97 protein-coding genes, 3 tRNA genes and 4 pseudogenes (1 of these 104 running past the window's edge) are annotated in these 115,343 nt (G+C 71.0%); 62 read left to right on the plus strand and 42 right to left on the minus strand.

All coding sequences use genetic code 11. The annotated features are described in order from the left end of the window. Nucleotides 1-243 precede the first annotated feature (243 nt). From ACFYQA_RS18240 to ACFYQA_RS18260, 5 genes and pseudogenes are all read right to left on the minus strand, one after another. Nucleotides 244-681 (minus strand): cytidine deaminase, encoded by a 438-nt coding sequence (locus ACFYQA_RS18240; RefSeq protein WP_376545219.1) that lies wholly within the window; start codon nt 679-681, stop codon nt 244-246. A gap of 21 nt (nt 682-702) precedes the next feature. Continuing rightward, nucleotides 703-1,837 (minus strand): annotated as a pseudogene (locus ACFYQA_RS18245) (IS630 family transposase). 17 nt (nt 1,838-1,854) lie between these two features. Beyond that, nucleotides 1,855-2,226, minus strand: a complete 372-nt coding sequence (locus ACFYQA_RS18250) for a VOC family protein (RefSeq protein WP_388918443.1) — start codon at nt 2,224-2,226, stop codon at nt 1,855-1,857. A gap of 203 nt (nt 2,227-2,429) precedes the next feature. Further along, on the minus strand, nt 2,430-2,624 hold the full coding sequence (locus ACFYQA_RS18255; protein WP_079034551.1) for a DUF397 domain-containing protein: 195 nt from the start codon (nt 2,622-2,624) through the stop codon (nt 2,430-2,432). Then, complete coding sequence (locus ACFYQA_RS18260; protein WP_388918446.1) at nt 2,621-3,499, minus strand: Scr1 family TA system antitoxin-like transcriptional regulator; 879 nt, start codon at nt 3,497-3,499, stop codon at nt 2,621-2,623. Before ACFYQA_RS18260 ends, ACFYQA_RS18255 begins: the two co-directional genes overlap by 4 nt. 155 nt (nt 3,500-3,654) lie before the next feature. Between ACFYQA_RS18260 and ACFYQA_RS18265 the strand changes: the two genes are divergently transcribed. Further along, a complete protein-coding gene (locus tag ACFYQA_RS18265; RefSeq protein ID WP_388918448.1) occupies nt 3,655-4,128 on the plus strand; it encodes an ATP-binding protein in 474 nt (157 codons plus the stop codon). Nucleotides 4,129-4,211: 83 nt separating this feature from the next. On the opposite strand, the gene ACFYQA_RS18270 is transcribed toward ACFYQA_RS18265, so the two are convergent. Continuing rightward, nucleotides 4,212-4,841: a DUF4291 domain-containing protein gene (locus ACFYQA_RS18270; RefSeq protein ID WP_388918451.1), complete on the minus strand. Its 630-nt coding sequence runs from the start codon at nt 4,839-4,841 to the stop codon at nt 4,212-4,214. 433 nt (nt 4,842-5,274) lie between these two features. Here ACFYQA_RS18270 and ACFYQA_RS18275 point away from each other — a divergent pair, with 433 nt between their 5' ends. From ACFYQA_RS18275 to ACFYQA_RS18290, 4 genes are all read left to right on the plus strand, one after another. Continuing rightward, nucleotides 5,275-5,652 (plus strand): nuclear transport factor 2 family protein, encoded by a 378-nt coding sequence (locus ACFYQA_RS18275; protein ID WP_388918454.1) that lies wholly within the window; start codon nt 5,275-5,277, stop codon nt 5,650-5,652. Nucleotides 5,653-5,831: 179 nt separating this feature from the next. Then, on the plus strand, nt 5,832-8,033 hold the full coding sequence (locus ACFYQA_RS18280; RefSeq protein ID WP_388918457.1) for a SpoIIE family protein phosphatase: 2,202 nt from the start codon (nt 5,832-5,834) through the stop codon (nt 8,031-8,033). Between the two features lie 75 nt (nt 8,034-8,108). Then, complete coding sequence (hemW, locus tag ACFYQA_RS18285) at nt 8,109-9,341, plus strand: radical SAM family heme chaperone HemW (protein ID WP_388918460.1); 1,233 nt, start codon at nt 8,109-8,111, stop codon at nt 9,339-9,341. A 100-nt stretch (nt 9,342-9,441) separates the two neighbouring features. After that, on the plus strand, nt 9,442-10,020 hold the full coding sequence (locus ACFYQA_RS18290; protein ID WP_388918463.1) for a Uma2 family endonuclease: 579 nt from the start codon (nt 9,442-9,444) through the stop codon (nt 10,018-10,020). On the opposite strand, the gene ACFYQA_RS18295 is transcribed toward ACFYQA_RS18290, so the two are convergent. Both ACFYQA_RS18295 and ACFYQA_RS18300 read right to left on the minus strand, forming a co-directional pair. After that, the gene (locus tag ACFYQA_RS18295; RefSeq protein ID WP_388918466.1) at nt 9,998-10,807 is read right to left on the minus strand and encodes a DUF3097 domain-containing protein; all 810 of its coding nucleotides are present in this window, start codon (nt 10,805-10,807) and stop codon (nt 9,998-10,000) included. The two genes, ACFYQA_RS18290 and ACFYQA_RS18295, sit on opposite strands and share 23 nt — an antisense overlap. Nucleotides 10,808-10,850: 43 nt before the next feature. Continuing rightward, entirely contained in the window at nt 10,851-11,576 is a 726-nt protein-coding gene (locus tag ACFYQA_RS18300) for an MBL fold metallo-hydrolase (protein WP_388918468.1), read from the minus strand. 160 nt (nt 11,577-11,736) lie between these two features. Here ACFYQA_RS18300 and hrcA point away from each other — a divergent pair, with 160 nt between their 5' ends. The 4 genes from hrcA to ACFYQA_RS18320 all read left to right on the plus strand — a co-directional run bounded on the left by hrcA (nt 11,737) and on the right by ACFYQA_RS18320 (nt 15,959). Then, nucleotides 11,737-12,753 carry a heat-inducible transcriptional repressor HrcA gene (gene hrcA, locus ACFYQA_RS18305; RefSeq protein WP_388918721.1) on the plus strand — a complete coding sequence of 339 codons (1,017 nt, stop codon included), beginning with the start codon at nt 11,737-11,739 and terminating at the stop codon, nt 12,751-12,753. Beyond that, on the plus strand, nt 12,754-13,890 hold the full coding sequence (gene dnaJ, locus ACFYQA_RS18310; protein ID WP_332427526.1) for a molecular chaperone DnaJ: 1,137 nt from the start codon (nt 12,754-12,756) through the stop codon (nt 13,888-13,890). 258 nt (nt 13,891-14,148) lie between these two features. After that, nucleotides 14,149-15,222 (plus strand): nitronate monooxygenase, encoded by a 1,074-nt coding sequence (locus ACFYQA_RS18315; RefSeq protein WP_388918472.1) that lies wholly within the window; start codon nt 14,149-14,151, stop codon nt 15,220-15,222. Further along, nucleotides 15,219-15,959, plus strand: a complete 741-nt coding sequence (locus tag ACFYQA_RS18320) for a 16S rRNA (uracil(1498)-N(3))-methyltransferase (RefSeq protein WP_388918475.1) — start codon at nt 15,219-15,221, stop codon at nt 15,957-15,959. The genes ACFYQA_RS18315 and ACFYQA_RS18320 overlap by 4 nt, the downstream gene beginning before the upstream one ends. Before the next feature lie 43 nt (nt 15,960-16,002). On the opposite strand, the gene ACFYQA_RS18325 is transcribed toward ACFYQA_RS18320, so the two are convergent. Further along, entirely contained in the window at nt 16,003-16,395 is a 393-nt protein-coding gene (locus tag ACFYQA_RS18325) for a hypothetical protein (protein ID WP_388918478.1), read from the minus strand. A 164-nt stretch (nt 16,396-16,559) separates the two neighbouring features. Between ACFYQA_RS18325 and ACFYQA_RS18330 the strand changes: the two genes are divergently transcribed. From ACFYQA_RS18330 to era, 16 genes are all read left to right on the plus strand, one after another. After that, nucleotides 16,560-17,063: a hypothetical protein gene (locus ACFYQA_RS18330; protein WP_388918481.1), complete on the plus strand. Its 504-nt coding sequence runs from the start codon at nt 16,560-16,562 to the stop codon at nt 17,061-17,063. Nucleotides 17,064-17,108: 45 nt separating this feature from the next. Further along, nucleotides 17,109-20,441 (plus strand): S41 family peptidase, encoded by a 3,333-nt coding sequence (locus tag ACFYQA_RS18335; RefSeq protein ID WP_388918484.1) that lies wholly within the window; start codon nt 17,109-17,111, stop codon nt 20,439-20,441. Nucleotides 20,442-20,613: 172 nt separating this feature from the next. Further along, nucleotides 20,614-20,967, plus strand: coding sequence for an HIT domain-containing protein (locus tag ACFYQA_RS18340; RefSeq protein ID WP_388918487.1), 354 nt, complete (start codon nt 20,614-20,616; stop codon nt 20,965-20,967). Nucleotides 20,968-20,977: 10 nt separating this feature from the next. Beyond that, nucleotides 20,978-21,883, plus strand: a complete 906-nt coding sequence (locus ACFYQA_RS18345) for a ribonuclease Z (RefSeq protein WP_386401555.1) — start codon at nt 20,978-20,980, stop codon at nt 21,881-21,883. A 20-nt stretch (nt 21,884-21,903) separates the two neighbouring features. After that, nucleotides 21,904-22,896, plus strand: a complete 993-nt coding sequence (locus tag ACFYQA_RS18350) for an adenosine deaminase (RefSeq protein ID WP_388918491.1) — start codon at nt 21,904-21,906, stop codon at nt 22,894-22,896. 374 nt (nt 22,897-23,270) lie between these two features. Beyond that, complete coding sequence (locus ACFYQA_RS18355) at nt 23,271-24,191, plus strand: alpha/beta fold hydrolase (RefSeq protein ID WP_388918494.1); 921 nt, start codon at nt 23,271-23,273, stop codon at nt 24,189-24,191. A gap of 290 nt (nt 24,192-24,481) precedes the next feature. Further along, a complete protein-coding gene (locus ACFYQA_RS18360; protein WP_388918724.1) occupies nt 24,482-25,378 on the plus strand; it encodes a 5-dehydro-4-deoxyglucarate dehydratase in 897 nt (298 codons plus the stop codon). A 20-nt stretch (nt 25,379-25,398) separates the two neighbouring features. After that, complete coding sequence (locus ACFYQA_RS18365) at nt 25,399-26,700, plus strand: glucarate dehydratase family protein (RefSeq protein WP_388918727.1); 1,302 nt, start codon at nt 25,399-25,401, stop codon at nt 26,698-26,700. Between the two features lie 176 nt (nt 26,701-26,876). Next, complete coding sequence (locus tag ACFYQA_RS18370) at nt 26,877-28,043, plus strand: carbohydrate kinase family protein (RefSeq protein WP_388918730.1); 1,167 nt, start codon at nt 26,877-26,879, stop codon at nt 28,041-28,043. A 517-nt stretch (nt 28,044-28,560) separates the two neighbouring features. Then, the gene (locus ACFYQA_RS18375) at nt 28,561-30,711 is read left to right on the plus strand and encodes a PhoH family protein (RefSeq protein ID WP_388918497.1); all 2,151 of its coding nucleotides are present in this window, start codon (nt 28,561-28,563) and stop codon (nt 30,709-30,711) included. Between the two features lie 12 nt (nt 30,712-30,723). Next, on the plus strand, nt 30,724-31,221 hold the full coding sequence (gene ybeY, locus ACFYQA_RS18380; RefSeq protein ID WP_388918501.1) for an rRNA maturation RNase YbeY: 498 nt from the start codon (nt 30,724-30,726) through the stop codon (nt 31,219-31,221). Next, nucleotides 31,218-32,579: a hemolysin family protein gene (locus tag ACFYQA_RS18385; RefSeq protein ID WP_388918504.1), complete on the plus strand. Its 1,362-nt coding sequence runs from the start codon at nt 31,218-31,220 to the stop codon at nt 32,577-32,579. The genes ybeY and ACFYQA_RS18385 overlap by 4 nt, the downstream gene beginning before the upstream one ends. Continuing rightward, complete coding sequence (locus ACFYQA_RS18390) at nt 32,576-32,935, plus strand: MmcQ/YjbR family DNA-binding protein (RefSeq protein ID WP_388918507.1); 360 nt, start codon at nt 32,576-32,578, stop codon at nt 32,933-32,935. Before ACFYQA_RS18385 ends, ACFYQA_RS18390 begins: the two co-directional genes overlap by 4 nt. 96 nt (nt 32,936-33,031) lie before the next feature. Beyond that, complete coding sequence (locus ACFYQA_RS18395; RefSeq protein ID WP_388918510.1) at nt 33,032-33,385, plus strand: cytidine deaminase; 354 nt, start codon at nt 33,032-33,034, stop codon at nt 33,383-33,385. A gap of 225 nt (nt 33,386-33,610) precedes the next feature. Then, nucleotides 33,611-34,087, plus strand: a complete 477-nt coding sequence (locus tag ACFYQA_RS18400; protein WP_388918512.1) for a hypothetical protein — start codon at nt 33,611-33,613, stop codon at nt 34,085-34,087. Between the two features lie 161 nt (nt 34,088-34,248). Next, on the plus strand, nt 34,249-35,202 hold the full coding sequence (era, locus tag ACFYQA_RS18405) for a GTPase Era (RefSeq protein ID WP_388918515.1): 954 nt from the start codon (nt 34,249-34,251) through the stop codon (nt 35,200-35,202). A gap of 166 nt (nt 35,203-35,368) precedes the next feature. Here the strand turns inward: era and ACFYQA_RS18410 are convergent, their stop codons facing one another. The 3 genes from ACFYQA_RS18410 to ACFYQA_RS18420 form a co-directional block, all read right to left on the minus strand. Next, a complete protein-coding gene (locus ACFYQA_RS18410; protein ID WP_388918518.1) occupies nt 35,369-36,700 on the minus strand; it encodes a GH1 family beta-glucosidase in 1,332 nt (443 codons plus the stop codon). 58 nt (nt 36,701-36,758) lie between these two features. Next, nucleotides 36,759-37,025: a protealysin inhibitor emfourin gene (locus ACFYQA_RS18415; protein WP_388918521.1), complete on the minus strand. Its 267-nt coding sequence runs from the start codon at nt 37,023-37,025 to the stop codon at nt 36,759-36,761. An 86-nt stretch (nt 37,026-37,111) separates the two neighbouring features. Continuing rightward, the gene (locus ACFYQA_RS18420) at nt 37,112-38,182 is read right to left on the minus strand and encodes a M4 family metallopeptidase (protein WP_388918524.1); all 1,071 of its coding nucleotides are present in this window, start codon (nt 38,180-38,182) and stop codon (nt 37,112-37,114) included. Between the two features lie 352 nt (nt 38,183-38,534). On the opposite strand from ACFYQA_RS18420, the gene leuA reads away from it, so the two are divergent. Both leuA and ACFYQA_RS18430 read left to right on the plus strand, forming a co-directional pair. Continuing rightward, nucleotides 38,535-40,256 carry a 2-isopropylmalate synthase gene (leuA, locus tag ACFYQA_RS18425; protein WP_388918527.1) on the plus strand — a complete coding sequence of 574 codons (1,722 nt, stop codon included), beginning with the start codon at nt 38,535-38,537 and terminating at the stop codon, nt 40,254-40,256. 183 nt (nt 40,257-40,439) lie between these two features. Next, a complete protein-coding gene (locus ACFYQA_RS18430; RefSeq protein WP_388918530.1) occupies nt 40,440-41,141 on the plus strand; it encodes a TerB family tellurite resistance protein in 702 nt (233 codons plus the stop codon). 40 nt (nt 41,142-41,181) lie between these two features. On the opposite strand, the gene ACFYQA_RS18435 is transcribed toward ACFYQA_RS18430, so the two are convergent. Continuing rightward, nucleotides 41,182-41,730, minus strand: a complete 549-nt coding sequence (locus ACFYQA_RS18435; protein WP_388918533.1) for a GNAT family N-acetyltransferase — start codon at nt 41,728-41,730, stop codon at nt 41,182-41,184. Nucleotides 41,731-42,078: 348 nt separating this feature from the next. Here ACFYQA_RS18435 and ACFYQA_RS18440 point away from each other — a divergent pair, with 348 nt between their 5' ends. The 9 genes from ACFYQA_RS18440 to ACFYQA_RS18480 all read left to right on the plus strand — a co-directional run bounded on the left by ACFYQA_RS18440 (nt 42,079) and on the right by ACFYQA_RS18480 (nt 53,418). Continuing rightward, nucleotides 42,079-42,840, plus strand: a complete 762-nt coding sequence (locus ACFYQA_RS18440; RefSeq protein WP_388918536.1) for an SCO2525 family SAM-dependent methyltransferase — start codon at nt 42,079-42,081, stop codon at nt 42,838-42,840. Nucleotides 42,841-42,895: 55 nt separating this feature from the next. Beyond that, nucleotides 42,896-44,737: an SCO2524 family protein gene (locus ACFYQA_RS18445; RefSeq protein ID WP_388918539.1), complete on the plus strand. Its 1,842-nt coding sequence runs from the start codon at nt 42,896-42,898 to the stop codon at nt 44,735-44,737. Nucleotides 44,738-44,740: 3 nt separating this feature from the next. Further along, nucleotides 44,741-45,658: an SCO2523 family variant P-loop protein gene (locus tag ACFYQA_RS18450; RefSeq protein ID WP_388918542.1), complete on the plus strand. Its 918-nt coding sequence runs from the start codon at nt 44,741-44,743 to the stop codon at nt 45,656-45,658. Next, nucleotides 45,655-46,620, plus strand: coding sequence for an SCO2522 family protein (locus ACFYQA_RS18455; protein WP_386401587.1), 966 nt, complete (start codon nt 45,655-45,657; stop codon nt 46,618-46,620). The genes ACFYQA_RS18450 and ACFYQA_RS18455 overlap by 4 nt, the downstream gene beginning before the upstream one ends. A 1-nt stretch (nt 46,621) precedes the next feature. Further along, nucleotides 46,622-47,656: an SCO2521 family protein gene (locus ACFYQA_RS18460; RefSeq protein WP_388918545.1), complete on the plus strand. Its 1,035-nt coding sequence runs from the start codon at nt 46,622-46,624 to the stop codon at nt 47,654-47,656. 86 nt (nt 47,657-47,742) lie between these two features. After that, on the plus strand, nt 47,743-49,041 hold the full coding sequence (locus tag ACFYQA_RS18465) for a hypothetical protein (protein ID WP_388918548.1): 1,299 nt from the start codon (nt 47,743-47,745) through the stop codon (nt 49,039-49,041). A 225-nt stretch (nt 49,042-49,266) separates the two neighbouring features. After that, nucleotides 49,267-51,369, plus strand: coding sequence for an MMPL family transporter (locus ACFYQA_RS18470; RefSeq protein WP_388918551.1), 2,103 nt, complete (start codon nt 49,267-49,269; stop codon nt 51,367-51,369). A gap of 88 nt (nt 51,370-51,457) precedes the next feature. Next, entirely contained in the window at nt 51,458-52,759 is a 1,302-nt protein-coding gene (locus ACFYQA_RS18475) for a sensor histidine kinase (RefSeq protein WP_388918554.1), read from the plus strand. Beyond that, nucleotides 52,756-53,418: a response regulator gene (locus ACFYQA_RS18480; protein WP_388918557.1), complete on the plus strand. Its 663-nt coding sequence runs from the start codon at nt 52,756-52,758 to the stop codon at nt 53,416-53,418. Before ACFYQA_RS18475 ends, ACFYQA_RS18480 begins: the two co-directional genes overlap by 4 nt. Before the next feature lie 44 nt (nt 53,419-53,462). Here ACFYQA_RS18480 and ACFYQA_RS18485 read toward each other — a convergent pair whose 3' ends face one another. Then, entirely contained in the window at nt 53,463-53,747 is a 285-nt protein-coding gene (locus tag ACFYQA_RS18485; protein WP_388918560.1) for a hypothetical protein, read from the minus strand. A 320-nt stretch (nt 53,748-54,067) separates the two neighbouring features. On the opposite strand from ACFYQA_RS18485, the gene ACFYQA_RS18490 reads away from it, so the two are divergent. Continuing rightward, complete coding sequence (locus tag ACFYQA_RS18490) at nt 54,068-54,643, plus strand: hypothetical protein (RefSeq protein ID WP_388918563.1); 576 nt, start codon at nt 54,068-54,070, stop codon at nt 54,641-54,643. A gap of 157 nt (nt 54,644-54,800) precedes the next feature. Further along, nucleotides 54,801-55,331, plus strand: a complete 531-nt coding sequence (gene cpt / locus ACFYQA_RS18495) for a chloramphenicol phosphotransferase CPT (RefSeq protein ID WP_388918733.1) — start codon at nt 54,801-54,803, stop codon at nt 55,329-55,331. 46 nt (nt 55,332-55,377) lie between these two features. On the opposite strand, the pseudogene ACFYQA_RS18500 reads toward cpt, so the two are convergent. The 3 genes and pseudogenes from ACFYQA_RS18500 to ACFYQA_RS18510 all read right to left on the minus strand — a co-directional run. Beyond that, a pseudogene (locus tag ACFYQA_RS18500) lies at nt 55,378-55,521 on the minus strand (IS630 family transposase); the annotation flags it as partial. Between the two features lie 17 nt (nt 55,522-55,538). Then, the gene (locus ACFYQA_RS18505) at nt 55,539-55,832 is read right to left on the minus strand and encodes a DUF397 domain-containing protein (protein ID WP_388918566.1); all 294 of its coding nucleotides are present in this window, start codon (nt 55,830-55,832) and stop codon (nt 55,539-55,541) included. Further along, nucleotides 55,814-56,648: pseudogene (locus ACFYQA_RS18510) on the minus strand (Scr1 family TA system antitoxin-like transcriptional regulator). Before ACFYQA_RS18510 ends, ACFYQA_RS18505 begins: the two are co-directional and overlap by 19 nt. A gap of 99 nt (nt 56,649-56,747) precedes the next feature. On the opposite strand from ACFYQA_RS18510, the gene ACFYQA_RS18515 reads away from it, so the two are divergent. The 4 genes from ACFYQA_RS18515 to ACFYQA_RS18530 all read left to right on the plus strand — a co-directional run bounded on the left by ACFYQA_RS18515 (nt 56,748) and on the right by ACFYQA_RS18530 (nt 58,894). Next, on the plus strand, nt 56,748-56,993 hold the full coding sequence (locus ACFYQA_RS18515) for a hypothetical protein (protein ID WP_388918569.1): 246 nt from the start codon (nt 56,748-56,750) through the stop codon (nt 56,991-56,993). After that, nucleotides 56,990-57,205, plus strand: a complete 216-nt coding sequence (locus ACFYQA_RS18520; protein ID WP_332427478.1) for a hypothetical protein — start codon at nt 56,990-56,992, stop codon at nt 57,203-57,205. Before ACFYQA_RS18515 ends, ACFYQA_RS18520 begins: the two co-directional genes overlap by 4 nt. A 69-nt stretch (nt 57,206-57,274) precedes the next feature. Further along, nucleotides 57,275-58,021 (plus strand): DNA repair protein RecO, encoded by a 747-nt coding sequence (recO, locus tag ACFYQA_RS18525; protein WP_388918571.1) that lies wholly within the window; start codon nt 57,275-57,277, stop codon nt 58,019-58,021. 36 nt (nt 58,022-58,057) lie between these two features. After that, nucleotides 58,058-58,894, plus strand: coding sequence for an isoprenyl transferase (locus tag ACFYQA_RS18530; RefSeq protein WP_388918573.1), 837 nt, complete (start codon nt 58,058-58,060; stop codon nt 58,892-58,894). Nucleotides 58,895-58,963: 69 nt separating this feature from the next. Here ACFYQA_RS18530 and ACFYQA_RS18535 read toward each other — a convergent pair whose 3' ends face one another. From ACFYQA_RS18535 to ACFYQA_RS18550, 4 genes are all read right to left on the minus strand, one after another. Then, nucleotides 58,964-59,386, minus strand: coding sequence for a Fur family transcriptional regulator (locus tag ACFYQA_RS18535; RefSeq protein ID WP_388918575.1), 423 nt, complete (start codon nt 59,384-59,386; stop codon nt 58,964-58,966). Nucleotides 59,387-59,450: 64 nt separating this feature from the next. Next, nucleotides 59,451-60,353 (minus strand): metal ABC transporter permease, encoded by a 903-nt coding sequence (locus ACFYQA_RS18540; RefSeq protein WP_388918578.1) that lies wholly within the window; start codon nt 60,351-60,353, stop codon nt 59,451-59,453. 6 nt (nt 60,354-60,359) lie between these two features. Then, the gene (locus tag ACFYQA_RS18545; protein ID WP_388918581.1) at nt 60,360-61,163 is read right to left on the minus strand and encodes a metal ABC transporter ATP-binding protein; all 804 of its coding nucleotides are present in this window, start codon (nt 61,161-61,163) and stop codon (nt 60,360-60,362) included. Between the two features lie 50 nt (nt 61,164-61,213). Then, nucleotides 61,214-62,197, minus strand: a complete 984-nt coding sequence (locus tag ACFYQA_RS18550) for a metal ABC transporter substrate-binding protein (RefSeq protein WP_388918584.1) — start codon at nt 62,195-62,197, stop codon at nt 61,214-61,216. Nucleotides 62,198-62,381: 184 nt separating this feature from the next. Here ACFYQA_RS18550 and ACFYQA_RS18555 point away from each other — a divergent pair, with 184 nt between their 5' ends. Then, nucleotides 62,382-63,764, plus strand: coding sequence for a glycine--tRNA ligase (locus tag ACFYQA_RS18555; protein ID WP_388918587.1), 1,383 nt, complete (start codon nt 62,382-62,384; stop codon nt 63,762-63,764). 67 nt (nt 63,765-63,831) lie between these two features. Here the strand turns inward: ACFYQA_RS18555 and ACFYQA_RS18560 are convergent, their stop codons facing one another. Beyond that, on the minus strand, nt 63,832-64,038 hold the full coding sequence (locus tag ACFYQA_RS18560; protein ID WP_381371361.1) for a hypothetical protein: 207 nt from the start codon (nt 64,036-64,038) through the stop codon (nt 63,832-63,834). Nucleotides 64,039-64,316: 278 nt separating this feature from the next. After that, nucleotides 64,317-65,762 carry an MFS transporter gene (locus ACFYQA_RS18565; protein WP_388918590.1) on the minus strand — a complete coding sequence of 482 codons (1,446 nt, stop codon included), beginning with the start codon at nt 65,760-65,762 and terminating at the stop codon, nt 64,317-64,319. Between the two features lie 110 nt (nt 65,763-65,872). Here ACFYQA_RS18565 and dusB point away from each other — a divergent pair, with 110 nt between their 5' ends. After that, complete coding sequence (dusB, locus tag ACFYQA_RS18570) at nt 65,873-67,087, plus strand: tRNA dihydrouridine synthase DusB (protein ID WP_388918593.1); 1,215 nt, start codon at nt 65,873-65,875, stop codon at nt 67,085-67,087. Between the two features lie 62 nt (nt 67,088-67,149). On the opposite strand, the gene ACFYQA_RS18575 is transcribed toward dusB, so the two are convergent. After that, nucleotides 67,150-69,021 (minus strand): CDP-alcohol phosphatidyltransferase, encoded by a 1,872-nt coding sequence (locus ACFYQA_RS18575; RefSeq protein WP_388918596.1) that lies wholly within the window; start codon nt 69,019-69,021, stop codon nt 67,150-67,152. A gap of 597 nt (nt 69,022-69,618) precedes the next feature. On the opposite strand from ACFYQA_RS18575, the gene ppdK reads away from it, so the two are divergent. Continuing rightward, a complete protein-coding gene (gene ppdK, locus ACFYQA_RS18580) occupies nt 69,619-72,381 on the plus strand; it encodes a pyruvate, phosphate dikinase (protein ID WP_388918599.1) in 2,763 nt (920 codons plus the stop codon). Nucleotides 72,382-72,809: 428 nt separating this feature from the next. On the opposite strand, the gene ACFYQA_RS18585 is transcribed toward ppdK, so the two are convergent. Next, nucleotides 72,810-73,838 (minus strand): LacI family DNA-binding transcriptional regulator, encoded by a 1,029-nt coding sequence (locus ACFYQA_RS18585; RefSeq protein WP_388918602.1) that lies wholly within the window; start codon nt 73,836-73,838, stop codon nt 72,810-72,812. 410 nt (nt 73,839-74,248) lie between these two features. Between ACFYQA_RS18585 and ACFYQA_RS18590 the strand changes: the two genes are divergently transcribed. The 5 genes from ACFYQA_RS18590 to ACFYQA_RS18610 all read left to right on the plus strand — a co-directional run bounded on the left by ACFYQA_RS18590 (nt 74,249) and on the right by ACFYQA_RS18610 (nt 79,513). Then, the gene (locus ACFYQA_RS18590) at nt 74,249-75,475 is read left to right on the plus strand and encodes an ABC transporter substrate-binding protein (RefSeq protein ID WP_388918605.1); all 1,227 of its coding nucleotides are present in this window, start codon (nt 74,249-74,251) and stop codon (nt 75,473-75,475) included. Beyond that, a complete protein-coding gene (locus tag ACFYQA_RS18595; RefSeq protein ID WP_388918608.1) occupies nt 75,472-76,458 on the plus strand; it encodes a carbohydrate ABC transporter permease in 987 nt (328 codons plus the stop codon). Before ACFYQA_RS18590 ends, ACFYQA_RS18595 begins: the two co-directional genes overlap by 4 nt. Continuing rightward, nucleotides 76,458-77,282 (plus strand): carbohydrate ABC transporter permease, encoded by an 825-nt coding sequence (locus ACFYQA_RS18600; protein ID WP_388918611.1) that lies wholly within the window; start codon nt 76,458-76,460, stop codon nt 77,280-77,282. The genes ACFYQA_RS18595 and ACFYQA_RS18600 overlap by 1 nt, the downstream gene beginning before the upstream one ends. 72 nt (nt 77,283-77,354) lie before the next feature. Beyond that, complete coding sequence (locus ACFYQA_RS18605) at nt 77,355-78,335, plus strand: glycosyl hydrolase family 32 (protein WP_388918614.1); 981 nt, start codon at nt 77,355-77,357, stop codon at nt 78,333-78,335. After that, on the plus strand, nt 78,332-79,513 hold the full coding sequence (locus ACFYQA_RS18610) for a serine hydrolase domain-containing protein (protein WP_388918617.1): 1,182 nt from the start codon (nt 78,332-78,334) through the stop codon (nt 79,511-79,513). The genes ACFYQA_RS18605 and ACFYQA_RS18610 overlap by 4 nt, the downstream gene beginning before the upstream one ends. Before the next feature lie 108 nt (nt 79,514-79,621). On the opposite strand, the gene ACFYQA_RS18615 is transcribed toward ACFYQA_RS18610, so the two are convergent. From ACFYQA_RS18615 to ACFYQA_RS18640, 6 genes are all read right to left on the minus strand, one after another. After that, complete coding sequence (locus ACFYQA_RS18615; RefSeq protein ID WP_388918620.1) at nt 79,622-80,098, minus strand: LAETG motif-containing sortase-dependent surface protein; 477 nt, start codon at nt 80,096-80,098, stop codon at nt 79,622-79,624. 209 nt (nt 80,099-80,307) lie between these two features. Further along, nucleotides 80,308-81,465: an alkaline phosphatase PhoX gene (locus tag ACFYQA_RS18620; protein ID WP_388918623.1), complete on the minus strand. Its 1,158-nt coding sequence runs from the start codon at nt 81,463-81,465 to the stop codon at nt 80,308-80,310. Nucleotides 81,466-81,619: 154 nt separating this feature from the next. Then, the gene (locus ACFYQA_RS18625) at nt 81,620-82,597 is read right to left on the minus strand and encodes an SMP-30/gluconolactonase/LRE family protein (RefSeq protein ID WP_388918626.1); all 978 of its coding nucleotides are present in this window, start codon (nt 82,595-82,597) and stop codon (nt 81,620-81,622) included. Nucleotides 82,598-82,760: 163 nt separating this feature from the next. Continuing rightward, on the minus strand, nt 82,761-83,111 hold the full coding sequence (nirD, locus tag ACFYQA_RS18630; protein WP_388918629.1) for a nitrite reductase small subunit NirD: 351 nt from the start codon (nt 83,109-83,111) through the stop codon (nt 82,761-82,763). After that, nucleotides 83,108-85,741 carry a nitrite reductase large subunit NirB gene (gene nirB / locus ACFYQA_RS18635; protein WP_388918633.1) on the minus strand — a complete coding sequence of 878 codons (2,634 nt, stop codon included), beginning with the start codon at nt 85,739-85,741 and terminating at the stop codon, nt 83,108-83,110. Before nirB ends, nirD begins: the two co-directional genes overlap by 4 nt. Then, entirely contained in the window at nt 85,741-86,967 is a 1,227-nt protein-coding gene (locus ACFYQA_RS18640; RefSeq protein ID WP_388918636.1) for an NAD(P)/FAD-dependent oxidoreductase, read from the minus strand. Before ACFYQA_RS18640 ends, nirB begins: the two co-directional genes overlap by 1 nt. Before the next feature lie 221 nt (nt 86,968-87,188). On the opposite strand from ACFYQA_RS18640, the gene ACFYQA_RS18645 reads away from it, so the two are divergent. Next, a complete protein-coding gene (locus tag ACFYQA_RS18645; RefSeq protein ID WP_386401647.1) occupies nt 87,189-87,971 on the plus strand; it encodes a sulfite exporter TauE/SafE family protein in 783 nt (260 codons plus the stop codon). 251 nt (nt 87,972-88,222) lie between these two features. On the opposite strand, the gene ACFYQA_RS18650 is transcribed toward ACFYQA_RS18645, so the two are convergent. From ACFYQA_RS18650 to ACFYQA_RS18675, 6 genes are all read right to left on the minus strand, one after another. Next, a complete protein-coding gene (locus ACFYQA_RS18650; RefSeq protein WP_388918639.1) occupies nt 88,223-88,912 on the minus strand; it encodes a class F sortase in 690 nt (229 codons plus the stop codon). 112 nt (nt 88,913-89,024) lie between these two features. After that, on the minus strand, nt 89,025-89,615 hold the full coding sequence (locus ACFYQA_RS18655; protein WP_388918642.1) for a hypothetical protein: 591 nt from the start codon (nt 89,613-89,615) through the stop codon (nt 89,025-89,027). A 290-nt stretch (nt 89,616-89,905) separates the two neighbouring features. Beyond that, the gene (locus ACFYQA_RS18660) at nt 89,906-92,080 is read right to left on the minus strand and encodes a molybdopterin oxidoreductase family protein (protein WP_388918645.1); all 2,175 of its coding nucleotides are present in this window, start codon (nt 92,078-92,080) and stop codon (nt 89,906-89,908) included. A 155-nt stretch (nt 92,081-92,235) separates the two neighbouring features. Next, nucleotides 92,236-92,793, minus strand: a complete 558-nt coding sequence (gene tpg / locus ACFYQA_RS18665) for a telomere-protecting terminal protein Tpg (RefSeq protein WP_386401655.1) — start codon at nt 92,791-92,793, stop codon at nt 92,236-92,238. A 3-nt stretch (nt 92,794-92,796) separates the two neighbouring features. After that, a complete protein-coding gene (gene tap / locus ACFYQA_RS18670; protein WP_388918648.1) occupies nt 92,797-94,938 on the minus strand; it encodes a telomere-associated protein Tap in 2,142 nt (713 codons plus the stop codon). 436 nt (nt 94,939-95,374) lie between these two features. After that, nucleotides 95,375-96,109, minus strand: a complete 735-nt coding sequence (locus tag ACFYQA_RS18675; protein ID WP_388918651.1) for a vancomycin high temperature exclusion protein — start codon at nt 96,107-96,109, stop codon at nt 95,375-95,377. Nucleotides 96,110-96,441: 332 nt separating this feature from the next. Between ACFYQA_RS18675 and ACFYQA_RS18680 the strand changes: the two genes are divergently transcribed. The 4 genes and pseudogenes from ACFYQA_RS18680 to ACFYQA_RS18695 all read left to right on the plus strand — a co-directional run bounded on the left by ACFYQA_RS18680 (nt 96,442) and on the right by ACFYQA_RS18695 (nt 102,697). Beyond that, a complete protein-coding gene (locus ACFYQA_RS18680; RefSeq protein WP_388918654.1) occupies nt 96,442-97,812 on the plus strand; it encodes a deoxyguanosinetriphosphate triphosphohydrolase in 1,371 nt (456 codons plus the stop codon). Between the two features lie 154 nt (nt 97,813-97,966). Beyond that, nucleotides 97,967-99,232 (plus strand): NAD(P)/FAD-dependent oxidoreductase, encoded by a 1,266-nt coding sequence (locus ACFYQA_RS18685; protein WP_388918657.1) that lies wholly within the window; start codon nt 97,967-97,969, stop codon nt 99,230-99,232. Between the two features lie 123 nt (nt 99,233-99,355). Beyond that, a complete protein-coding gene (gene dnaG / locus ACFYQA_RS18690; RefSeq protein WP_388918660.1) occupies nt 99,356-101,296 on the plus strand; it encodes a DNA primase in 1,941 nt (646 codons plus the stop codon). A gap of 91 nt (nt 101,297-101,387) precedes the next feature. Further along, nucleotides 101,388-102,697 (plus strand): annotated as a pseudogene (locus ACFYQA_RS18695) (sigma-70 family RNA polymerase sigma factor). A gap of 52 nt (nt 102,698-102,749) precedes the next feature. Here the strand turns inward: ACFYQA_RS18695 and ACFYQA_RS18700 are convergent. Both ACFYQA_RS18700 and ACFYQA_RS18705 read right to left on the minus strand, forming a co-directional pair. After that, nucleotides 102,750-104,678 carry an ABC transporter ATP-binding protein gene (locus ACFYQA_RS18700; RefSeq protein ID WP_388918663.1) on the minus strand — a complete coding sequence of 643 codons (1,929 nt, stop codon included), beginning with the start codon at nt 104,676-104,678 and terminating at the stop codon, nt 102,750-102,752. Then, nucleotides 104,678-106,411, minus strand: a complete 1,734-nt coding sequence (locus ACFYQA_RS18705; protein ID WP_388918666.1) for an ABC transporter ATP-binding protein — start codon at nt 106,409-106,411, stop codon at nt 104,678-104,680. The genes ACFYQA_RS18700 and ACFYQA_RS18705 overlap by 1 nt, the downstream gene beginning before the upstream one ends. Before the next feature lie 485 nt (nt 106,412-106,896). On the opposite strand from ACFYQA_RS18705, the gene ACFYQA_RS18710 reads away from it, so the two are divergent. Continuing rightward, entirely contained in the window at nt 106,897-108,039 is a 1,143-nt protein-coding gene (locus tag ACFYQA_RS18710; RefSeq protein WP_388918669.1) for an RNA-guided endonuclease InsQ/TnpB family protein, read from the plus strand. A gap of 36 nt (nt 108,040-108,075) precedes the next feature. Here ACFYQA_RS18710 and ACFYQA_RS18715 read toward each other — a convergent pair whose 3' ends face one another. Then, nucleotides 108,076-109,530: an FGGY-family carbohydrate kinase gene (locus ACFYQA_RS18715; RefSeq protein WP_388918672.1), complete on the minus strand. Its 1,455-nt coding sequence runs from the start codon at nt 109,528-109,530 to the stop codon at nt 108,076-108,078. A gap of 85 nt (nt 109,531-109,615) precedes the next feature. Continuing rightward, on the minus strand, nt 109,616-109,921 hold the full coding sequence (locus ACFYQA_RS18720; protein ID WP_332427428.1) for a YtxH domain-containing protein: 306 nt from the start codon (nt 109,919-109,921) through the stop codon (nt 109,616-109,618). 182 nt (nt 109,922-110,103) lie between these two features. Between ACFYQA_RS18720 and ACFYQA_RS18725 the strand changes: the two genes are divergently transcribed. The 4 genes from ACFYQA_RS18725 (at nt 110,104) to ACFYQA_RS18740 (ending at nt 111,390) form a co-directional block, all read left to right on the plus strand. After that, nucleotides 110,104-110,176: transfer RNA gene (locus ACFYQA_RS18725), tRNA-Asn, on the plus strand. Between the two features lie 5 nt (nt 110,177-110,181). Continuing rightward, nucleotides 110,182-110,254 (plus strand) — tRNA-Asn (locus ACFYQA_RS18730). Nucleotides 110,255-110,458: 204 nt separating this feature from the next. After that, nucleotides 110,459-110,532 (plus strand) — tRNA-Ile (locus tag ACFYQA_RS18735). Nucleotides 110,533-111,264: 732 nt separating this feature from the next. Beyond that, entirely contained in the window at nt 111,265-111,390 is a 126-nt protein-coding gene (locus ACFYQA_RS18740; protein ID WP_267893674.1) for a hypothetical protein, read from the plus strand. Nucleotides 111,391-111,529: 139 nt separating this feature from the next. On the opposite strand, the gene ACFYQA_RS18745 is transcribed toward ACFYQA_RS18740, so the two are convergent. Beyond that, nucleotides 111,530-112,522, minus strand: a complete 993-nt coding sequence (locus ACFYQA_RS18745; RefSeq protein ID WP_388918675.1) for a carbohydrate kinase — start codon at nt 112,520-112,522, stop codon at nt 111,530-111,532. 197 nt (nt 112,523-112,719) lie between these two features. On the opposite strand from ACFYQA_RS18745, the gene ACFYQA_RS18750 reads away from it, so the two are divergent. Beyond that, nucleotides 112,720-113,742 carry a LacI family DNA-binding transcriptional regulator gene (locus ACFYQA_RS18750; protein ID WP_360032247.1) on the plus strand — a complete coding sequence of 341 codons (1,023 nt, stop codon included), beginning with the start codon at nt 112,720-112,722 and terminating at the stop codon, nt 113,740-113,742. 131 nt (nt 113,743-113,873) lie between these two features. Further along, on the plus strand, nt 113,874-115,343 hold the 5' portion of the coding sequence (locus tag ACFYQA_RS18755; protein WP_388918679.1) for an ABC transporter substrate-binding protein. The gene runs 156 nt beyond the window's last position; 1,470 of the gene's 1,626 nt are visible here — the first part of the coding sequence; the start codon lies at nt 113,874-113,876; its stop codon lies off the right edge, out of view.

Raw genomic sequence — 115,343 nt, forward strand, 5'->3', positions numbered from 1 at the left:
CGCTCCCGCGGGGGGGGGCGGGGGGGGGGCGCCGGGGGGGGGGCCCCCCCGCCCCCCCCGGGGGGGGGCCCCCCGCGGGGGGGGGGGGGGCCCGCCGGCGGGGGCCCCCCCCCCCCCCCCTTCCGGTCCGGAACTCGCGCTCCCGGAACCGCGAAGCCGGAAGCGAAGGCCCTACGGAAAAGCGTGAGCTGCTAGCTGCTAGTGCCGTAGCAGGCAACGTTTGCCCTGCAACCGCCTGGGGCGTCAGCTCGTGCTGAGTGGTGCGCTCGCCTCAGCGTCGAGCTGGTGGTCCGCCCAGATATAGCTTTCGGGAAGCAGGTCGGTGACGGGCACCATCCGGAGGCCGTCGTTTGTCCCGACGATGACCTTGAGGGCTGGAAAGTAGTCAAGAAGGACCTGACGGCAGCGGCCACATGGGGGCACGACGCCTCGGTCGCGGTCACCCACGGCGACGATGGTGTCCAGGTCATAGGCGCCCTGGGCGGCAGCGGTGCCGATCAGGACCAGCTCCGCGCAGGGGCCTCCGGTGAAGTGATAGGCGTTCACCGCGGTGACGATCCGGCCGTCTCGGGCGCGGGCCGCAGCCGCCATGGTGTGGTTGTCGCCCCGGCAGCGTGTGGCCGCGACGTGCGCCGCTGCCCGGATCAGCTCGTGGTCGACACGGTCGGTCTGTGTGGTCATCTTCTCTGCCTTCCTGCACGGTCAGGCGACGTTGGCCCTGTCGACGACGGAGCGTAGGCGCCGGTCGTCGACGTGACGGTTTCGCCAGATGATGTAGCGGCGGATCATGCTGCCCTACTCCCTGTGGGTGGCGTGGTCGGTACCGTCGAGAGTGAAGTAGCGCAGGGCGGTGAACTGGGCTTCAATGCGATTGAGTCAGGAGCTGTTGGTCGGGGTGTAGGCGATCTCGACGTTGTTCGCCGCGGCCCAGGTGCCGACCCGCTGGCACTTCTTCGTGGTCAGGTGCGGGGAGAAGTTGTCACAGACGATCGCGATACGGACTTCGGGCGGATAGAGACTGCGCAGGTACCGGCAGAACTCCAGGAACTGGGTGCGCTTCTTGACCGGCTTGATGTGGCCGTAGAGCTTGTCCTTGGCCAGGTCCAGTGCGGCGAACAGGTGCCGTACTCCGCCGTAGCGGTTGTAGGTCGCCCGCCGCCTGCGGCGGGGTTCGCGGTCGGGGTCCTTGTGCTTGCCCCCGCGTTCGGCCCACTGCCGGCCCGGGTGAGGCATCAGGTTGAGCGGCCCGAACTCGTCCATGCAGAAGATGACTTCGGGCTCGTCCTCCTCAGCTATGACCTCGCCGTCGGCGATCGCGTAGAGATGTTCGACCCGGGCCTTCTTGGCCGCGTAGTCCGGATCGCGTGAGGTCTTCCAGGTCTTCAGGCGTTGAAAGGAGACGCCTTCCTCGCGGAGCAGGATGCGCAGGCCCTCGTGGCTGATGTCGTCGACCACCCCCTCGGCGACCAGGAAGTCCGCCAGCTTGGTCAGGCTCCAGGTCGAAAAGGGCAGGTCATGTTCGGCCGGCTTGGACTTCGCGATCTTCTTGATCTCGCGCCGCTCGGGCAGGGTGAAGGTCTTGGGTCGGCCGCCCCTGTACTTCGGATACAGGGAGTCGAAGCCGTCGGTGTTGAAGTTGTGGATCACATCCCGGACCCGGTCCGCGCTGGTGAACGTCACTTCGGCGATCTTCGCCACCGGCATGCCCTGGGCGGACAGCAGGACCATCTGGGCACGCCGCCAGGTCACCACCGACCCGGTTCCGCGGCGGATGATCCGCAGCTAGCCGCCGCCCTTCGTCGCCGTCGATCTCCCGCACCCGTACGCGTTCCGCCATCCGAGCCCCCGTGTCCGTCAGCTGTGACTCGTGTCGATGACGCAGAAGCGGTTGCCCTCGGGATCGGCGAGCACGACGAAGTCGGCGTCGTCCGGATAGAAGTCCCAGTCGACGCGTTCAGCACCCAGGGAAATCAGTCGCGCCACTTCGGCCTCCTGATCGGCGGCGTCGCCTGCATAGAGGTCGAGGTGGATTCTCGGGTGTTCCTGCAGGGGCGTCGTACTGAGGTCGAGGGCCAGCGCGGCACCGGAGCCGTCGGCCGGCACCAGCACCGCCCAGTCGTCCTTCACCTCACCATCGCGAGGGACGTAGCCCAGTGCCCGACTCCAGAACTCTGCGGCCCGCCGCACATCAGCGGCCCCCATCACGATCGTTCCGATGCTCAACATCCGCCGATTCTGGCAGACACCGACAGGCCCACGGCGTGAACAACGTCCCCAAGTGCGAGGCGAACGTTGCCTGATGCGGCACTAGCTGCTAGCAGCCAGCAGCCAGCAGCCAGCAGCCACATGACACTTGAGTACTCGAACGAGCGGCGTGTGGGCAGGGACGGCCGAAGTGCTCACGCTTTCCCGGACACGCCTTGGAGGGCTCAGCGGTCCGTTGCGAAGTTCACGAACGCGGCCCAGCCGACCGTATGGACGGAGAGGTGTGGTCGATCCACGTCCTTGGAGTCGCGGACGTGGACGGTTCCCGGGGCGACGGCTATTTCGACACACTCGCCGCCTTCGTTGCCGCTATAGCTGCTCTTGTGCCAGACAAGCCGTCGACGGCTCTCAGTGCTCATCTTCCGTCCGCATCCTCTCGATCAGGGTCAAGAGACTCTCGCGGAGTGAGCGCCTGGGCCCTGATGCTGCCGTAGCGTGCGGCCAGGATACGGACCTCGTCCAGGTCTGTGGCCAGCCGTGCGGAGGTCTGTACTTCCGTATACGCCACCTGCGGCTTTCCCCTCGGCATCAGCAGGGTGAACGAGCCTCCCATGCCCGAGTGTTCGGTCCGGTGCGTGGGCATGACCTGCAACTCGACGGTACGCAGCCGTCCGAGTTCGAGCAGTAGGCCCAACTGCTTCTTGTGGACCTCGCGCCCTCCCAGCGGTCGACGAAGTACCACCTCTTCGATCACCACGGTCAGTATGGGAAGGGGACGTCGGGTCAGGATTTCCTGGCGGTCCATGCGTGAGGCCACGCGTTGTTCGATCATCTCTTCGTCGAGCAGGGGTTTGCGCATCTCGTACAAGGCGCGGGTGCGTCCCTCGGTCTGGAACAGTCCGGGGATGTCGTGGTTGTTGTAGAAGTTGATCTCGACCGCATCCGCCTCCAGTCGCGCATAGTCCCGGAACCATGCCGGGTGGCGGACCCGTGCGCGGGCCTTCGCCCGCGCCACGTCCTCCTTCGTCGCCTTCAGCAGCCCTCCGGCGTCGAGCAGGTCGTCCGCCGCGTCGAGGAATTCCGGCTGTGGTGTTCTGCGGCCCCGTTCCAGGGACGAGACGAGGTCCTCGCCGTACCCCAGCCGGTCACCCAGTTCCTTCTGGGTCATGCCGGCCCGTTCCCGAAGCAGCTTGACCTGTCTGCCCACAGCCCGGTTCAGGTCGACGAGACCGTCCGTGTCCTCCGAGGGCTCGGGGCGGCCTTCGGTATCGCTCTGACGGGGTCCTGATGCCATCACACATCCCCCAACCCGCCTGCCTGCCGCCCAGTTACTCCCGTCGGCACGGACACGCAACCGTCAACGGCGGTACAGGCGCGTGCCGTACCAACGGTTCCTCTGGTCAGCGTACGGCCATCCAGACACGCTCTGTCACATGAAATGCGAAATCCGTGACCATTCCCGGGTGTCCCCCCCGTGCCCCATCTCCCGAGCCCTTCAGGCAACGGTTCAGTTCGACACGACGTGGAGCACGTCTCGCGCGCCTGCTCGCGGCCCAGCAGTTGGCGGCCTGGGGGTGGGCCAGGGACAGCGAGTGCCTGGAGGCCGCCGAACTGGTGGTGGGTGAACTCGCCGCGAACGCGGCCACGCACGGTCACCTGCCCGGACGGAACTTCCTGCTCACGATGACCCTCATCGGTTGTCCGGAGGGGCGTTCCGGCATCCTCCGGATCGAGGTCGCCGACTGCCGGGGAGAGCGGCTGCCCGCCCCGGTCGCGGAGCCCCGCTCGCTCGGCGAGCAGGGGCGCGGACTGCTTCTCGTGAGTGCGCTCGCCTCCGGTTGGGGCGTTGCACCCCGGCCTCCCTCGGGCAAGACCGTCTGGGCCGAACTCCCCGGCCCTCCGCTGCAGCAGGTGCACCCCTGATCGTCCACCTGCCTGTCCCGGGAAATGAGGGGCCCTTGGTCCGGAAAGTCGTCTCGGACCGGTACTTGTCCTCACAGGCCGGCTCATCGGTGCAGGTGAGCCAGGCTTCCGTCCTGCGTGGGGTAGGGGTGCTCGTGGGGCAGGAGCCGCTGTGCGGCATCCAGGTCTCCGTCCCGTACATGCTCGTGGATCGTGTGGGCGAGTGGCGTGACGTCGGTGATGCGGACGATCCACTCGTCGGCGTAGAGACGTACGGCTTCGCCGGCGAGGCCGAGTTGGAGCGACCGGTGGGGGAGCGGCCGGAGGAGCAGGTCGCGTTCGGGGTCCCATTGCACTCGGCTCGGAGCCCGTTTCAACTGGCGCCTCCATGTGGCGCGGTCGGCGTGGAGCCCGTGCTCGTAGTGGGACAGGCAGGCGTGTGCCAGGGCCCACTCGAAGCCTTCACGGGTGATCTCGACGGCGAGGACGGTCTCTTGGCCCTCCTTGGCGCCCCATCCGCAGCGGTACATCATCCACAGGAACGAGGGCTTGATCCATGTCATCCGGTCGCGTTGCCACACCGGGGGGAAACGGCCTTCCCCGGCCGCCGGCAGGCCGATCTCCGGCGGGTACGCCTGGTAGACGGTGACCGTGGAGTCCGTGTGCAGGGCGCGGATCCGGTAGGTGGGTTCTGTCACGGGAACAGGGTGGGTGCGCTGTCTCGCGCGCGCCATCGAATTACCGGGGCGTGGCCCCGCCCCTTCCGCTGAGGCCCGCTGAGGCCCGGTACGGAATCGACCGGTGACCGGCGCGGTCGGCGCCGTCGGCGGATACGTGGTCGAGCCGGCCGTGGCGGACGGGCTGGATCTCGTCGCTGACGCCTCCGCACGTGGCCCCGACCCGGTGCGCGGATCCGGAGCCGGCCACGTGGTCGAGTGTGGCTCGGAGACGGCCGCTCGTGCAAGGGAGTTGATTCCCGGACCGATACCGACACACTGGGCGCTCTTCGCCGTCGGGCCGAGAACGGAGTGCTGCCCTTGCGCGTCGCCGAAGTCCTGCCGGCCGTCGAGGCGCGGACACATGAGGCGCGTGGTGCGCACGTCCGCGCCGCGCCCGGCCGGGCGGGAACCCGCCCCTTCCGTCAGTGGTGCGGTGCAGGATGCGGTCATGGAATCCGCAACCATTGTCCGGATGCTCTGGGACCGCATGCAGGACCGGGACTGGACAGGCGTCGGCAAGCTGATGGCGGCCGATGTCGTCGTGGAGTGGCCGGTCAGCGGTGAACGCATCCTCGGCCGGGACAACTATGTGCGCGTCAACGCGGAGTACCCGGAGGGATGGTCGATCGACGTGCTCCGCATCGTGTCGTCCGGGGACGAAGTGGTCTCCGAGGTCGAGGTCCCGCATGCCACGATGGGCGTTCACCGGGTGGCGTCCTTCTGGACCGTTCGCAACGACCTGATCATCGGCGGCCGCGAATACTGGGCGGAGCTCGGCGCGGACCCTTCGCCCGCGTGGCGGGCCCCCTACGTCCAGCGCATGTGAGCACTCCTCCGCGATTGCTCGAAAATGATCGATTTTCGGCCAATTCTTGACCGGGTGTGGGGCGCTGTTCCCGCTCCCGGTGGTCCACTTCGGTAACTCGTTGCGTATGGGTAGGGTCGGTCTGTCACCCTGACGGTATTGATCGAGGTGTATTCGTACGAACAGTCCGGGAGCTGCCCATGGGGGCCATTCCGACGCAACGGGAGACCTCGCGTGCCTCCTCCGAGGCGTCCGCTCGGGCGTGTGCGCGGGCGGACGCGACCCTGACCGGCGGCCCCCTCGCCCCGGGGTCCGCGCGGGCCCTGGTGCGGGCGGCGCTCGCCGAGTGGACGGAACGCGCACTGCCCGGTGCCGAGCACCTCACCACCCGGGCCGGCGACGACGCCACGCTCATCGCCAGCGAACTGGTCACCAACGCCGTCGTGCACGCCGGGACCGAGGTACGGCTGAGCTGCCGGCTCGAGGCGGAGACCGGCGCGCTCCTCATCGAGGTCGCCGACCGCCACCCCTCCCGCTCCCCACGCGACAGCGAGCCGGACGCGCCGTCCGGCGAGGACACCGAGAGCCCCGACCACGGGCGCGGTCTGCGGCTCGTGGCCGCGCTCTCCGAGGCCTGGGGGATCACCTACCGGCCCGGCACGCACACGAAGTCGGTCTGGGCCCGTATCCCGGCCCAGGGCCTCGCGGTGGACGGCACGGACGACGTGGGCGGCTCGGACGGCATCGACGACTCGGCAGGTACGGACGACTGGATCGAGGCGTACGCGTACGCGTACGAGGGGGAGCCGGAGCCGGAGCTACCGCGCGGGGCCGGGGTCCCCGTTGCGCGGGGCGGGGCCGATGGGGAGGCGTGGCGTGCGTCCCGGCCGTACCGGCGGGACGGGGCCTGGCTGGGGCGCGGGGCGCTGTCGTTCCTGGCCGAGGCGTCCGACCTGCTCGCCGGGCAGCTCGACGAGGATCTCGTCGCCGCGCTCACCGGCCAGTTGATCGTGCCGCGGCTGGCCGACTGGTGCGCGGTGTGGCTGGAGGACGAGACCACCGGCCATGGCGACTGGAGCGACGGGGCACGGGCCGGCGGGCCACGCCTCGCCCGGGTCTGGCACGCGGACGAGAGCCGCGTCGAGGAACTGAGCAGGGCGCTCGAGCAGAATCCGCCGCCTCTCTCCGATCCGTTGTGCCCCGGCCCGCTCGGCTACCCCTGGCCCGAGAAGGCGCTCGACCCGCCGCAGGCCGGACTCGGCCGCCTGCCGGAGGACTTCGGCCTGCCGGAGGCGCCGTTCGACCTGCCGGAGGTCCCTTTCAGCATGCCGGAGGTGCCGTACGACATCCCGCCGTACGACTACGGCGTCTCCGTGGCCACCCCCGGCACCGCCCTCGCCTACCGCCTCGTCGCCGGCGGGCGGCCGCTGGGGACGCTGGTGATCGGGCGGGCCGGGATCGGGCGGTTCCCGGACGAGGTCACCGGGCTGGTGGAGGATCTCGGGCGGCGCGTGGCGCTCGCCATCGGCGCCGCCCGGCAGTACGCGCGGCAGGCCACCATCTCCGCCGTGCTCCAGCGTGGGCTGCTGCCCGGCGCCGTCGCCGAGATCCCCGGCCTGCGCTCCGCGTTCGTCCACGAGCCCCTCGACAAGGGGGGACCGAGCGGCGACTTCTACGACCTGTTCCAGGCCGGTGAGGGCCGCTGGTGCTTCGCCATCGGCGACGTCCAGGGCAAGGGCCCCGAGGCCGCCGTCGTCATCGGGCTGGCCCGCCCCTGGCTGCGGCTGCTCGCCCGCGAGGGCTACCGCGTCGCCGACGTCCTCGACCGCGTCAACCAGCTGCTCCTGGACGACGCCACGGAAGCCGCCGACGCCGCCGCCCGTGCTCTCGTCGCCGCCGGCGCCCGTCCGACCGCACCCGGGGACGGACCCCAGACCCGCTTCCTGTCCCTCCTCTACGGCGAGCTCACCCTCGTCGAAGGCGAAGGCGAAGACGGCAACGAAGACGGCGACGGTGCCGATGCCGGCGGAGGCCGTGTCCGTGCCCGTGTCACCCTCGGCTCCGCCGGGCACCCCCTGCCGCTGCTGCTCTCGCCCGACGGGACGGTCCGTACCGTCGCCCAGCCGCAGACACTGCTCGGGGTCGTCGAGGACTCCACCTACACCAGTGAGACCTTCGAGGTGCGCTCCGGCGACACACTGCTCTGCGTGACCGACGGCGTCACCGAGCGGCGCTCCGGCTCCCGCCAGTTCGACGACGGGGACGGGCTCGCCACGGCGCTGGCCGGGTGCGTGGGACTGGACGCCGAGCTGACAGCGGAACGCATCCACCGGCTCGTCCACGAGTTCGGCGCGCGGCCGCCGGCCGACGATCTCGCCCTGCTCGTGCTCCAGGCGGACTGACATCCGCGACGCGGAAAGGAGACGCGGAAAGGAGGCGCGGGAAAGGACCAGGGCCGGTGCGGGACAATGGAGCACATGCCTTCCGCACTCCCCGACGGCGAGCCCGTCCCCGCCGACGGCGCGCTCCCCGCGTTCGCGCTCGCCGGGGCCGCCGACCGCCCCCTCGGGTTCTACCTGCACGTGCCGTACTGCGCGACCCGCTGCGGCTACTGCGACTTCAACACCTACACCGCCACCGAGCTGCGCGGCAGCGGGGGAGTCCTGGCGTCCCGCGACAACTACGCCGACACGCTGACCGACGAGGTCCGCCTGGCCCGCAAGGTGCTCGGCGACGACCCGCGCGAGGTCCGCACGGTCTTCGTCGGGGGCGGCACGCCCACCCTGCTGGCCGCCGACGACCTCGTACGGATGCTGGCCGCGATCCGCGACGAGTTCGGGCTCGCGGCGGACGCCGAGGTCACCACGGAGGCGAACCCGGAGTCGGTCGACCCCGCCTATCTGGCCACCCTGCGCGAGGGCGGCTTCAACCGGATCTCCTTCGGCATGCAGAGCGCCCGGCAGCACGTACTGAAGATTCTCGACCGCACGCACACCCCCGGCCGCCCGGAAGCGTGTGTCGCCGAGGCGCGCGCGGCGGGCTTCGAGCACGTCAACCTCGACCTGATCTACGGCACCCCCGGCGAGTCCGACGACGACTGGCGGGCCTCGCTGGACGCGGCCCTCGGCGCGGGCCCCGACCACATCTCGGCCTACGCCCTGATCGTCGAGGAGGGCACCCAGCTCGCCCGCCGCATCCGGCGCGGCGAGGTCCCGATGACCGACGACGACGTCCACGCCGACCGGTACCTGATCGCCGAGGAGACCCTGTCGGCGGCCGGATTCGACTGGTACGAGGTGTCGAACTGGGCCACCTCGGACGCGGGCCGCTGCCTGCACAACGAGCTGTACTGGCGCGGCGCCGACTGGTGGGGCGCAGGCCCCGGGGCGCACTCGCACGTGGGCGGGGTGCGCTGGTGGAACGTGAAGCACCCCGGCGCGTACGCGGCCGCCCTGGCCGAGGGCCGCTCACCGGGTGCCGGGCGCGAGATCCTCTCCGAGGAGGACCGCCGGGTGGAGCGCATCCTGCTGGAACTGCGCCTCAAGGAGGGCGTCCCGCTGTCCCTCCTCCGCGCGGAGGGGCTTCGGGCCGCCGACAGGGCCCTCACCGACGGTCTGCTCCAGCAGGGCCCGTACGACGAGGGGCGAGCCGCGCTGACGCTGCGGGGGCGGTTGCTGGCGGATGGGGTGGTCCGGGACCTGGTGGATTGATCACTCGGCGGAGTGAATCACCACGGAACGCGGGTTCGGTCCCTAACCTGGTTCGTAGGCTGCCGCTAAAAGGACGCGGCGGATGTGGAGGGCCACGGAGATGACCGCTGTGGACGAGCGTGGGATGACCAGGTTCTTCGAGGAGTTCGAGCCTCCTGAGGGGGTCAGGGCCGAGCTTCTCCGGGGGGAAATCGTGATGATGGCCGGTCCCGATCTTGTGCACAACATGATCGTGGAAGATGTCCTGGACCAGATCCCGCGCAAGCAGTGGGCCCGCCTTCAAACCCAGGACGTCGACATCGTCGACGAGGCCAGCGAGCCCGTACCGGATCTGGTGGTTCTCAAGCGTGATGCCACGCCCGAGGCGGGGCGTCTGCTGCCGTCCGAGCTGATCACGCTGGTGGTGGAGGTCGTCTCCAAGACCAGTGTGGTGCGGGATTACCTCGTCAAGCGGTCGATCTACGCCGCCGGCAAAGTTCCCGCGTACCTCATCATCGACCCGATCATGGAGCACTGCGTCCTGCTCACGATGCCCGTCGGAGAGGGGGACGCAGCCGACTACAAGGCACAGATGAAGCTGGACTTCGGTGATCGACTGCCGCTCGACATGCTGGGCGTCGGCCTGGACACCAGTGAATTCGGCACCTTCCCGGGCGTCAGGCCCCACCGCTTTCCGTGACGAAGTCGATCAACTCCTCGACCCTGCCCAGGAGCGCCGGCTTCAGATCCTTGTAGGACCGCACCCGCCCCAGAATGTGCTGCCAGGCGGCCCCCGTGTTCTCCGGCCACCCCAGGGCCCGGCACACCCCCGTCTTCCAGTCCTGGCCGCGCGGGACGCGTGGCCACGCCTCGATGCCCAGGGACGACGGCTTCACCCCCTCCCAGACGTCGATGTAGGGGTGGCCGACGACCAGGGCGTGCTCACTGGTGACCGCCTCGGCGATCCGCGACTCCTTCGAACCCGGCACCAAGTGGTCCACCAGGACCCCCAGCCGTGCGTCCGGGCCCGGACCGAACTCCTCGACGATCGCCGGGAGGTCGTCGACGCCCTCCAGGTACTCCACGACCACGCCCTCGATGCGCAGGTCGTCGCCCCACACCTTCTCGACCAGTTCGGCGTCGTGCCGGCCCTCGACGTAGATGCGTCCGGCACGCGCCACGCGCGCGCGTGCGCCCGGGACGGCCACCGAACCGGACGCCGTACGGGTCGGCCGGGGCGGGCCGGAGGCGGGCCGCACCAGTGTCACCACGCGCCCCTCCAGCAGGAAGCCGCGCGGCTCCAGCGGGAACACGCGGTGCTTGCCGAAGCGGTCCTCCAGGGTCACCGTGCCCGCCTCGCAGCGGATCACCGCACCGCAGAATCCGCTGCCGGGCTCCTCCACGACCAGACCGGGCTCGGCCGGCACCTCGGGGACGGGCCGGGACTTCTTCCACCCAGGGGTCAGGTCAGGAGAATACTGGCGCATTCTGATGACCATAGGAGAAGCAGGTCCCCGTTCGGCCGAAGACTCAGCCCGACACGCCGCCACGAGCCGCGAGGGCGTCGCGCTGGGCCCGTACGAACGCCGCGTCCACCGCCGCGCCGTGGCCGGGAACGTACACCGCGTCCTCGCCGCCCAGGGCCAGCAGCCGGTCCAGGGCACCCGGCCACTGCGACGGCACGGCGTCGGGACCGGCCTGCGGCTCGCCGGACTCCTCCACCAGATCGCCGCAGAACACCACCTCCGGGTCGCCGGGTACCAGCACCGCGAGATCGTGCGCCGTGTGCCCCGGGCCCACGTTCGCGAGGAGCGCCCGCCGTCCGCCGCCCAGATCGAGCGTCCACTCGCCGGACACCGTGTGCCGGGGGCGGACCAGCGCGTCCACCGCCTCCCGGGCCGCCCGCGCGTCCAGACCGTGGCGCTCCGCGTCCGCGCGCAGTTCCTCGCGCCCCCGCGCCAGCACCGTGTCCAGGCCCACCGCGCCGAACACCTCCGCACCCGCGAACACCGCCGCCCCCAGCACATGGTCGAAGTGGGGATGGGTGAGCGCGAGATGCGTCACACGCCGCCCGGCGAGCGCCTGCGCCTCGGCCCGCAACCGCGCGCCCTCACGCAGGGACGAACCGGCGTCCACGAGCAGCACCGCGCCGGTACCTACCACGAGCCCCGCCGTGCAGTCCCACACCGGAAGCCGGCACCGCCCCACTCCCGGCGCCAGCCGTTCCCATCCCGACTCTTCCCAAGCCACCGTCATACCGCGACGCTAACGGCCTACGGCTTTCGTCGCGCGACGGTGCGGGACCGGCCTTGCCCGGGGAGTACCCCCCGGCCGTACACTGAGCGGGGAGACTGGCACTCGCGTGCGAAGAGTGCCAGGGAAGGTACCGGGCGGACGGTTTGAGGAGGTATGCGTGATGCTCAGTGAACGCAGGCTCCAGGTGCTGCGCGCCATCGTCCAGGACTATGTCGGTACCGAGGAGCCCGTCGGCTCCAAGGCCCTCACCGAGCGGCACAACCTCGGCGTCTCCCCGGCCACCGTGCGCAACGACATGGCGGCCCTGGAGGACGAGGGCTTCATCGCCCAGCCGCACACCAGCGCCGGGCGCATCCCCACCGACAAGGGCTACCGGCTCTTCGTGGACAAGCTCGCCGGCGTCAAGCCGATGACCGCGCCCGAGCGGCGCGCCATCCAGAACTTCCTCGAGGGCTCCGTCGACCTGGACGACGTCGTCGCCCGCACGGTGCGGCTGCTCGCGCAGCTCACCCGGCAGGTCGCCGTCGTGCAGTACCCGTCGCTGACCCGTTCGACCGTGCGGCACGTGGAGCTGCTCCCGATGGCGCCCGCGCGCGCCATGCTGGTGCTGATCACGGACACCGGGCGGGTCGAGCAGCGCATGGTCGACTGCCCGGCGCCGGTCGGCGAGGCGACCCTGGCGGATCTGCGGGCGCGGCTCAACAGCCGTGTCGCGGGCCGCCGTTTCACCGACGTACCATCCCTCGTCGAGGACCTCCCCGAGGGATTCGACCCCGAGGAACGCGGTACGGTCTCGACCGTGCTCTCCACTCTCCTGGAGACACTGGTCGAGGAGAACGAGGAGCGGTTGATGATCGGCGGCACCGCCAATCTGACCCGCTTCGGACATGACTTCCCCTTGGTGATCCGGCCTGTTCTGGAGGCGCTCGAGGAGCAGGTCGTGCTCCTCAAGCTGCTCGGCGAGGCGGAGGATCCGGGCGTGACCGTCCGTATCGGTCATGAGAACGCCCACGAGGGACTCAACTCCACGTCCGTCGTGTCGGTGGGCTACGGTTCGGGCGGCGAGGCTGTTGCCAAGCTCGGCGTGGTCGGACCGACACGCATGGATTACCCGGGAACGATGGGAGCGGTACGCGCAGTGGCACGGTACGTCGGACAGATCCTGGCGGAGTCGTAAGTGGCCACCGACTATTACGCCGTGCTCGGCGTACGCCGGGACGCGTCGCAGGAAGAGATCAAGAAGGCCTTCCGGCGACTCGCCCGCGAGCTGCATCCGGACGTCAACCCGGATCCGAAGACGCAGGAGCGGTTCAAGGAGATCAACGCCGCCTACGAGGTGTTGTCGGACCCGCAGAAGAAGCAGGTATACGACCTCGGCGGCGACCCGCTCCAGCAGGCCGGCGGCGGTGGCGCGGGCGGCTTCGGCGCGGGCGGCTTCGGGAACTTCTCCGACATCATGGACGCGTTCTTCGGCACGGCGTCGCAGCGCGGTCCGCGCTCGCGCACCCGCCGCGGCCAGGACGCGATGATCCGCCTCGAAGTCGAGCTGGACGAGGCCGCGTTCGGTACGACCAAGGACATCCAGGTCGACACGGCGGTCGTCTGCACCACCTGCAGCGGTGAGGGTGCCGCACCCGGCACCACCGCGCAGACCTGTGACATGTGCCGTGGCCGGGGCGAGGTCTCGCAGGTCACGCGGTCCTTCCTGGGCCAGGTCATGACCTCGCGCCCCTGCCCGCAGTGCCAGGGCTTCGGCACCGTCGTCCCGAACCCGTGCCCGGAGTGCGCGGGCGACGGACGGATCCGCTCCCGCCGCACCCTGACGGTGAAGATCCCGGCCGGTGTGGACAACGGCACCCGGATCCAGTTGGCCGGCGAGGGCGAGGTCGGCCCCGGCGGCGGCCCCGCCGGCGACCTGTACGTCGAGATCCACGAGCTGCCGCACCACATGTTCCAGCGGCGCGGCGACGACCTGCACTGCACGGTCACCCTCCCGATGACAGCGGCCGCCCTCGGCACCAAAGTGCCGCTGGAGACGCTGGACGGCATGGAGGAGGTCGACATCCGGCCCGGCACCCAGTCCGGCCAGTCGATCCCGCTGCACGGCCGGGGCGTCACGCATCTGCGCGGCGGCGGCCGGGGCGACCTCATCGTGCACGTCGAGGTGCAGACCCCGGGCAAGCTCGACGTCGAACAGGAGCGTCTGCTGCGCGAACTCGCCAAGCTCCGTGGCGAGGAGCGACCGTTGGGCCAGTTCCAGCCGGGCCAGCAGGGCTTGTTCTCCCGCCTGAAGGACGCCTTCAACGGGCGCTGACACGCGCTGAGGGGTACGGGCGGGCGGACACCGGACGGGTGCTTTCCGCGGGGACCGGACGAGGTCTCCGCGGTGCCCTCCCGGAAGCGTGCCGCGCCAAGGGCGGGGTCGGCTTCGGATCCGCGGCCGGACCGTTTCCGGCCCTTCTTCGACCCGCCCCGGCCCGCCCCCGACCCGCTCCCTGATCCGTCTCCGATCCATCTTTGATCCGTCCTGATCCAATTCGGAGATGTCCGAAGGACGTGGCAACATGCCGTCATGTCCTTGGCCCTCACCGACCTCCTCCGGCGCCCCGTGGTGCAGGCCCCGATGGCGGGCGGAGTCGCCGTGCCGCAGCTCGCCGCGGCCGTGTCCGAGGCGGGCGGACTCGGGTTCCTGGCCGCCGGGTACAAGACCGCGGACGGGATGTACCAGGAGATCAAACAGCTGCGCGGGCTGACCGGGTTCCCCTTCGGCGTCAACGTCTTCATGCCGCAGCCCGAGACGGCCGACCCCGCCGCCGTCGGCGTCTACGCCCACCAGCTGGCCGGTGAGGCCCCCTGGTACTCCACCGAGCTCGGTGACCCCGACTGCGGCCGCGACGACGGCTACGACGCCAAACTCGCCGTCCTGCTCGACAACCCGGTGCCGGTGGTGTCGTTCCACTTCGGCGTGCCCTCCCGTGACGTCCTGGACGCCCTGTGCCGCGCCGGCACGTTCACGCTGGCCACCGCCACCACCCCCGACGAGGCGCGAGCCGTTCAGGAGGCGGGCGCCGATGCGGTGATCGCGCAGGGCATCGAGGCCGGCGGCCATCAGGGCACCCACCGGGACGACCCTGAGGCGGACGGCGCCGGCTTCGGACTGCTGTCCCTGATCAGCCAGGTGCGGGAGGCCGTGGACATCCCGGTCGTCGCGGCCGGAGCCATCATGCACGGCAGCCAGATCGCCGCCGTCCTCGCGGCCGGCGCCTCGGCGGCCCAGCTCGGCACGGCGTTCCTCGCCACCCACGAGTCCGGCGCGCACGCCCTGCACAAGCAGGCGCTGACCAACCCCCTGTACGCCCGCACCGAACTGACCCGCGCCTTCTCCGGACGCCCGGCCCGCGCACTGGTCAACCGCTTCCTGCGCGAGCACGGCCCGTACGCGCCCGCCGCCTACCCGGACGTCCACCATCTGACCGCCCCGCTGCGCAAGGCCGCGGCCGCCGCCGGGGACCCGCAGGGCATGGCGCTGTGGGCGGGACAGGGCCACCGGATGGCCCGCGAGCTGCCCGCCGGGCAGCTGGTGGAGGTGCTGGCCGCCGAACTCACCGCCACCCGGAACGCGTTGTCGGCGGGAGGTGCCCGATGACCGCCCCGGTCTTCGTCGTGGACGACTTCGGCACGGACGGCTCCGGCCGGCATGTGCTCGACGGCCCCGAGGGACGGCACGCCGTCTCCGTGAAACGGCTGCGGGCCGGGGAGACCGTCGTCCTCACCGACGGCGCCGGCCGCCGGGCCGAGGGCGAGGTGACCGGCACCGAAGGCAAGGACCGGCTGATCGTGTGCCTCGGCGACGTCGTCGAGGAACCCGTGGAGTCGCCCCGGCTCACGGTTGTCCAGGCCCTGCCCAAGGGGGACCGGGGCGAGCTGGCCGTGGAGACGATGACCGAGGTCGGCGTCGACGCGGTCGTGCCGTGGTCGGCGTCGCGCTGCGTCACCCAGTGGCGGGGCGAGCGCGGGCTGAAGTCCCTCGGCAAATGGCGGGCGACGGCCCGCGAGGCCGGCAAGCAGTCCCGCCGTACGCGCTTCCCGGAGGTCGCGGACGCGGCCACGACCCGACAGGTTGCGTCACTTCTCGCCGAAGCGGACTTCGCCGCCGTCCTCCACGAGAGCGGCACCGAACCCCTCGCGAGGGCCGAACTCCCCGTCTCCGGCACCATCGTGTTGGTCGTCGGTCCCGAAGGCGGCGTCTCGCCGGAGGAGTTGGAGCTCTTCGCGCAGGCCGGCGCCAAGCCCTACCGTCTGGGCCGCAGCGTCCTGCGCACCTCCACCGCCGGCACCGCGGCGACGGCCGTACTCCTGGCCCGCACGGGCCGCTGGTCGTGACGGTCCGCTGGTCGTGACGGTCCGGGCCCCTGCCGGGTCCCGGTCAGCGGTCCGCCGTGCGGCCGGCAGCGACGGCGGGGAACAGCTCCCAGCCGTCGAGCTCCGCGGACCCGGGCCCGGATTCGGCCCCGGGGAGCAGCCCGTGCCTGGCCGCCTCGTCGATGAAGGCCCGTACGACACCGGGCTCGTGCAGGTTCAGCGCCCCCTGGCCCCTGACGGCCACGCACCCCGAGTGGAGGAAGCCGTCGGGGACGAAACGTCCCTCGCCGCCCCGGAACACGAGGCGCGTCGTCCTCCCGTCCCGGTGCAGTGCGAGCACCTCCTGACAGGGCCCCTCGGTACTGTGCCGATGGCGCACCGACCACAGACAGACGGCTGTTCCACCAGCGACGGGACCGTCCACGACGAGTTTTCTGAGCCGGCGTTCGCTGCGCATCCGCCCACGGTAGTGCGCGGTGGCCGTATGCGCCCTACCGTCACGCCCGGGACGGTGGCAGGCTGCCGTTCATGGCGTCCAAGAGGGCACTGACAGGGAGTTGGCGCGGGCTCCGGCCGAGGCCTTGGCCAAGGGCCCGGCGAGGGGCACGGTGGCGGCGGCCGGTGCTGGCCGTGGGGTTCGCCGTGGTTGCCGTGGGCGGGGCGGTGGCGTGCGAGCCGGGCTCGGTCGGCTCGGCCGCGGTGGCGCTCACGACCGACGAGACGGTCACGAAGGAGCTCAACCGCCAGAAGGACGGCGTGCGCTGGCTCAGCTGCACCGCCTCCTACGGGAACGACGCGAGCGCGTCGTCGCGGTCCGCGAGCGCGAGCGAGAGGACCGTGGCCACCGTGGACTGCGACGGGGAGACCGAGGGCGGCAAGGAGATCACCGTCACCGGGAAGATCACCCACGCCGTCAACGGTGCCTGTGTGCGCGGGGACATCACCGCGAAGGTGGACGGCAAGCAGGTGTTCCGGGTCGACGGCCTGGGCGACTGCGACGCCACCAGCCCGCCGGCGGTGGGCGAGCCCACGGCCCGCGGCCCGCGGCCCACCGTCACGGTCACCGTCACGACGACCGTGTGGTGCGACCAGTACCCCTCCTGCCGCCCTGTCGAGGGCAAGTGATTCAAGCCCCTGTCCACGCCGACCGTGCTTGCATAGGGTGATCGGGTGACACAGCCTGTATCGATTGCCTCCGCCGCCTATTTCCGGTTCCCGCATCTGCACGGCGAGTTGGTCGCCTTCACCGCCGAGGACGACGTGTGGCTCGCCCCGCTCGACGGCGGCCGTGCCTGGCGGGCCAGCGCCGACAACGTGCCGGTGACGACGCCCCGCATCTCGCCCGACGGCACCACCGTCGCCTGGACCTCCACCCGTGACGGCGCCCCCGAGGTGCACGTCGCGCCGGTCGAGGGCGGCCCAGGCAGGCGCCTGACGCACTGGGGGAGCATGAAGACCCAGGTGCGCGGCTGGACCCCGGACGGGAAGGTCCTGGCGCTCAGCACCCACGGCCAGGCCAGCCTGCGCCGCACCTGGGCCCGTGCGATCCCCCTCGACGGAGGACCCGCCACCACGCTGCCCTACGGCCCCGTCGGCGACATCGCCCACGGGCCGCGCACCGTCCTGCTGTCCGCGACGATGGGCCGCGAGGCCGCCTCGTGGAAGCGCTACCGGGGCGGCACGGCGGGCAAGCTGTGGATCGAGCAGGAGGCGGGAAACACCGAGGCCACCGAGACCACCGGAGCTCCCGAAGACACCGCGCCCTCCGGAGAGTTCGTCCGCCTGCACGCCGACCTCGACGGGAACATCGAGTGCCCGATCTGGGTGGGCATGGGGGTCCCCCCTGTTCGAGCGGAGCCGAGGACGTGGGGGAGGATCGCGTTCCTCTCCGACCACGAGGGCACCGGCGCGCTGTACTCCTCCCTCGCCGACGGGTCCGACCTGCGCCGGCACACCCCGATCGGGGGCACCTCCCGCTCGAGCGAAGCCGAGAGTGGGGGAGGGTTCTACGCCCGGCACGCCGCCACCGACGGCACCCGCGTCGTCTACTCCAGTGCCGGGCAGCTGTGGATACTGGACGATCTGGACGGCGCCGAGCCCCGCCCGCTCGACATCCGGCTCGGCGGCCAGCGCGTCGACCTCCAGCCGTTCCCGGTGAACGCCGCCCGCTGGTTCGGCTCCGCCTCCCCCGACCACACCGCGCGCGGCAGCGCCGTCTGCGTGCGCGGCACCGTCCACTGGGTCACCCACCGGGCGGGGCCCGCCCGCGCCCTCGCCGCCACCCCCGGCGTCCGCGCCCGGCGCCCGCGCACCTTCCGCGCGGACGGCGAGGAGTGGGTGGTGTGGGTGACGGACGCCGACGGCGACGACGCCCTGGAGTTCGCCCCGGCCACCGGCCTCACCCCCGGCGCGACCCCGCGCCGGATCGCCGCCGGACAGCTCGGCCGGGTCCTGGGGCTCGCGATGGCGCCGGACGGCAGCCGCGCCGCGGTCGCCTCGCACGACGGCCGCGTCCTGCTCGTCGAGCGGGAGACCGGCGAGGTCCGCGAGGTCGACCGCAGCGAGGACGGCGACGTCTCCGGGCTGACCTTCTCGCCCGACTCCGCCTGGCTCGCCTGGTCCCACCCCGGCCCCCGCCCGCTCAGCCAGCTGAGGCTCGCCAGTACCACCGACCTCCAGGTCACCGAGGCGACCCCGCTGCGCTTCCAGGACTACGCGCCCGCCTTCACCCTCGACGGCAAACACCTCGCGTTCCTGTCGACCCGCTCCTTCGACCCGGTCTACGACGAGTACGTCTTCGACCTCGCCTTCGTCGAGGGCGCCCGGCCGCACCTGATCACCCTCGCCGCGACGACGCCGTCGCCGTTCGGCCCGCAGCGGCACGGCCGCCCCTTCGAGACGCCGGACCGCGACGAGACCCCCGACAGCGAGGGCACCCCCACCACCCGGATCGACCTGGAGGGGCTCGCCGACCGGATCGTGCCGTTCCCGGTCGAGGCCGCCCGCTACTCCAACCTGCGCGCCGCCAAGGACGGGGTGCTGTGGCTGCGCCACCCGGTGCGCGGCGTGCTCGGCGCCACCCGGGCCACCCCCGACGACCCCGACCCGAAGACCGAGCTGGAGCGGTACGACCTCGCCCAGCAGCGCCTCGAGCATCTGGCCTCGGACGCCGACCACTTCGAGGTCAGCGGTGACGGCAAGCGGGTGCTGCTGTGGACCGACAGCCGGCTCAAGGTCGTCCCCAGCGACCGGCGCGCGTCGGGCGACGACGACAGCGACAGCAACATCACCGTCGACCTCGACCGGGTCCGCCAGTTCATCGACCCGGCCGCCGAGTGGCGGCAGATGTTCGACGAGGCCGGCCGCATCATGCGGGACAACTACTGGCGGCCCGACATGAACGGCGTCGACTGGGACGCCGTCCTCGACCGATACCGGCCCGTCCTGGACCGGCTCGCCACCCACGACGACCTGGTCGACCTCCTCTGGGAGGTCCAGGGAGAACTCGGCACCTCGCACGCCTACGTCACCCCGCGTGGCGGCTTCGGCGGCGGCGCCCGGCAGGGCCTGCTCGGTGCGGACGTCTCCCGTCACGAGGACGGCAGCTGGCGCGTCGACCGCATCCTGCCCGCGGAGACCTCCGACCCGGAGGGCCGTTCCCCGCTGGCCGCGCCCGGCGTCGCGATCCGTACCGGTGACGCGATCGTCGCCGTGGCCGGGCAGCCGGTCGACCCGGTGGCCGGACCGGCCCCCCTGCTGGTCGGCACCGCGGGCAAGCCCGTCGAGCTGACCGTCTCCCCGGCCGGCGGCGGCGACCCGCGGCACGCGGTCGTCGTCCCCGTCGCGGACGAGGAACCGCTGCGCTACCACGCCTGGGTCGCCGACCGGCGGGCCCATGTCCACGAGCTGTCCGGCGGCCGGCTCGGCTACATCCACGTCCCCGACATGCAGGCTCCCGGCTGGGCCCAGATCCACCGGGACCTGCGGGTCGAGGTGATCCGCGAGGGCCTGATCGTGGACGTCCGGGAGAACCGCGGAGGCCACACCTCCCAGCTCGTCGTGGAGAAGCTGGCCCGGCGGATCGTCGGCTGGGACCTGCCGCGCGGCATGCGCCCGGAAAGCTACCCGCAGGACGCGCCCCGCGGCCCGGTCGTCGCCGTCGCCAACGAGTTCTCCGGCTCCGACGGCGACATCGTCAACGCGGCGATCAAGGCGCTCGGCATCGGCCCGGTCGTCGGCACCCGCACCTGGGGCGGTGTGGTCGGCATCGACAGCCGCTACCGGCTGGTCGACCACACCCTCGTCACCCAGCCCAAGTACGCCTTCTGGCTGGAGGGCTACGGCTGGGGCGTGGAGAACCACGGCGTGGACCCGGACGTGGAGGTCGTCCAGCGCCCACAGGACTACGCGGCGGGCCGGGACGTCCAGCTGGACGAGGCGGTACGGCTGGCGCTGGCCGCGCTCGAGGAGACACCGGCGAAGACGCCGCCGACGGTGGAGTAGGCAGACCGGTGCCGGGTGGGCCCGGGGCACGTCCCCGAGCCCGCCCGGGCCACCGCTGCGGCACCGCCCGCCCGCTGCGGCACCGCCTGTCCGTCACGGGACGCCCACTCGTCGCGGTCCGGGCGACTACGATGCCCTCGTACGCGTGATCACCACGGAGCGAGGAGGGCCCATGGCAGGGGAACCGCAGGACGACTGCCTGTTCTGCAAGATCGTCGCAGGGCAGACCCCGGCGACGATCGTCCGGGAGACGGACACCACCGTCGCCTTCCGCGACATCAACCCGCAGGCCCCCACGCACGTCCTGGTGATCCCGAAGGTGCACTACAAGGACGCGGCGGCCCTCGCCGCGGCCGTCCCCGAGGTCGCGGCGGACGTGCTGCGCGAGGCGCAGGCCGTCGCGGACCAGGAGCAGCTGGAGAGCCACCGCATCGTCTTCAACACCGGCAGCGGCGCCGGCCAGACCGTCTGGCACGCGCACGCCCACGTCCTGGGCGGCCGCGGTCTGCACTGGCCGCCCGGATAGGCAGCCCCCTTTGTCCGTACGCGAACTGGTGGTCCTCGGCACCGCCAGCCAGGTCCCCACCCGCCACCGCAACCACAACGGCTACCTGCTGCGCTGGGACGGCGAGGGCATCCTGTTCGACCCCGGCGAGGGCACCCAGCGCCAGATGCTGCGCGCCGGGGTCGCCGCGCACGACCTGAACCGGATCTGCGTCACCCACTTCCACGGCGACCACTCGCTCGGCCTCGCCGGAGTGATCCAGCGCATCAACCTCGACCGGGTCCCGCACCCCGTCACCGCCCACTACCCGGGCTCCGGGCAGCGCTTCTTCGACCGGCTGCGGTACGCCACCGCCTACCGAGAGACGGTCGGCATCACCGAGGAACCGGTCGGCGGCGACGGGCCGCTCGCCCGCACCCCCGGGTACACACTGGAGGCGCGGAAGCTGTCGCATCCCGTCGAGTCGTACGGCTACCGGCTGGTCGAACCCGACGGCCGTCGGATGCTGCCCGACCGGCTCGCCGCGCACGGCATCAAGGGCCCGGACGTCGGCCGCATCCAGCGCGAGGGCACGCTCGACGGGATCGCGCTGGAGGACGTCAGCGAGGTGCGGCGCGGCCAGCGGTTCGCGTTCGTCATGGACACCCGGCTCTGCGAGGGGGTGTACGCGCTCGCCGAGGGCTGCGACCTGCTCGTCATCGAGTCCACGTTCCTCGACGAGGACGAGGAACTCGCCGTCGAGCACGGACATCTGACGGCTGGTCAGGCAGCCCGGGCGGCGCGGGACGCGGACGTGCGGCATCTGGTGCTCACCCACTTCAGCCAGCGCTACGGCGACCCGGAGGAGTTCGAGCGGCAGGCGCGGGCCGCCGGGTACGAGGGCGAGCTGACCGTGGCCCGCGACCTGCTGCGAGTGCCGCTTCCCAAACGTCGCTGAGACCCCCGTACGATGCTTCGATGCCCGTACCGAAAGCCGAACTGCACCTTCACATCGAAGGCACCCTCGAACCCGAGCTCGCCTTCGCCCTCGCCGCCCGCAACGGCGTCGACCTGCCCTACGCCGACACTGATGCCCTGCGCGAGGCGTACCGGTTCCAGGACCTCCAGTCGTTCCTGAACCTGTACTACGAGCTCATGACCGTGCTGCGCACCGAGCGGGACTTCGAGGACCTCGCCGACGCCTACCTGGCCCGCGCCGCGGCGCAGGGCGTACGGCACGCGGAGATCTTCTTCGATCCGCAGGCGCACACGGCGCGCGGCGTCGGCATGGGCACGGTGGTCGAGGGGCTGTGGCGGGCGCTGGGTCGCAGTGAGGAGAAGCACGGGGTCTCGACCCGGCTGATCATGTGCTTCCTGCGGGACGAGTCCGCCGAGTCGGCTCTGGCGACCCTGGACGCGGCGAAGCCCCACCTGGACCGGATCACCGGTGTCGGCCTGGACTCGGCCGAGGTCGGCCATCCGCCGGCGAAGTTCCGCGAGGTGTACGAGGCGGCCGCCGCGCTCGGGCTGCGGCGCGTGGCGCACGCCGGTGAGGAGGGGCCGCCGGAGTACATCACCGAGGCGCTGGACGTCCTCGGCGTCGAACGGGTCGACCACGGGCTGCGCTGCGTGGAGGACCCGGAGCTGGTGGCGCGGCTGGTGCGGGACCGGATCCCGCTGACCCTGTGCCCGCTGTCGAACGTCCGGCTGCGCGCCGTGGACACTCTCGCCGACCACCCGCTGCCCGCGATGCTCGACGCCGGCCTGCTGTGCACGGTGAACTCCGACGACCCGGCCTACTTCGGCGGCTACGCCGGCGACAACTTCGACGCGGTGCGCGACACCCTCGGCCTCGGCCCGGAGCGGCTGCGCGAACTGGCCCGCAACTCCTTCCTCGCCGCCTTCCTGGACGACGACGAGGACCGGCGGAGCCGATACCTCGCCGAGGTGGAGGCGTACGCCTTCCCGTAGCCCCGTAGCCCCGTAGCCCCGTAGCCCCGTAGCCCCGTAGCCCCTGGCAGAGCTGTAGAGCTGTAGAGCCGTAGCCGTAGAACCGTCAGCCGTCCGGTCGTTCAGCCGGGCGGCTGTCCGTTGTGCCGTGTTTCCACCGTCCGGTGCACCCGGCGCACGCATTGATGGTGGTGCCAACACCCCTATGTACAAGGGTCACAGGCCCATCGATCGCCGCAACGGCCGTCCATAGTCTTTGTGTTGTCGCCGAGCGGGGCGACACACGCGGAGCCGGCCGACAGGCCGCCCGACATCCCGACCCCTGTGACGCCGGTTTCCGTCGTGCCCTGTACAGCACGCTTTCCTACGCTAAATCGTCCTGCTGGAGGAACATCATGGCTCGCAACACCCCCCGGATGCTCGCCGCGATCGCGCTGTGCGCCGTGGCCGGTGCGGGGCTCGCCGGCTGCGAGGACGGGGTGCCGGGCGTGGACCCGACCCCGGCCGCGGACGCTTCCGCCAAGGAGTCCGGCAAGGAGTCCGGCAAGGACCTGCTCACCGGGACCAAGAAGATCACCGTCGGAGACCGGTCGGTGAACGTGTCCTGCTCCGGCAAGCAGGTCGAGGACCGGCCGACCGTCGTCCTGCTGCACGGCGCGGGCGACGACCTGACCAAGATGGCCGCCCTGCAGAAGACGCTGAGCGCCGACGGCCGGGTCTGCTCCTACGACCGGATCGGTGCGGGTGCCAGCGACCGGCCGGCCGGCCCCCAGGACCTCGACGCCGTCGGAAAGACCCTGACCGGGGTGATCGAAAAGACCGCCGGGGGCGGTCCGGTCGTCCTGGCGGGACACTCGTTGGGCGGGCTGATCGCCGCCAGGTACGCCCCCGACCACCAGGACAAGGTCAAGGGCCTGGTCCTGCTGGACGCCACCTCGCCCTCCGCCGGTACCGACCTCGAGAAACGGATCCCCGAGTCCGCCACCGGCCCGGCCGGCGACATGCGAGCCCAGATCCTCGCGACGTACGAGGGGCAGAACCCGGAGCAGCTCGTCTTCGAGGACGGGGAGGTCCGTTCCGCCGGAGACATCCCGGTGCAGGTGATCCAGCACGGGCAGCCGTACCTCGCGGCCATGCTGCCCGAGTACGGGGAGGGCCTCGAGGAGGACTGGACCAAGGGTCAGAAGGCGTGGCCGGCGCTGTCCGGCAACAGTGAACTGAGCACCGCCAAGAACAGCGGGCACCACATCTACCTCGACGAGCCCGAGGTCGCCGTCGAGGCGATCAGGAGCGTCACCGCGCAGGCCGCCGGCTGACGGTCCGGGACCGGTTGCCGCCTGCCCATTGACGGCCCCTGTTCGCCTATCTAACCTCTGTTCTCATACATGGATGGCGTCCCTATGGGGAGATGACGCGGGTGAGTCTCGATACGGGCACGGGCAGCGGCACCGGTACGGACACGGAGGCGGAGGCAGAAACGGGAGCAGGAACGGACACGGAGGCAGGAACGGAGGCGGACGGGGGAAAGGCCGAGGAGACGGTGCCGGACACGGAGACGGACAGGGCGTCGGACACCGCGGCCGTGGTGCGGCGGCTGAGGGACGCGATGGCGGGCGGTGTGCTGTCGTTCCCGCTGACCGCCTTCCAGGACGACGGCACCCTCGACCTCGACGGGCAGCGCGCCTATCTCGCCCGTCAGCTCGCCGCCGCCCCCGGCGCCCTCTTCCCCGCCTGCGGCACCGGCGAGTTCTTCTCCCTGGACGAGGACGAGTACCGGCAGGTCGTCGCCCTCACCGTCGAAGAGGCGGCGGGCGGGGCGCCGGTCGTCGCCGGGATCGGATACGGCTGGGCGCAGGCCGTCCGGTTCGCGCGCATCGCCGAGGAGGCCGGCGCCGACGCGCTCCTCGTCCTGCCGCACTACCTCGTCGACGTCCCCCAGGACGGCCTCGTCGCCCAGCTCGAACACATCGCCGCCCGCACCCGGCTCCCGCTCATCGCCTACCAGCGCGGCCAGGTCGCGTACAGCCCCGGCTCGCTCCGGCGCATCGCCGCCGTCGAGAACGTCGTCGGCCTCAAGGACGGCCACAGCGACCTCGACCGGCTGCAACGCCTCACGCTCGCCGCCCCGGAGGACTTCCTCTTCTTCAACGGAGCCTCCACCGCCGAGATCCAGGCCCGCTCCTACGCCGCCATCGGCATCCCGGCCTACTCCTCCGCCGTCCACGCCTTCGCCCCGGAGATCGCCGACGCCTGCTTCACCGCCCTGCGCGACGGCGACCACGGCACCGTCGACACCCTGCTGCGCGACTTCTACGTCCCCTTCGTCGAACTCCGTGACCGCACTCCCGGGTACGCCGTGTCGCTGGTGAAGGCGGCGGCCCGGCTCCGCGGACGCCCCGTGGGCCCCGTACGCGCCCCGCTCACCGACCCCTCGCCCGCCGACCTCACCGACCTCAAGGCCCTGCTCACCGTTGGCCTGGACCTCGTAGGAGTCGCCCTGTGACCGCGCAGACCGTGCCCGCCGTGCCGACCGCCCGCGACCTGACCATCACCGAGGTGCGGCTCACCCCGATCCTGATCGCCGACCCGCCGCTGCTGAACACGCAGGGCGTCCACCAGCCGTACACGCCCCGGCTGATCGTCGAGATCGTCACGGCGGACGGGACCACCGGCGTGGGGGAGACCTACGGCGACACCAAGTACCTGGAACTGGCCCACCCCTTCGCCGAGCAGCTCAAGGGCCGCAAGGTCACGGATGTGAACGAGTTGTTCGGGCTCCTGGACGAGGTCGCCGTCGCGGCCGCCCGGGTCGACAACGCCGTCGACGTCGGCGGACTGCGCGGCGTACAGACCGCCGACAAGCTGCGGCTGTCCATCGCCTCCGCCTTCGAGGTCGCCTGCCTCGACGCCCTCGGCAAGACCCTCGGCCTGCCCGTGCACGCACTGCTCGGCGGCAAGCTCCGCGACACCGTGGAGTACAGCGCGTACCTCTTCTACAAGTGGGCCGACCACCCCGACGGCGTCCCGGCCGAGAAGGACGACTGGGGTGCCGCCCTGGACCCGGCCGGCGTCGTCGCACAGGCCCGCGCCTTCAAGGAGCGGTACGGCTTCGGCTCCTTCAAGCTCAAGGGCGGGGTCTTCCCGCCCGAGGAGGAGATCGCCGCCGTCCGCGCCCTCGCCGAGGCCTTCCCCGGCCACCCGCTGCGGCTCGACCCCAACGGTGCCTGGTCCGTCGAGACCTCGGTCGAGGTGGCCGAGGCGGTCGGCGGCATCCTGGAGTACCTGGAGGACCCGACGCTCGGCACCCCCGCCATGGCCGAGGTCGCCGCCCGCACCGGCGTGCCGCTGGCGACCAACATGTGCGTGACGACGTTCGCCGAGATCAAGGAGGCGTTCACCACGGACGCCGTCCAGGTCGTCCTCTCCGACCACCACTACTGGGGCGGACTGCGCAACACCCTGCACCTCGCCGCCGTCTGCCGCACCTTCGGGGTGGGCATCTCCATGCACTCCAACACCCACCTCGGGATCAGCCTCGCCGCGATGACGCATGTCGCGTCCACCGTCCCGGGCCTGCACCACGCCTGCGACTCCCACTACCCGTGGCAGTCCGAGGACGTCCTCACCGAACGCCTCACCTTCGAGGACGGCGCCGTGCGGGTGTCCGACGCGCCCGGCCTCGGCGTCACCCTCGACCGCGACCGGCTCGCCGCGCTGCACCGGCGGTGGCTGGAGGACGACGGCGCGCTCCGCGACCGCGACGACGCGGCGGCCATGCGGATCGCCGACCCCGACTGGCTCCCCCCGGCGGTGCCCCGATGGTGAGAGGCCCGGCGGCACACCGGATCCGGGAGCGGGGAGCGGCTCCGGCGTGACGGGCGGTGCGTTGTCGGTGGCGTGGTGCACACTGGCCGGAACCGCACCAGGCCAGGGAGCGCATCGTGAAGGCGTCCACCACATCAGCCGGAGAGGGAACCACCGACAGCGCCGCTCAGGGCGTCATCGGCCACGGCGGCCTCCCGGCGGGGGCGCACTGTCAGCCCCAGACCGACCCGCTCGCCGCGCTGCGCACACCCGAGGACCCGCCCTGGGACGTCTACCTCACCGGCACGGTCTTCCTCGACATCATCTTCACCGGACTCGACTCCGCCCCGGTGCGCGGGACCGAGTCCTGGGCGCGCGGGATGGGGTCGAGCCCCGGCGGCGTCGCCAACATGGCCACCGCCCTGGCCCGCCTCGGCCTACGCACCTCCCTCGCGGCCGCCTTCGGCGACGACCACTACGGGGAGTACTGCTGGGACGCCCTGGAGCAGGGCGAGGCCATCGACCTCTCCCCGTCGCGCACCGTGCCCGGATGGCACTCCCCGGTCACCGTCTCGATGGCGTACGAGGGGGAGCGCACGATGATCTCCCACGGCCACGAACCGCCCCCGGAACAGCCCTCCCACCCGTCGGACCCCACCGCCCGCAAGCGGCTCCCTCCCGGCGCCGCCCTGCCGCTCTGCCCGCCCCGCGCGCGCGGCGCCGTCGCCTCCCTCACCCCGGGCCGCAGCGACGCCTGGATCGCCCGCGCCGCCGCGCAGGGCACCCGCTTCTTCGGCGACGTCGGCTGGGACGACACCGGCGCCTGGGACCTGGCCGCGCTGCCCGACCTGCGGTACTGCGAGGCCTTCCTGCCCAACGCCGAGGAGGCCATGCGCTACACCGGCACCGAGAGCCCCCGCGCCGCCGCGCACGCCCTCACCGAGCATGTGCCCGTCGCCGTCGTCACCCTCGGCGCGGACGGGGCGTACGCCGTGGACCGGCGCACCGGTGAGAGCGCCGAGGTGCCCGCCATCGCCGTCGAGGCGCTCGACCCGACCGGCGCCGGAGACGTCTTCGTCGCCGGCTTCGTCACCGGCAGTCTGGCCGGCTGGCCGCTCGCCGACCGCCTTGCCTTCGCCGGCCTGACCGCGGCCCTCTCCGTCCAGGAGTTCGGCGGCTCCCTGTCGGCCCCCGGCTGGTCGGAGATCGCCGCCTGGTGGCGCGAGGTCCAGTCCCTGCAGGGCCAGGACCCGGCCGCCCTGAGACGGTACGCGTTCCTGGCGGACCTGGTCCCCGACGACCTGATCCGCCCCTGGCCCCTGCGCCGGGCGGTCCCGACGATCGGCTTCGGCCGGTCGGCCTGACCGGCCGAGGTTCTGTTACAGCCGGAACTCCCACAGCCGGCACTCCCACAGTCGGTACCTCGCGGTTGAGCGGAGGCGGACCTCGCCCCGGGCCCCCGGTCTCCGAGCCGGGGAAGCCGCACGTTCCGGCCGCCGACGCAGGACCGGGCCGGTCAGGGCCGCCGTCGGTCAGCTCCGCCGTCGACGCAGCCCCGCCGTCGGAGAGGACCGGCCGTCCTCCCACCGGTCTTCCTCGCGTGTGTGGCCGGTCTCCCACGACGATCATTCACGCCCGCCTCCCGCGGCCACCGGCCCGCCCACGAAACCGCTCGCGGCAGCCGTTCCGCCGCCGAGCCCCCTCCACCGGCCGCCACCCCCCGGAATCCCCTCCCTCACTCCTCTCGCGCCGGCCCGCAACCACCCCGCTGTGAAAAGGCCTACGGGGTTGTCACTCCCGCGTCGTACCCTGGGAGTCGCGAGGCCGCCCTCAGCTGCGCGGCCCTGACGAGGAGGAATCGCAGGCCTTCAGCGCCGGCCCATGACTCAGACACCCACAGCTCGCACCCCCGCGCAGGAGCAGGCGAGAGTACAGCTCACCGTCCCGGCCAAGCACCCCATGGTGACCCTGCTGGGGTCGGGCGACTCCCTGCTCCGCGTGATCGAGAAGGCCTTCCCGGGGGCCGACATCCACGTCCGGGGCAATGAGATCAGCGCGGTCGGCGATGCCACGGAAGTAGCCCTCGTCTCGCGCATGTTCGACGAGATGATGCTGGTGCTCCGCACCGGGCAGCCGATGACGGAGGATGCGGTGGAACGCTCGATCGCGATGCTGAAGGCGAGCGAGAACGGGGAGAGCGACGGCCAGGAGACCCCGGCCCAGGTGCTCACCCAGAACATCCTGTCCTCGCGGGGCCGCACGATCCGCCCCAAGACGCTCAACCAGAAGCGTTATGTGGACGCGATCGACAAGCACACCATCGTCTTCGGCATAGGCCCCGCCGGTACCGGCAAGACCTATCTCGCCATGGCCAAGGCGGTGCAGGCCCTGCAGTCCAAGCAGGTCAACCGCATCATCCTGACCCGCCCCGCGGTCGAGGCCGGAGAGCGCCTGGGCTTCCTGCCCGGCACCCTCTACGAGAAGATCGACCCGTACCTGCGCCCGCTCTACGACGCCCTGCACGACATGCTCGACCCCGACTCCATCCCCCGCCTGATGGCGGCGGGCACGATCGAGGTCGCGCCACTCGCATACATGCGGGGAAGGGCGCAACCGGTTTTCACGAAGGTCCTCACCCCTGACGGGTGGCGGCCTATCGGCGGCCTCCAGGTCGGTGACCTCGTCGTCGGTTCGAACGGCGAGCCGACCCCGGTGTTGGGCGTCTATCCGCAAGGCGAGAAGGACATCTACCGCGTCACGGCCCAGGACGGTTCCTGGACCCTGTGCTGCGGCGAGCATCTGTGGACGGTCCGGACTCGCTCCGACGTACGCCGTAACAAGCCGTGGCGAGTCCTGGAAACCCAGGAGATGATCGGCAACCTGCGTGCAGCCCACGCTCGTCGGTATGAACTGCCGCTGCTCACAGCGCCTGTGCAGCTTCCTGAGCGTGCGCTTCCCATGGATCCGTACGCGCTTGGCCTGCTGCTCGGCGACGGGTGTCTGACGGGCTCCACCACACCGTCCTTCGCGACCGATGATCCGGAGTTGGCGGCAGCGTTGGAAGCCGCCCTGCCCGGTGTCGCGCTGCGGCATCGGGGCGGACCCGACTACGTCTTCAACAGGATCAAGTCCCCTGGCGATGTGATCACCTTGGAGAATCCGGTCACCCGGGTCCTGCGAGAACTCGATCTGCTGCGCACACGGTCGAACACCAAGTTCGTCCCGGAGGAATACCTGTTCAACTCCGCAGAAGTCCGACTGGCCGTACTCCAAGGGCTGCTCGACTCCGACGGCGGTCCGGTCACGCAGGAGGCGCGCACCTGCCGTGTCCAGTACACGACGACGTCGATCCTGCTTCGGGACGATGTGATGGCGCTCGTTCAGTCGCTGGGCGGCGTGGCTTACACCCGTCGCCGGGCGGCTGAGGGCCGCAAGCCCGGTCTCGCCCGGGGCAGGGACGTCGAGTATCGCTCCGACGCCCACGTCATCGACATCCGCCTCCCCGAAGGCATCGAGCCCTTCCGCCTCGCCCGCAAGCGTGACAAGTACCATGTGGCCGGAGGCGGCGGACGCCCGATGCGGTTCATCGACAGCATCGAGCCCGCGGGCAGGGAGGAAACCGTCTGCATCCAGGTGGCGGCCGAGGACTCGCTGTACGTCACGCAGGACTACCTGCTGACGCACAACACGCTGAACGACGCCTTCATCATCCTGGACGAGGCGCAGAACACCAGCGCCGAGCAGATGAAGATGTTCCTCACCCGGCTCGGGTTCGACTCGAAGATCGTCATCACGGGTGACGTCACCCAGGTCGACCTGCCGAGCGGCACCAAGTCCGGGCTGCGGCAGGTGCAGGACATCCTGGAGGGTCTCGAGGACGTCCACTTCTCCCGGCTGTCGTCGCAGGACGTCGTACGCCACCGGCTGGTGGGCCGTATCGTCGACGCGTACGAGCAGTACGACAGCGAGCACGGCACCGAGAACGGCACGCACCAGAGCGGCCGGGGCAGGTCCGGGCACAAGGGGAAGTAGACCGAGCAGCAGATGTCGATCGACGTCAACAACGAGTCCGGAACCGAGGTCGACGAGCAGGCGGTCCTCGACATCGCCCGCTACGCGCTCGCGCGGATGCGCATCCACCCGCTCTCCGAGCTCTCGGTGATCGTGGTGGACGCCGCCGCCATGGAAGAACTCCACATCCAGTGGATGGACCTGCCGGGGCCGACGGACGTCATGTCGTTCCCGATGGACGAGCTGCGGCCGCCCACGAAGGACGAGGCCGAGCCCCCGCAGGGGCTGCTCGGCGACATCGTGCTGTGCCCCGAGGTCGCCGCCAGACAGGGCGCCGAGGCGCCGACGCAGCACACCATGGACGAGGAGCTCCAGCTGCTCACCGTCCACGGTGTGCTGCACCTGCTGGGCTTCGACCACGAGGAGCCCGACGAGAAGGCCGAGATGTTCGGCCTCCAGGCCGCCATCGTCGACGGCTGGCGCGAGGAGAAGGGCATCAGCGGCCCGTCCCCCGCCCCGACCGTGTCATGAGCCCACAATTCGTCCTCGGCGCGATCGCCCTGGTCGTCGTCGCCTGGCTGTTCGCCTGCGCGGAGGCGGGCATCGCCCGGATCTCCACCTTCCGGGCCGAGGAGGCCGTGCGCTCCGACCGCCGGGGCAGCGCACGGCTGGCCAGGATCGCAGCCGACCCCACCCGCTACCTCAATGTGGCGCTGCTGGTCCGCGTCGGCTGCGAGATGGCCGCCGCCGCGCTGGTCACCTACGCCTGCCTGCGCCAGTTCAACGGCACCGCCGAGGCCCTGCTGATCGCCATCGCGGTCATGGTCCTCGTCTCCTACGTCGCCGTCGGCGTCTCGCCGCGCACCATCGGCCGCCAGCACCCCATGAACACGGCCACGGCCGCGGCGTACGTCCTGCTGCCGCTCGCCCGGATCATGGGCCCGATCCCGAGTCTGCTGATCCTCATCGGCAACGCGCTCACCCCCGGCAAGGGCTTCAGGCGCGGCCCCTTCGCCTCGGAGGCGGAACTGCGCGCGCTGGTCGACCTCGCCGAGCAGGAGTCCCTGATCGAGGAGGAGGAGCGCCGCATGGTGCACTCCGTCTTCGAACTGGGCGACACCCTGGTCCGCGAGGTCATGGTCCCGCGTACGGACCTGGTGGTGATCGAGCGCTACAAGACCATCCGGCAGACCCTCACCCTCGCCCTGCGCTCCGGCTTCTCCCGGATGCCGGTGACCGGCGAGAACGAGGACGACGTCGTCGGCATCGTGTATCTGAAGGACCTGGCCCGCAAGACGCACATCAACCGGGACGCGGAGAGCGAACTGGTGTCCACGGCGATGCGGCCCGCGTACTTCGTGCCCGACACCAAGAACGCCGGTGACCTGCTGCGCGAGATGCAGAAGGAACACAACCACGTCGCCGTCGTCATCGACGAGTACGGCGGCACCGCCGGCATCGTCACCATCGAGGACATCCTCGAGGAGATCGTCGGTGAGATCACCGACGAGTACGACCGTGAGATCGCGCCGGTGGAGGAACTGGACGAGGACCGCTACCGGGTCACCTCCCGCCTCGACATCACCGACCTCGGCGAGCTGTACGGCCTGGAGGAGTACGACGACGAGGACGTGGAGACCGTCGGCGGCCTGCTCGCCAAGCGGCTCGGCCGGGTGCCGATCGCGGGCGCGTCCGCGGTGGTCGACCTCCCCGACGAGCGCCGGCTGCGGCTGACCGCGGAGGCGGCGGCCGGCCGCCGGAACAAGATCGTCACCGTGCTGGTGGAGCCGGTCGGGCCCGAAGACCCGGGGGAGTCGACCGACCCGTCCCGGGACGAGGAGGAAGAGGCGCGGGAGAGGGGCGAGCGGGCAGGGGAGCCGTCGGCATGACCCCGGCACAACTGCGGGCCCTCTGCCTCTCCTTCAACGCGGCCGTGGAGGACTTCCCGTTCAACCCGGAGACCTCGGTCTTCAAGGTCGGGGGCAAGCTCTTCGCCCTGACGAACCTGGACGCGCGGCCCCTGAAGGCCAACCTCAAGTGCGATCCGGACGACGCGATCCGGCTCCGCGCCGGGCACCCCGGGCTGATCGTCCCCGGCTGGCACATGAACAAAAGACACTGGAACACGGTGACCGTCGACGGCGGCCTCCCGGGCCGACTGGTCCGGGAGCTGGTCGAGGACTCCTACGACCTGGTCGTCGCCGGCCTGCCGCGCGCCGAACGCCTCCGCCTCGACCGGCCGTGAGGCCGCTGAGACGCTGAGGCGGCGCGGCCCCGTGGCGCGGCGCCGTGAGCGGCCCTGAGGCAGGTCTCCGGGCCCGCGCTCCGTATGCTCGGGGCCATGACCGACAGCAGCGCGCTCGACCCCGAGGACCTCAAGATCGTCACCCTGGCCCGTTCCGCGCGGGCCCGCAACGGTGTGCCCGAGGGGGCCGCCGTACGGGACGAGAACGGCCGGACCTATGTCGCCGGGACCGTGGCCCTGGACTCCCTGAAGCTGACCGCCCTGCAGACGGCGGTGGCGATGGCGGTGGCGTCCGGGGCGAAGTCGCTGGAAGCGGCGGCCGTGGTGACGGACGCCGGTTCGGTGCCGGACACGGACCGTGCGGCGGTACGGGACCTCGGCGGCCCCGGGACCCCGGTGCTCCTGGCCGCCCCGGACGGAACGGTGCGGGAGACGTCGAGCGCGGGGTGACCCCGGGGGCCTCGAAGAACCCGCCCCCGCCCTCGGCCCTCCTCGGGTGTTACCGGCGGTAAATAGGCTGGAATTCCACCTTGTCACCCCCTGCCTCCCGCGCATCAATGGAACCGTTGTTCCCGACGGACCGTCAGGCGCGGTCCGTCGGTCCCCTGTCCCGCGCAGCGTGAGGACCGCTCTCCCTGCCGGGCGTTTCCCCCCACGGAAAGGGAACCGGACTCCATGAGAGGCACACGAATCGGCACCGGCGCGTCCCTGGTCGCCGCCGTGGCGGCCTGCGGGCTCGCCTTCGCCCCCTCCGCCGCCGCCGTCGCCCCCGGGACGGCGACCGTCAACGCCGACTGCGGAAGCTGGGGCGGTGGCGACGCCACCCTCACGGCCACCCAGAGCGGCACGTCCGCCACCATCACCATCAACACCTCCGCGGTCACCGCGCCCCTCGCGATCAGCCGGGACTCGCTCGTCTCGGAGCTCACCCTGGTCAAGGCCGGCGGCGGCACCACTCTCTTCAAGGGCACCAAGAACCCGGCCATGGCGACCGGGGACGCCCTCGAGGTCGGCCCGCTCTCCGCGACCGTGGCGTCCGGCGACAGCCTGGAGGCGTTCGGCGGCAAGCTGAAGGTGACCGCGTTCGGCTTCATCACCATCACGTGCACGGCGCAGGGCCCGCAGTCCCCGGGCCCGTTCGTCTTCGACTGATCCAGGCCTCGCCCCCCACTCGAGGCCTGGACGGCCACGGCTCGATCGCCGCTTGATCCCGCCGTCCCCCGGGCCGGGCATCTCACGGGGTGCCCGGCCCCCTGGACCCGGCGCGGGCGGGTGGTACGGCGGGGCTCCGGGGATCAGGGAGAATGGGCGGCATGAGTGTTCGTACCCAGTCATCCGAGCAGCCCGCCGAAGCAGACCACCGGGCCGGCTTCGCCTGCTTCGTGGGCCGCCCCAACGCGGGCAAGTCCACCCTCACGAACGCTCTGGTCGGGCAGAAGGTGGCGATCACCTCCAACCGGCCGCAGACGACCCGGCACACCGTGCGCGGTATCGTCCACCGCCCCGAGGCGCAGCTGATCCTCGTCGACACCCCCGGCCTGCACAAGCCGCGCACGCTGCTCGGCGAGCGGCTGAACGACGTGGTCCGCACCACCTGGGCCGAGGTCGACGCGATCGGCTTCTGCATTCCCGCGGACCAGAAGCTCGGCCCCGGCGACCGCTTCATCGCCAAGGAACTGGCCGGGATCAAGAAGACCCCGAAGGTCGCCATCGTCACCAAGACCGATCTGGTGGACGGCAAGGCGCTCGCCGAGCAGCTGATCGCCGTCGACCTGCTCGGCAAGGAGCTCGGGATCGCCTGGGCGGAGATCGTCCCGGTGTCGGCGACCGCGAACCAGCAGGTCGACCTGCTGGCCGACCTCCTTGTCCCGCTGATGCCCGAGGGTCCCGCCCTCTACCCCGAGGGCGACCTGACCGACGAACCCGAGATGGTCATGGTGGCCGAGCTGATCCGCGAGGCCGCCCTGGAAGGCGTCCGCGACGAACTGCCGCACTCCATCGCCGTGGTCGTGGAGGAGATGCTGCCCCGCGAGGACCGCCCCGCCGACAAGCCCCTCCTCGACATCCACGCCAACCTCTACATCGAGCGCACCAGCCAGAAGGGCATCGTCATCGGCCCCAAGGGCAAGCGCCTGAAGGACGTCGGTATCAAGTCGCGCCAGCAGATCGAGGCACTGCTCGGCACACCCGTCTTCCTCGACCTGCACGTCAAGGTGGCCAAGGACTGGCAGCGGGATCCGAAGCAGTTGCGGAAGCTGGGGTTCTGACGCGGGGTGGGTGTTCGGGGCTCCTGCCGCGCGGCGGTAGCCGCATGTTGATGCGGTCTCGACCTGCACGTCAAGGTGGCCGAGGACTGGCAGCGGGATCCGAAGCAGCTGCGCCGCCCGGGGTTCTGACGCCACACCGGGCGCGGGGCCGGGGACCGGGACGGAATCAGGTTACGGACGGGCTCCGGTGCCGGTGCTGCTCGCGCAGCGTCTCCCGCAGCCAGCCGTAGGACGACTTCGGTGTGCGCCGCCGGGTCTCGAAGTCCACGTGGACCAGGCCGAAGCGGCGGGCGAAGCCTTCGGCCCACTCGAAGTTGTCCATCAGGGACCACACGAAGTAGCCGCGTACGTCCACGCCCGCCTCCAGCGCCCGGTGCAGGGCACGGATGTGGCCGTCGAGGTAGGCGATGCGGGCTTGGTCGTCGACGCCCTCGTAGGAGCAGCCGTTCTCGGTGATGACGACCGGGGGGAGCCGGTCGCCGTAGCGGGCGTGGAAGGTGGTGAGGAGTTCGGTCAGGGCCTCGGGGACCACCGGCCAGCCGAAGTCCGTCACCGGGTATCCCTCGATCTCCCGGACGGAGAAGGGAAGGTCGGCCGGCATCCGGACGCCGCCGAAGTCGATCTCCGTGCCCTGCGGGGCGCCCACCCGGGTCGGCGCGTAGTAGTTGACGCCGTACCGGTCGATCGGTTCCGCGATGATCCTCAGGTCCGCCTCGACGTCACCCGGCATCAGGTCGCCGAGGCCGTCCGGGTAGCGGCCGAGCAGTACGGGGTCGGCGAACAGGCGGTTCAGGAGCGTGTCGTAGAAGTCCGCCGCCGCCACGTCCGCCGGGTCGGGGGAGGCCGGCCAGGTCGGGCCGTGGGAGTTGGCGATGCCGATGTCACCGGCGCCGGCGGCGCGCAGGGCGCGTACCGCCAGCCCGTGCGCCAGGAGCTGGTGGTGCGCCACCGGCAACGCGTCGAAGAGCAGTTCCCGTCCGGGTGCGTGGACGCCCAGCGCATGGCCCAGCAAGGTGTGTTCGGCGGGCTCGTTGAGGGTGATCCAGCGCTCCACGCGGTCGCCGAGACGTCCGGCGACCTCGGACACGTACTCCGCGAACCGCTCCGCGGTGCTCCGATCCAGCCAGTCCAGACCGGCCGGCAGATCCCAGTGGAACAGCGTCGGCACCGGCCGTACGCCCACGGCGCACAGCTCATCGACCAAACGGTCGTAGAAGTCCAGTCCGCCCCGCGCACGGACCCGGGGCCAGGAGACGGAGAAGCGGTACGCATCCACGCCCAGGCCGGACAGGAGCGCCACGTCCTCGCGGTACCGGTGCACGTGGTCGCAGGCCACCACCGCCGTCGAACCGTCCCGCACCCGGCCCGGCTCGGCCGTGAACACGTCCCACACGGACGGTTCGCGTGCGTCCACCGCGCCCTCGATCTGGTGCGCCGAGGTCGACACGCCCCACAGGAAGCCGTCCGGGAAGCGGGGGATCGGGTTCGTCGTCGCCATGGGGTGGATCATCCGCACCGGCGGCCGGGCAAGTCAACGTCCTTGCACGCAGCGGTGGTTACGCACCCTCCTTGAGCACTCTGCTGATCAGTGTGCGCTGTTCCTCGGTCAGCCGGGGGTCGGCGCAGTACACCGACCTCCCGTCCACCGTGATCCGGTAGCTGAAGCCGTCCGGGACCCCCGCCAAAGGTGTGCCCCGGCCGGCGGTGACGGCCCGTTCGGCGAGGGCGTGCCACTCGACGGCGTCGGCCCGGCCCGAGGTGTCCACCTCGGCCTGCCGCTCGATTCCCGCGAAGCCGCCCGTACGCCGCACCTGAATTCGCATGGTCCCTGTCTAGTACGAGAACGGGCCCGCGGCCCACCCCGACGCCACTCCGACCCGCCCCGGCGCCACTCCGGCCCCTGCCGGCGTCACAGCGTCGGTACCCCCACCCGCTCCCACGCCTTCGACACCGCCAGCAGCTCCTCGCCCTCACCGAACCGCTCCCGTGCCGCCTTCACCGTCAGCGTCGCGAAGTCCGTGAACTGCGCGTCCTCCACCAGCTCGCCGCCGGTCAGCACGTCGTACCAGACCTGCCCCGCCCGCTCCCAGGCATTCCCGCCCAGGGTGGTGGCCGCCAGGTAGAAGGCGTGGTTGGGGATGCCGGAGTTGATGTGGACGCCGCCGTTGTCCCGGCCGGTGTGGACGTAGTCGTCCATCGTGGCGGGCTGCGGGTCCTTGCCGAGGACGTCGTCGTCGTACGCGGTGCCCGGTTCCTTCATCGAGCGCAGCGCCACCCCCGTCACCCGCGGGGCGAGCAGTCCGGCGCCGATCAGCCAGTCGGCGTCGGCGGCGGACTGGTCCAGCGAGTACTGCTTGATGAGGGCGCCGAAGACGTCCGACACCGACTCGTTGAGCGCGCCGGACTGGCCGAAGTAGGCCAGGTTGGCGGTGTACTGCGTGACGCCGTGCGCGAGTTCGTGGCCGATGACGTCGATGGGGATCGTGAAGTCGAGGAAGATCTCCCCGTCCCCGTCGCCGAACACCATCTGCTCGCCGTTCCAGAAGGCGTTGTTGTAGTCGCGGTCGTAGTGCACGGTCGCGACCAGCGGCAGGCCCGAGCCGTCGATCGAGTCGCGGGAGAAGGCCTTGAGAAACAGCTCGAAGGTGGCGCCGAGGCCCGCGTAGGCGCGGTTGACGGTGGCGTCCTTGCCGGGCTTCCCGCCCTCCCCTCGGACCTTCGCCCCCGGCAGCGAGGTGCGGTGGCGGGCGTCGTGGATCGTCCGGTGCGGCTTGCCCGCCTCGGCCCCGGCGAGGGGCGCGACGGCCGGGGCGCCGACCACCGTGGTCAGACGGCGCTGGGTGCGCTCGTAGGCGTCGCGCTGGAGGGTGCGGCGGGCGGGGCCGGAGAGGGCGGGGTCGTCGGCCTGCGCGAGCCGGTCCAGGACGTGCGGCGGGACGATGGTGCAGAAGACGGGCTCGGAGCCCCCGTTGGTCGTCATGTCCCGCACCATCGCACTGCGTCACTCAAATGTCACTATCAGCGACCACATCCTTATGCGTGATGGGTGAAATGTGCTGTCAATCCCTGCATGGGGACGCGCCTGAGTGGTATACGGCACTTTTTGTCCCCTTCCTCCCTCTGATCCCGCATACTGATACGGACCCTCGCGTGGGAGCGCGTCTCGGTTAAGCTGCGCAGCATCATGCGTTTCGGGCTGCTCCTCCTTAGCTGCCGCGGCGAGGGCCTGTAGTCGAGGCCGACCCCCTCCCCGCGGAGTTTGGCGCTGCGCCGTCGGCCGTCCCTTCCGGATCCCACCGGATGACCGCGGACCATCGAGGAGCCCACGCACCATGGCGAACCGCCAGCAGCCCAGTTCCATGCCGATCCACAAGTACGGCCGCTACGAGCAGGTCGACATCCCTGACCGCACCTGGCCCCAGAAGCGGATCACCACCGCCCCCCGCTGGCTCTCCACGGACCTGCGCGACGGCAACCAGGCCCTGATCGACCCCATGTCGCCCACCCGCAAGCGGGCCATGTTCGACCTGCTGGTCGCGATGGGCTACAAGGAGATCGAGGTCGGCTTCCCGGCCTCCGGCCAGACCGACTTCGACTTCGTGCGCTCCATCATCGAGGACCCGGACGCCATTCCCGAGGACGTCACGATCTCCGTCCTGACCCAGGCCCGCGAGGACCTGATCGAGCGGACGGTCGAGTCCCTGAAGGGCGCCCACCGCGCCACCGTGCACCTGTACAACGCGACCGCGCCGGTCTTCCGCCGGGTCGTCTTCCGCGGTTCCAAGGACGAGATCAAGCAGATCGCCGTCGACGGCACCCGTCTGGTCGTGGAGTACGCGGAGAAGCTGCTGGGCCCCGAGACGCACTTCGGCTACCAGTACAGCCCCGAGATCTTCACCGACACCGAGCTGGACTTCGCGCTGGAGGTCTGCGAGGCGGTGATGGACGTCTACCAGCCGGGTCCGGGCCGCGAGATCATCCTGAACCTGCCGGCCACGGTGGAGCGTTCCACGCCGTCCACGCACGCCGACCGCTTCGAGTGGATGGGCCGCAACCTGTCCCGCCGCGAGCACGTCTGCCTGTCCATCCACCCGCACAACGACCGCGGCACGGCCGTGGCCGCCGCCGAACTGTCCCTGATGGCCGGCGCCGACCGCGTCGAGGGCTGTCTGTTCGGGCAGGGCGAGCGCACCGGCAACGTCGACCTGGTCACCCTGGGCATGAACCTGTTCTCCCAGGGCGTCGACCCGCAGATCGACTTCTCCGACATCGACGAGATCCGTCGTACGTGGGAGTACTGCAACCAGATGGACGTCCACCCGCGCCACCCGTACGTGGGCGACCTGGTCTACACGTCCTTCTCCGGCTCCCACCAGGACGCCATCAAGAAGGGCTTCGACGCCATGGAGGCCGACGCGAAGACCAAGGGCGTCACCGTCGACGACCTCGAGTGGGCGGTGCCGTACCTGCCCATCGACCCCAAGGACGTCGGCCGCTCCTACGAGGCCGTCATCCGCGTCAACTCGCAGTCCGGCAAGGGCGGTATCGCCTACGTCCTGAAGAACGACCACAAGCTGGACCTGCCCCGCCGGATGCAGATCGAGTTCTCGAAGATCATCCAGGCGAAGACGGACGCCGAGGGCGGCGAGGTCACCCCGGCCGACATCTGGACGGTGTTCCAGGACGAGTACCTGCCCAACCCGGACAACCCCTGGGGCCGTATCCAGGTCAACAACGGCCAGTCCACCACCGACCGGGACGGCGTCGACACACTCACCGTCGAGGCCGCCGTCGACGGCGTCGACACCGTGCTGACCGGCAGCGGCAACGGACCGATCTCCGCGTTCTTCGAGGCCCTGCAGTCCGTCGGAGTCGACGTACGCCTGCTCGACTACCAGGAGCACACGATGAGCGAGGGCGCCTCCGCGCAGGCCGCCTCGTACATCGAGTGCGCCGTCGGCGACAAGGTTCTGTGGGGCATCGGAATCGACGCGAACACCACCCGCGCCTCACTGAAGGCGGTTGTCTCGGCCGTCAACCGGGCGGCCCGCTGAACAGCCGCTTCGAGGGGTTCGACGGCCCCGCTCGCCACTTCCGGCGGGCGGGGCCCCGTCGGTTACCGGCCACATCCGGTGGAGGTCACGGAAAGGTCTCGTCCGAGGTGCTGACTCAGCCTCACTGATGTGGCTAACATCACGGGGCACGGCGATGAAGCCGGGGCGATGCGGAGGTGCGACGTGCTGCCAGGACGGGGACCCGACGGCCATGGCGCTGTCACCAGACTTTCGCGCCTGCTGGGCAACCGGACCGCCTGGACGGCAGTGGGCGACGGTGAGTTCTTCTGCCCCGGCTGCGGCGGCGACCGCAACTACCAGCGGCTGACCGGACAGCGTCGCTTCGCCCTCCTCGGCGTGCCCCTGCTGCCCCGTGGCACGACCGGTCCGGTCGTCGAATGCGCCGCCTGCCGCAGCCACTTCGGCACCGACGTCCTGGACCACCCCACCACCACCCGCTTCTCCGCGATGCTCCGCGACGCCGTGCACACCGTCGCCCTCGCGGTGCTGGCCGCGGGCGGCACCAGTGCGCGCGCCCCCCTGGAGGCCGCCGTGTCCGCCGTCCGCGCGGCCGGCTTCGACGACTGCACCCAGGACCAGCTGGCGGCCCTCGTCGAGGCGCTGGCCGCCGACACCGGCCGCTTCACCGATGAGCCCTGCGCGGCGGGCCTCGCCATCGAACTGCACGAGGCCCTGGACCCGCTGGCCCCGCACCTCGCCGCCCCGGGCCGCGAAACGATCTTCCTCCAGGGTGCCCGCATCGCCCTCGCCGACGGCCCCTACACCCCCGCCGAACGCGACACGCTGTCCACCGTCGGCGCCGCCCTCACCATCTGCGCGAGTGACGTGACCCGCCTGCTGACGGTGGCGCGGACGCCGTCCTGACCCTCCCGGGGCCGGCCCGGCTCCCGGCTCAGTGGAATGCTCAGTGGAATCCGGTGAGCCCGAGATGCATGATCAGCCGGTCCTGGCCGGGGCCGAAGTAGTCCCGGCGCAGCCCGGCTTCGGGCTGCTCGGGACGAAAGCCCAGGGACCGGTAGAGCAGGACGGCCGCGCGGTTGGCGGGCTCCACCGTCAGGCGGACCTGTTCGATGCCGCTGTCGCGCAGCCGTGCCAGGGCCGCCACCATCAGCTCCCGGCCCAGTCCGTGGCGGCGGCGCTCCTCGGCCACGCACAGGCCGAGGATCCAGCTCTCCCGGCTGAGCGCGGTGGTCGCGGCCAGGACGTAGCCGCGCAGGCGTCCCCCGCCGTCGTCGAGGACCAGGAGGTGTTCGGCGTACATGTCGTAGAGCTGGCGGAACAGGAACGCGGGGTACGCGACCTCCTGGAAGACCGCCTCGTCGAGCCGTCGAAGTTCGGGCAGGTCGGATTCCTGTGCCGTCCGCAGGACCAGGGGCCGGGGGTCGGGGAACGGGTCCGGTTCCCCGAGGTACCCACGGCGGTCCAGGGCGTGCTCCAGCGGCTCGGCGGTCATGCCACCCCCCAGTCGGGACGTTCGGGATGTGTGGGCGTCAACGCGGCGGCCCCGGCGCGGTTCACCCTAAGGAAGTAGGCGTCCCGGTGGCGGCCGACGGTTTCACCTCGCTACAGTGAGCGTCCAACTCACTGCGTGCAAGCGCGAGTTCAGGTTTGTCGGCGAAGTGCTGACGTGCGCCCTTCGTGCTCCTGTTCGTTGGGGACTGTCTCATTCCCGGCTCTCTGTGTGTTTCGTGTCGGTTTACCGTGCGAATACCGGCAGATGCTGTTCCGTCTGCCGGCGTCCGCGAGGACATGCGCACAGGGCGCAGGGTCTTGTCCGACACTGATGGGAAACGACAGGGTGATGATGGATCGCAACGCCGACGCGCCGTGGTCGCATTTCGATCCCGAGGTGTATGTCGACCTCAACTACCGCACACCGCTCGAAGTCGACCTGCTGATCGTGCGGTTGATGCGCGATTACTTCAGCGGCTGCTTCGGTGCGGGCGTCCCGGGAGTCCCGGGGGCGGTGCGCGGTGTCGACGTCGGGGCCGGCGCGAACCTCTATCCGGGCCTGTCCATGCTCCCGTGGTGCGAGAAGATCATCCTGCTCGAGTACGCGCAGCCGAACGTGGAGTACCTGGAGCGGCAGACGGCCCCCGCGGGCTATGACGGGGCCTGGGACGCGTTCTGGAACGAGCTGAGCGAGGTCCCCGCCTACGCCGCCGTCGAACCGAGGGCCCGGTTCAGTGAGATCGTCCGCGTGGAGCGGGCCAACCTGCTCGACCTCGACGGACAGCGGCGCTGGGACATCGGGACGATGTTTTTCGTAGCGGACTCGATGTCCGAGTGCCCCGACGAATTCCTGCGGGGCGTACGGTGTTTCATGGACGTGCTGACCGAAGGGGCCCCCTTCGCCGCCGCGTTCATGAAGGAGTCGGTCGGCTACCAGGTCGGCGAACACCGGTACCCGGCCTACCGGGTGAACGAGGACCGGGTCCGCGAGAGCCTGGAGCCCTTTACTTCCGAGCTGGAACTCCACGATCTGCACCACATGGTGCGGCCGGGTCACGAGGGAATCATCCTCGCCCTGGGACGGCGCAATTCGGAGATTGCCGCCCCCTAGGAACGGGGACCATCCCTGAACACCGGGTAACCAGATCTGTACGAGGGGTGCGGGAATGCAGATCAAGCCACGGCAGCATCTGCTGGACATCTGGCAGGCCGCGGCCCGCCATTCGTTCGACGACGGAAAGCTCGTCTGGGGGGAAACCGACGGGCTGAGTTCCGTCGCGGACGCGGAGCGGCTGCTCTGCCTGCTGTACCCCGCCACCGAGGTCCCCGCGTTCCGTCTCGACCAACCGGACACCACCGAACGGGACGTCCTGCGCGCGCTGGATCGGGTCGGCAGCCGGCTCGAGATCCCGCCCAACATGATCACCGTCCTGTCCCAGTTCATGCGCACCCACACCGGGCCGGACGACAGCCCCACCTTCTCCGGCGGGCACTACTTCAGGCCGACCGACCCGAAGCAGAAACCCACCCACGAACAAACCCAGCTGGGCGTCGTCGACGCCTACTCCATGTCCGTCACGCTGTGCCTGGCCACCCTGGGATTCCTCAAGGTCTACGAGGAGAACACCACCCGGCCCGAGGTGCGCAGGTCGCTCGGTGAATTGAGAGAAGCCACCAACACCCGGCTGACCGCCGCGATGGTCAGCCTGCTGCGCTCCTTCACCGTCAACGTCTTCGACGCCGAGTCCGAGCAGGGCCGGCGGCTCATCCAGGTCATCGGGCAGAACAAGCAGTCCGACCGGGCCGTGCTCCAGCAGTTCTCCCGCAGATTCCGCCCGCTGCGCGCCACGATCATCGAAAGCCTCAGCCGCGGCATCGAGGTCGACGAGAGCATCCGGGACGAGAGCCAGCTCTTCGAGTGCGGCTGGGCCTGGGGCGTGGTGAAGGACGCGCCGACCATCACCGACCTGGACGTCCCGGTCAAGGGCCAGCCCGACGGCATCGCCGACCGGCTGCCCTACGTGTACTTCACCGTCGTTGCCCTGGACGGCATCCAGGACCTGTTCTCCGAGCGCACCCTCACCCTGGGACTCCTCGACGAGGACCAGCAGAAGCTCGCCGAGGCGTTACGCCTGCGCTGGGAACTCAGCCAGCAGTACTGGTCGGCCATCGCCCGCTTCGGCACCGAGCGCTGGCCCCTGGAGGACCTCCCCTGGCAGACCACCGGTCTGCGGCTGGAGTCGGAGTACTTCTCCCTCACCGTGGCGGCCATCCTCGTCCACGACCTGATCCGCCGGAAAGCGACCGACGACGACCTCACCCGCACCGTCGCCATCATGGAACGCCTCGCCGACAGAGGCCGCATCACCAGCCGGATGACCAGGAACGACCCCACCGTCCGGCTGCACAACCCGGGGGTCACCATGCCGCTCGCCGGGTCCGAGCGGTCCGGCGCGCCGCTGGAGTGGCGGATGACCGACTTCTCCGCGCAACTGCTCAAGCGGATCATCCAGCTCGCGGCACTCTCCCGGAACATCGAGGCGCAGGACCGCCTGATCCGCCTGGGCGAGCAGACGTTCGAGCACCTGTGGAACCGGCGGATCGAGGACGGCGACGGAGCCGGCCTCTGGGACAACGCGGCAGCCGTCTTCCCGGACGCGGCCCTCGGCCGGCGCCTCTCCTGGAGCATCACCGAGCGCGTCACCGAGTGCCTGGTCGCCGCCCGCGGCCTGTACGAGCAGCGGCCCATCCGCAGCCCCGAACTCGCCGAGCTGGCCCGCGAACTGCTCAGCGAGGCCGCCCATCTGTTCGGCAAGGAACAGCTGGAGGCCTCCGTCACCGCCGACGGCAGCCGGGGACGGGCCATGCGGAGCATCGAGAACCGCCTGGACCACGCCCGTGACCTGGTCGACGAGCGGCCCGCCACCGCGTTCGCACTCGCCCTGCCCGTGCTCCAGGAACTCGACACCCTGGCCCAGGCCCGCGGTGCCGCCGCAGAGGAGATGTGAGCCGTGCTCGTCTTCGCCGCCTCCGACAAGGGAGGCACGGGCCGCTCGGTCACCAGCGCCAACCTGGCCTACCAGCGCGCCCTCACCGGTGACCACGTGGCCTACGTGGACTTCGACTTCGGTTCCCCCACGGCCGCCGCCGTCTTCGACGTACCGGACGCGATGCGCGGCATCGCGGAGCGGGGCCTGCACTCCTACCTGGAGGGCGAGGTCACGGAACCGGCCAGGATCGACATCTGGCGGCAGACCGAGCACCCCCAGCTGCACGCCCGGCCGAACCAGTCCGGCCGCCTGGCCCTGTTACCCGGCGACGCAGGCGGCGGCGAGTTCGTCACCGGCGAGGACACCCTCGACCGCTGCGTCGACCTGCTGCTCAGGCTGAACGGCGAGTTCGACCTGACCGTGGTGGACCTCAGCGCCGGGCGCAGCTACGCCGTGGACATGGTCCTGGCGGCGACCGCCCACCCCCGGATGCGCTACGTCCCCTTCCGCTGGCTCGTTTTCCACCGCTGGACCCGGCAGCACGTGATCGCCGCCGCCGGGCTGGTCCACAAGGAACACGGCATCATCAGGGGCGGCGTCGACCGCGGGCACGACGAGGAGGCCCTGCGCGGCGCCATCCGGTTCGTCCGGGCCGCCGTGCCCGACCCCGACTCGCCGCTGTGGGCCCAGGGCTCGCCCGCCCAGGCGGCCTGGATGCAGTCCTGCGACGACGCCCTGCGCCGGCTCGCCTCGGAGCACCGCATCGGCGACAGCGTGGTGCTCGGCGCCGTACCGCTGGAACCCGTCCTGCAGTGGCGCGAGCAGCTGATCACCGAAGAGGACGTGCTCTCCACCCAGATCGCCAACAAGGAGACGCTCGAGGCGCTGGAGGAGATCGCACGACGCCTGACCGACGACTCCTGCTGGGGGCGGCCATGACGGACGCAGTGTTCCGCGAGACCACCGCCGAACCGCGCACCCAGGCGGTGCCGCTGTCCCACCTCTCCCTGGAGCTGGGCCACCTCTACATGGAGGACTTCGAGGCCGGTCCGGAGAACCTGCGGCGGCACTTCGCGCAGGTACGGCCCTGGGCGGACGCGGCGCGGGCCGCGGCGGCCGCCCGGACGGACGGCAAACGCCCCCGGATCAGCACCTGCTTCCTGATCGACGACTACTTCACCCGCTTCTCCAGCCCCGCCGAACTCGTCCCGCTGCTGCTGGCGGAGGCGGACCGGGCCGGGCTGGCCGTCGACTACCTGGCACGCGAGTCCGGCTGCGCGGTCGCCGGCAAGGTGCCGGTCGCGGAGGCGGTGGCCGGCCGACTCGTCGAGGAACCACCGCCCGGCAGCTACGGTCTGCGCCCCCCGGCCGCGCAGACCGGCTGGCTGGCCAACGGTGAGCGCAGTCCCGTCGCACGCGCCCCGCAGGCGATGAAGAAGGCCGCCGTCTGGCAGCCGCCCAAGGAGACCGCGTCCCGCCGCCACTCCGTCTTCCTGGACGTCGAACTCTGGAGCGACGCACCCGACGGGCAGCGCACCTGGTCCTGCCCCTTCCTCGCCGCGGTCTGGCAGCTCTCCCGCCTCGGGCTGCTGCGCACCGAGGGCGAGGCCGTCCTCGAACCCCAGCCGCACACCGCCGACGGCTTCCCCGAGGACTGGGACGAACTGCCCCCGCTGCTCCGGCTCAACCCCCGGGCGGACCCGTTCGCCGCGTACCGCACCTGCTCGGTGGTGCCCAACCGGTTCCTGCCCGTCGAGCACGCCGTCCGCGTCATCCTCGACCAGACCGAGGTGGACCCAGAAGCTCTGGGCCAGGTGGCCCGCCGGTCCGCCGGGGAGAAGGTGCCCGTCCCCGACTCGGTCGCCGACCGCGTCTCCTACGTCTTCTACGCGGGGCCGTGACATGGGGCCGTCGAAGACCGCACCGCGTGTCGTGCTCGCCTGCGGAGAGGTCCGCACCTCGCTGCTGCCGGCCCTGCAGGCCCTCGACAGCCGGGCCGCCGCCCAGCTCCTCGGACTGCGAGCCGACGAACGCGTCCTGCTCTCCGAGCGCCCCAACCTCTACGGCCGCTCGCCCGACACGCTCACCGGCGTCGACTGCCCCCTGCCCAGCGCCAACGGCGCCCGGGTCCGCGCCGTCGGCACGGTCGCCGCACGGGCCGCGCTCACCGAGGGACGCCTGCTCCAGACCTCCGCGTACTTCAAGGTGCCCGCCACCGGCCCCGACCACCGGCAGCCGTGGGGCCACTACCTGGTACGGCCCGGCGTGGTCGAGCCGTTCGGGAAGCTGCCCCATGAGGCGGTCGCCGAGGGCGTGCTGAACGGCGGGCGGCACGGCGATCTCGACGTCGGCCTGATCGCGGACGGACTGCACACCAGACTGCTGCGCCACCCCCTGCTCGACCACCGGCCGCCCCTCAGGTCCCGCCCCACCCGGCTCCGCTGGGTGGCCCTGCCCGCGGACCCGGGCGCCGGCCCGTCGATCGAGCGGTTCACCCTCGCCGAGGACGAGCTGCGCACGGTAAGGCTCCGGGTGCCCGAGGGCACCCCCAGCGAGGGGCTCGCCGGGCTCTGCGACGACCTCGCCCTGCACGACTGGCTGCTCACCACCGTGGTCCGCATCCTCGACGGCATCCGGCTGGGGGCCGGCGCCGGGACGGCCGGGGCACCGCCGTCCCGGCAGCGTCCGGGGCAGCGCCAGGGAGCGGGCGAGGAGCTTCCCGCCGTGGTCAGGGCGCTGCGACCCACCGTCGACCATCTGCTGCACCTGTGGATGCCGCGGGCCCGGGTGGCGCAGGACCTGGCGCCGCTCTGGGACGCGCTGGAGGAACGGCCCGGCTTCACCCGGCAGTGGCAGACCCTCGTTCAGCGCATCCGCGACCAGCTCACCCTGCACGCGATCCCGTCCCCCCACCGGGAGGCGGACATGGGTCCCTGACCGGACACCGGGCAACCGCCGGACCCGGCCCCAAGCACATTTCCGCATCCCGATCCGACGTGTATCCCAACGGGGGGAAGAGCGAGATGAGCACGGCACCATCATCTGAGTCCGAGGGCACCCGGCCCGAACCCGGCACGGCGATTCCCGCACAGACGGGGCCGCCGGACGATCCGGGCGGCACGGTGTTACCCCCTTCGGCGGACGCACCCGACGCACCCGACGCGACCGACAAGCCGGGCAGGTGGCCGGGTCCGGCCGCATTCGCATGGCAGCGGTGGCTGCCGTTCGGCCTGGTCCTCGGCCTGGTCCTCGGCCTCCTCGCCTGGGGCGTCGCCGCGCTGTTGGCCCCGGACGCCGGTACGGGGCGGCAGCTCGCCGCCGCCGCGCTCTGCACCGGTGCCGTCGTGGCCGTCCAGTACCTCCTCGGCCCGGACCGCGAGGCGCGGGAGTGGCGGACGCGGGAGAGGCAGGACAGGTACGGGCGGGAACGGGAGAGGTGGGCGGAGCGCGTCCTGACCGGGACCGCCACCGATGTGGAGAACACCGTGCGGGACGGTCTCCAACGGTACGACGACGCCCTGGAGACCGGTCTCACCCGGCACGCCGAGGAGACGCGGACCACTCTGAGCCGGCACGCCGAGGACATGAAGCAGCTGGTCGAGAACCGCTTCGCCCAGCTGGACCGGTCTCCGCAGCCCTACCCGACGCTGGACCGGGTCCGCATGGACGGCGTACCCGAACTGGCCCAGCGCTTCGCCGACGTCCTGGCGCCCGGATCCCCGCTCCTGTACTCCTTCATCCGGCTGGAGATGCAGCGGGTGATCGAGCACATGTCGGCGCTCACCCGGCTGAGCGTGGAGAGCCACGGGGAGAACCACGACTGGATGCTCAGCCTCGCCCACGTCGCGGAGCAGTCGATCTGCGCCATCAGTACGTCCGTCGACCGGGAGTTCTGGAACAGCGAGCCCGCCGGCCGCTACCTCGACGCGCAGAAGCAGGCGATCGAGGAGCACGGGGTGCCCGTACGGCGGCTGTTCCTGCTGGAGAGCGCCCGCGAACTCGACGACCGGCTGCTGCGGCTGTGCGACGAGCAGGAGGCGCTGCGCATCGAGGTGCGGGTGGCGGTGCTGCCGGAACTGCCGCCGCACATCCAGCGCGGCACCGCCAACGACTTCATCGTCTACGACGAGGAAGTGTCCTTCGAGATCGAGCAGGACCTGCGCGACGTCAACGTCAGAACCCGGCTCATCGCACGTCCGGACCACGTCCAGGAGCAGATGAAGCGCTTCTGGAAACTCTGGGAGGCGGGTATGAGCGTCCGCGAACTGGAGGTGCGGGTCGACGACGAGGAGGACGGCACCTGGATGGTCGACCGCACCTGAGCCGCCGCCCCACCCGGCACCCTCTCCACGGCCCTGTCCCGGACCGCCCTCCGCCGGCCCGCCTCCGCCCACCCCACGCTGTTACTCCCCGGGGAGTAACCCGCCCTCCGCGCCACCCTCAGCAGTACCGGTCGGCTCACCCTCGCGCCCGACGTATCGGCCCTCCCGCGCCGGGAGTCTGGAGAGCGGATCGGACAGAGCCGGCGAGCGGAGGGGGACGGTGGCATGGGGGCCGTAAGGACACGTGCGGGGCGGGGGCGGGCGGTGCCCTGGGTGGTGGTCGGACTGTGGCTGGCAGCGCTGGTGCTGGCCGGCCCGCTGGCCGGGAAGTTCGGCGGGGTGCAGCAGAACCGGGCCGTCGACTATCTGCCCGACAGCGCCGACTCCACCCAGGTCGCAAGTATCCAGGCGGAGTTGCCCGGTGGTGAGGCCACCGAGCTGGTACTCGTCTATCACCGGGACGGTGGACTGACCGGGGCCGACCGGCGGACCGCCGCCGAGCAGGTCGCCGAGGTGGAGAGCACCTACGAGCCGGCGAACGAGCCGCGGGGGGTCCCGTCCGAGGACGGCAGCACCCTCATGTTCCCGGTGTCCAGTACCGGGCCCGGCCAGGACGAAGAGGCCCGGGACGCGTTCGTCGACGGGGTGCGGGAGATCGTGAGCGGCACCGGCGGGCTGAGTGCCGAGGTCGGCGGGGCCGGCGCCCTCCAGACCGACCTGCTCAAGGTGTACGAGACGGTCGACGGCACCCTGCTGTACGCCACCCTCGGCGTCGTCACCGTCCTGCTCGTGCTGATCTACCGCAGCCCGTTCCTGTGGCTGGTCCCGCTGACCGTCGCGGGGGCGGCGGCGGGGCTGGCGATGGCCGCCGGGTACGGGCTGCACAAGCTGTTCGACGTCACGATCACCGGGCAGAGCGGCGGCATCATGACCGTGCTCGTCCTCGGCGCCGGCACCGACTACGCGCTGCTCCTCGTCTCCCGCTACCGGGAGGAACTGCGGCGCCACGAACGCCCCTACGACGCCATGCGGGTCGCCCTGCGCGGCTGCGGGCCGGCGATCCTCGCCTCCTCCGGCACCGTCGCGGCCGGGCTGCTCTGCCTGGTCGCCGCCGACCTCAACAGCAGCAGCGGCATGGGACCGGTCGGCATGATCGGGGTACTGGCCGCGCTGGTCGCCATGACCACCCTGCTGCCCGCCGTCCTGGTCCTGCTCGGGCGGCGCGTGTTCTGGCCGCTGATCCCCGCCTTCGGCAGCGAGCCCAGGGCCCGCCGGTCGCTGTTCGCCGCCATGGGCACCTCGGCCGCCCGCCGGCCCGCCGCCGTCCTCACGGGCGGGGCCGTCCTTCTCGGAACCCTCGCGCTCGGCACGCTCAACCTCACCGGCGACCTCAAACAGGAGGACGCCTTCACCGACCGGCCGGAGTCCATCACCGCGATGCTGACCCTGGCCGAGAAGTACCCCGAGCGCAGCAGCCGCCCCGTCACCGTCATGGCACCCACCGGCCGGGCCGGCACCGTACTGGAGACGGCCCGCACCACCGACGGGGTCGCGGACGCGTCCGCCGGACGCGGTGGCGGAGGCTGGACCGAGATCTCCGTGTTCCCCACCGCCGCGCCCGAGTCTCCGGGCGAGACCCGCACCATCGAGGCCCTGCGCGACCGGCTCGACGGCCAGGGCAGCTACGTCGGCGGTCCCAGCGCCCAGCAACTCGACCTCGCCGCCGCCGAGTCGCGGGACCGCTCGGTGATCGTGCCGCTGGTGCTCGCCGCGGTGTTCGTCATCCTGACGGTGCTGCTGCGCAGCCTGGTCGCGCCGCTGCTGCTGCTCGGCGCCGTGGTAGCCGTGTGGGGCGCGACCCTCGGCATCGGGGGACTGGTCTTCGGGCCGCTGTTCGGTTTCGCGGGCACCGACCCCGGCCTCGGCCTGCTCTCCTTCGTCTTCCTCGTCGCCCTCGGCGTCGACTACGGCATCTTCCTGATGCACCGGATGCGCGAGGAGTCCCTGGCGGGCGCCGAACCCGAGGCCGCCGCCCTCACCGCGCTGCGCACCACCGGCGGGGTGATCGCCTCCGCGGGCGTCGTCCTCGCCGCGACCTTCGCCGTACTGACCACCCTGCCGCTGGTCGGCATGGTCGAACTCGGCTTCGTCATCGCGGTCGGCGTCCTGCTCGACACGTTCCTCGTCCGCACCTATCTGGTGACCACGGCGAGTGTGCTGCTGCGCCGCTGGATGTGGTGGCCCGGCCGGCTGTCCCGGCCCGCCCCGAAGCCGGTACGGGGGGACCGGGACGACACGGCGGAACGGGAGCCGGAGCCCGTGCAGTAGGCAGGCGGCCGGTATTACCGCACCGGCGCGAAGACGAAAGGGCGCCCCTCCCTCGTGGAGGGGCTCCCTCCTCCCGGAGGATGAACCCGTGCAGGCAACCACGACAACGGCCCCCGCACCGCCGCCCCCGGCGAGGACCGCGGCGGACGGGCGGCCGCGCCTCGGCGAGCGGATCCTGGCGGCGATCCACCGAGACCCGCTCACCGCACCGCACGCCGTCCGCAACGACGCCGTGCTGGCCGTTCTCCTCGCCGCGAGTGCGACCACCCTGGCACTGGCCGGCGACGGCCGCAGGCCCGACGCGCTCGGCTGGACCCTGCTGCTCGCCGCCCACGTGCCCCTGGTGTGGCGCCGTCGTCGGCCCCTGCCGGCGCTGCTGGGCGTCCTCGTGGTGGCCGTGCCGTACCACGCGCTCGACAACAACCATGCCGCGCCCGTCGCCGCGACCTTGGTGCCCCTCTACACGCTCGCCGCCACCGGCCCACCGCGCCGCACCCTCTGCCTCGGCTCACTCGTCATCAGCGGCACGCTCCTGCTGAACGCGCTCACCAATCCCGACGGCTTCATGGAACTGGTCCGCATCATCGGCTGGGCCATCGCCGTGCTCTTCCTCGGCGTCGACGTCCGCTACTACCGGCAGTACGTCACCGGGCTCGTCGAGCGGGCCGAACGGGCCGAACGCACCCGGGAGGAGGAGGCCCGCCGGCGGGTCGCCGAGGAACGCCTGCGCATCGCCCGTGACCTGCACGATCTGCTGGCCCACAGCATCACCCTCATCGGCGTGCAGACCTCCGTCGCCGCGCACGTCCTGGCCGCCGACCCGGAGCGGCTCGACCGGGAGACGGTCGCCAAGTCCCTCGACGACATCGCCGAGACCTGCCGGACGGCCCGCGGGGAACTCCGTACGACCCTGGAGGTGCTGCGGGAGCACGGGGCCGGGGGTGACGCCCGGGGGCCGCTGCCCGGCCTCGGCGGCGTGCCCGACCTGGTGGAGGCGGCCCGGCTGGCGGGCGCGCGGGTCGAGCGGTCCGGCCGGTACGGCGCCGTCCCGCCCGCCGTCGGCGCCGCCGCGTACCGCATCGTGCAGGAGGCGCTGACCAACGCCGTCCGGCACGCCGGGCCCGAGCCCCTTGTCGCCGTCGAACTGCGCACGGCCGACGGCGTCCTGCACCTGTCCGTCACCGACGACGGCACCGGCCCCGCCCCCGGCGGCAACTCCGGGTTCGGGCTGGTCGGGATGCGGGAGCGGGCCCGCAGCGTGGGTGGCACACTCGACGCCGGGGCCCGTCCGGGCGGCGGCTTCCAGGTGACCGCGACCCTGCCCCTGACCACGACCGCCACCTCCGAGGTCGCTGTCGCCACCGCTGCGGAAGGAACCAGGGCCCGATGACCATCCGTGTGCTGCTCGCCGATGACCAGACCCTCGTACGGGAGGCGTTCGCGATGCTCGTCGAGTCGGCGTCCGACATGGAGGTCGTCGGCCAGGCGGCCACCGGCCGTGAAGCGGCCGAGCTGGCCCGCACCCGGCGCGCCGACCTCGTCGTCATGGACATCCGGATGCCCGACCTCGACGGCATCGAGGCCACCCGGCTGATCGCCGCCGACGAGGACCTCGCCGGGGTGAAGGTGCTCGTCCTGACCACCTACGACACCGACGAGAACATCGTGGACGCGCTCCGCGCCGGCGCCTCCGGCTTCCTGGTCAAGGACACCCGGCCCGCCGAACTCCTCGACGCGATCCGCACGGTGGCCGACGGCGAGGCGCTGCTGTCACCCGGGCCCACGGCACGGCTGATCGCCCGGTTCCTGCGCAGTCCTCGGATGCCGGTGACGGCCGGCCCCGAGTGTCTGTCGGACCGCGAGCGGGAGGTGCTCGCGCTGGTCGCGCGCGGGCTCAACAACACCGAGGTCGCCGAGGCGTTGGGGCTGAGCCCGCTCACGGCGAAGACCCACGTCAGCCGGATCATGGGCAAACTCGCGGCCCGCGACCGGGCCCAACTGGTGATCGTGGCATACGAGTCGGGACTGGTCGCACCGGGAACGCAGTGACGCGGGGAACGGATGCCACGCCCTCCCGTACGCCTCGCCTGGTGTCAAAGGGCGTACTGCAGCCAGCGCTGGATCGTGTTGTTGATGTTGCCGGGCAGGGCGCTGAGCCTGTCGATGGCCTCGCGGTCCTCGGGGAGCGGCGGGATCCCGGCGGCGGTCAGGGCCGCGTGGAGTTCCAGCCGGCGCCGGTCCCGCGGATCGATGGCGATGTCCAGCCGCTCCGGCGGGTGCGGCGGCGCGATCGGGAAGTCGCCGTAGCCGCTCCCGTCGAAGGCATAGGCGTCGACGTAGCTCTGGTGGGGGCCGTACTCGTACGAGGTGGCGGTCACGTCGGTCTCCAAAGAATTGCGGTTCTACCTCACAGGAGACCGCTTCGGAGCCCGCCACGGGCGCCGCCCCGCCGAAACGTCACGCCAACGGCGTCATAGCCAGGTCATCCTCCGGTCGGACCAACCGCTCAGCGGAAAAGCGGGAGTTGGGAGGAACCGGGGCGGGAACGGGAGCGCCTCACGGTACGAACGTTCGCCACATATGCTTACGCATCCACCTGTATACCCACTAAGGCGTGAACCACTCCGTAATGGCACAACTGCTCAGCATTCTCGCAGGTTGTACACCCGCATCACACGAACGACCTTGAGGGAACGCCATGAACGAGCAGTACCCGCAGCAGCCGCAGCCCGGATGGGGCGGCTCCCGGCAGCCCGCAGGCGCTCCCACGCCCCAGCCGCCGAAAAAGCGCCGTGTCGGCAAGATCGTGGGCCTCGGCTGCGCCGGCCTTCTCGCCCTGATGGTCGTCGTCGCCGTCGCGGCCACGTCGATGAACGGTGACTCCGACTCCACGGACACCGGCAAGAAGGACAAGGCCGTCACCGCCGAGGAGCAGGTGCCGGCCGGCGGGGCGTCGGGGAAGGACGCCGAGGGCGAGCGGACACCGGGTACGAAGACCCGGGCCGAGGAATTCCGGGCCTGTGTCGCCGAGTCCGGTACGCCCACGGAGAAGGAGGCCGTCACGCACGTCACCAAGGTGACCGGTGCCGACAAGCGCAACGACATCTTCGACTCGGCCGACGTCTTCACGGACTTCTCCGGCGGCCTGACCGGCCCTCACACGGGTGAGGGCAAACTGATCGCCTCGGCGTTCACCTCGTGCTACGAGTCCGAGAACGGGCTGGTCACCGTGTACGACGAGGACGGCGAACTGCTCGCCACCGCGAACTACTGAGCCCACCGGTGGCTGCCGTCCCCAGCCGGGGCGGCAGCTGCCGTGCCCCCGTGGCCAGTGCTCCGACCGGGAAGGTTCGCCAGGTTGTGGCTGGTGGTGCAGGGTTCGCGGAAATCTGTTTCGAGCCTTGCCCTGGTGCCTCTACTGTGGCGCGGTGATGACTCAGGTGATCGTTCTCAACGGTGGTTCCAGCTCGGGGAAGTCCGGGATCGTTCGGTGTCTGCAGGCAGTACTGCCGGATCCGTGGCTGGCCCTGGGGACAGACACGCTGGTTGACGCGATGCCCGCGTCCATGCAGGCATCGGACGGCGGGATCGAGTTCGCTCCGGACGGAGCGGTGATCGTCGGTCCGGAGTTCCGAACCCTGGAAGCGGCATGGATCGAGGGGGTCGCCGCGATGGCCCGTGCCGGCGCCCGGGTCGTCATCGATGAGGTCTTCCTCGGCGGAGCGGACTCACAGCAGCGATGGCAGAAAGCCTTGGGCGAACTGCGGGTGCTGTGGGTCGGCGTCCGATGTGACGCTGCGGTAGCCGCAAGCCGTGAGGTCGCACGGGGCGATCGGACCATCGGAATGGCCGCCTCCCAGGCGGACGTGGTCCACCAGGGCGTGACCTATGACCTGGAGGTGGACACCACGCATGCCGAGTCGATGGAGTGCGCGCGGACCATCGCCGCACATGTCAAGTGATCGACGGCCCGGCTGTCTGCCGCTGTGACCGCATCGCGGGGACGAGTCAGGCCGCAGTGGTGAGAGGGCGTCCGCCCCAGCGGATGCCCTTCTCGCCGCGAACGCGGGCGCGTTCGAGGCGCTGGGCGGCGAGCAGATCGGGGTGGCGGGCGTTGGCATTGCGCCGGCGCAGGTAGCGGTGCAGGTAGCGGTGCAGGGCCCGGGGGATTACCTCCGGGCCGGACGCCCTTCGGTGACGGTGCCTATGAACTCCGTCCAGGCCGCCGCGCCGATGACCAGGACGGGGCCGGCGGTCACTTTGCTGTCCCGGACGGGGACGATGCCGGGCACTCCGTCGGCGACTTCGAGGCAGGACTCGCCTCCGCTTCCGCCGCTGTACGTGCTCTTGCGCCAGCGGGCGGCGCCGGGGAAGGCGTGGGCGACTTCGACGCAGTTGCCGCCGTTGCCGTCGCTGTATGTGCTCTTGCGCCAGTGTGCTCCGCTCAGGTCGTACTCGCGCATCGTCTGAAGTCCTCCGCCGCCGATTGGATCAGGGCCAGGGACAGCTCTGGTGACAGCGCGTCCGCCCTGAGCAGATCGTATGCCGACTGTGCTCGCTGCACCACGGCTGGATCGTCCAGCAGGTTCCCCGAATACACGGCTTCTGTATAGGCGGTTGCGGGTGCGTCATCGAACTCCATGAGTCGAAGGTCCCCGGTCATCACGGGATACGCGCCGGCCGCATAGGGCAGCACCTGGACCAGTCACCGCCCGATCCCGCGCGAGTTCCGCGACGTGCTCCAGTTGCTCCGCCATGACCGCCGGTCCGCCCACCGGGATGAGCAGCACGTTCTCGTGCAGGATCGCCCAGTACACCGGCCGCGTGGCGTCCTTGAGGATCCGCCCTCGTTCGATGCGTCCCGATACCTTCTCGTCGACCGATTCCTCCGGCGCGAAAGGGTTCATGGCCGGCGTGACCGCCCGCGCGTAAGCCGGTGTCTGCAACAGCCCGGGAATCAGCGCCGGCGTGAACTCGCAGATCTTCGTCGCCAGCGTCTCCAGCTCCGCCGCCTTGGCGAAGTAATCCGCATACCGGCGGTCGTCGATCAGCTTCCTGCACAGGCGCTCGAAAATACCGTCGGTTTGCAGGGTCTCGTCGATCCGCTGGGCGACGTCCAATTGGGGTTTGCGAATTGCCTGTTCGAATTGGTCGATGTAGCCCCCCGATACGAACACCCGCGCCCCCAGCTCCGCCTGCGTGAACCCCGAATCCTCCCGGCGTCGCTTCAGTTCCGTGCCGAAGAACTCCCATGCCGCTTGGCGTGAACCGTTGGCCATTGCTCACCCCTTTCCCAACCCCTTTGCGCAGCCCGCTACTTGTAGGGCGCAAAACTCTTCCGAGTGTAGGTTCCGAAGGGCACCTTAAGGACAGGAAGCGTGAAAGCCGAAGAGAAGGGGACCAAAGTGAAGGAACGGCACTCGGCGCTCTGCGTCGAAGAGGCGGAGGGCGTGGTGAAAGAATTGCGGGAATTACTCGTGAAGGCAGGAATTACTCTGCCGTCGCTGGGCTTGGACCCGGTGAGTCTTGCGCGGGAGGCGCCCTGTCCACTGGTCGACCTGGGGCGGTGCTCCGTGGAGACCGCACGGCGGCTCGCGGCCGTGATGGCCGCGGCAGCGCGATGAAGCCGCCGGTCGGTGTGTATGTCGTGGACACCCGGACCGAGAGGGTCGGCATCGTGATGGGGCACGAGGGGCCCTACATCCAGCTGAGACCGTACGGCGGCGGTCGGGAGTGGGACGCCGAACCGGTTGAGGTGCGCCAGGCGACGCCCGCCGAGCGGCTGCGCGCGGCGACGGCGTACGCCAACGCCCGCAGCCGGGGGGAGCTGCCTTGACGCGGGGGCCCGCCGGCCGGCCCTCGAGGCGGTGCCACGGGAGCCAGGCGCGTGCGCGAGAATGGTCGTATGAGTCTGTTCCGCGACGACGGCGTTGTGCTGCGCACCCAGAAGCTGGGTGAAGCGGACCGGATCATCACTCTGCTCACGCGCGGTCACGGGCGCGTACGTGCCGTGGCGAGGGGCGTGCGCCGGACGAAGTCCAAGTTCGGCGCACGCCTCGAACCGTTCTCCCACGTGGACGTGCAGTTCTTCGCCAAGGGGAGCGAGCTGATCGGGCGCGGCCTCCCGCTGTGCACGCAGAGCGAGACCATCGCGCCGTACGGCGGCGGGATCGTCACCGACTACGCCCGCTACACCGCCGGAACGGCCATGCTGGAGACCGCCGAGCGGTTCACCGACCACGAGGGCGAACCGGCCGTCCAGCAGTACCTGCTGCTCGTCGGCGCCCTGCGGACCCTGGCCCGCGGCGAGCACGCACCGCATCTCGTCCTCGACGCGTTCCTGCTGCGTTCCCTCGCCGTCAACGGCTACGCCCCGACCTTCGGCGACTGCGCGAAGTGCGGGATGCCCGGACCGAACCGGTTCTTCTCGGTCGCCTCCGGCGGTTCCGTCTGCGCCGACTGCCGGGTCCCCGGCAGCGTCGTGCCCTCGCCGCAGGCCCTGGAACTGCTCGGCGCGCTGCTCACGGGAGACTGGGAGACGGCGGACGCGTCCGAGGCGCGGCACGTCCGGGAGGGGAGCGGGCTGGTGTCCGCGTACCTCCACTGGCACCTGGAGCGCGGACTGCGCTCCCTGCGGTACGTCGAGAAGTAACGAACACCCAGAACACCTAGAGGAGACGAGAAGCACATGGCCGTACGCGGGTTTCTGGGGCGTCAGCGCCGGGAGTACAAGACGCCGGTACCGCACCCCTCCGGCGCGCGGCCCCCGAAGTTCCCCGGTGAGCTGGTCCCCAAGCACGTGGCGATCGTGATGGACGGCAACGGCCGCTGGGCCAAGGAGCGGGGCCTGCCGCGCACCGAGGGCCACAAGGTGGGCGCCGAGCGCGTGCTGGACGTGCTCCAGGGCGGGATCGAGATGGGCGTCGGCGCCATCTCGCTGTACGCCTTCTCCACCGAGAACTGGAAGCGCTCGCCGGACGAGGTGCGCTTCCTGATGAACTTCAACCGCGACTTCATCCGCAAGTCCCGGGCCGAGCTCGACGAGCTGGGTGTGCGGGTGCGCTGGGTGGGGCGGATGCCCAAGCTGTGGAAGTCGGTCGCCAAGGAACTCCAGGTCGCGCAGGAGCAGACCAAGGACAACGACCGGCTCACCCTGTACTTCTGCATGAACTACGGCGGTCGCGCCGAGATCGCCGACGCGGCGCAGGCGCTGGCCGAGGACGTGAGGGCGGGGCGCCTGGACCCGGCGAAGGTCAACGAGAAGACGCTGCAGAACTACCTGTACTACCCGGACATGCCGGACGTGGACCTGTTCCTGCGGCCGAGCGGTGAGCAGCGCACGTCCAACTACCTGCTGTGGCAGAGCGCCTACGCGGAGATGGTCTTCCAGGACGTCCTGTGGCCGGACTTCGACCGCCGGGACCTGTGGCGCGCGTGCCTCGAGTTCGCCTCCCGCGACCGCCGCTTCGGCGGCGCGATCCCGAACGAGGAGCTGCTCGCCATGGAGGGCAGGCAGGAGCAGTAGGGGGAGCGGGTGTGGACACGGCGGGGGGCGCGGAGATCATCTTCGCGCCCCTCGCCGTGTACCGGGGTCTCAGGTGCCGCTCGCGGCCGCCGCGCACTCCGCGCAGGTTCCGAAGATCTCCACGGTGTGGGCCACGTTGACGTAGCCGTGCTCGGCGGCGATGGCCTCCGCCCAGGTCTCCACGGCCGGGCCCTCCACCTCGACCGCCTTGCCGCAGTTGCGGCAGACCAGGTGGTGGTGATGGTCGCCGGTGGAGCACCGGCGGTAGACGGACTCGCCGTCCGCCGTGCGCAGCACGTCCACCTCGCCGGCGTCGGCGAGGGACTGCAGGGTGCGGTAGACCGTGGTGAGTCCCACCGAGTCGCCCTTGTGCTTGAGCACGTCGTGCAGCTCCTGCGCACTGCGGAACTCGTCGACGTCCTGGAGCGCAGCCGCCACAGCGGCCCGCTGCCTGGTGGCGCGGCCCTTCACGGGCGGTCCAGCGGTGGTCACCGGTTTCCTCCTCAGTCTGCCTCTGCTCTGCCGCGGCCATTGTGCCAGGCCGGGCAGGAGGGAGTCAGGCGTCGGGCTCGCCGCGCGGTTTCCGGCCGGCCGGTACGGCGCACCCGGCCGGGTCCGGCGCGGGCTGCGCGGCGGCCGTCGCGCGGGCGCGGCGGCGGGCCAGCGGGGTGGCCAGCACGGTCAGCGCGATGAACGCGGCGATCGTCAGCAGCACGATCGTCGCCCCGGGCGGCACGTCCTGGTAGTACGAGGTGACCGTGCCGCCGATGGTCACGCTCACGCCGATCGCGACGGCGATGGCGAAGGTGGCGGCGAAGCTGCGGCTGAGTGCCTGGGCGGCGGCCACGGGCACGACCATGAGCGCGCTCACCAGCAGCAGGCCCACCACGCGCATCGCGACGGTGACGGTGACCGCCGCCGTGACCGCGGTGAGCAGGTTCAAAAACCGTACCGGCAGGCCGGTGACCCGCGCGAACTCCTCGTCCTGGCTGACCGCGAACAGTTGGCGGCGCAGACCGACGGTGACCAGCACCACGAACGCGGCCAGCAGACAGATGGCCGTCACGTCGGACTCGGAGACCGTCGACAGGGAGCCGAACAGGTACGAGGTGAGGTTCGCGTTGGAGCCGGTCGGGGCGAGGTTGATGAACATCACGCCGCCCGCCATACCGCCGTAGAACAGCATCGCGAGGGCGATGTCACCGCGGGCCCTGCCGTACCAGCGGATCAGCTCCATCAGGACGGCGCCGACGATGGAGACCAGGGTCGCCATCCACACCGGCGACCAGGAGAGCAGGAAGCCGAGGCCGACGCCGGTCATCGCGACGTGCCCGATGCCGTCGCCCATGAGGGCCTGGCGTCGCTGGACGAGGTAGATGCCGACCGCGGGGGCGGTGATGCCGACCAGGACGGCCGCCAGCAGAGCCCGCTGCATGAAGGCGTAGTTCAGGAGGTCCATCAGCAATCAGCTCAGCAGTCCCGTGCGGATCGGTTCGGCGCCCGCCGGTGCGTGCGGGTGTACGTGGTCGTGGCCCGGCAGAGCGTGCTGACCGACCGCCTTGGGGGGCGGGCCGTCGTGCGTCACGCAGCCGTCGCGCAGGACGACCGCCCGGTCGATCAGGGGCTCCAGCGGGCCCAGCTCGTGCAGGACGAGCAGGACGGTGGTGCCCCGGTCGACCTGCCGGCGCAGTATCTCCGCGAGCACCTCCTGGCTGGCCAGGTCGACGCCCGCCATCGGCTCGTCCAGGATCAGCAGCTCGGGTTCGGCGGCGAGCGCGCGGGCGATCAGCACCCGCTGGTGCTGGCCGCCGGAGAGCGCGTCCACGGAGTCCTTCGCCCGGTCCGCCATGCCGACGAGGTCCAGCGCGCGGCGTACGGCCTCGCGGTCGGCCTTGCGGAACACGCCGAAGCGGGTGCGGGAGAGCCGGCCGGAGGCGACCACCTCGGTCAGCGTGGCGGGCACGCCGCCCGCGGCCGTGGTGCGCTGCGGGACGTACCCCACGCGCGCCCAGTCGCCGAACCGGCGCCGCGGGGTGCCGAACAGCTCGATCTCGCCGGCGCCGGCCGGCACCTGGCCGATGACGGCGCGCACGGTCGTCGACTTGCCGGAGCCGTTGGCGCCGAGCAGGGCGACGACCTCGCCGCGGTGCACGGTGAGGTCGATGCCGCGCAGGACGGGGCGCGAGCCCAGCTCGGCGTGGACGCCCCGCAGGGAGATGACGGGCTCGGTCTTCGGCGTCGATATGGCGGGCTCGGTGTTCGTCGTCATGCTGCCGCCCTCCGGTGGTGGGTGGGTGGGTCGGCCGGCCGGGCGGCCGGTCACGCGGATCCCAGAGCCGTCTGCAGGGCCTTCAGGTTGGACTCCATGACCTCGAAGTAGTTGTTGCCGCGGGAGCTGTCGGTAATGCCCTCGAGAGGGTCGAGGACGTCCGTCTTCAGTCCGGCGTCCTTGGCGACCGTCTTCGCGGTGTCGTCACTCACCAGTGTCTCGTAGAAAATGGTGGTCACGCCGTCGGCCTTGGCGGTCTCGGCGAGCTTCTTCACACGGGCCGCGCTGGGCTCGGACTCGGGGTCGAGGCCGTTGATGGCCTCCTCGGTCAGGCCGTAGCGCTCGGCGAAGTAGCCGAAGGAGGCGTGGGTGGTGATGAAGACGTCGCTCTTGCGGTTCTTCAGGCCCGCCTCGAGGGTGGTGTCCAGCGCGTTCAGCTCGCCGACGAGGGTTTCGGTGTTCTTCCGGTAGTCGGCGGCGTGGTCGGGGTCGGCCTTCTCGAAGGCCTTGCCGACACCCTCGGCGACCTCGGCGTACTTGACCGGGTCGAGCCAGACGTGGGGGTCCTTGCCGCCCTCGGTCTCGTGGGAGTGGCCCGCGTGCCCGCCCTCGCCCTCGTGGGCGTGGTCCTCGTCCGTGTGCTCGTCCCCGGCGCCGTGCGTCTCCAGGGTGGTCAGGGTGGCCGCGTCGATCTTCGTCTTCACCCCGGACTGGCCGATGGCCTCGTCGATGTTGGGCTGCAGGCCCTTGAGGTGGAGCGCGGCGTCGGTCTTCTCGAGCTGCGCGGTCTGCTTGGCGCTGATCTCCAGGTCGTGCGGCTCCTGGCCGGGCTGGGTCAGGCTGGTGACGTTCACATGGCCGCCGCCGATCCGCTCGGCCAGGAACGCCATCGGGTAGAAGGAGGCGACGACGTCGAACTTGTCGGTGTTGCCCGCCGCGGCGCTGTCGGAGGAGCAGGCGGACAGGGTGCCCATGGCGAGCGCGGTGACCGCGGTCACCGCTGCCGTGGGTATGAGGCGTCGTCGTACGTTCATGACTCCCATTTTCAACTAATATGGAAACCGTTGTCAACAAGGCGGGTGAGAGGCCTGTGCCAGGGGACCCCGGGCCCCTGACGTGGGCCCCGAATTGGTCGGGGAGCAGGGCCCGCCGGTAGCCTGAGGGCTTCGCTGGAAGCAATCTCGCTTCGTCGCCCGTCGTCGTAATGAAGAGAGCACCGTGGCCGCCGACAAGATCGACACCATCGTCAGCCTGAGCAAGCGCCGAGGCTTCGTATTCCCCTGCAGTGAGATCTACGGCGGCCAGCGTGCCGCCTGGGACTACGGGCCCTTGGGTGTCGAGCTCAAGGAGAACCTCAAGCGCCAGTGGTGGCGCTACATGGTGACGTCGCGTGAGGACGTCGTGGGTATCGACTCGTCGGTGATCCTGGCCCCCGAGGTGTGGGTCGCCTCCGGTCACGTCGCCACCTTCTCGGACCCGCTCACCGAATGCACCGCCTGTCACAAGCGGTTCCGCGCGGACCACTTGGAAGAGGCGTACGAGGAGAAGAAGGGCCGCGCCCCGGAGAACGGCCTCGCCGACATCAACTGCCCCAACTGCGGCAACAAGGGCCAGTTCACCGAGCCCAAGCAGTTCTCGGGTCTGCTCTCCACCCACCTCGGCCCGACGCAGGACTCCGGCTCCGTCGCCTACCTGCGCCCCGAGACCGCCCAGGGCATCTTCACCAACTTCGGCCAGGTGCAGACCACCTCGCGCCGCAAGCCGCCGTTCGGCATCGCCCAGATCGGCAAGTCCTTCCGCAACGAGATCACGCCCGGCAACTTCATCTTCCGCACCCGCGAGTTCGAGCAGATGGAGATGGAGTTCTTCGTCAAGCCGGGCGAGGACGAGCAGTGGCAGGAATACTGGATGGAGCAGCGCTGGAACTGGTACACCGGCCTCGGCATGCGCGAGGAGAACATGCGGTGGTACGACCACCCGAAGGAGAAGCTCTCCCACTACTCCAAGCGCACCGCCGACATCGAGTACCGCTTCCAGTTCGGCGGCAGTGAGTGGGGCGAGCTCGAGGGCGTCGCCAACCGCACCGACTACGACCTCGGCGCCCACTCCAAGGCCTCCGGCCAGGACCTCTCCTACTTCGACCAGGAGGCCGGCGAGCGCTGGACTCCGTACGTCATCGAGCCGGCGGCCGGTCTCGGCCGGGCGATGCTCGCCTTCCTGATCGACGCCTACGTCGAGGACGAGGCGCCCAACGCCAAGGGCAAGCTGGAGAAGCGCACGGTGCTGCGCCTCGACCCGCGCCTGGCCCCGGTGAAGGTCGCGGTGCTCCCGCTCTCCCGCAACCCGGAGCTGTCGCCGAAGGCCAAGGGCCTCGCCCAGGCGCTGCGGCAGAACTGGAACATCGAGTTCGACGACGCCGGCGCCATCGGCCGCCGCTACCGCCGCCAGGACGAGATCGGCACGCCGTTCTGCGTCACGGTCGACTTCGACACGCTCGAGGACAACGCGGTGACCGTGCGCGAGCGCGACACCATGAAGCAGGAGCGGGTCTCCCTCGACCAGATCGAGGGCTACCTGGCGAGCCGACTGGTCGGCTGCTGACGCCGTAGCGCCGCCGACTCCGTCGAGCCCGCCCCGGACGGCGCTTCCCGCGCCGTCCGGGGCGGGCTCATCTCTCCGTGGGATCCACCGTCGCCTGGTGGGCCTCCACCAGATGTTCCTGAGCCTTCAGCCAGGGCAGGAACTGGGCGCGTTGGCGCCAGTCACAGGTCTCGCAGCTGATCGTGCGCTGCACACCGGTGCGCCGGACCCGTACGACGTGTTCCCGGCCGTGCTGGTCCCAGCGGCTGACTTTGCTCGTGTCGATCTGGGGCATGAGGCCTCCGGTATGTGCGGTCGTCGTCGCCGTACCTGTTGCCACCGATCGGGACGACGATCGGGGACGACGATCGGGGACGACAAGGAGTCTGCGGCAAGAACAACATCAACGGGGGCTCTCCGTGGGCGAATTCGGTGGAGAACCGGCCCACGCCCGCACGGGAGAGCGCGCCCGGTGACGCGCGAGCGCGCACGCCTTCGCACGGGGGCCGCGTGCCGCATCGGGGTCAGCGCCTTCGCGGGCAGCGGCGTACGCCTTCACACGGGGCCGTGTGCTCAGACGTCCGCGCCGGCCGCCTCGCGGATCTCCGCCGACTCCAGCCGCTCGGCCGTTTGCCGCGCGGTCGCGCGGGCCCAGCGGCCCGAGGTCGCCGCGCCCACCACCAGCACCGCGAGGCCGCACGCGGTGAGGATCCACCAGCCGGGCCGGGAAGCCTCCACGAAGCCGTCCGCGAACGACGAGGAGCCCACCCCGGCCGCCAGCACCGCGCCGATGACCGCGACGCCGAGCGCCTGGCCCAGCTGCCGGCTGGTGGAGGCCACTGCCGAGGCCACCCCGGCCTGGGCGCGGGGCATGCCGGAGACGGCGGTGTTGGTGATGGGCGCGTTGACGAAGCCGAAGCCGACACCGAACAGGACGTACCCGGCGACCAGCGTGGCGTTGGACGTCTCGGCCTCGAAGAGGGCGAACAGGAGCCCGGCCGCCGTCATCGCGCCACCCGCGATCAGCAGCGGCAGCCGGGGTCCCCGGTTGCCGACCAGCCGGCCGGAGAGCGGGGCGCACAGGAACGTCGGCAGGGCCATGGGGAGCATCCACAGCCCCGCCTCCAGAGCGCTCAGGCCCCGTACGTTCTGCAGATAGAGCGTCGACAGGAACAGGAACCCGCCGAGCGAGGCGAACGCGCTCACCGCGATCACGGTGGCCCCGCTGAACGGTGCCGAGCGGAAGAAGCGCAGGTCGATGAGGGGTTCGTGGCGCCGGGACTCGTAGCGGAGCAGGGCGATCAGGGACGCGAGCGCGAGGGCGCCGAAGGGGGCCGTGGTGGAGAGCGACGCGTGCGGCGCCTCGATGATCGCGTACGTCAGTGAGCCGAACAGGGTGATGACCAGCAGCTGGCCGACCGGGTCGGTGCGGCGGGCCTTCGGCGCCCGGGACTCCGGGACGAAGCGCAGGGTGAGGACGAGGGCGGCGAGACCCACCGGCAGGTTGATCCAGAAGATGGAGCGCCAGCCGACGGAGTCCACCAGCAGGCCCCCGACCAGGGGCCCCGCCGCCATCGACAGGCCGACGACCGCGCCCCACGCGCCGATCGCGCGGGCGCGCTCGCGCGGGTCGGTGAAGGTGTTGGTGATGATCGACATGGCGACCGGGTTGAGCATCGAACCGCCCACCGCCTGCACCATGCGGAAGGCGACCAGCGCGTCCAGGTTCGGCGCGAGCGAGCACAGCAGCGAGCCGAGGGTGAAGACGACCAGGCCCGCGGTGAAGACCCGTCTGCGGCCGATCCGGTCGGCCGTGGAGCCGGCGAGCATCAGCAGCGACGCCAGGACGAGGGTGTACGCGTCGATGGTCCACTGCAGACCCGAGGTGCTCGCGTCCAGGTCCTTCTGGAGCGACGGCAGGGCGACGTTCAGGACCGTGTTGTCCAGACTCACGAGGAGCAGGCTCATACAGCAGATCGCGAGCACGAGGAGACGTCGGCGCGGGCTGAGCTCGGGCATGCACGCCATCGTACGCGTGGTTACGTAGTGTGGCTAACTAATGACCGATACACCTTTGGTGTGCGGGACGGGTACATCCTTGTGGCGTGCGAGACAGGCGCGCCCTTGGCATGCGGGACAATGGAGGAATGTCCACGCCCCCCTCCGCCCCGAACCCGGCCGCGACGTCGGACCCGGCCCCCGCCCCGGCCCTGGCCCCGTCGGACCTGACGATCGGCCCGTACACGGTCCGGCCGCCCGTCGTGCTGGCCCCCATGGCCGGGATCACCAACGCGCCCTTCCGCACGCTCTGCAGAGAGTTCAGCGGTGGCAAGGGGCTGTTCGTCAGCGAGATGATCACCACCCGGGCGCTGGTCGAACGCAACGAGAAGACCATGCAGCTGATCACGTTCGACGCGAGCGAGACACCGCGCTCGATCCAGCTGTACGGCGTCGACCCGATGACCGTCGGCAAGGCCGTCCGCATGATCGTCGAGGAGGACCTCGCCGACCACATCGACCTCAACTTCGGCTGCCCGGTACCGAAGGTGACCCGCAAGGGCGGCGGCTCGGCCCTGCCCTACAAGCGGAACCTGCTGCGCTCCATCCTGCGCGAGGCGGTCGCCGGCGCCGGGGACCTGCCGGTCACGATCAAGATGCGCAAGGGCATCGACGACGACCACCTGACCTACCTGGACGCCGGCCGCATCGCCGTCGAGGAGGGCGTGAGCGCCGTCGCCCTGCACGGCCGCACCACCGCCCAGCACTACGGCGGCACTGCCGACTGGGACGCCATCGCCCGGCTCAAGGAGCACGTGCCGGAGATCCCCGTGCTCGGCAACGGCGACATCTGGTCCGCCGACGACGCGCTGCGAATGGTGCGCGAGACCGGCTGCGACGGGGTCGTGGTGGGGCGCGGCTGCCTGGGACGGCCGTGGCTGTTCGCCGACCTGGTCGCCTCCTTCGAGGGCCGGGACGACTTCCGCCGGCCCGCGTTGCGCGAGGTCGCCGACGTCATGGTCCGGCACGCCACCCTGCTCGGCGAGTGGATCGGCGACGAGGCCCGCGGAGTGATCGACTTCCGCAAGCACGTCGCCTGGTACCTGAAGGGCTTCGCGGTCGGCTCCGAGATGCGCAGGCGGCTCGCGATCACCTCCTCCCTCGAGGCCCTGCGGGCCGGGCTGGACGAGCTGGACCTGGACCAGCCCTGGCCGGACGGCGCGGACGGCCCCCGCGGCCGCACGTCCGGCAACAACCGGGTGGCGCTGCCGGACGGCTGGCTGAAGGACCCGTACGCGTGCGCGGACGTCGGCGCGGACGCCGAACTCGACACGTCCGGCGGCTGAGCCGGTCCGGTCCGGTCCGGTCCGGTCGAAGGGCAGGAGCAGGGGCGCGGGGTGGCGCCGGTTCAGCCTCCGGCGGGGTGCGGGACGGATCCGTAGGCCTTCAGGAAGCGGTTCCGGAAGGCGTCCATGCGCCACACGGGCGCTTCCTCGTCCGGCCTGAGCCCCTCCGTCCAGTTCCAGTCGGCGACCTTGTCCAGCACCTTCGGGTCCTTGGCGACGATCGTCACCGGCACGTCCCGGCTCGCCCGCAGACCGCTGACCCGGGCGATGGGCTGGTGGTCGCCGAGGAAGACGAGGACGGTGTCGTCGGTGCCGTAGCGCTCCAGCCACTGGGTGAGGGCGGTCACCGAGTACTCGACCGACCTGCCGTACTCCTGACGGGACTTGGTGGCGTCCGTCATGAGGGTGCCGGGTTCCTTGCCCGCCCTCTGGATGGGGCCGAAGACGGAACCGTCGCCGAGTTCGTCCCAGCCGACCATCTCGGGAAGGGGCGCCCAGGGCTGGTGGCTGGAGGTCAGGATGATCTCCGCCATCAGGTTCCTGCCCCCGTCGCGCTTCTTGCCGTGCTCCAAGCGCTGGAAGGCCTCGAGCGCGTACTGGTCGGGCATCGTCGACCAGCTGAACTTCGGTCCCCGGTAGCCCAGCTGGAAGGCGTCGTAGACCTTGTCGAGGCCGAACCACTTCGCCTCGGGCCAGCCCTTCTGGACACCGGGAACGACTCCGACGGTGTCCCAGGCCCCGGACTTCCCGAACGCCTTGGTGAGCGTGAGGCGGTCGCTCGCGGTGGCGGTGCGGTAGCGCTGCTGGTTGTCGATCCACAGTCCGGACAGCGCCGTCGAGTGGCCGAGCCAGCTGCTGCCGCCGAACGTCGACGACGTCAGCCAGCCGCTGCGCGCCTCGAACCCCGCCTTCGCGAGTGACTCGGTGCCGGCGTCCAGGGTGCCGGTGACACCGGGGGCGATCACCGGGTCCTCCAGGGCGGTCCGGCCGTAGCTCTCGATGAACGTGATGAGGACGTCCTTGCCGCGCAGGTCGGGCAGGAGGCGGCCGGACGGAGTGCCCGCGAACGGGTCCGTGCGCGCCACCTTCTCGAACGCCGCCTCGTCGCGCAGCGTGTCCCGCACGCGCTTGCTCTGCACCTTCAGCGCGGCCGCCGCCCGGTCGGAGGCGACCGGCACACCGGATATCTGCAGGCCGAGGGAGGTACAGGTGATCCACACGGTGCCCGCGATCAGCGCGCCCCGGCCGGTCCGCGTACGGTGCCGGGCCAGCAGGTTGCCCAGCCGGACCGCGGCGAGTGCCATGACGACCACCAGGAGCAGGGCGAGGACGACCGCGCCGACGGCGGCGGCGGTGGCGGCGGCGCCGCCCATCGAGTCCTCGACGTAGTGCTGCGCGTCGTCGAGCAGCCCCCAGTCGAGCACCACGTTGAAGCCCCGGCCCAGATACTCGTTGAAACCGATGTCCAGCACGTTCAGCACGGTCAGTACGGCGATGCCGGCCCCGTACAGCGCGGCCGCGACGATCCGCGGGCGGCGCGGCAGGGCGAGCAGCAGCACCGCGCCGATGATCGCCTCGGCCGGAATCCGGGTGAACTGGCGGGGGCGCAGGGCGCCGGCGGTGTTCGGCAGCAGGAGCGCGCCGACGATCAGCGCGGCGGCGAGACCGTGCAGCGTCCAGCGGGCGGCACGCGCGGCGCGGGGGTGCTCCTCGCGCAGGCGGGCGCAGCGGGTGCGGAGGGTGTGGAGGGCGAGCTTCTTCGAGGTCTCTTCCTTTTCCCCACGCCGTTCTTCCGTCTCTTCTTCCTGGGGCGGGGGCGGATGCCCTTCTCCCCGGGGGTTCCCTTCGGCTGTCCCGACCGGTTCGGCCGTCTCGGTCGTGCGGGCCGGTTCGGTCGTGCGGGTCGGTCGGCGCAGGCGTGTGAAGACGGGCACCCGGAGGTCCTTCCGTGCAAAACCTGGTGAGGTGGCGGACCCGGCGTGGGGGTCCGGATCCGCCGTAGTTCCGTACGGGCGCGCCGACCGGCGCGTTCAGCACGGTGGAGGTACGTTCGGAAAACAGGGGGCAAAGGCCGGGCATGCCGTCCGTGGAGCGCCGGTGATGTGCCTGCACAACCGCCCGCGCGGCCGCCGGGGTAGTCGTATGGAGCACGTCCGCATGGTGAAATCCCGGCGACTGTGGCAGCGTGATTCTCACCACCCCTGATAAGGGTTGCGCTCAGATGAGCGAATTGCGGGCGGCTGCACTTCTCAAAGGATGGCACTCGGTGCCACCCCTTGATCGTTCATCGAGCGAAATCAAACGTGCCGATCAGCGCTCATTCGAGCGGCCGGATGGCTCAATCCGGGGCTGGTGCGTTCAAGAAGTGAACACATGCGGTTGCGGCGGCTTGCCAATCCTTGACTTTCGATCCCGTGGCGGCGGAGTGGTCGCAGACGCATGACGCACGTGCGGGCGTACCCAGACGCCCTTGATCTGGGTATGTTCCTGCTCGTCAGGGCAGCCACCGCGTCCTCGAGGAGTCGAGACCCGTGTCGGAAAACAAAGATCCCCACGTAGACCAGCAGGGTCACCGCGTTGAGGACGTGAAGTTCGTCTACGACTTCACCGAGGGCAACAAGGACCTCAAGGACCTTCTCGGCGGAAAAGGTGCGAACCTCGCCGAGATGACCAATCTGGGCCTCCCCGTCCCTCCCGGCTTCACCATCACCACGGAGGCCTGCAAGGTCTACCTGGAGAGCGGCACGGAGCCGGCGGCACTGCGTGACGAGGTGAGTGCGCACCTCGACGCCCTCGAAGCGGCGATGGGCAAGAAGCTGGGCCAGAGCGACGACCCTCTCCTCGTGTCGGTCCGCTCCGGAGCCAAGTTCTCCATGCCGGGCATGATGGACACCGTCCTGAACATCGGCCTCTCCGACAAGTCCGTGCAGGGACTGGCCAAGCAGGCCGGCGACGACCGCTTCGCCTGGGACTCCTACCGGCGCCTCATCCAGATGTTCGGCAAGACCGTCCTCGGCGTCGACGGCGAACTGTTCGAGGACGCGCTGGACGCGGCGAAGGCCGCCAAGAAGGTCACGGTCGACACCGAGCTGGAGGCCGCCGACCTCAAGAAGCTCGTCACCAAGTTCAAGAAGATCGTCAAGACCGAGGCCGGCCGGGACTTCCCGCAGGACCCGCGCGAGCAGATGGACCTCGCCATCCACGCCGTCTTCGACTCCTGGAACACCGACCGGGCCAAGCTCTACCGCCGCCAGGAGCGCATCCCGCACGACCTGGGCACGGCCGTCAACGTCTGCTCCATGGTCTTCGGCAACCTCGGCCCGACCGAGACATCCAGGGGCGGCGGCACGGGAGTCGCCTTCACCCGCGACCCCGCCTCCGGACACCAGGGCGTCTACGGCGACTACCTGGAGAACGCCCAGGGCGAGGACGTGGTCGCGGGCATCCGCAACACCGTGCCGCTCGCCGAGCTGGAGCAGATCGACAAGAAGTCGTACGACCAGCTGATGCAGATCATGGAGACGCTGGAGAACCACTACAGGGATCTCTGCGACATCGAGTTCACCATCGAGCGCGGCCAGCTGTGGATGCTCCAGACCCGCGTCGGCAAGCGCACCGCGGGCGCCGCCTTCCGCATCGCCACCCAGCTCGTCGACCAGGGGCTGATCGACGAGGCCGAGGCGCTCACCCGCGTCACCGGCGCCCAGCTCGCCCAGCTGATGTTCCCCCGCTTCGACGAGGACACGAAGGTCGCGAAGGTCGGGCGCGGCATCGCGGCCTCCCCGGGCGCGGCCGTCGGCAAGGCCGTCTTCGACTCGTACACGGCCGTCAAGTGGTCCCGCTCCGGCGAGAAGGTCATCCTGGTCCGCCGCGAGACCAACCCCGACGACCTGGACGGCATGATCGCCGCCGAGGGCATCCTCACCTCCCGCGGCGGCAAGACCTCCCACGCCGCCGTCGTCGCCCGCGGCATGGGCAAGACCTGTGTGTGCGGCGCCGAGGAGCTCGAGGTCGACACCAAGCGCCGCCGGATGACCGTCCCCGGCGGACACGTCGTCGAGGAAGGCGACCTGATCTCCATCGACGGCTCCACCGGCAAGGTCTACCTCGGCGAGGTCCCGGTCGTGCCGTCCCCGGTCGTGGAGTACTTCGAGGGCCGGATGCACCCGGGCGCCGACGACGCCGACGAACTGGTCGAGGCCGTCCACCGGATGATGGCCTTCGCCGACCGCAAGCGCCGGCTGCGTGTGCGCGCCAACGCCGACAACGCCGAGGACGCGCTGCGTGCCCGCCGCTTCGGCGCCCAGGGCATCGGCCTGTGCCGCACCGAGCACATGTTCCTGGGGGACCGGCGCGAGCTGGTGGAGCGGCTGATCCTGGCCGACACCCAGGACGAGCGCGAGGAGTCCCTCAAGGCGCTGCTGCCGCTCCAGCGGAAGGACTTCGTCGAGCTGTTCGAGGGGATGGACGGCCTCCCGGTCACCGTCCGGCTCCTCGACCCGCCGCTGCACGAGTTCCTGCCCGACATCACCGAACTGTCGGTCCGCGTGGCCCTCGCCGAGTCCCGCCAGGAGCCGCACGAGAACGAACTGCGCCTCCTGCAGGCCGTGCACCGGCTGCACGAGCAGAACCCGATGCTGGGCCTGCGCGGCGTCCGGCTCGGCCTGGTCATCCCCGGCCTGTTCACCATGCAGGTACGGGCCATCGCCGAGGCGGCGGCCGAGCGCCGGGCGGCCAAGGGCGACCCGCGCGCCGAGATCATGATCCCGCTGGTCGGCACGGTCCAGGAGCTGGAGATCGTCCGCGAGGAGGCCGACCAGGTCATCGCGGAGGTCGAGGAGGCCACCGGCACGAAGCTGAAGCTCGCCATCGGCACGATGATCGAGCTGCCGCGGGCCGCGCTGACCGCCGGCCAGATCGCCGAGGCGGCCGAATTCTTCTCCTTCGGCACGAACGACCTCACCCAGACGGTGTGGGGCTTCAGCCGGGACGACGTGGAGGCCAGCTTCTTCACCGCGTACCTGGAGAAGGGCATCTTCGGCGTCTCCCCGTTCGAGACCATCGACCGGGACGGTGTCGGCTCCCTCGTGAAGCTCGCCGCCGAGGCCGGCCGTGCCACCCGCCCCGGCCTCAAGCTCGGCGTCTGCGGCGAGCACGGTGGCGACCCGGAGTCCGTCCACTTCTTCCACGAGGTGGGCCTGGACTACGTCTCCTGCTCCCCGTTCCGCATCCCGGTCGCCCGCCTGGAGGCGGGCCGCGCGGCGGTCACCTCGAAGGGCAGCGACCACCGCTGAGCCCTGGGCCCCGAGCCCTGCGTCCCTGACCTTCGGGGCACATGAACCCCGGAGCCGTTGCCTGTCACCCGACCACCCTCACCGATCGGCAACGGCTCCGGATCACAAAGAGAACGGCGGTACCCGTGCGGGGGTGCCGCCGTTTCCCATGCCGCCCGCACAGTGTCGCGAGGAAACCCTTGCAAGGATTTCTTTGCGGCACTGTCTTTGCGGACATGGACGAGCCCCAGGGCCCGCAGGGCTGTGACCGGGACCCGGCCGCGCGGGAGCGGATGGATGCAGAGTCCGACCGCCGCCTGGAGGTCTACGACAATATCTTCGACCGGTTCGGCGCCGAGCGGGTCGCGGTGACCGGCATGCCGGAGGCCCACCGCGCCCGCCACTGCTTCGGGGACATTCGCTGGAGCCAGTTGGCGGGCCGCCCGGGGTCAGCCGGCGGGAGGGCGTATCGAGCCTCGCTCGATGACCGGCATGGGGATCAGATGATGGTCGGGATGCCGGTTGTGGTCGAGGAGGAGTTCGATGGAGGCGCGGCCCATGGCTTCGTGGGGCAGAGCGACAGTTGTCAGGCCGGGCCTGAGGTAAGAGGCGAGTTCGTCGTTGTCGAAGGACACGACCGAGATGTCGTGGGGGACGGAGAGGCCGCAATCAGCGAGCGCCTGGTACGCGCCGAATGCAAGGCGGTCGTTCATGCAGAGCAGAGCACGGATGTCGCTGTGGTCTTTCAGGAGAGCGCGGGTCACGTCGTAGCCGTGGTGGGGTTCCCAGTCCCAACATGATTCCTCGGCGGCGAACCGCAGTCCGCGCTCGGCCATCTCCGCGTGAATCCCGGCGATGCGTTGCCCGACGGTCGCCGAGCGAAAGAGGTTCTTCTCGACCTCTTGGTTATGGCCGATGAGAGCGATGCCGTTCCGGTGGCCGGCGTCAGCCAGGAGTCCGACCGCCGCTCTGCCGCCGCTCAGTTCGTCGGGAAGAACCGACACGGGATGTTTCTTGTTGCTGGCGTTGAGCATGACCACGTTGGTCGTTTGCGGGAGGTCGGGGACGAAGAGTTCCCGGGCTCGCATCACGCCGAAGATGATGCCGTCGACCTGGCGGTCGAGGACGGCCGCGATCGCTTCGGACTCGCGTGCCGGGTCGCCCCCGGTCTCCAGCACTAGGAGGACGTGGCCGGCTTTCCGTGCGGCGTCCAGTGCTCCTTTGATCAGACCGCTGGCGAAGCGGGTGGTGGCGACCACATCGGAAATGAATCCGATGGTGAGGGTTTTGCGGGTCCGCAGACCGCGGGCGGCCACGTTCGGCCGGTAGCCCAGTTCTGCGGCGGCGTCGTTGACCCGGGCATGCGCTTCTGCGGACAAGCGGGTGTCGGTCCTGCCGTTCAGGATCATCGAAGCGGCGGCCGTGGACAGCCCCGCGCGCCGTGCGACATCGGCCAGCGTGACGCGCTTGTCCGGCATGGCATCTCTCCTCCGCGGTCGGCGTGGGCATTGGTCTCAAGCCCATCACGCCGCCCAACCCGTTGCGAACATTTCCTTGACAGCACCCATCCTCAGGCTGACTATGGCCTTGCTAAAAGGGTTTAGCAAGCGGTTTGGCTCGTTTCGGGTACGGACACCTCGACGCGCCGCGTGGCCGCCGGGCTGCAGGAGGTACCTCCCTGCGTCATGCCTGACCCCCTTCCACGGACCCGCGCACGGACAACGGAGCCTTGTAGATGTCGAACGAGCGAGAGCGTTCCCGTCATGGACGCAGCACCGCATCACGCACGGCGTGGGCGGCCCTCACGGCCACCGTCACTTCCGGTGCGCTCGCCCTGACCGGGTGCGCGCCGGGGTCACCCGCCGCGAACCCGACCGAGTCCGGCGATGTGAGCCTGAAGCTCACCTCCGACAAGATCACGATCAAGATCCAGGACGAGACGGGCTTTCCGGTCTCTGACGACCTGGCTGAGGAGTTCACCAAGCAGCACCCGAACGTCACCTTCAAGGTCGTTCGTGACAGCTTCGCGAACCTCACCGCGAATGCGCCGCGTCTGATGGCCAGCACCAACGCACCGGACCTCATCCGTCTGCCGACGATGGGGGATACGGTCAAGGACGGGCTGCTGACGAACCTCGATCCGTACTTCAAGGGCTACGGGTGGGATAAATTCTCAGCCGGGCAGCTGGCTGCTTCCCGGATGAGCGGCAAGGGCGTGCGGGGCGAGGGGTCGCTCTACCAACTGGGTCTGGGCTACAGCGTCACTGGTATCTACGTGAACCAGAAGTATGCCAAGCGCTTGGGGCTGTCCGGGGCGCCGGAAACGATCGGCGAGCTGGAGGAGTGGATGGCCAAGGCCAAGGCCGCAAAGATCCTTCCGGTGCAGATCGGCATGCAGGACGGTGTAGGCACGTTCGCACTGCAGGCGCTGATCAACCAGTACGGGAACAAGAGTGACCTGGTCGACTGGATGTTCAACAAGTCGGGCGCCACGTTCGACACGGCCGCCAGCCTCAAGGGCGCCACGGTGTTCAAGAAGTGGGCGGACGCCGGGTACTTCCCCGGCGATGTCAACGCGATCAACTACACGACGATGGTCTCCAACTTCCAGGCGGGCGAGGGCCTGCTGATGTTCAACGGGAACTGGGACGCCGCAGGAACCGACAAGGCCATGGGCCAGGGCGCGGCGACCTTCGTTCCGATGCCGCCCGCTGCCTCCGGCGGCACGTACGTTGCGATGGGCGCCGCGAACTCGTTCGCCATCCCGGCCAAGGCGAAGCATGCCGACGCGGCGGCGTTCTTCCTGAACTGGATCCACACCAACGCCAAGGCCCGTCAGATCGTCGTCGATGTCACCGGTGCGTCGCCCGGCGGCGACCCCGCCCAGCAGTTGCCGAAGGCCAAGGCTGGTTCGTTGATCGACCAGGCCCTCAAGGTCTCCGCGGAAGTGGGAGCCGACAACGGGTTCGTGGACTTCATGGCCAACACCACGTCGGGTATCTACGCCGGGGCGTTCCAGCCCTACGAGCAGCGCCTGCTGACCCGCCGCATGGAGCCCAAGGCATTCACCGAGGCGATCCAGCAGTACTACGAGAAGGAACTGGCCGGAGCATGAGCAGCGATGTCCGCAGGCACGGGGCCTCGGAACCGACCACAGCCGCAGCGCGGCGCCCCCGCCAGGGCGCTCGTGCTGCGGGCCTGGGGAACCGTCTTCGTCGGCACACCCGCAAAGCGGCCCGGGGCACCACCCTGGGCTGGCTCTTCATACTGCCTGCTCTTGCCTTCTTCTCCACGTTCGTGATCTATCCGCTGGTCACCGCCGTGCAGTACTCGTTCTACAACTGGAACGGAATCGGCGCCTCCACCTGGGTCGGCTTCGCGAACTACACCCGGGTGTTCACCGACCCGGAGCTGCTGATCTCGATCATCAACGCACTGATCCTCATTGTCTTCTTCACGGTCATCCCGGTCAGCAGCGGACTGGTCCTGGCCACCTTGATCCGTTCGATGAGGCCCGGCGCGTTCGCCACCACCGCGCGGACGATCCTGTTTCTTCCTCAGATCATCCCGCTGGTGGCCGCCGGTATCGCCTGGTCATGGATGTACGCGCAGACCGGCACCATCAACACCATCCTGGACTCCGTGGGCCTGGGGTTCCTTTCGCGGTCATGGCTGGCAGGCTTCGGCACAGCTCTTCCTGCCGTCGGCCTGATCGGTTCGTGGGTGCTGACAGGTCTGTGCACGATCCTGCTGGTCACCGGCATCGGGAAGATCGACGCATCCCTGTACGAGGCAGTGCGGCTGGACGGCGCCGGCTGGATGCGGGAATTCGTGACCGTCACTCTTCCAGGGCTGCGGCAGGAGATCGCCGTGCTGGTCACTATCACGGTCATCGCGGCGCTGAGCAGCTTCGACATCATCTACACCACTACCAAGGGCGGCCCGGGAACGAGCACGTTGGTTCCGGGCATCTCGATCTTCCGGCTCGCCTTCACCCAGAGCGAGGTAGGCCTGGCATCTGCCTTCGGCGTCGTCCTGCTCGCGCTCGTCCTCGTGGTGGTGCTGCCCATCCAGTTGCTGGCAAAGGAAAAGTCCTGATGATCGTCAACAAGGCCGAGGTGATCATCGGACGTGTCGTCCTCGCCGTCGTCCTCGTTCTCACCGTGCTGCCGCTGGTCGGCATGCTCTCCGGCGCACTGCAGCCTGCGGACCGCATTCCCAGCGGGATCTCCTGGCCGAGTGATCCGCAGTGGGGCAACTTCGCCGTCGCCTTCAGGACGGCGCATGTCTGGCAGCTGCTCGGATCCAGCCTCAGCATCGTCCTGGGCGTCGTCCCGATCAGTCTCCTGATGGCGACCCTGGCCGGCTACGCGCTGGGAAACCTGCGCATACCCGGCGGCAAGGTCGTGTTCATCGTGTTCGTGCTCGGCCTGACCATCCCGTTCGAGGCGATCATCATCCCGATCTACTACCAGATCACCGGCATGGGCCTGCTCAACACCCGCTGGGCGATCATCCTCCCGCTGATCGGGCTCTACATGCCGTTCAGCGTCGTGTGGATGCGCGCGCACTTCGTCGGAGTGCCCAGAGAGCTGTCCGAGGCGGCTCGTATCGACGGGGCGAGCATCTTCCAGGAGATCCGCCGTATTCAGCTTCCCCTGGCCGCCCCCGCGCTGTCCTCCCTGGCGATCCTGCTGTTCCTGTGGACGTGGAACCAGTTCCTGCTCCCGCTGGTCCTGGTCGACGATCCGGACCAGCGCACCATGGCCGGGGCACTCGGAGCCTTCCAGGGCCAGTACCTCAATCAGCTCCCCCTGATGTTCGCCGGCGCGCTGATCGTCATGCTGCCCACGATCATCATCTTTGTCATCTTCCAGCGTCAGTTCATCAAGGCGCTGCTCCAAGGCGCCGTCAAGGGCTGATTTTCACACCTCCCCCCACCATCTCACCCGGCCGCCTCTGCCATAAGTACGGCCGACGCACAAGGACGCCCTGTGACATTTCACCTGAACCACGCCTGGGTATGGGACTTCTGGTTCGCCGACGACGGTGACACCTTCCACATGTACTACCTCCATGCCCCCAAGAGCCTCGGCGACCCCGAACTGCGGCACCGCAACGCCCGTATCGGCCATGCGACCTCCACGAATCTGACCGACTGGCAGGACCACGGACCCGTACTCGGTCCCGGTCCTGCGGGCAGCTTCGACGAGACCGCCGTCTGGACCGGCAGTGTGCTCCGCGGGCCTGACGGAGTCTGGCGGATGTTCTACACCGGCGCACGCTTCGCCGGCCTCGGCGGCAACACCCAGGCGATCGGTGTGGCCACCTCCACGGATCTGCACACCTGGACGAGACAGCCCGGTCCCATCACCGAGGCAGACGACCGCTGGTACGAGAAGCTGGGCGATTCCAGCTGGCCCGAAGAGGCGTGGCGCGACCCATGGGTCTTTCCCGACCCGGACGGGCAGGGCTGGCACATGCTGGTCACGGCCCGTGCCAACCACGGCGCTGCCGACGACCGCGGGGTCGTCGCACACGCCACCTCACCGGACCTGTGCACCTGGACGGTTCAGCCCCCGCTCAGCTCCGTGGGCGCGGGCTTCGCCCACCTCGAAGTCCCTCAGCTGGCCACCATCCAGGGAGAAAGAACACTGCTCATGTCCTGCGACACGCCACGGCTGTCCGCAGAGAGACGCGAGGCAGGGCAGAGCGGCGGCATCTGGAGCATCCGGGCACCCTCCGCCCTGGGTCCCTACCCGGTGGAAGACGCCCGTCTCGTCGTCGCCGACGAGTCCCTCTACAGCGGCCGCGTCATCGAGGACCGGGTCGGACGGACAGTGATGCTCGCCTTCGACACCACGGACGCCGACGGCGCGTTCCTGGGCTCGATCTGTGACCCCTTCCCAGTGGGCCGTTCCCCGGAGCACCAGGGCATCGTCCCCCTCAGCCCGAGCGAAGGAACTCCCCGGTGAACGCATCCATCAACGGCCGCACGGCCCCCGGATTCGAACGCGTCGCAGAAGCCTTCGCCACGACATTCACCCGCCATGACGACATGGGAGCGGCACTTTCCGTACGGGTGGCAGGCGAAACGGTCCTCGACCTGTGGGGTGGGACCGCCGACGAACGCGAACGCGCCCCCTGGACGAAAGACACCATCAGCGTCATCTTCTCCTGCACCAAAGGCCTCACCTCCATACTCGCGGCACGTCTCGTGGAGGAAGGCCGTCTCGGCTATGAGACACCTGTCGCTGTGTACTGGCCCGAGTTCGCGGCCGCCGGCAAAGACACGGTCACCGTCAGGGATCTCCTCGCTCACAGATCCGGCCTCTCGGCACCGCGCGACACCCTCACCATCAAGGACTCCATCGACTGGGACGGGATGACCGGGCTCCTCGCGGCGCAGGAACCCCTGTGGCCGGCCGGCGAAGGACACGCCTACCACGCCCTCACCCATGGATGGCTGATCGGCGAGGTCATTCGACGCGTGACCGGCATGACGGTCGGCCAGTACTTCGAAGAGCTCATCACCACGCCCCTGCGTGCCGACGCATGGATCGGCCTCCCCCCGGCTGCCCGGCACCGCGTTGCGCACATGCGCGCGGGACGGACCCTCACCGCCTTCATGGCTCAGCAGGCCGCCGCGCGGCCTTCCGGAGAAACCGACTGGTCAGAGCGGGCCCTGACTCTTGGGAACGCGTTTCCTCCCGAACTCGTCGAGGAAACTGACGGTGGCTTCAACGACCCCCGGGTACAGGCAGCGGAACTTCCGGGAGCGGGCGGTATCGCCTCTGCCCGTGCACTGGCCTCGATCTGGTCATCCACCGTGGTGGCAACCGACGGCGTGCGGCTTCTGCATCCCGACACCGTCGCCGACGCCATCCGACCCCAGACTGAAGGTACTCCCGTCTTCGGGGGACAGGCTCCCTTCCCCCGCTGGGGAATGGGATTCCAACTGCCCTCACTCGCACGGGAATACCTCGGCGCGGCATCCTTCGGCCATGACGGAGCCGGGGGACAGGTCGCTTTCGCCGACTCGACCCACCAAGTCGGATTCGCCTATCTCACCAACATCATGGAAGCAGGTGCGGACGCCCGCGCCACGTGCGTCATCAATGAACTGCGCAGGACGCTTCGCCTGCTCTCATAGTCCTGTCCGCCACCCACCGCTGCGCCCCCTGTACGGCTTCGCGACGCTGCGTGCGACGGTGGCCCGCGGAGGTCTTCCGCAGGCCACCGGGCGGCTTTTCGGGGAGGGTCAGTTCGTGCTGCGGCGCCGACGCGCCGCGAACATTACCCCGCCGCCCGCGAGGACGACGGCCGCGCCTCCGGCCGCGAGGTACGGGGTGGCGCTGTTGCCGCCGGTCTCGGCGAGGTCGGTGCCGCCCTGGCCGGTGGCGTCCTTTTCGCCGGTGTCGGAGCCGGAGGCGGAGCCGGTGTCGGAGCCGGAGTCGGTTTCGGTGGCGCTGTCGTCCGAGCCGGTGTCCTTGCCCTTGTCCCTGTCACCGACGGGGACGAAGTCCGCCGGCGCCTGGTCGCAGCCGATGCCGTCGCCGTCGCGGTCCAGGTGCTTGCCGTAGTGCTCGCTGCTCGCCGGAATGTTGGAGTACCCGGCGGCGTACGCCGCGGGGCAGTTCTTGAACACGCCCTCGTGGGCCACGGCGGTGGTGACGGGCAGTGTGGCCAGTGCGAGCGCGGCGACGGTCACGGCGGCGGACTTGCAGGACAGGTTCACGGGGATCCCCCAACTATGTACGGATTTCCGGCAGCGTGCCCCCGTCCGGGACGGTCTGCCGGGTGTGAGCTGCCGACGGTAGGGGAGGGGCTGGGGGAGGGTGTGGAGGTTTCGTGGACCCGTGATGCGAACGTGACGTGACCGGTCGGTAGCTCTCCGCTCACTCCGGTGTGTTCTGCGTACCGGAGCGAGCGGAGGGCGGAGGGCGGTTACGTGCGGAACGGGCCCCTCACCTCGTACGTGATGCCGTCCGACGAGCTGCCGCTCGTGCCGCGCTGGCTGGAGAAGTACAGGCGGGTGCCGTCCGGGGAGAAGGCCGGGCCGGTGATCTCCGAGCCGGACTGGCCGTTCACCCGGAGGAAGGGGGCCACGACGTCGTCGGGGGTGATGACGCAGATCTCCAGGTTGCCGCCGTCCTCGGCCACGAACAGGTCGCCCGAGGAGGAACCGGTGATGTTGTCGACGCCGGTCAGGGGGGCGGAGCCGCCCGTCACCAGGGAGTCGTCGTAGGCGAGTTCGATGGTCTGGGCGGCGGCGTCGTACTGCCAGACGCGGTTGTCGCCCTTGGTGGTGAACCAACAGGTGTCGTTCGCGTAGTGGCAGCCCTCGCCGCCGTTGAAGCGCTTGGCGCCGGAGACCTGGTTGCGGGTCGCGGTGGCTCCGGACGGGTCCGGGACCCGTACCCAGCTCACCGGGCCGCTCGTGCCGCTGCCCGCCACCAGGACCTCCAGCGTGCCGGAGGACAGGTCGCCCCAGGTCGTCGGCCGGAACCGGTAGAAGCAGCTGTCCGAGACGTCCTCGGTCAGGTAGACGACCTTGCGGACCGGGTCGGCGGCGGCCGCCTCGTGTTTGAAGCGGCCCATCGCGTCCCGGCGGACCGCCGCCTTCGTCCCCCACGGATCGGTCTCGTAGACGTAGCCGCGGTCCACCTCCTCGCAGGACAGCCAGGTGTTCCACGGGGTCTTCCCGCCCGCGCAGTTCTGCCGGGTGCCGGACAGGACGCGGTACGCGTCCGTGACGGCGCCGGTCGCCGAGAAGCGGACGGCGCCCGCGCCGCCGGACGGGTTGATCTCCGAGTTGGAGACGTAGATCCAGCCGCTGCCGTCCGCGTAACAGGCGCCGCCGTCGGGGGCGTTGTGCCAGGTGTACGAGGTGCCCGGGACCTGTTGGCCGGACCGGGCGATCACTCTGCTGGTGAACCCGGCCGGCAGCCGGATCCCGTTGGCGTCCGCCGCGCCGAGCGCGCCGTACGGGCCCGTACCGGGCTGGGCGGGCGCCGCGTACGCGGCGCTGTGCCAGAGCGCGCCGCCGAGGACCGCGCCGGAGCCGCCCATGGCGCTCGCGCGAAGGAAGGTACGACGTTCCACTGCCGCTCCCAGGGGTGCCGTGAACCGTCCCGCCACCGGGGCCGGTGACGGGGGCGTGCGGTCACGGAACCTATGCGTTCAGCATGGACACATCATGGACGTGGGTGTACCGGACGGTGACCATCCCCGGCCGGGCGCCCCGGCGGTCGTCGCCCTACAGCGGTACGCCCACCGCCGTGAACGTCGTCTCCGGTGTCTGCGGGCTGGTGAATCGGGCGTTGACCAGGTACAGGCGGTCGCGGTAGCGGGCCGCGGTGGCGGGGACGTCGAAGCGCGGATCGGTGATCGAACGGCGCAGGGCCGCCGTCGTCGCGCCGGCGTCGAGGTGGAACACGGTGACCACGTTCAGCCGGTTCTGGACCACGTACAGCGTGCGGCCGACGCGGACCAGGCCGTCGCCGTTGACCACGTCGGCCGCGCCGGACAGGACGATCCTGGTGGCGTGGCCGGTGTGCAGGTTGACCCGGTACAGCTCGCCCGGGGTGCTCTTGACCACGATGACGTCGCGGCCGTCGGGGGTGCTCACGATGCCATTGGCGTTGTTGACGTCGGGCAACTGCTCCCAGTCGCCGCTCAGGGGCAGCGCCCGGACCGTGCCGCGGCGCCCGCGCGGGACGCCGTACAGCACCGCGTCGCGCGAGTCGGTGAACCAGGCACGGTCGTCGAGCAGGGCGACGTCGTTGATGAAGTGCCCTGTGGCGGGCGTGAGTCGGTGGGTGGTGCGGAGGGCTCCGGTGCGGGCGTCCACGAGGCGCGCGGTACCGCCGGCGCCACCCGCGACGTACAGCAGGCCGTCGCGGTCGTCCAGCTTCAGGCCGATGGAGGCGAGGCCGGGGGCGCCCTCGTGGAGCACCCGGCCCTGTCCGGTGCGCAGGTCGGTGCGGTAGATCGCGCCGTTCGCGCGCGAGCCCATGTACGCGTACGGCCCGGCGCCGATGGTGATGCCCTCGGGGAGCCAGCCGTCGGGCAGCGGGAACCCGGTCGGCCGGTCGGCGCGGTGGCCGCCCGCCTGCGCGGCGCCGGCGCCGACGGCCCCGGCGAGGGTGGCGAGCGCGGTGGCCGCGGCGCCACCGAGGACGGCGCGTCGGGACGGCCGGGGGCGCGTGGGGTGCTCGGGGTGCTTCCGGGTCATGGTTCGTGCCTCCGTGGCGGGTGGGGAGTGCGCGAGACGAGTGGGCGGAGTACCCAGTTTCGATGAAACTCCAAGAACCCGCCCGCTGAACGGAAACACACGTATCCGACAGGAACTCGACAGGCGCCCGGCCCCCGGCTCCCGGCCGCCGTGCCCTACGTGCTCACGCCGTCTCGACCTCGTACGTCCTCAGGCGGACCGTGTCGTCGTCCAGGCACTGGCCCGTCTCCAGGTCGAAGCGCTGCTTGAGCAGCGGGGAGGCGACGAACGGGCGGCCCCGGTGGGTGCCGGTCAGGCCGCGGGAGAGGACCGCCGCGCCGGTGAAGGGATCACGGTTGTCGACCGCGTACAGCCCGCCGGTGCGGGCGGCGAAGACGGCGACCTGCCGGCCGTCGGGCAGCAGGGCCGCCACGCCGCGGCCGGGGATCAGGGTGCTCAGGTCGCAGACGGCGAACCAGGTGTCGGTCAGCCGGATCCGGACCTTCAGGTCGGTGGTCTCGAGGGCCAGGGTCATCGCTGGGCGCTCCCTTCCAGGGCGGCTTCCTTGGACTGCGCGGGTCGCATGCCGATGTTCAGCAGCGGCAGGTCGGGCTTCATCTGGTCGCGTTCGGGGACGAAGCCGACGACCGGGTCCGGGGTGTCGGGGGCGTTGACGAAGGACACGAACCGGGCCAGCTTCTCGGGGTCGTTGATGGTCTCGGCCCACTCGTCGCGGTAGTGGGACACATGGGCCCGCATCTGTGCCTCCAGCTCGTCGCAGATGCCGAGCGCGTCGTGCACGACGACGTCCCGTACGTGGTCCAGGCCGCCGGGGATCCGCTCCAGCCAGGTGGAGGTGCGCTCCAGCCTGTCGGCGGTGCGGATGTAGAACATCAGGAACCGGTCGATGAGACGGACCAGTTCGGCGTCCGAGAGGTCCTGGGCGAGCAGGTCGGCGTGACGCGGGGTGGAGCCGCCGTTGCCGCCCACGTAGAGGTTCCAGCCGCTCGCGGTGGCGATCACGCCGAAGTCCTTCGACTGGGCCTCGGCGCACTCGCGGGCGCATCCGGAGACCGCCGACTTCAGCTTGTGCGGGGAGCGCAGGCCCCGGTAACGCAGCTCCAGGTCGATCGCCATGCGTACGGAGTCCTGGACGCCGTACCGGCACCAGGTCTGCCCGACGCAGGACTTCACCGTGCGCAGCGACTTGCCGTACGCGTGGCCGGACTCGAAGCCCGCGTCGACCAGGCGGGCCCAGATCACCGGGAGTTGTTCGACCCTCGCGCCGAACATGTCGATGCGCTGGCCGCCGGTGATCTTCGTGTAGAGGCCGAAGTCGCGGGCGATCTCGCCGATGACGATCAGCTTCTCCGGGGCGATCTCACCGCCGGGGATGCGGGGGACGACCGAATACGAGCCGTTCTTCTGGAGGTTGGCGAGGAAGTGGTCGTTGGTGTCCTGGAGGGCGGCCTGTTCGCCGTCCAGGACGTAGCCGCTCGCGCCGATCACCGGGGCGAGGGAGGCGATGATCGAGCCGGCCGTCGGCTTGCACACCTCGCAGCCGTCGCCGCCCCGGGCGTCCTCGCGGCCGTACCGGTCCAGCAGGTCCCGGTGGGAGGTGACGCGCAGGGCGTGGACGATCTCGTACAGCTCCTCGCGGGTCCGCGCGAAGCAGCCGCACAGCCCCTTGTCGACCTCGACGCCGCTCGCCTCCAGTTCGGCGGTGACCAGCTGGCCGAGCACCTTCACGCAACTGCCGCAGCCCGTACCGGCCTTGGTGCACTTCTTCACCTCGGGCACGGTCGTGCAGCGGTGCTCGGTGACCGCGCCGCGGACGGCGCCCTTGGTGACGTTGTGGCAGGAGCAGACGACGGCCTCGTCCGGCAGCGCGGACGGGCCCAGCCGGTCCGGGGCTCCGGCCCCGGCGGGCAGGACGAGGGACTCGGGCGGGACCGGCGGGACCGAGCCGGTGAAGGCGCGCAGCGTGCCGTACGCCTCCGCGTCGCCGACCAGGATGCCGCCGAGCAGCGTGCCGTCGCCGCCGATGACCAGCTTCTTGTAGAGGCCGGCGCGGGAGTCGGAGTAGACGACGTCCAGGCAGCCGGCGGTGGCGCCGTGCGCGTCGCCGAAGGACGCCACGTCGACGCCGAGCAGCTTCAGCTTGGTGGACAGGTCGGCGCCGGTGAACGTCAACCGGTCGGCCTCGTCGGCCTCGTCGGCGGCGATGGTCGCGGCGGCGGTCCGCGCCTGCTCGTAGCCGGGGGCGACCAGGCCGTACACCCGGCCGTCGGCGGCCAGCGCACACTCGCCGATCGCGAAGACGTACGGGTCGGCGACCGTGCGGCACTGCTCGTCCACCGCGATGCCGCCGCGCTCGCCGACGGTCAGGCCGCAGTCGCGGGCGAGTTGGTCACGGGGGCGGACACCGGCGCTGAACACCACCAGATCGGTGGGGAGTTCGGAGCCGTCGGACAGCTTCATGCCGGTGACCGCACCGTCCGCGCCGGTCACGATCTCCTGCGTGCCCACGCCCGTGTGGACGGACAGGCCCATGCCCTCGACGGTGCGCAGCAGCGCCGCGCCGCCGCCCTCGTCGACCTGTACGGGCATCAGGCGGGGCGCGAACTCCACGATGTGCGAGGTGAGTCCGAGCCCGTCGAGCGCACCCGCCGCCTCCAGGCCGAGGAGCCCGCCGCCGACCACCGCGCCGGTCGTCGCGTTCTTCGCGTACTCCTCGATGGCGAGGAGGTCCTCGACGGTCCGGTAGACGAAGCAGCCCTCGGCGTCCTTGCCGGGGACCGGCGGGACGAAGGGGTAGGAACCGGTGGCCAGGACGAGGACGTCGTAGCCGACGACCAGCCCGGAACGGGCGGTCACCTCGCGGGCCTCGCGGTCGACGCGCTCGGCCGGGTCACCGACACGCAGTTCGATGCCGTGCTCCTCGATGAACCGCGGGTCCGTCATGGACAGGTCCTCGGGAGTCCTCCCCGAGAAGTACGAGGTGAGCCGGACGCGGTCGTACGCCGGACGCGGCTCCTCGCACAGCACGACCACGCGGTGCGTGGCGGTCAGGCCGCGCTCGGCGAGCGCCTCGAGGAAGCGCTGGCCGACCATGCCGTGGCCGACGAGCACGATCGTGGGGGTGGCCTCCGGGGCGGTGGTCATCAGGAGCCTCCGTCGTGGGTGAGCAGGTGGAGCAGGGGGCCGCCGTCGGAGGGGAGCGGCTCTGCTCCCTCCCAGGCGCGCGCGAGCGCGCCGACGGTGCCGAGTTCGCCGACCAGGACCCCGCCGACCAGCCGGTCCTCGCGGACGACGACCTTGCGGTAGGTGCCCCGGGTGGCGTCGGCGAGCTGCACGATGTCGTCGCCGGGGCGGGGGTCGGTCTCACCGAACGCGGCGAGATCGAAGGGGCGGTCGGGCCCGGTGAGCGTGAGCCGGGTCAGGGACCGGGTGCCGGTGTAGCGGGCGCCCGCGTCCCCGGTGAGCAGGGCGGCCAGGGCGTCGGCCTGCTCCAGCGCCGGGGTGGCCAGCCCGTAGACCTGCCCCGCGTGCTGGGAGCAGTCGCCGATCGCGTGGATGTGCGGGTCCGAGGTGCGCAGCTCGTCGTCGACGACCACGCCCTCGCGCACCTCCAGACCGGCCGCCCGCGCGAGGCCGATACGCGGGCGGGCCCCGCATGCGAGGACGACCAGGTCGGCGCCGAGGGCGTACCCGTCGGCCAGCTCCACCGACCGCACCGCGCCGCCGACCGAGCGCACGTCCCGCACCCGGCACTCGGTGTGCACCTCGACGCCCAGATCCTTCAGATGCCGCCAGACGAGCCGGGAGGCGGCCGGGTCGAGCCGGCGTTCCAGGAGCCGCTCGGACTGCTGGGCGAGGACGACCTGCGCGCCGCGCACGGCCAGCGCCCGCGCCGCGGAGACCCCGAGCAGCCCGCCGCCGATGACGACCGCCCGGACTCCCGGCCGGACCGCCTCGGACAGTCCCAGGCAGTCGTCCATGGTCCGGAACGCGTGCATACCCTCGGGCAGCTCGCGGTCCGGGGTGAACAGGCCGCGCAGGGGAGGCAGCACGGCGTTGGAACCGGTGGCCAGGACCAGCCTGTCGTAGGCGATCGGGGAGCCGTCGGCGCACCGGACGGTCCGCCCGGCCCGGTCGATGCCGGTGACCCGGCCGCGGATCAGCACCGTCGGGGCCGCCGGCGCCGGCAGCGCGATCACCTCGGGGCCGTACCGCCCCGCCAGCACCTCGGCGAGCAGCACCCTGTTGTACGGGCGGTGCTCCTCCTCGCCGATCAGCGTCACCGGCGTGCCGAGCTCGCCGAGCCGCCGGGCGAGCGTCCCGCCCGCCAGACCGGTGCCGATCACCACCACACGCTCGTTCGAGGTCATGGCACTGAGCGTGCGGTGCGGGTGTTACCCGGCGGCATCCCCTCTGTTTCCCGCGCGGAACGCTGCCCTCAGCGGGGGCGGGGGGTGCGTGTGAGGGTTCGGGGCGCGCGGCGGAGGGGTGTGTGAGGAGGCCCGGTGAGCGAGCACTGTGAGGAGCCTCAACCTCAGGAAACGCTCATCTTGATGGACGGCACAACTATCCGCTTCGTAGGGTCACGCCCATGCCCGACATCTCCCTGACCACGGTCGTTCTCCTCTGCCTCGCGGCACTGGCGGCCGGCTGGATCGACGCGGTGGTCGGCGGTGGCGGCCTCCTGCTGCTGCCGGCGCTGCTGCTCGGCCTGCCCGCCGGCACCCCCGCCGCGCACGCCCTGGGTACCAACAAGGCGGTCGCCATCGTCGGCACCACCGGCGCGGCGATCACCTACGCCCGCAAGGCGCCCGTCGACGTACGGACCGCCGTACGCATCGGCCTGGCCGCCCTCGCCGGCTCCTCGGGCGGGGCCTTCCTCGCCGCCGGGATGAGCACCGAGGTCCTCAAGCCGGTGATCATGGTGGTGCTGCTCGCCGTCGCCGCCTTCGTCATCCTCCGTCCCAGCTTCGGCACCGCGCCGAAACCCGGCCCGGTCTCGCGGCGCCGCGTCCTCGCCGCGATCGGGTTCGGCGGCCTGGGCATCGGCTTCTACGACGGTCTCATCGGCCCCGGCACCGGTACGTTCCTCGTCCTGGCGCTCACCGCCCTGCTCCACCTCGACCTCGTCACCGCGTCCGCCACCGCGAAGATCGTCAACTGCTGCACCAACGCCGGCGCGCTGGCGATGTTCGCCTGGCAGGGCGCGGTGCTGTGGCAGCTGGCGGGCCTGATGGCCGTGTTCAACCTGGCGGGCGGCACCCTCGGCGCCCACACGGCCCTGAAGAAGGGCAGCGGCTTCGTCCGCATCGTCCTGCTGGTGGTCGTCTTCGCCCTGGTGGCGAGCATGGCGTACGAGCAGTGGCTGGCCTGAGACGGCGACCACCGACCAGCAGCCGGCCGGGTATCCACGAACTCGCATGCACGGCCGTGTATGCGAAGTCGGCGGTTGGGCCTGGAGCGGGTTCTACGATGGGCCGGCCGGTGACCGAGACACTGCCCCCGTGGGCATTGACCTCTTCGACGTTGAACGGCTCCTGCTGACCGAAGCTGCGGAGCCGCCGCTGCCGCACAGGCGTGAGACTCGGTGCCGGCCGGCCATGTAGGGGGCAGCCGATCGAAGGCTCAGCGGCTGCCCGTCAGGTGGGCGTAGACGACGACGTTGCCCCGGTAGCCGGTGGTGCGTGAGTAGTCTCCGCCGCAGGTGATGATCCGCAGTTCCGGGCGGTTCGCCGCGCTGTACACCTTCTCGTCGGGGAAGTCCCGGGCGTCGTACACCTCGACGGCGTGCACGGTGAACACGGCGGTGGTGCCGTCGCGCCGGTCCACCTCGACGGTGCCGCCTTTGCGCAGGGCGCCCAGGGAGTAGAAGACGGCGGGGCCGTCGGCGTTGTCGACGTGGCCCGCGACGACCGCGGTGCCCGTCTCGCCGGGAGTGGTGCCGGCCTCGTACCAGCCGGCCAGGTTCGTCCGCTCGGGCGGCGGTACGTCGAGGCTGCCGGTGCCGGTCAGTCCGAGGCCCGTCAGGGGCGCGTCCACGCCGATCGAGGGGATGCGGATCCGGTCGGGCGGGGAGGGCGGCAGTGGGGAGGCCTGCTCCAAGGGGTGTCCGGAGCTGCGTTCGGAGCCGTGTCCGGCGCCGTCTTCGGCGGGCACGGAGTGCGCCTGGGCGGCGGACGGCTGGGGCGGGGCGTTCGTCGCGGCCCCGTCGCCCAGCAGCCACAGCCCGCAGCACAGGGCGAGCACGCTCACCGACCCTATGACCGTGTCGCCCGGGCTCCCGACCCGGCTGGACCTGCAACGTATGCGGCGCATCGCTCACTGACCTCCCCGGAGTCGGCCCCGTGCCCCCTCCGGGCCGCGAGGGGCGTCGGAACCGGAGGGAGAGGGACATGCGGTACGGCGGACGGGCGGTGGAGGACGCCCGTCAGATCCCGTCGCCTCTCGCCCGGCGATGCAGGAGCCAGGTACCGCCCGCGGCGGCGACGGCGAGAGCCGTCACGCCGGCCGCGGTCTGTATGGGATCGGGGCCCAGAGCGCCACCGACCCCCGTCTTCACACTGCCCTGGGGATACACCGGCTGCGCCGCGGGCGTCAGCCTGACCACCAGGTCGCCGGTCACCCGCTGCCCGCCCGCGTCGCACGTCGCGACGATCTCGTACGTGCCCGGCTGCGCGCCCGGCGGCACCCGGAACCGTCCGGTGGAGTCCGGCTGGTCCGAGCCCGGCGCCAGCGTGAAACGGCCGGCGCCCACGGCGGTGGCGTCGCCCGCGACCGTGTCGTTGTCGCCGCACGCCGCGGTGTTCACCGTCACCTGCGCGCCGGCCACGACCATGGCCGGGTGCAACTCCAGGCTTCCGGCCGGCCTCCCGGCCGTCGCGTCGTAGGGGGGCCCTGCGGGTGCGACGGACTCCTCGGCGTACGCGGCGGGTGCGGCGGGCGCCAGGAGCAGTCCCGCGGCGGCCACGGCGAGCGCGGGACCGGTCAGGCCGGTCAGCCGCCGGACGGTACCTCGCATCGATGCTCCCTCGGGCTCACGAAGGGGCCACGCCCGCGGCACCCCCATGTGCCGCCGTCAGTCGCGTCCCATTGGTCCGAGGTAAAGGCCGACGGGCGCGGCCCGCTCCCTGAGGGGGCGTCAAAAACGAGGTGAACGGGTGTCGGCCGGCCCTGGCGGGATCCCCGCCCAAGCCCGTTTCGGCAGGTCACGGCCGTGCCGAGGGCCCGGCCGGGGGAAAGAACCCGATGGGCGAGCCGCACGGCGGTGAACGGGTGAGGCGAGAGCGACAGCCCGATCGGGACGGGGGCTCAGGACCGGACCGTCTCCACCCGTACCGCGCACACCTTGAACTCCGGCATCCGCGAGGTCGGGTCCAGGGCGGGGTTGGTGAGAGTGTTCGCGCGGCCCTCACCCGCCCAGTGGAACGGCATGAACACGGTGTCGGGGCGGATCGCGGTGGTGATCCGGGCCGGCGCCACCGCCCGGCCCCGACGGGACACCACGGCCAGCGGATCGCCCTCGGCCGCCCCGAGCCGCTCCGCGAGCCGCGGATGCAGTTGCACGAACGGGCCGGGCGCGGCCGCGTTCAGTTCGTCGACGCGCCGGGTCTGCGCACCGGACTGGTACTGCGCCACGACCCGGCCGGTGGTCAGCAGGACGGGGTACTCGTCGTCGGGCTCCTCGGCGTTCGCGCGGTGCGCGACGGGCACGAACCGGGCCCGCCCGTCCTCGGTGGCGAACCGGTCGAGGAACAGCCGGGGGGTACCGGGGTGTACGGCACTGGCTGCTGCTATTACTGCCGGTGCCGGTGCCGGTGCTGCCGGGGCCGCTGCCACCGGCGTGGGTTCGGGGCCGTGCTCGGGCGCCGGGCACGGCCAGAACACGCCGTTCTCCTCCGCGAGCCGCCGATAGCTGATCCCGGAGTAGTCCGCCGGCCCGCCCGCGCTCGCGCGGCGCAGCTCCTCGAAGACCTCCTCGGGATCGGTCGGGAACCTCTTCTCCGGACTCGGCCCGCCGCCGAGGCGGGCGGCCAGCCCGTGCAGCACCTCGAGGTCGCTGCGCACGCCGTCCGGCGCGGGCAGCGCGCGCCGCCGCAGCAGCACCCTGCCCTCCAGGCTGGTCGTCGTGCCCGTCTCCTCCGCCCACTGCGTCACCGGCAGGACGACATCGGCGAGCGCGGCCGTCTCCGACAGCACGACATCGCACACCGCCAGGAAGTCCAGCGACCGGATGCGCTCCTCGACGTGCGCCGCGCGGGGGGCCGACACCACCGGGTTGGAGCCCATCAGCAGCAGCGAGCGGATGTCCGTACCCAGCGCGTCCAGCAGCTCGTACGCGCTGCGCCCCGGGCCCGGCAGGGAATCGGGGTCCACACCCCAGACCCCCGCCACGTGCCGGCGGGCCGCCGGGTCGGTCAGCTTGCGGTAGCCGGGCAACTGGTCGGCCTTCTGGCCGTGTTCACGCCCACCCTGTCCGTTGCCCTGCCCGGTCAGGCAGCCGTACCCGGACAGCGGGCGGCCCGCGCGGCCGGTCGCCAGACACAGGCTGATCCAGGCGCTCACGGTGTCCGTGCCCTTGGCCTGCTGCTCGGGTCCGCGAGCGGTGAGCACCATGGCCGCCTCCGGCTCGCAGAACAGCCGTACGGCCTCCCGCAGCAGGGGCACGGGCACGCCGGTGAGCCGCTCCACGTACTCCGGCCAGTGCGCCATCGCCGCGGCCCGGGTCTCCTCCCAGCCGACGGTGCGTTCCCGGATGTACGCCTCGTCGGTACGGCCCTCGGCGACGACCAGGTGCAGCAGGCCCAGCGCCAGCGCGAGGTCGGTGCCGGGGCGGGGCGCCAGATGCAGGTCGGCCTGCTCGGCGGTCTTCGTGCGGCGGGGGTCGACGACGATCAGCGTGCCGCCGTTCTCCCTCAGCTCGGCGAAGTAGCGCAGCGCCGGCGGCATGGTCTCCGCCGGGTTCGAACCGACGAGGATCACGCAGCCGGTCCTCGGGATGTCCTCCAGGGGAAACGGCAGCCCCCGGTCCAGCCCGAACGCCCTGATGCCCGCGGCCGCGGCGGACGACATGCAGAAGCGGCCGTTGTAGTCGATCTGGGAGGTGCCCAGCACCACCCGCGCGAACTTGCCCAGCGCGTACGCCTTCTCGTTCGTCAGCCCGCCGCCGCCGAACACCCCGACCGCGTCCGCCCCGTACCCGGTGCGCGTACGGCCCAGCCCTTCGGCGATCCGGTCCAGCGCCTCGTCCCAGCCGGCGGGCACCAGCGCGCCCGTCTCCGGGGACCGCACCAGCGGCGAGGTCAGCCGGACGCCGGGGCCGAGTACCGCCGGTGCCGTACGCCCCTTGCCGCACAGCGCGCCCCGGTTCACCGGGAAGTCCGCGCGCTCACTCACCCGGACGGTCCCGCCCGGCGCGGGCGTCAGATTCATCCCGCACTGCAGGGCGCAGTACGGGCAGTGCGTGGGCGTCACGGTGCTCTGCATGCCGCCCAGCGTGCGCCGCACGTGTTACACACCGCACCGGCCCCGGTTACACCCCCGGTACGGCCACCTCCCCGGGGGCGGGGGAGCGTGGTGAGGCCGGCCGATGACGTCGCGGCCGGTGGCCGGGAGCCAGCGGTTGTGCCCTCGCTGTCTCCTCAGTAGTCCAGGTCCAGGTAGTCGATGTCGTTGAGGGCCACGTCCGACAGGCCCGGGGCGCGGCCGCCGCCGTCCTGGAAGTAGACGTCCTTGAATCCTTCGGCGATGATCCCGCGCATCTCCTGGTCGCCGGCTCCCGTGGCGCGGGCGTCGAACAGGCGCTGCGCGTACGCCGGGGGGAGGTGCACGGTGAGGCGCCGGAAACGTCCGTCGTCGGTCGTGCCGATGGGCGCGGTGTATCCGAAGCGGGCCCGGGTCTCCACCGTGATCCCGCCCGTGGCGGCGGCCTGCTTCTGCCGGCGTTTGCGCACCTGCGGCTGCCAGCGGGCCCGCACCGCGTCGTCGATCTTCTCGGCGACGTCGGCGCGGGCGTGTTTGCGTGCGCCGCGCCGGTAGCGGTTCACGGAGTCGGCGGTGACACCGATCTCCTGCGCGACGGCCTTCGCGCTGCCCAACTGCTTGAGCAGGTAACGGATCTGGCTCCTGAGCGTCTTGGGCGGCTGGCGGGTGAAGCTTTCCCGGTCGGCCCGCTCGATGGCGTCCTCGATCTCCCCCACCGGTCACTCCCCTTCGTCGAGGACGGCGTCGCCGCCCTTGATGTGGCGGGCGGGGTTGAGGCCCTGTTCCATCAGGCCGACCGCCCACAGCATCGACTGGACGCCCTCCGACTTGGCCAGGCCGGGCGAGGGCCCGAGGCGGAAGCCGCCCGGCTGCGGCTTGCCGGACGCCGCGTAGGGCAGGAAGTCGAGCGGGCTGTCACCCGGCGAGGGGTAGACGACGCAGTCGGACAGCACGGCGAGCGGGTACAGGCCCGTCATCGCCGCCATGTTGCGCAGCTTGCGGTGCATGTTGACCCGCGCCTTGGAGATGACGGCGGCGCGGATGTCCGGGCGCCAGGTCGGCCGCTGGAGGGCCGGCCACCGCTCGCCCTCCTTGTAATGGCGGCCCTGCGGGCGTTCGCGCAGCTTGCCCACGCCGCCCTTGACCGTGGCCTTGATGGCGGCGAGGACGGCCGTCAGGGCCGGGTCGACGTCCTTGTGCCGCTCCATCGCCGTGAGGAACGCGCGGTCGTCCAGGTCCTTGGTGACGCCGAGGTCGGCGAGGGTGTCGACGTACGCCGTCCTGAGCCGGTCGTGCCACGGGTCCAGGTACGCGCCGGTCTCCCGGCGCAGGTATGCCTCGATCGGATGTACGTCGTGACCGAGTTCCTGGGCGTAGGCGACGGTGTGCGTCTGGTACCAGGCCGGGCCGGCCGGGCGCTCGCCGGTCGGCGTGAAAGGCGACGGCAGGCGCGGGTCCGGCTCGATGCGGCTCAGGTCGACCAGCCAGGAGCCGGGGATCTTCGGGTTGAACGTCGGGGCGTGGAAGTGGTCCGGGGCGGACAGGCCGACGACCAGGCGGGCCGCGGCGGCGAGGAACGCGGTGTTCAGGTCCAGGCCGACCGCGTACGGCAGCGTGCACTCCTCATCGGTGAGCGTGTCCACCGACCGCACCCACTGGTACGCCTCTTCGTCCAGGAACCCGCCGGTCCAGCCGCTGTTCACGACCACGGGGTGCTCGGGGGTGGCCTCCGGCGGTGCCGGATCCATCGGCTCCGTGCCCAGCGAACCGGGGTGCGGGCCGGGTACCCAGTTCCCGGTCCCCGCATCCTGCACGGCCTTCGTGGGCGGGCGCAGCGCCGTCATCAGCTCCAGGCCCGAGACGGCCATGGAGCCGCGCGGGGTGATGACCCGCTGGGCGTAGACGCCGAGGACGCGGGCGACGTCGGCCGGCTCCATGTCCGCGACGCCGGGCCAGGACCGTTCGTCGAGGGCGTCCCAGGACAGGATCGCGAGCTGCACGCACTGCCGCTGGTTCCCCTGTGCCTTGCGGTAGATCCGCGCCCAGGGGCCGAACCCGCGCTGCGTGAGCCGCCACTTGGCCTTCGTCACCTGCTTGACCACCGGGTGGTCCTCCGGCAGGCGCAGGGAGCGGCGCTGCTCGTGGCCCTCCAGGCGCTCCGGCAGCCCGAGCTTCACGGCGGCGGAGGCGGTGAGCACGATCAGCGGGTCGGAGTCCTTGCCGTAGCGGTTCAGCTTCGGAGCCCCGAGGCCGGACTCACGCAGCGTCCACTCCACCAGCTCCGGCACCGTGGTCGCCGGGCAGTCGAGCACGATGCCGTCCGTGCCGTACGCGGAGCCATCGCCGTCCAGCACCGCGAGCGGACCGTGCGGGAAGCGGGGGTCGACGGAGGCGGGCTTCGCGGTCTTCCTCGCCGCCGGACCACCCGACGACGTCACCGGACGCGCGACCGGACGCGCGGGGCGCTCGAGGGCGGCCCGGGCGGTGGGCGCCTCCACCGGTGCGACGGTCCCCGGCCCGGGCGCGGCCGGGCCGGCGACCGTGGCCGGCACCTCCGGCTGCGGCGCGACGGCCGGGGCGGGCCCGGCGGTGGAGGAACCGGATGCGCCGGGCGCGGGATACTTCGCCGCCCAGCCCTTCAGAAGTCGCTGGTACGCCTCCAGGCGCGGCGGCTTGGGCTCGGAGCGGCCGTTCTCCCAGTTCTTGATGGACTGCGTCGACGTTTTCAACGCGGCCGCGAGGCGGGCCTGGGTGATGCCGGCGGCCTCGCGCAGTCGGGCACGCTCCGCAGGGGACGGGAGCTGTGGCTCCTCCTCCAACAGTGCGTCGACCGACGCGAACAGCTCTTCCTCGGTGGCCATGGCGATCTCCCTCCGCGCCTCGACCCTAGCGGACTTTGCCCCCTCATTTAACCTGTTCATGTAACCCGTCCGGGTATCCGGACGGGCGGCGGGCACAGGCCTGGAGCAGCTGCCGGAGCCAGTGGCCGAGCAAGCCGGTGACGGCTCGGCCGCCCGGCCGTCCGGTGGTGCGGCCGTCCGGTGGTGCGGCCGCCCGGCCGTCCGGTGGTGCGGCCGTCCGGTGGTGCGGCGGGGTGCGTCAGTGACGGGTGAGTCCTCGCAGCCGGTCTGCGGGCCGTCGTCGGGCGGGCCGGCCGAGCGGCAGGCCTCCGCCTTCAGGCTGCCGAGGGGGAGTCGGTGAGCTCGCTCGGCCCGGCGGCCTGCTCGGCCGGGAGAGCGATCGTGATCCGTGTCGGGTCCGCCGTGGCGCGAGCATGCCGCGACCCGCACGACACGGTCACCGTGCGGCCGCCGTGGCGTGGATGCCGTCGAGCGCCCGCCGCACCCCCGGCTCCCTCGGGCCGAGGAAGTGGGGGTCCGGGCGGAAGACCGCGTCCAGGGCCGCCTTGCCCGCGGCGAGGATCTCCCGGGTGCCGCCGTAGTACCAGGTCAGGTCGTGCCGGTCGTCCACGCCGACGCCGTACGAGGAAACGCCGGCCGCCTGGCACAGGGTGACCGCGCGCCGGATGTGGAAGCCCTGGCTGATCAGTACGGCCCGGTCCACACCGAAGATCTTCTTCGCGCGGACGCACGAGTCCCAGGTGTCGAAGCCCGCGTAGTCGCTGACGATCCGCGCGTCGGGCACGCCGTGCCGGGCCAGATAGGCGCGCATCGCGTCCGGCTCGTCGTAGTCCGCACGACTGTTGTCGCCGGTGACCAGGACCACCTCGATCCTGCCCGCCCGGTACAGCTCGGCCGCCGCGTCCAGCCGGTGCGCGAGATACGGCGACGGCTCCCCGTCCCACAGGCCCGCGCCGAAGACCACGGCGACCTCGGTGCGGGGCACGTCGGCGGTGGTGTGCAGCCGGCCGTCCGCCGCCAGGTGCATCCACGTCGCCGGCAGCAGCGCCAGGACGCACGCCGCCATCCCCGCCTGCACCAGCCGCCGCCGGCCGGCCCGGGTACGCGGCAGGCGTGCCCGGCGGAGCCATCGGGCCCCGCCCGCCCTCGCGCGGCGCAACAGGTGAAGCATGGGACGAGCACCCCCCGGTCGGTCTTCGACGTCGAAGACGCCTCCGCGCGTCCTCCGGTTCAGCCGCGCCCTGTGATCAGCGGCACGGCACGGTACGCGGCGGGGGCGAAGCCGCGGCTCGAACGAGCTCACACCGCGCGGGGGCGTTCCGTGAACCGCCGGAAAACACCCGTCACGCCCGCGCAACGGGGAGGCAACGTCCCCCGGCGACGATCGGGGGCATGACGGCGCACCTCACGACCTCGATCAGCAGTCGGCCGCCCGGTCACGGAGCGCTCAGCGGGAGCGGCCGGCGCCGCCCGAGTGTCACCGCGTGGCCGTAGTGTCGAGGCATGGCAGGCACCAGCACTTCCGCCCCCACCGGCCCCGCGCCCCAACCCTCGGCACAGTCGCCGACGCAGGCACACCCGCAGCAGTACCCCACTTCGCCCCCCGGCTACGACCCGGCGTCGGCCGCCCGCTGGGACGCCGAGCCGGACAAGCGTCCCGGGCGTACCGCCTTCCAGCGCGACCGCGCGCGCGTGCTGCATTCCTCGGCCCTGCGCCGCCTGGCCGGCAAGACGCAGGTCGTCACCCCCGGCGAGGCCGACGCAATCTGGGACGCCAGCCCCCGCACCCGCCTCACCCACTCCCTCGAATGCGCGCAGGTGGGCCGGGAGCTCGGTGCCGCCCTCGGCTGCGACCCGGACCTGGTGGAGGCCGCCTGCCTCTCCCACGACCTGGGCCACCCGCCCTTCGGCCACAACGGCGAACAGGCGCTGAACGAGTTCGCCGAGGACTGCGGCGGCTTCGAGGGCAACGCCCAGTCGCTGCGCCTGCTCACCCGCATCGAACCCAAGCGGTTCCTCACCGACCCGGAGACCGGCGACGCCGTCAGCGTCGGCCTCAACCTCACCCGCGCCACCCTCGACGCCGCCACGAAGTACCCCTGGCCCCGGGGCGCCCACCCCACCGACCCGGTCTCCCCGAAGTTCGGCGTCTACGAGGACGACCGCCCCGTCTTCGACTGGGTTCGCGAGGGTGCCCCCGAGGGCCGTATCTGCTTCGAGGCGCAGGTCATGGACTGGGCGGACGACGTCGCCTACTCGGTGCACGACGTGGAGGACGGCCTGCACGCCGGCCACATCGACCCCAACGTCCTGCACGCCGAGCCCGAACGGCAGGAGGTCTTCGCCGTCGCCGCCGGCCGTTACGTCGGCGCGGACACCGACCCGGCGGAGCTCGCCGAGGCGCTCGACCGCCTCCTCGCCCAGGAGTGGTGGCCGCACGGCTACGACGGCACGGCCCTCGCCCAGGCCCGCCTGAAGGACGCCACCAGCCAGCTCATCGGCCGCTTCTGCCTGGCCGCCGAGGGCGCCACCCGGCAGAAATCCGGCAGTGGCCGTCTCACCCGCTACGGGGCCGAACTCGTCGTCCCCCGGGAGACCCGGATGGAGTGCGCCGTCCTCAAGGCGGTCGCCGACCGGTACGTCATGCAGCGCGCCGAGCAGGAGCGGCTCCGCGCCGACCAGCGGATCGTCGTCCTCGAACTGGCCGAGGCGCTCACCGCCCGCGCCCCCGACGGCCTGGACCCGCAGTTCCGCTCCCTGTTCGCGCAGGCCCCGGACGACCGCGCCCGCAAGCGGGTGGTCGTCGACCGGATCGCGTCCCTCACCGACGTCTCGGCCCGCTCGCTTCACGCCCGTCTCACGGGGCAGGCATGAAGGAGAGGGAGCGCGGAGGGGACGGGTGGGACACCGGAGACGTGTGCTCGCTCGAAGGTGACCCTCCGTGGCCTGATCGGGCCACCCCTTCTTCCCGCATCACCCTGTGTGCGGGACGCTCGCAAGTGGCGGCACCCACAAGAGGAGGCATCACGTGGTCGACGCGAATCATACATTCGTCATCGTCGGAGGCGGCCTGGCGGGCGCGAAAGCGGCCGAGACGCTGCGAACGGAGGGATTCACCGGCCGGGTCCTGCTGATCTGCGACGAACGGGACCGCCCGTACGAACGGCCGCCGCTGTCCAAGGGCTTCCTGCTCGGCAAGGCGGAACGCGACAGCGTTTTCGTGCACGAGCCCGCCTGGTACGCGCGCCACGACATCGAGCTGCACCTCGGCCAGACCGTCGACGCCGTCGACCGCGCCGCGAAGACCGTCCGCTTCGGTGAGGACGGAACCACCGTCCGCTACGACAAACTGCTGCTGGCGAACGGCGCCGAGCCCCGCCGCCTGGACATCCCGGGCACGGACCTCGTCGGCGTCCACCACCTGCGCCGCCTCGCGCACGCCGAACGCCTCAGGGGCGTCCTGACCTCCCTCGGCCGGGACAACGGCCACCTGGTGATCGCCGGCGCCGGCTGGATCGGCCTGGAGGTCGCCGCGGCGGCCCGCGGGTACGGCGCGGAGGTCACCGTCGTGCACCGCGGGCGGACCCCGCTGCACTCGGTCCTCGGCCCCGAGCTCGGCCAGCTCTTCGCCGACCTGCACAGCGAGCACGGCGTCCGCTTCCACTTCGGCGCCACCCTCACCGGGATCACCGGGCAGGACGGCGTCGTCCTCGCCGCCCGCACCGACGACGGCGAGGAGCACCCGGCGCACGCGGTCCTCGCGGCGATCGGCGCCGTCCCGCGCACCGGCCTCGCCCAGGCGGCGGGCCTGGACCTCGCCGACCCCGTGGACGGCGGCGGCATCCGGGTCGACGAGCGGCTGCGCACCTCCGACCCGGACATCCACGCCGCCGGTGACGTCGCCTCCTTCCCGCACGCCCTCTTCGGCACCCGGCTGCGCGTCGAGCACTGGGCCAACGCCCTCAACGGCGGCCCGGCCGCGGCCCGCGCGATGCTCGGCCAGGAGGTCGTCTACGACCGGGTCCCGTACTTCTTCAGCGACCAGTACGACCTGGGCATGGAGTACTCCGGCTGGGCGCCGGCCGGCTCCTACGACCAGGTCGTGGTCCGGGGCGACGCGGGCAAGCGGGAGTTCATCGCCTTCTGGATGAAGGAGGGCAGGGTGCTGGCCGGGATGAACGTCAATGTGTGGGACGTCACCGACCCGATCCAGCGGCTGATCACCTCCCGGGCCCCGGTGGACACGGACTCCCTGGCGGACCCGCGCGTGCCGCTGGAGAGCCTCGTCCCCTGACGGCCCGCCGCCACCACGCGTCCTGACACCCGGCCTCCACCTGGCACCCCCGGGGCGGACGCCTGGCACCCCGGGGCGGACGCCTCGGATCCGGCTGCCGGCGGACCGCCGTAGACTTCAGGCGTGGCTGGACGGATCAACGACGAGGACGTGAAGGCGGTACGGGACGCGGTCCCGATCGACGCCGTGGTGTCCGAGTACCTCCAACTGCGCAACGCGGGCGGCGGCAACCTCAAGGGCCTGTGTCCGTTCCACGACGAGAAGTCGCCGTCCTTCCAGGTGAGTCCGAGCAAGGGGTTCTTCCACTGCTTCGGCTGCCAGGAGGGCGGCGACACCCTCACGTTCGTGATGAAGATCGACCACCTCTCCTTCTCCGAGGCGGTCGAGCGTCTGGCCGCCCAGGCCGGCATCACCCTGCGCTACGAGGAGGGCGGATACAACCCCGCCCACCAGCGCGGCGAGCGCATCCGCCTGGTCGAGGCCCACCGGATCGCCGCCGACTGGTACATGGAGCAGCTTGCGAACTCCGCCGAGGCGGACACCGGCCGCGCCTTCCTCGCGGAGCGCGGCTTCGACCAGGCCGCAGCCCAGCACTTCTCCGTCGGCTACAGCCCCCAGGGCTGGGACCACCTCACCCGCTTCCTGCGCGGCAAGGGCTTCACCGACAAGGAACTGGTCCTCTCCGGCCTCTCCCAGGAGGGCCGCCGCGGCCCCATCGACCGCTTCCGCGGCCGTCTGATGTGGCCCATCCGCGACATCGGCGGCGAGGTCGTCGGCTTCGGCGCCCGCAAGCTGTACGAGTCGGACAACGGACCGAAGTACCTCAACACCCCCGAGACGGCGATCTACAAGAAGTCCCACGTCCTCTACGGCATCGACCTGGCGAAGAAGGACATCGCGAAGTCGTCCCGCGCGGTCGTCGTCGAGGGCTACACCGACGTCATGGCCTGCCACCTCGCCGGCGTCACCACCGCCATCGCCACCTGCGGCACCGCCTTCGGCGGCGACCACATCAAGATCCTGCGCCGGCTGCTGATGGACAACGGCTCGGCCCGTGTGATCTTCACCTTCGACGGGGACGCGGCCGGCCAGAAGGCTGCCCTGCGCGCCTTCGAGGACGACCAGAAGTTCGCCGCCGAGACCTACATCGCCATCGCGCCCGACGGCATGGACCCCTGCGACCTGCGCCTCGCCAAGGGCGACGACGCGGTCGCCGATCTCACCGAGCCCCGCACCCCGCTCTTCGAGTTCGCGCTCCGCCACATCGTGAGCCGCTACGACCTGGACACCCCGGCCGGCCGTGCCGCCGCCCTCGACGAGGCCGCCCCCGTCGTCGCCCGCATCAAGAACAGCGGCGCCCAGCACGAGGTCGCCGTCCAGCTCGCCGGCATGCTCGGCATCCTCGACACCCAGTTCGTGGTCAAGCGGGTGGCACAGCTCGCCCGCTGGGCCCGCGACCGCGGCGGCAAGGGCCCCGCCCCCGACCGGCAGCAGCACGGCCAAGGCGGCGGCGGTGGCCCGCAGCAGTACGGCTCAGCCCCCGCCCAGGCCTCCTCGCGCGGCCCCGCCCTCAACCTGCGCAACCCCGTCTTCGCCACCGAACGCGAACTGCTCAAGCTTGCCCTCCAGCGCCCCGAGCTGGTCTCCCCGGCCTTCGACGCGTACGGCCTCGACGAGTTCACCGCCCCGGTGTACGTGGCGGTGCGCCAGGCCATCCTGGACGTGGGCGGCGCCGAATCCGGCGTCCCCGACTCCCAGGACTATCTGATCCGCGTCCGCGAGGCCGCTCCCGACGACACCGTCCGCGCCATGGTCACCGAGCTCGCCGTCGAGGCGATCATGCTGCACCGGGGCGTCAAGGAGGTCGACGAGAACTACGCGGGCGCCCAGCTGGTCACCGTCCGCCGCCGTGCGGTCGAGCGCCGCATCCGCGAGATCACCGGGCGGCTGACCCGCGTCGCCTCCCAGGGCGACCCGGCCGAACTGGCCTCCGTGCAGAACGAGCTGTGGGTCCTCCAGCAGTACGACCAGGCCCTGCGCGGACACGGCGCGGCGGCCCTGTAGGCAGGCCGTGACCGCCGGGTCACCGCGCGGAAGCAAAAAGTCGTCGCACGCCCCTCGTGGGGACGATGTGTCGTACCCCACACTGGGTGCGGTGCCTGAGTCCTCGGAGCGCGGCCGCTCCGTCCCCGACGGGTCCCGGACCCCGCGGCCACGCTCATCGCGTACGGGACGGACAGCGGCGAGGCCACCGGCTCCGCCCCCGAAGTACCGCTGCCGCCCCCCTCGGCAGCGATCATCCTGGAGGTCGCCCCGGTGCACACCCAGACCCAGACCCTCGCCCAGTCCGCCGCGCGTACGGCCGGTGCGCGGCCCGACGCGGACGTCCTGGTGGTGGTGCCCACGCAGAGCCGGGCCGCGCACCCTCCTCGGACGGAGCCCGGACCCCCGTCCGCGGCACTCGATCCGGGGAGTCCCCTGGGCCCCGCGGACCCCGCGGACCCCGTGGACCCCGTGGACGCGGCCCCGCCGCCGGTGCGCACCGAGTCCGGCAGCCCCTCCTCGGACCTGTTCCGGCAGTACCTGCGGGAGATCGGCCGCATCCCCCTGCTCACCGCCGCCGAGGAGGTCGAACTCGCCTGCCGTGTCGAGGCCGGCCTGTTCGCCGAGGAGAAGCTGCGGCTGGCCCGTGACCTGGACAGCAGGCTCGCTCTGGACCTGGACCGGCTCGTCGTCATGGGCCGGATGGCCAAGCGGCGGCTGATCGAGGCCAACCTGCGGCTCGTCGTCTCCGTCGCCAAACGGTACGTGGGCCGCGGGCTGACCATGCTGGACCTGGTGCAGGAGGGCAACCTCGGCCTGATCCGGGCCGTGGAGAAGTTCGACTACGCGCGCGGCTACAAGTTCTCCACCTATGCCACCTGGTGGATCCGCCAGGCCATGTCCCGCGCGCTGGCCGACCAGGCCCGTACCATCCGCGTCCCCGTGCATGTCGTCGAACTCATCAACCGTGTCGTCCGCGTCCAGCGCCGCATGCTCCAGGAACGCGGCTGTGAACCGACCACGGACGAGGTCGCCGCCCATCTCGACCTGACTCCCGAGCGGGTCGGCGAGGTGCTGCGGCTCGCCCAGGAGCCCGTCTCCCTGCACGCCCCGGTGGGCGAGGAGGACGACGTCGCCCTCGGCGACCTCATCGAGGACGGCGACGCCGCGAGCCCCGTCGAGTCGGCCGCGTTCCTGCTGCTGAGGGAGCACCTGGAGGCGGTCCTGTCGACGCTGGGGGAGCGGGAGCGCAAGGTCGTCCAGCTCCGCTACGGCCTGGTCGACGGCCGCCCCCGCACCCTGGAGGAGATAGGCCGTATCTTCGGCGTCACCCGCGAGCGCATACGCCAGATCGAGTCCAAGACCCTCGGCAAACTCCGCGACCACGCCTTCGCCGACCAGTTGCGGGGCTACCTGGACTGAACGGGAAGGGGCCGCCCGCGAAAACCCGCGGGCGGCCCCACCCGGACAGGCCCTAGTCGACCTCCACCGCCGCCTGCGCGAACTGCGCCCGGTACAGGCGGGCGTAGGCTCCGCCCGCCGCCAGCAGCTTCTCGTGGGAACCCTGCTCGACGATCGAGCCGTTCTCCATGACGAGGATCGTGTCCGCGTCCCGGATCGTGGAGAGCCGGTGCGCGATGACGAACGACGTACGCCCGTGCGCCAGTTCGGCCATCCCCTTCTGGATCAGCACCTCGGTACGGGTGTCCACGGAACTCGTCGCCTCGTCCAGCACCAGGATCACCGGGTCGGACAGGAACGCCCGCGCGATGGTGATGAGCTGCTTCTCACCGGCGCTCACCCCGCTGCCCTCGTCGTCGATCACCGTGTCGTACCCGTCCGGCAGGGTGCGGACGAACCGGTCGGCGTGGGCCGCCCGCGCCGCCTCCTCGATCTCCTCCCGGGTGACCTTCCGCGAGGCGCCGTACGCGATGTTCTCCGCGATGGTGCCGCCGAACAGCCAGGTGTCCTGGAGCACCATGCCGATTCCGGCCCGCAGTTCGTCCCGGGACATGCGCGCTATGTCGACGCCGTCGAGCGTGATGCGCCCGCCGGACACCTCGTAGAACCGCATCAGCAGGTTCACCAGCGTCGTCTTGCCGGCACCGGTCGGGCCGACGATCGCGACCGTGTGCCCCGGCTCCACCGTGAGCGACAGGTCCTCGATCAGCGGCTTCTCCGGGGCGTACCGGAACGACACCCGCTCCAGCGCCACCCGCCCGCGCAGCTCGGCCGGCTTCTCGGCCGGCGAGACGTCGGCCGACTGCTCGTCGGCGTCGAGCAGCTCGAAGACCCGCTCCGCCGACGCGACACCCGACTGCACCAGGTTCGCCATCGAGGCGACCTGCGTCAGCGGCATCGAGAACTGCCGCGAGTACTGGATGAACGCCTGCACGTCGCCGATGGACAGCGAACCCGACGCGACCCGCAGCCCGCCGATGACCGCCACCAGCACATAGTTGAGGTTCGACACGAAGAGCATCAGCGGCTGCATGACGCCGCTGTTGAACTGCGCCTTGAAACCGGCCTCGTACAGCGCCCCGTTCTCCTCGGCGAACCGCTTCGCCGACTCCTCCTGCCGCCCGAACACCTTCACCAGGGTGTGCCCGGTGTACATCTCCTCTATGTGCGCGTTGAGTTTGCCCGTCGTACGCCACTGCTGCACGAAGTGCGGCTGCGACCGCTTGCCCACGCGGGTGGCGACCACGAACGACAGCGGCACGGTCACCAGCGCGACCAGGGCCAGGATCCAGGAAACGTAGAACATCATCGCCAGCACCCCGATGACGGTCAGCAGTGAGTTGATCAGCTGGCCCATCGTCTGCTGGAGCGTCTGCCCGAGGTTGTCGATGTCGTTGGTCGCCCGGCTCAGCACCTCACCGCGCTGCCGCTTGTCGAAGTACGACAGCGGCAGCCGCGACAGCTTCGTCTGCACGTCCTCGCGCATCCGGTACATGGTGCGGTTCACGGCCCCGTTCACCAGCCGCGTCGCCACCGCCATCAGCAGACCGGCGGCCACGAACACCGCCAGCGCGAACAGCAGGACGTTGCCCACGGCCGTGAAGTCGATGCCCTCGCCCGGCGTGAAGTCGGTGCTGCGGAGCATGTCCGCGACACCGCCCTCGCCGCGCTCCCGCATCGACTCCAGCACCTGCTCCTTGGTGGCCCCGGCCGGCATGTCCCGTCCGACGATGCCCGCGAAGACCAGGTCGGTCGCCCGGCCGAGGATCTTCGGCCCGATCACGCTGAGCCCCACGCTCAGCACCACGCAGGCCAACAGCCCGTAGATGGTCAGGCGTTCCGGCCCGAACCGCGCGACGAGCCGTCTGCCCGACTCCTTGAAATGCAGCGACTGGTGGTCGGGTCCCGTCCCGGCCCCGGCCCGCGCCATGGCCCCGGCCATCAGGCGGCCTCCGCTTCCGTCAGCTGGGAGAGCACGATCTCCCGGTAGGTCTCGTTGTCAGCCATCAGCTCGTGATGCCGGCCGGTGCCGGCGACCCGGCCCTCGTCCAGGACCACGATCCGGTCGGCGTCGCGGATGGTTGCCACCCGCTGGGCGACGATCACCACCGTCGCCTCGGCGGTCTCCTCGGCCAGCGCCCCGCGCAGCGCCGCGTCGGTCGCGTAGTCGAGCGCGGAGAAGGAGTCGTCGAAGAGATAGATCTCGGGGCGCTGCACCAGCGTCCGCGCGATCGCGAGCCGCTGGCGCTGGCCGCCGGACACGTTGGTGCCGCCCTGTGCGATCGGCGCGTCCAGCCCGCCCTCCAGCCGCTCGACGAACTCCCTGGCCTGCGCCACCTCCAGTGCGTGCCACAGCGCGTCGTCCGTGGCGTCCGGATGCCCGTACCGCAGATTCGTCGCCACCGTCCCCGCGAACAGGTACGGCTTCTGCGGCACCATCCCGACCGTCCTCGCGAGCAGCGCCGGATCGAGGTCCGCGACGGGCACGCCGTCCACGAGGACCTCGCCCTCGGTCGCGTCGAACAGCCGGGGGACCAGTCCGAGCAGCGTCGACTTGCCGCTGCCGGTCGAACCGATGACGGCGGTGACCTCGCCCGGACGGGCCACCAGGTCGACCGACTTCAGCACCGGCTCCTCAGCACCCGGGAAGCGGAAGCCGCCGCCCCGGATCTCCAGATGGCCGTGCCGGGGCAGCTCGGTGACGGGCGCGACGGGCGGCACGACGCTGGAGGAGGTGTCCAGCACCTCCTGGACGCGCTCGGCGCACACCTCGGCCCGCGGAACCATCATGAACATGAAGGTGGCCATCATCACGGACATGACGATCTGCATCAGGTAGGCGAGGAACGCGGTCAGGTCGCCGATCTGCATGCCCCCGCTGTCGATCCGGTGCGCGCCGAACCACACCACCGCGATCGACGACAGGTTCACCACCGTCATCACCACGGGGAACATCAGCGCCAGCAGATTGCCGGTGCCCAGCGCCACGTCGGTCAGCTCGGCGTTGGCCTTCCCGAACCGCCGCTGCTCGTACGCGTCCCGGACGAACGCCCGGATCACCCGGTTGCCGGTGATCTGCTCGCGCAGCACCCGGTTCACCGTGTCGAGCCGCTCCTGCATGCTCCGGAACAGCGGACGCAGCCGCCGCACGATCAGTGTCACCGAGATACCCAGCACCGGCACCACCCCGACCAGCACCCCGGACAGCGGCACGTCCAGACCGAGTGCCAGCACGATGCCGCCCAGACACATGATCGGCGCCGACACCATCAGTGTGAACGTCATCAGCGCCAGCATCTGGATCTGCTGGACGTCGTTCGTCGTACGGGTGATGAGCGAGGGGGCGCCGAAGTGGCCGACCTCACGCGCGGAGAACGACTGCACCCGGTCGAAGACGGCCCCCCGCACGTCCCGCCCCAGCGCCGCCGCGGTCCGGGCGCCGTAGTACACGGCGAACACGTTGCACACGACCTGCGCCAGCGAGATGCCGATCATCAGGGCGCCGTAGGACAGAATGTAACCGGTGTCCCCCTTGACGACACCGTCGTCGATGATGCCGGCGTTGAGGGTGGGAAGGTAGAGCGTGGCGCAGGTCTGCAGGAACTGCAGCAGCACCAGAAGGACGATGGGTCTTTTGTACGGCCGGAGATGAGTCCGAAGCAGTCGTATCAGCACACTGAGTCTCTCGGGTGGTCGGCGGGAGCCAATGGTTGCCCCTGGCCCCTATCGTCGGATACTCCACCCGCGTTACCCCAACCGATTTAATCCGCGCCACCGGGCCACCCGCCCTCCCCGACAGCCGTCCGGTCACCTGGTCTCGTGCGAGGAGGCCCCGGCGTTCACGCCGGGGTGGGGCGCCGCCCGCTTGCGGGGGGAGAGTCGCATCCCACGCCCGGCGACGCGGAGCGTCGCCGCACCCGCCCCCGTTGGGGTGTGGAGTGCCATGGCAGCCGCCCGGCGGAGCCGGGAGAGGTGCGAACACGCGTACCCCCGTTCACTGGTGGGGGTGATCGTGGCGGAAGGGGTGTGCGGATGTGCGGGGCTCGTACGTACGGTCAGTTGGCCGGGAGTCGGCTGACCGGAACAGAGATGAGGGGGTGCGGGTGGTGGGAGAGGTGGGGGAGACCGTGGGGCGTGCCCGGTATACGTATCGGTTGCGGGTGTCGGTCACTGCCCGGGTGGGGCTGGAGGGGGAGTGGGGGCGCTGCCGGTGGCTGTGGAACGAGTGCGTGGCCCGCGCGAAAAGGGCTCATGCGGAGGGGGAGGACTGTGGTCCGGCCCGACTGGACCAGATGCTGACGCGGGCGCGTGCGGTAACGCCGTGGCTGGCCGAGGGTGCCTCGGTGCCGCAGCAGCAGACCATCCGTGACTTCGCCGCCTCCCGCAGCAAAGCCCTCAAGGACATCAAGAACCGGCTGCCGCTGAAGCGGCGGGTCGGGATGCCCCGCCACAAGAAGCGGCGCGGGAGTGACCCGTCGCTGAACTATACGCGGCGCGGCTTCCGCCTCAGGGACGGGCGGCTGCACCTGGCGGGCGGGATTGTTCTGACCGTGGTCTGGGCCCGCCCTCTGCCGGCCGAGCCCTCCTCGGTACGGGTCTACCGCGACCGTGTCGGGCACTGGTATGCCTCGTTCGTCGTCCCCGCCCCGGTCGAGCCGCTGCCGCCGACGGGTGCGGTGATCGGTATCGACTGGGGCGTGAAGGAGACGGCCACCGCCACCTCCGACGCCCACGACCTCCCTCACCCCCGCCACGGCTTCCAGGCGCAGCAGAAGCTGTCCCGCTACGACCGGATGATGGCCCGCCGCAAACCGAAGAAGGGGCAGGCGGCGTCGAAGGGCTACCGGGAGGCGAAGCGGTGGCGGGCGAAGACCTACGCCAGGATCGCGCGGCAGCGGCAGGACACCGCCCGCAAGTGGGCCAAGAAGGTCGTGCGCGACCATGACGTGATCGTGGTGGAGGACTTCCGGCCGAAGTTCCTCGCCGCAACGTCGATGGCGCGCAGGGCGGCCGATGCCGCGATCGGCGCCACCAAACGGGCCCTGGTCGAGATGGGCCGCAAGCACGGCCGGGATGTGCGTCTGGTGCATCCCGCACACATCACCATGGACTGCGCGCGGTGCGGAGCGAGAGCCAAGCACGCACTGCCGCTGTCCGAACGCACCTACACCTGCACCGCGTGCGGAGCCGTTTGTCCCAGGGACAAGAACTCCGCCCGCGTGATGCTCCTCCGGGCAGGTCCGGACCCGGCTGGCGTCGAGGGCACAAGACCTCCCGGAGCGCCGCTCCGGGAGGCGGCCTGAGCCAGGAATCCCCTCTCCTTTCAGGGAGGGGAGCAGTCAAATCCGGAACGCCCCCGGGTGGGTCTGCTCGCGCACTGACACGAACTGCTGGCGTATCGCCTGCCCCACCGCCAGGTCGTCGCCCGGCTCCAGCACCTGCGCCGCCGCGCTCTGCCAGACGGGCGGCGTCCGCGGGTCGAGGGTGCCCTGGGACACCCCGAGCGCCCACGCCGCCTGCCGGGCGGCACCGATCGCCGCGTAGTCCGCGGGCTGCGGCACCACCACCTGCGCCCCGAACAGCGAAGGCGCCGCCGCCTGCACGGCGGGCAACTCCGCGGCCTGGCCCAGCAGGAACACCCGCCGGACCTCCACGCCCCGGCCGCGCATCACGTCCAGCGCGTCCGCGAGCCCGCACAGCATGCCCTCGAACGCGGCCCGCGCCAGGTGCTCCGCCTTCATCGACTCCCGCCGCAGCCCCGACAGGGTCCCGGCGGTGTGCGGCAGGTTCGGCGTCCGCTCGCCCTCCAGATAGGGGAGCAGCACCAGCCCGTGCGAACCCGGCGTCGACTTCATCGCCAGGTCGGACAGGCTCTCCAGATCGGGCAGCCCGAGCAGTTCCGCGGTCCCGCGCAGGGCCCGTACCGCGTTCAGCGTGGTGACGACGGGCAGATGCATCCCGGTGGCGTCCGCCAGCGCGGTGACCATGCCGTGCGGGTCGTAGAGCGCCTCGGGGTGGACGGCCATGACCGAGCCGGACGCGCCCAGCGACACCACCGCGTCACCCAGCCCGATCCCGAGCCCGAACGCCGCCGCCATCGTCTCCCCGGTGCCCGCGGAGATCAGCAGCCCCTCCGGCGTGGCACCGGCCGCGTCGGCCGGGCCGATCACCTCCGGCAGCATGGTCCGGTGCCCGAGTGCCAGCTCCACCAGATCGGGCCGGTACCCCCCGGTCGCCGCCGCCCAGTAGCCGGTTCCGGACGCACCGCCCCGGTCGGTGGTCCGGCGCACCGGACGGCCCAGGAGCTGCCACACCAGCCAGTCGTGGGCCTGGAGCAGCACGGCGGTGCGCGCCGCGTTCTCGGGCTCCGTACGGGCCAGCCAGCGCAGCTTCGTCACCGGGTGCGCGGCCTGCGGGACGCTGCCCACTGCCTGCGCCCACGCCTCACGGCCGCCGAGCGCGTCGAGCAGATCGGCCGCCGCCACCTGGGTCCGCTTGTCGGCACCGACCATGGCGGGCCGCACGGTGTTGCCCTGGGAGTCCAGCGGCACCAGCGCGTTCGCCTGCGCGGAGACCCCGATGGCCTGCACGCCCTCGAGCAGTCCACCGCCCGCCGCCTCGCCCAGCGACAGCAGCCAGTTCTGCGGATCGACGTCGGACGGCCGGCCCGTGCCCTGGGGGTGGTCCACCGGGTGCGGCGCATACCCCTGTTTGAGCACGGTCCCGCTGTCGGCGTCACAGACGACGATACGAGTGAAATCGGGCGCACTGTCCAACCCGGCGACTATCCCCATGGCCAAAATTCTGCCGTACCCGGCGACGTCGTGACGCCGGGCCGGTCCGCCGAGGGTTCCCCGCCGGGTGTCACCGGTGTCCCGGTCAGGTGTTGCTCGTGCCCCAGTCGTCCTCGCCGGCGCCCTGCGAGGTGCGCTCGCGCAGGGTGCGGACCCGCTGAGCCACCGAGTCGGGCATCCGGTCGCCCACCTTGTCACTCACCACGTGGTAGGCCCGGCCCGCGATGCCCCGGCCCTGCTGGGCCGCGGTCTCCGCCGTGTTGCGCACGGCGGGGTTCTGCGCGAACTGCCGTGCCGCCTTCCTCAACTGCTCGTAACGCTCGCGCCCGGCCCTCGTGCCCAGCACGTAACCCAGGACGACTCCGGTGACGAACGTGAGCCGGTAACGCATGGCGGCCACCCTTCCCTTGCGTAGGACTGCGTGCAGGTCTGCACGGTTCTCCGGTTGCGGCGACAGCGCCGGAGAGTACCGATTGGCGAAGCACCCCCCTGCTTGCGCTAATGTATGTGTCGCAGAGAGCGCGCGCCCCCTGGCGGATACCCAGGTGAGCGCGTTCGATGCAGACGAGGCATTCCTCCGTAGCTCAATTGGCAGAGCAGCCGGCTGTTAACCGGCAGGTTACTGGTTCGAGTCCAGTCGGGGGAGCTCGGTCCTCCGTAGCTCAATTGGCAGAGCAGCCGGCTGTTAACCGGCAGGTTACTGGTTCGAGTCCAGTCGGGGGAGCATGCTGAACGAGGACCCCCTGTGGGGTCCTTTTTCATGCCCGGTTCGCGTCCTGGCCGACTGCCTGGAGAAACCGGGCGGGTCCGGAGACAGTTCTCGGGGTCACGAGGGGGAGCCGTGCCTAGTCGATCATCGAGGCAGGAGATCGTATGAGCGGCTATGCTGCGGCAGACGGCACGCACACCTGTGCGCGACACGCCGCTTGGGGCGGTAGCTCAGCCGGTTAGAGCAACGGACTCATAATCCGTCGGCCGTGGGTTCGAGTCCCACCCGCCCCACCTATACAGGTCTCTGACCTGCGGAAACGTTCTTTTTTGGCTGTCGGAGCGTCAACTTTGCCTGAACGGACTGAATCCGCTGCTCGTGAGTTTGGGGGCGGCTCGGTCTGCGACAGCTGGTGGCCTTCTGACCTGCACGAATGCGCGTAGGTGCGTAGCCAAGGAGACGTGTTCTGCTGGGCCGCGCTGCGTAGGGCCATGAATTGAGGCCATCCTGAGGCCGCTGGTAACGAGGACAGTGTTATCGATGATCCTGTGCTCCGGTCGGCGCAGGTGGGTCGAGGCGTTCGACGTGGTGGCCGTCTGGGTGTGCGTCGTGGTGATGGCCGGTGGGCGCCAGGAACTGCCCCAAGAAGAAACGGCCCCGAGCGGTCACTCGGTCCTCTCGTGGGGTGCTCCGTGGTTCATGTGGTCAGGACGTCGGGGCGGTCGAAGACGGGTCTCGTCCAGCTGCTCAGGTTACGGACCGCCGGCAGCTGAGTATGTTCCGATGCCCGGTCACTGTCGGTGTGACGGCCGGCGGCTTCGACTAACGCGTCTCAGATGGATCACCTCCGCTCGCGCGGTGAGCACGGCGAGGGTGCCGGTGTCCGGGGAGAAGGCAAGGCGGCCGAAGAAGTCGTGAAGCTGTTGTCTTTCCGGACTTGAGGACGGTATCTCCGCTGGTCAGACGGGTCGGTGATTCCGTGGGAGCCATGGCCTGTCGTGTCGTCGCTCCCCGGGAGGTCGCGGATGCCGTCGGTCGTCGGACTGCTGGAACAGCACGAGCTCGCAGCTCGCCGTCGGGTCGACGAACTGCGCGAGGAGGCCGACCGCATCCAGGCCGAGCTGGCAGACCTCACTGAGAGCCGCACCTGATCTCAAGCACCGCTCGGCTCCCCGGCTCTGCGGCTCCGCAACCATGACGACGCCATGGCAACAGCGCGTACGGGGTGCCGGCCGTGTGGATTCGACGCCCGTTCCCGCAGTCCCGTCTGCGGGAACGGGCATGCCACGTTCAGGCATGCGGCAGGAGCTGTTCCACGCCGGCCTCCATCGCCGCTTCGTCCACCCAGGGCGGGTTCGCGCCGTGGACGGAACAGGTCACGGCGGCCACATGAGCGGCGAAGGAGCAGGAGTCGGTGACGTCCTCGAGGCTCAGTGCGTCGAGTCGCCCGCCAAGGTGTCCGAGGGCGGAGAGGCGGTGGAGCAGGCCCGCAGTGAAGGAGTCCCCGGCGTTGACGGTGTCCACAACGTCCACGGCCGGGGCTGGGACGGTGACGCGGAGGCCGTCTGGGGAGGCAAGGGCGCCGCGCCCGCCGGAGGTGATGACGAGGAGGCGCGCGCCGGCGGCATGCCAGGTGTCGCACGCCTCCTCAGGGCCGACACCGGGCAGGAGCAGCGCGAGGTCGTCCTCGCTGAGGCGAAGGATGTCGGCGAGGGCGCACCAGCGGGGAAGCCGTTCGCGGTAGACGGAGGGCGATACGAGCAGGGGCCGGACGTTGGGGTCGATGGACACGGTGACGTGCTCGCGCGCCCTGGCGAGATTGTCCTCGATGCGGCTGCCGCCGGGCTGCTGTATCAGCGCCAGGGAGCCGGCGTGCAGGCAGGCCGCATCGTCCAGCCGGGCGCCGGCGAGTTCGTCGTCGGTCCACTGCCAGTCGGCGGCGCTGTCGGCATAGAACGTGTAGGTGGCCTGGCCGGAGTCGTCGAGGTCGGCGACGGCGAGGGTGCTGGGCTCGGGGGCGGCGGTCACGCTGCCGGTCAGGTCGACGCCGGAGGCACTGAGGCGGGCATGGAAGAGGGCGCCGAAGACGGCGTGGGAGAACCGCCCGAGGAAACGAGTCCGGGTACCGAGCCGGGCGAGGGCGACGGCGGTGTTGGCGGGGCCGCCACCGGGCAGGGCGCGCAGCGCGAGTTCATCGGAGCTGGACCGGGCGGGGTCGGTGAAGGCGTCGGCGACGCACTCGCCGAGGACGGTGAAGCTGCTGGGGGCCTGGGGTCGGGCCATGGTGGTTGTTTGCCTCTCTCGGGAAGAGCGCGGGGGGCGAAGGGCCCCGGACCGGTGGCCTGATGCGGCCCATGCGCAGGTATTGACATGCCGCTCAAGACGCACGTAACTTCCCTGCCACACGGAAGTAACGCGCGTTATTAAAGCGCGAAACCGGAGGTGCTGTCTCACCGCCGGACGGCCGAAAGGGACTGGAAGTGGCCACGAACAAGACGCAGCGCGTGACCATGAGCGATGTGGCGCGCCACGCGGGTGTCTCGCGGACCACCGTCTCCTTCGTCCTCAACGACAAGCCCGGCGCCGCCATCCCCGAGGAGACCCGTCGGAGGATCCTGGAGGCGATCGACGAGCTCGGCTACCGGCCCAACGCCGGGGCGCGGGCGCTGGCCGCGAACCGCAGCGGGTGGTTCGGGCTGATCACCGAGATCGTGACCGGCCCCTTCGCGACCGAGGTGATCACGGGCGCGCAGAGCCGCGCCTGGGGTGACCGGAGGTTCCTGCTGATCGCCGCGAGCGAGGGCGACCCCGCCCAGGAGGCCGCCGCGCTCGACCAGATGCTGGAACACCGGGTGGAAGGGCTCCTGTACGCCACGACCTGGCACCGGGCCGTCACGCTCCCCAAGGCCGCCCGGGAGGTGCCGACGGTGCTCGTCAACTGCTACGACGCGGAAGGTGAGCTGCCGTGCATCCTGCCCGACGAGGTGTCGGGCGGTTACAAGGCGACCCGCCGGCTCCTGGACGCCGGTCACACCCGCATCGGGTTCATCAACCTCGACCCGGCGATCCCGGCGGCCATCGGCAGGCGCGAGGGGTACGAACGTGCCCTGCGTGAGGCCGGGATCACCCCCGACCCCTCCCTCGTCGTCCCCGGCTGGGCCACCGCGGACAGCGCCTATACCGCCGCCTGCGAACTCCTTGACCGCCCGGCCGGCGACCGGCCGACCGCGCTGTTCTGCGGAAACGACCGGATGGCGATGGGTGCGTACGACGCGATCAAGGAACGTGGGCTGCGCATCCCGCACGACGTGGCCGTGGTGGGGTTCGACAACCAGGAACTCATCGCCGCCTATCTGCGGCCGAAGCTGACGACGCTCGCCCTGCCCTTCGAGGCCATGGGCACCAAGGGCATCGACATGCTCGCCGCTCTCGCAGCGGGGCAGCCGCTCGACACCCGTCAGGTGACGATCGACTGCCCGCTGCTCGAACGCTCGTCGGTCTGACCGCTAATCAGTCCGCCGAGGAATCCCATCCCGTCTTCGCCCTGTGTGTTGAAGAGAGGAAAAGAGTCTCCATTATGGCACCCTCCCGCATACCTTCACGGCGGCCCCGAGCCGTCCTGAGAGCGGTCACCGTGACCGCCGCCGCGGCCCTGGTCCTGTCCGCCTGTACGGGTGGCTCGGGCACCTCCGGCGCCGGTGACACCTCCGGCAACCAGCTGCTCACCATCCCGCGCGAGGATCTGGCGACGTTCACGCGCAACTTCAACCCGCTCTCCCCGCAGGCCGCCCCCATGACCCTGCAGGCGGTCTACGAGCCGCTGGCGGTGCACAGCATGGCGGACGCCAAGGACACGCCGTGGCTGGCCACCAAGTGGGAGCAGGCCAAGGACGGCAAGTCCCTCACCTTCACGCTGCGCGAGGGCGTCAAGTGGTCGGACGGCCAGGCGCTCACCGCCGACGACGTCGTCTACACCTTCGAGCTCCAGAAGAAGGTGCTCGGCGGCTTCGACTACCTGGACAAGGCCACCGCGGTCGACGCCCACACGGTGAAGTTTTCCTTCAACAAGGCGTTCTCGACCGCCTTCTACGAGATCAGCGGCCACTACATCCTGCCGGAGCACATCTGGTCCAAGGTGAAGGACCCGGCGAAGTTCACCAACCCGAACCCGGTCGGCACCGGCCCGTACACCAAGATCGAGAAGTTCCAGAGCCAGTCGTACGAGCTGCGCAAGAACCCCGACTACTGGCAGCCGGACAAGCAGCGGATCGCCGGTATCCAGATGCTCGCCTTCTCCGGCAACGACAGCGCCAACATCGCCTTCACCAACGGCGAGGTGGACTGGACGCAGTCGTTCATCCCGGACATCGAGAAGTCCTTCGTCGCCAAGGACAAGAAGCACAACCACTACTGGTTCCCGGCCACCGGCGCCATGATCAACTGGCAGCTGAACACCACCAAGGCGCCGTTCAACGATCCGGCCGTGCGCAAGGCGCTCAGCATGGCCGTCGACCGTGACCAGATCACCAAGGTCGCGATGAACGGCTACGCCGAACCCGCCGACTGCACGGGCCTGGCCCGCACGTACGACAAGTGGCGTGACACCTTGCTCGCCGCGTCCTGCACCTGGACGAAGTACGACACCGACGCGGCGGCCAAGGCGCTGGATGCGGCCGGCTACGAGGAGAGCGGCGGCAAGCGGAAGCTGAAGAACGGCAAGGACTTCACGCTCGACATCTCCGTCGGCTCAGCCTCCTCCGACTGGATCTCGGTCGCCAACATCATCAAGCAGAACCTCGCGAAGGTCGGCATCACCGCCACCGTGAAGACGCCCGACTGGTCGGCGGTCTCGGCGTCGTACAACACCGGCACGTTCGACACCGGCATCGTGTGGAGCAACAACGGCGCCACGCCGTACGAGTACTTCCGCGGCGTGATGTCGACCAAGATGGTGCAGCCGGTCGGCAAGCAGGCCACGGAGAACTACCACCGCTTCGGCGACAAGAAGGCCGACAAGCTCATCGACGCCTTCGCCGCCGCCACGGACGAGAGTGCGCAGCGCGAGCAGATGAACGGCCTGCAGGAGCTGTACGACAAGGACGCG

This window comes from Streptomyces sp. NPDC005774 (assembly GCF_042871645.1).
GTDB classification, from domain to species: Bacteria; Actinomycetota; Actinomycetes; order Streptomycetales; family Streptomycetaceae; genus Streptomyces; species Streptomyces pratens.

Coding starts and splice junctions, on each gene's coding strand:
- ACFYQA_RS18440 (WP_388918536.1), top strand. CDS start 42,079: ATGATGGATCGCAACGCCGACGCGCCGTGGTCGCATTTCGATCCCGAG.
- ACFYQA_RS18700 (WP_388918663.1), bottom strand. CDS start 104,678: ATGGCCGGGGCCATGGCGCGGGCCGGGGCCGGGACGGGACCCGACCAC.
- ACFYQA_RS18280 (WP_388918457.1), top strand. CDS start 5,832: ATGGGGGCCATTCCGACGCAACGGGAGACCTCGCGTGCCTCCTCCGAG.
- ACFYQA_RS18550 (WP_388918584.1), bottom strand. CDS start 62,197: ATGAACGTACGACGACGCCTCATACCCACGGCAGCGGTGACCGCGGTC.
- ACFYQA_RS18350 (WP_388918491.1), top strand. CDS start 21,904: ATGCCCGTACCGAAAGCCGAACTGCACCTTCACATCGAAGGCACCCTC.
- ACFYQA_RS18465 (WP_388918548.1), top strand. CDS start 47,743: ATGAGCACGGCACCATCATCTGAGTCCGAGGGCACCCGGCCCGAACCC.
- ACFYQA_RS18660 (WP_388918645.1), bottom strand. CDS start 92,080: ATGCAGAGCACCGTGACGCCCACGCACTGCCCGTACTGCGCCCTGCAG.
- ACFYQA_RS18460 (WP_388918545.1), top strand. CDS start 46,622: ATGGGGCCGTCGAAGACCGCACCGCGTGTCGTGCTCGCCTGCGGAGAG.
- ACFYQA_RS18505 (WP_388918566.1), bottom strand. CDS start 55,832: ATGCGCGAGTACGACCTGAGCGGAGCACACTGGCGCAAGAGCACATAC.
- ACFYQA_RS18435 (WP_388918533.1), bottom strand. CDS start 41,730: ATGACCGCCGAGCCGCTGGAGCACGCCCTGGACCGCCGTGGGTACCTC.
- ACFYQA_RS18645 (WP_386401647.1), top strand. CDS start 87,189: ATGCCCGACATCTCCCTGACCACGGTCGTTCTCCTCTGCCTCGCGGCA.
- ACFYQA_RS18295 (WP_388918466.1), bottom strand. CDS start 10,807: ATGCGCCAGTATTCTCCTGACCTGACCCCTGGGTGGAAGAAGTCCCGG.
- ACFYQA_RS18625 (WP_388918626.1), bottom strand. CDS start 82,597: ATGACCCGGAAGCACCCCGAGCACCCCACGCGCCCCCGGCCGTCCCGA.
- ACFYQA_RS18270 (WP_388918451.1), bottom strand. CDS start 4,841: ATGGCGCGCGCGAGACAGCGCACCCACCCTGTTCCCGTGACAGAACCC.
- ACFYQA_RS18490 (WP_388918563.1), top strand. CDS start 54,068: ATGAACGAGCAGTACCCGCAGCAGCCGCAGCCCGGATGGGGCGGCTCC.
- era (WP_388918515.1), top strand. CDS start 34,249: ATGAGTGTTCGTACCCAGTCATCCGAGCAGCCCGCCGAAGCAGACCAC.
- ACFYQA_RS18240 (WP_376545219.1), bottom strand. CDS start 681: ATGACCACACAGACCGACCGTGTCGACCACGAGCTGATCCGGGCAGCG.
- ACFYQA_RS18720 (WP_332427428.1), bottom strand. CDS start 109,921: ATGCGTTACCGGCTCACGTTCGTCACCGGAGTCGTCCTGGGTTACGTG.
- ACFYQA_RS18445 (WP_388918539.1), top strand. CDS start 42,896: ATGCAGATCAAGCCACGGCAGCATCTGCTGGACATCTGGCAGGCCGCG.
- leuA (WP_388918527.1), top strand. CDS start 38,535: ATGGCGAACCGCCAGCAGCCCAGTTCCATGCCGATCCACAAGTACGGC.
- ACFYQA_RS18740 (WP_267893674.1), top strand. CDS start 111,265: ATGCCGTCGGTCGTCGGACTGCTGGAACAGCACGAGCTCGCAGCTCGC.
- recO (WP_388918571.1), top strand. CDS start 57,275: ATGAGTCTGTTCCGCGACGACGGCGTTGTGCTGCGCACCCAGAAGCTG.
- ACFYQA_RS18520 (WP_332427478.1), top strand. CDS start 56,990: ATGAAGCCGCCGGTCGGTGTGTATGTCGTGGACACCCGGACCGAGAGG.
- ACFYQA_RS18540 (WP_388918578.1), bottom strand. CDS start 60,353: ATGGACCTCCTGAACTACGCCTTCATGCAGCGGGCTCTGCTGGCGGCC.
- ACFYQA_RS18680 (WP_388918654.1), top strand. CDS start 96,442: ATGGCAGGCACCAGCACTTCCGCCCCCACCGGCCCCGCGCCCCAACCC.
- ACFYQA_RS18385 (WP_388918504.1), top strand. CDS start 31,218: ATGAGCCCACAATTCGTCCTCGGCGCGATCGCCCTGGTCGTCGTCGCC.
- ACFYQA_RS18375 (WP_388918497.1), top strand. CDS start 28,561: ATGACTCAGACACCCACAGCTCGCACCCCCGCGCAGGAGCAGGCGAGA.
- ACFYQA_RS18600 (WP_388918611.1), top strand. CDS start 76,458: ATGATCGTCAACAAGGCCGAGGTGATCATCGGACGTGTCGTCCTCGCC.
- ACFYQA_RS18530 (WP_388918573.1), top strand. CDS start 58,058: ATGGCCGTACGCGGGTTTCTGGGGCGTCAGCGCCGGGAGTACAAGACG.
- ACFYQA_RS18650 (WP_388918639.1), bottom strand. CDS start 88,912: ATGCGCCGCATACGTTGCAGGTCCAGCCGGGTCGGGAGCCCGGGCGAC.
- ACFYQA_RS18355 (WP_388918494.1), top strand. CDS start 23,271: ATGGCTCGCAACACCCCCCGGATGCTCGCCGCGATCGCGCTGTGCGCC.
- ACFYQA_RS18545 (WP_388918581.1), bottom strand. CDS start 61,163: ATGACGACGAACACCGAGCCCGCCATATCGACGCCGAAGACCGAGCCC.
- ACFYQA_RS18260 (WP_388918446.1), bottom strand. CDS start 3,499: ATGGCATCAGGACCCCGTCAGAGCGATACCGAAGGCCGCCCCGAGCCC.
- ACFYQA_RS18565 (WP_388918590.1), bottom strand. CDS start 65,762: ATGCCCGAGCTCAGCCCGCGCCGACGTCTCCTCGTGCTCGCGATCTGC.
- ACFYQA_RS18455 (WP_386401587.1), top strand. CDS start 45,655: ATGACGGACGCAGTGTTCCGCGAGACCACCGCCGAACCGCGCACCCAG.
- nirB (WP_388918633.1), bottom strand. CDS start 85,741: ATGACCACCGCCCCGGAGGCCACCCCCACGATCGTGCTCGTCGGCCAC.
- ACFYQA_RS18560 (WP_381371361.1), bottom strand. CDS start 64,038: ATGCCCCAGATCGACACGAGCAAAGTCAGCCGCTGGGACCAGCACGGC.
- ACFYQA_RS18470 (WP_388918551.1), top strand. CDS start 49,267: ATGGGGGCCGTAAGGACACGTGCGGGGCGGGGGCGGGCGGTGCCCTGG.
- ACFYQA_RS18420 (WP_388918524.1), bottom strand. CDS start 38,182: ATGACGACCAACGGGGGCTCCGAGCCCGTCTTCTGCACCATCGTCCCG.
- ACFYQA_RS18360 (WP_388918724.1), top strand. CDS start 24,482: ATGGCGGGCGGTGTGCTGTCGTTCCCGCTGACCGCCTTCCAGGACGAC.
- ACFYQA_RS18745 (WP_388918675.1), bottom strand. CDS start 112,522: ATGGCCCGACCCCAGGCCCCCAGCAGCTTCACCGTCCTCGGCGAGTGC.
- ACFYQA_RS18400 (WP_388918512.1), top strand. CDS start 33,611: ATGAGAGGCACACGAATCGGCACCGGCGCGTCCCTGGTCGCCGCCGTG.
- ACFYQA_RS18315 (WP_388918472.1), top strand. CDS start 14,149: ATGTCCTTGGCCCTCACCGACCTCCTCCGGCGCCCCGTGGTGCAGGCC.
- hrcA (WP_388918721.1), top strand. CDS start 11,737: ATGCTCAGTGAACGCAGGCTCCAGGTGCTGCGCGCCATCGTCCAGGAC.
- ACFYQA_RS18300 (WP_388918468.1), bottom strand. CDS start 11,576: ATGACGGTGGCTTGGGAAGAGTCGGGATGGGAACGGCTGGCGCCGGGA.
- ACFYQA_RS18640 (WP_388918636.1), bottom strand. CDS start 86,967: ATGACCTCGAACGAGCGTGTGGTGGTGATCGGCACCGGTCTGGCGGGC.
- nirD (WP_388918629.1), bottom strand. CDS start 83,111: ATGACCCTGGCCCTCGAGACCACCGACCTGAAGGTCCGGATCCGGCTG.
- ACFYQA_RS18395 (WP_388918510.1), top strand. CDS start 33,032: ATGACCGACAGCAGCGCGCTCGACCCCGAGGACCTCAAGATCGTCACC.
- ACFYQA_RS18250 (WP_388918443.1), bottom strand. CDS start 2,226: ATGTTGAGCATCGGAACGATCGTGATGGGGGCCGCTGATGTGCGGCGG.
- ybeY (WP_388918501.1), top strand. CDS start 30,724: ATGTCGATCGACGTCAACAACGAGTCCGGAACCGAGGTCGACGAGCAG.
- ACFYQA_RS18275 (WP_388918454.1), top strand. CDS start 5,275: ATGGAATCCGCAACCATTGTCCGGATGCTCTGGGACCGCATGCAGGAC.
- ACFYQA_RS18415 (WP_388918521.1), bottom strand. CDS start 37,025: ATGCGAATTCAGGTGCGGCGTACGGGCGGCTTCGCGGGAATCGAGCGG.
- ACFYQA_RS18320 (WP_388918475.1), top strand. CDS start 15,219: ATGACCGCCCCGGTCTTCGTCGTGGACGACTTCGGCACGGACGGCTCC.
- tap (WP_388918648.1), bottom strand. CDS start 94,938: ATGGCCACCGAGGAAGAGCTGTTCGCGTCGGTCGACGCACTGTTGGAG.
- ACFYQA_RS18390 (WP_388918507.1), top strand. CDS start 32,576: ATGACCCCGGCACAACTGCGGGCCCTCTGCCTCTCCTTCAACGCGGCC.
- ACFYQA_RS18715 (WP_388918672.1), bottom strand. CDS start 109,530: ATGGGGATAGTCGCCGGGTTGGACAGTGCGCCCGATTTCACTCGTATC.
- ACFYQA_RS18325 (WP_388918478.1), bottom strand. CDS start 16,395: ATGCGCAGCGAACGCCGGCTCAGAAAACTCGTCGTGGACGGTCCCGTC.
- ACFYQA_RS18585 (WP_388918602.1), bottom strand. CDS start 73,838: ATGCCGGACAAGCGCGTCACGCTGGCCGATGTCGCACGGCGCGCGGGG.
- ACFYQA_RS18675 (WP_388918651.1), bottom strand. CDS start 96,109: ATGCTTCACCTGTTGCGCCGCGCGAGGGCGGGCGGGGCCCGATGGCTC.
- ACFYQA_RS18255 (WP_079034551.1), bottom strand. CDS start 2,624: ATGAGCACTGAGAGCCGTCGACGGCTTGTCTGGCACAAGAGCAGCTAT.
- ACFYQA_RS18340 (WP_388918487.1), top strand. CDS start 20,614: ATGGCAGGGGAACCGCAGGACGACTGCCTGTTCTGCAAGATCGTCGCA.
- dusB (WP_388918593.1), top strand. CDS start 65,873: ATGCGGGACAATGGAGGAATGTCCACGCCCCCCTCCGCCCCGAACCCG.
- ACFYQA_RS18595 (WP_388918608.1), top strand. CDS start 75,472: ATGAGCAGCGATGTCCGCAGGCACGGGGCCTCGGAACCGACCACAGCC.
- ACFYQA_RS18290 (WP_388918463.1), top strand. CDS start 9,442: ATGACCGCTGTGGACGAGCGTGGGATGACCAGGTTCTTCGAGGAGTTC.
- cpt (WP_388918733.1), top strand. CDS start 54,801: ATGACTCAGGTGATCGTTCTCAACGGTGGTTCCAGCTCGGGGAAGTCC.
- ACFYQA_RS18655 (WP_388918642.1), bottom strand. CDS start 89,615: ATGCGAGGTACCGTCCGGCGGCTGACCGGCCTGACCGGTCCCGCGCTC.
- hemW (WP_388918460.1), top strand. CDS start 8,109: ATGCCTTCCGCACTCCCCGACGGCGAGCCCGTCCCCGCCGACGGCGCG.
- ACFYQA_RS18480 (WP_388918557.1), top strand. CDS start 52,756: ATGACCATCCGTGTGCTGCTCGCCGATGACCAGACCCTCGTACGGGAG.
- ACFYQA_RS18410 (WP_388918518.1), bottom strand. CDS start 36,700: ATGGCGACGACGAACCCGATCCCCCGCTTCCCGGACGGCTTCCTGTGG.